Annotated in this window: 109 protein-coding genes, 1 tRNA gene and 1 pseudogene (2 of these 111 only partly in view); 52 read left to right on the forward strand and 59 right to left on the reverse strand. The window is 66.3% G+C overall.

Annotated elements, in window-relative coordinates; all coding sequences use genetic code 11:
- The 5 genes from EV191_RS02975 to EV191_RS02995 all read left to right on the forward strand — a co-directional run.
- Positions 1-192: the 3' portion of a hypothetical protein gene (locus EV191_RS02975; RefSeq protein WP_132875229.1), read on the forward strand. It extends 141 nt beyond the left edge of the window; the window shows 192 of its 333 coding nt (coding positions 142-333); its start codon lies off the left edge, out of view; the stop codon is at positions 190-192.
- Positions 189-1499 (forward strand): MFS transporter, encoded by a 1311-nt coding sequence (locus tag EV191_RS02980; protein WP_243658721.1) that lies wholly within the window; start codon positions 189-191, stop codon positions 1497-1499. Before EV191_RS02975 ends, EV191_RS02980 begins: the two co-directional genes overlap by 4 nt.
- 28 nt (positions 1500-1527) lie before the next feature.
- On the forward strand, positions 1528-2598 hold the full coding sequence (locus EV191_RS02985) for a LacI family DNA-binding transcriptional regulator (RefSeq protein WP_132875230.1): 1071 nt from the start codon (positions 1528-1530) through the stop codon (positions 2596-2598).
- 453 nt (positions 2599-3051) lie between these two features.
- The gene (locus EV191_RS02990; protein ID WP_132875231.1) at positions 3052-3624 is read left to right on the forward strand and encodes a hypothetical protein; all 573 of its coding nucleotides are present in this window, start codon (positions 3052-3054) and stop codon (positions 3622-3624) included.
- A 262-nt stretch (positions 3625-3886) separates the two neighbouring features.
- Positions 3887-5023, forward strand: coding sequence for a 7-cyano-7-deazaguanine synthase (locus EV191_RS02995; RefSeq protein ID WP_165912800.1), 1137 nt, complete (start codon positions 3887-3889; stop codon positions 5021-5023).
- 348 nt (positions 5024-5371) lie between these two features.
- On the opposite strand, the gene EV191_RS03000 is transcribed toward EV191_RS02995, so the two are convergent.
- From EV191_RS03000 to EV191_RS03010, 3 genes are all read right to left on the reverse strand, one after another.
- Positions 5372-5656, reverse strand: coding sequence for a hypothetical protein (locus tag EV191_RS03000; RefSeq protein ID WP_132875233.1), 285 nt, complete (start codon positions 5654-5656; stop codon positions 5372-5374).
- 155 nt (positions 5657-5811) lie between these two features.
- Complete coding sequence (locus EV191_RS03005; RefSeq protein ID WP_132875234.1) at positions 5812-6303, reverse strand: hypothetical protein; 492 nt, start codon at positions 6301-6303, stop codon at positions 5812-5814.
- An 849-nt stretch (positions 6304-7152) separates the two neighbouring features.
- Positions 7153-7228 (reverse strand) — tRNA-Thr (locus EV191_RS03010).
- 149 nt (positions 7229-7377) lie between these two features.
- On the opposite strand from EV191_RS03010, the gene EV191_RS03015 reads away from it, so the two are divergent.
- The 3 genes from EV191_RS03015 to otsB all read left to right on the forward strand — a co-directional run bounded on the left by EV191_RS03015 (position 7378) and on the right by otsB (position 13050).
- Positions 7378-8832 carry a threonine/serine exporter family protein gene (locus EV191_RS03015; protein ID WP_132875235.1) on the forward strand — a complete coding sequence of 485 codons (1455 nt, stop codon included), beginning with the start codon at positions 7378-7380 and terminating at the stop codon, positions 8830-8832.
- 143 nt (positions 8833-8975) lie between these two features.
- Positions 8976-10394, forward strand: a complete 1419-nt coding sequence (locus EV191_RS03020) for an alpha,alpha-trehalose-phosphate synthase (UDP-forming) (protein ID WP_132876112.1) — start codon at positions 8976-8978, stop codon at positions 10392-10394.
- Positions 10395-10491: 97 nt separating this feature from the next.
- Positions 10492-13050 (forward strand): trehalose-phosphatase, encoded by a 2559-nt coding sequence (gene otsB / locus EV191_RS03025; RefSeq protein ID WP_132875236.1) that lies wholly within the window; start codon positions 10492-10494, stop codon positions 13048-13050.
- Positions 13051-13251: 201 nt separating this feature from the next.
- Here otsB and radA read toward each other — a convergent pair whose 3' ends face one another.
- The gene (radA, locus tag EV191_RS03030; RefSeq protein WP_243658722.1) at positions 13252-14652 is read right to left on the reverse strand and encodes a DNA repair protein RadA; all 1401 of its coding nucleotides are present in this window, start codon (positions 14650-14652) and stop codon (positions 13252-13254) included.
- 48 nt (positions 14653-14700) lie between these two features.
- Positions 14701-15552 carry a copper chaperone PCu(A)C domain-containing protein gene (locus tag EV191_RS03035; RefSeq protein WP_132875237.1) on the reverse strand — a complete coding sequence of 284 codons (852 nt, stop codon included), beginning with the start codon at positions 15550-15552 and terminating at the stop codon, positions 14701-14703.
- Positions 15553-15882: 330 nt separating this feature from the next.
- Here EV191_RS03035 and EV191_RS03040 point away from each other — a divergent pair, with 330 nt between their 5' ends.
- The 7 genes from EV191_RS03040 to EV191_RS03070 all read left to right on the forward strand — a co-directional run bounded on the left by EV191_RS03040 (position 15883) and on the right by EV191_RS03070 (position 22202).
- On the forward strand, positions 15883-16374 hold the full coding sequence (locus EV191_RS03040) for a CarD family transcriptional regulator (protein WP_132875238.1): 492 nt from the start codon (positions 15883-15885) through the stop codon (positions 16372-16374).
- Positions 16375-16460: 86 nt separating this feature from the next.
- Positions 16461-17120, forward strand: coding sequence for an IspD/TarI family cytidylyltransferase (locus tag EV191_RS03045; RefSeq protein ID WP_243658801.1), 660 nt, complete (start codon positions 16461-16463; stop codon positions 17118-17120).
- A complete protein-coding gene (ispF, locus tag EV191_RS03050; protein WP_132875240.1) occupies positions 17117-17629 on the forward strand; it encodes a 2-C-methyl-D-erythritol 2,4-cyclodiphosphate synthase in 513 nt (170 codons plus the stop codon). The genes EV191_RS03045 and ispF overlap by 4 nt, the downstream gene beginning before the upstream one ends.
- Before the next feature lie 10 nt (positions 17630-17639).
- Positions 17640-18323, forward strand: coding sequence for an HAD family hydrolase (locus EV191_RS03055; protein WP_132875241.1), 684 nt, complete (start codon positions 17640-17642; stop codon positions 18321-18323).
- 25 nt (positions 18324-18348) lie between these two features.
- Entirely contained in the window at positions 18349-19740 is a 1392-nt protein-coding gene (gene cysS / locus EV191_RS03060; protein WP_132875242.1) for a cysteine--tRNA ligase, read from the forward strand.
- Entirely contained in the window at positions 19740-20696 is a 957-nt protein-coding gene (rlmB, locus tag EV191_RS03065; protein WP_132875243.1) for a 23S rRNA (guanosine(2251)-2'-O)-methyltransferase RlmB, read from the forward strand. The genes cysS and rlmB overlap by 1 nt, the downstream gene beginning before the upstream one ends.
- 72 nt (positions 20697-20768) lie before the next feature.
- A complete protein-coding gene (locus EV191_RS03070; RefSeq protein ID WP_132875244.1) occupies positions 20769-22202 on the forward strand; it encodes an MBOAT family O-acyltransferase in 1434 nt (477 codons plus the stop codon).
- A gap of 642 nt (positions 22203-22844) precedes the next feature.
- Here EV191_RS03070 and EV191_RS03075 read toward each other — a convergent pair.
- Together EV191_RS03075 and EV191_RS03080 are read right to left on the reverse strand one after the other, a co-directional pair.
- Complete coding sequence (locus tag EV191_RS03075) at positions 22845-23642, reverse strand: inositol monophosphatase family protein (RefSeq protein WP_243658723.1); 798 nt, start codon at positions 23640-23642, stop codon at positions 22845-22847.
- A complete protein-coding gene (locus EV191_RS03080; RefSeq protein ID WP_132875245.1) occupies positions 23639-24523 on the reverse strand; it encodes a DUF5919 domain-containing protein in 885 nt (294 codons plus the stop codon). Before EV191_RS03080 ends, EV191_RS03075 begins: the two co-directional genes overlap by 4 nt.
- A gap of 189 nt (positions 24524-24712) precedes the next feature.
- On the opposite strand from EV191_RS03080, the gene EV191_RS03085 reads away from it, so the two are divergent.
- The 8 genes from EV191_RS03085 (at position 24713) to EV191_RS03120 (ending at position 31125) form a co-directional block, all read left to right on the forward strand.
- Entirely contained in the window at positions 24713-25174 is a 462-nt protein-coding gene (locus tag EV191_RS03085) for a hypothetical protein (protein WP_132875246.1), read from the forward strand.
- A 35-nt stretch (positions 25175-25209) separates the two neighbouring features.
- Positions 25210-25503: a hypothetical protein gene (locus EV191_RS03090; protein WP_132875247.1), complete on the forward strand. Its 294-nt coding sequence runs from the start codon at positions 25210-25212 to the stop codon at positions 25501-25503.
- Between the two features lie 34 nt (positions 25504-25537).
- Entirely contained in the window at positions 25538-25804 is a 267-nt protein-coding gene (locus tag EV191_RS03095; RefSeq protein ID WP_132875248.1) for an AMED_5909 family protein, read from the forward strand.
- A 332-nt stretch (positions 25805-26136) separates the two neighbouring features.
- Positions 26137-27603 (forward strand): FtsK/SpoIIIE domain-containing protein, encoded by a 1467-nt coding sequence (locus EV191_RS03100; RefSeq protein WP_243658724.1) that lies wholly within the window; start codon positions 26137-26139, stop codon positions 27601-27603.
- Positions 27600-28019: a hypothetical protein gene (locus EV191_RS03105; RefSeq protein WP_132875249.1), complete on the forward strand. Its 420-nt coding sequence runs from the start codon at positions 27600-27602 to the stop codon at positions 28017-28019. The genes EV191_RS03100 and EV191_RS03105 overlap by 4 nt, the downstream gene beginning before the upstream one ends.
- Positions 28016-29635 (forward strand): replication initiator, encoded by a 1620-nt coding sequence (locus EV191_RS03110; RefSeq protein ID WP_132875250.1) that lies wholly within the window; start codon positions 28016-28018, stop codon positions 29633-29635. Before EV191_RS03105 ends, EV191_RS03110 begins: the two co-directional genes overlap by 4 nt.
- A 15-nt stretch (positions 29636-29650) precedes the next feature.
- Entirely contained in the window at positions 29651-29839 is a 189-nt protein-coding gene (locus EV191_RS03115) for a helix-turn-helix domain-containing protein (protein ID WP_132875251.1), read from the forward strand.
- Between the two features lie 38 nt (positions 29840-29877).
- The gene (locus EV191_RS03120; protein ID WP_132875252.1) at positions 29878-31125 is read left to right on the forward strand and encodes a tyrosine-type recombinase/integrase; all 1248 of its coding nucleotides are present in this window, start codon (positions 29878-29880) and stop codon (positions 31123-31125) included.
- Positions 31126-31227: 102 nt separating this feature from the next.
- Here EV191_RS03120 and EV191_RS30935 read toward each other — a convergent pair.
- The 3 genes and pseudogenes from EV191_RS30935 to EV191_RS03140 form a co-directional block, all read right to left on the reverse strand.
- Positions 31228-32141: pseudogene (locus EV191_RS30935) on the reverse strand (DUF1152 domain-containing protein).
- 103 nt (positions 32142-32244) lie between these two features.
- Positions 32245-33444, reverse strand: a complete 1200-nt coding sequence (locus tag EV191_RS03135; RefSeq protein WP_132875255.1) for a helix-turn-helix domain-containing protein — start codon at positions 33442-33444, stop codon at positions 32245-32247.
- 436 nt (positions 33445-33880) lie between these two features.
- Complete coding sequence (locus EV191_RS03140) at positions 33881-34333, reverse strand: acetyltransferase (RefSeq protein WP_132875256.1); 453 nt, start codon at positions 34331-34333, stop codon at positions 33881-33883.
- 150 nt (positions 34334-34483) lie between these two features.
- On the opposite strand from EV191_RS03140, the gene EV191_RS03145 reads away from it, so the two are divergent.
- Positions 34484-36856, forward strand: coding sequence for a xanthine dehydrogenase family protein molybdopterin-binding subunit (locus tag EV191_RS03145; RefSeq protein WP_132875257.1), 2373 nt, complete (start codon positions 34484-34486; stop codon positions 36854-36856).
- A 64-nt stretch (positions 36857-36920) separates the two neighbouring features.
- Here the strand turns inward: EV191_RS03145 and EV191_RS03150 are convergent, their stop codons facing one another.
- The gene (locus tag EV191_RS03150) at positions 36921-37256 is read right to left on the reverse strand and encodes a YnfA family protein (protein WP_132875258.1); all 336 of its coding nucleotides are present in this window, start codon (positions 37254-37256) and stop codon (positions 36921-36923) included.
- 177 nt (positions 37257-37433) lie between these two features.
- Between EV191_RS03150 and EV191_RS03155 the strand changes: the two genes are divergently transcribed.
- Positions 37434-38660 (forward strand): DUF445 family protein, encoded by a 1227-nt coding sequence (locus EV191_RS03155; protein ID WP_132875259.1) that lies wholly within the window; start codon positions 37434-37436, stop codon positions 38658-38660.
- Between the two features lie 46 nt (positions 38661-38706).
- Positions 38707-39930 (forward strand): DUF445 domain-containing protein, encoded by a 1224-nt coding sequence (locus EV191_RS03160; RefSeq protein WP_132875260.1) that lies wholly within the window; start codon positions 38707-38709, stop codon positions 39928-39930.
- A 98-nt stretch (positions 39931-40028) separates the two neighbouring features.
- Here the strand turns inward: EV191_RS03160 and EV191_RS03165 are convergent, their stop codons facing one another.
- On the reverse strand, positions 40029-40640 hold the full coding sequence (locus tag EV191_RS03165) for a trimeric intracellular cation channel family protein (RefSeq protein WP_207894375.1): 612 nt from the start codon (positions 40638-40640) through the stop codon (positions 40029-40031).
- A 90-nt stretch (positions 40641-40730) separates the two neighbouring features.
- On the opposite strand from EV191_RS03165, the gene EV191_RS03170 reads away from it, so the two are divergent.
- Positions 40731-42044 (forward strand): alginate O-acetyltransferase AlgX-related protein, encoded by a 1314-nt coding sequence (locus tag EV191_RS03170; RefSeq protein WP_243658726.1) that lies wholly within the window; start codon positions 40731-40733, stop codon positions 42042-42044.
- Here the strand turns inward: EV191_RS03170 and EV191_RS03175 are convergent.
- The 4 genes from EV191_RS03175 to EV191_RS03190 all read right to left on the reverse strand — a co-directional run bounded on the left by EV191_RS03175 (position 42001) and on the right by EV191_RS03190 (position 45529).
- Entirely contained in the window at positions 42001-42873 is an 873-nt protein-coding gene (locus EV191_RS03175) for a metal ABC transporter permease (RefSeq protein ID WP_132875262.1), read from the reverse strand. The two genes, EV191_RS03170 and EV191_RS03175, sit on opposite strands and share 44 nt — an antisense overlap.
- A 2-nt stretch (positions 42874-42875) precedes the next feature.
- Entirely contained in the window at positions 42876-43691 is an 816-nt protein-coding gene (locus EV191_RS03180) for a metal ABC transporter ATP-binding protein (RefSeq protein ID WP_132875263.1), read from the reverse strand.
- The gene (locus tag EV191_RS03185) at positions 43688-44740 is read right to left on the reverse strand and encodes a metal ABC transporter solute-binding protein, Zn/Mn family (protein WP_132875264.1); all 1053 of its coding nucleotides are present in this window, start codon (positions 44738-44740) and stop codon (positions 43688-43690) included. The genes EV191_RS03180 and EV191_RS03185 overlap by 4 nt, the downstream gene beginning before the upstream one ends.
- Positions 44741-44923: 183 nt before the next feature.
- Positions 44924-45529 (reverse strand): DUF4178 domain-containing protein, encoded by a 606-nt coding sequence (locus tag EV191_RS03190; protein ID WP_132875265.1) that lies wholly within the window; start codon positions 45527-45529, stop codon positions 44924-44926.
- A gap of 178 nt (positions 45530-45707) precedes the next feature.
- On the opposite strand from EV191_RS03190, the gene EV191_RS03195 reads away from it, so the two are divergent.
- The gene (locus EV191_RS03195; protein ID WP_132875266.1) at positions 45708-46808 is read left to right on the forward strand and encodes a LacI family DNA-binding transcriptional regulator; all 1101 of its coding nucleotides are present in this window, start codon (positions 45708-45710) and stop codon (positions 46806-46808) included.
- A gap of 81 nt (positions 46809-46889) precedes the next feature.
- Here the strand turns inward: EV191_RS03195 and EV191_RS03200 are convergent, their stop codons facing one another.
- Entirely contained in the window at positions 46890-47621 is a 732-nt protein-coding gene (locus EV191_RS03200; protein ID WP_132875267.1) for a hypothetical protein, read from the reverse strand.
- 128 nt (positions 47622-47749) lie between these two features.
- Between EV191_RS03200 and EV191_RS03205 the strand changes: the two genes are divergently transcribed.
- From EV191_RS03205 to EV191_RS03215, 3 genes are read left to right on the forward strand one after another with little or no spacing between them, the layout of a single operon-like run.
- Entirely contained in the window at positions 47750-48247 is a 498-nt protein-coding gene (locus EV191_RS03205; protein WP_132875268.1) for a beta-class carbonic anhydrase, read from the forward strand.
- Positions 48248-48288: 41 nt separating this feature from the next.
- On the forward strand, positions 48289-49167 hold the full coding sequence (locus EV191_RS03210; RefSeq protein WP_132875269.1) for an HhH-GPD family protein: 879 nt from the start codon (positions 48289-48291) through the stop codon (positions 49165-49167).
- A 7-nt stretch (positions 49168-49174) separates the two neighbouring features.
- Complete coding sequence (locus tag EV191_RS03215) at positions 49175-49696, forward strand: 2'-5' RNA ligase family protein (protein WP_132875270.1); 522 nt, start codon at positions 49175-49177, stop codon at positions 49694-49696.
- Positions 49697-49715: 19 nt separating this feature from the next.
- On the opposite strand, the gene dhaL is transcribed toward EV191_RS03215, so the two are convergent.
- Positions 49716-50348 (reverse strand): dihydroxyacetone kinase subunit DhaL, encoded by a 633-nt coding sequence (gene dhaL / locus EV191_RS03220; protein ID WP_132875271.1) that lies wholly within the window; start codon positions 50346-50348, stop codon positions 49716-49718.
- A gap of 22 nt (positions 50349-50370) precedes the next feature.
- Complete coding sequence (locus EV191_RS03225) at positions 50371-51375, reverse strand: dihydroxyacetone kinase subunit DhaK (RefSeq protein ID WP_132875272.1); 1005 nt, start codon at positions 51373-51375, stop codon at positions 50371-50373.
- A gap of 150 nt (positions 51376-51525) precedes the next feature.
- Between EV191_RS03225 and EV191_RS03230 the strand changes: the two genes are divergently transcribed.
- Positions 51526-52275: an IclR family transcriptional regulator gene (locus tag EV191_RS03230; protein WP_132875273.1), complete on the forward strand. Its 750-nt coding sequence runs from the start codon at positions 51526-51528 to the stop codon at positions 52273-52275.
- Here the strand turns inward: EV191_RS03230 and EV191_RS03235 are convergent.
- Positions 52272-53027, reverse strand: coding sequence for an alpha/beta fold hydrolase (locus EV191_RS03235; RefSeq protein WP_132875274.1), 756 nt, complete (start codon positions 53025-53027; stop codon positions 52272-52274). The two genes, EV191_RS03230 and EV191_RS03235, sit on opposite strands and share 4 nt — an antisense overlap.
- 75 nt (positions 53028-53102) lie before the next feature.
- On the opposite strand from EV191_RS03235, the gene EV191_RS03240 reads away from it, so the two are divergent.
- The 4 genes from EV191_RS03240 (at position 53103) to EV191_RS03255 (ending at position 56203) form a co-directional block, all read left to right on the forward strand.
- On the forward strand, positions 53103-53420 hold the full coding sequence (locus EV191_RS03240; protein WP_132875275.1) for an antibiotic biosynthesis monooxygenase family protein: 318 nt from the start codon (positions 53103-53105) through the stop codon (positions 53418-53420).
- 98 nt (positions 53421-53518) lie between these two features.
- On the forward strand, positions 53519-54355 hold the full coding sequence (locus tag EV191_RS03245; RefSeq protein ID WP_132875276.1) for a hypothetical protein: 837 nt from the start codon (positions 53519-53521) through the stop codon (positions 54353-54355).
- A gap of 55 nt (positions 54356-54410) precedes the next feature.
- A complete protein-coding gene (locus EV191_RS03250) occupies positions 54411-55391 on the forward strand; it encodes an ATP-binding cassette domain-containing protein (protein ID WP_132875277.1) in 981 nt (326 codons plus the stop codon).
- Positions 55388-56203, forward strand: coding sequence for an ABC transporter permease (locus EV191_RS03255; protein WP_132875278.1), 816 nt, complete (start codon positions 55388-55390; stop codon positions 56201-56203). Before EV191_RS03250 ends, EV191_RS03255 begins: the two co-directional genes overlap by 4 nt.
- On the opposite strand, the gene EV191_RS03260 is transcribed toward EV191_RS03255, so the two are convergent.
- A complete protein-coding gene (locus tag EV191_RS03260) occupies positions 56200-59409 on the reverse strand; it encodes an AfsR/SARP family transcriptional regulator (protein ID WP_132875279.1) in 3210 nt (1069 codons plus the stop codon). The two genes, EV191_RS03255 and EV191_RS03260, sit on opposite strands and share 4 nt — an antisense overlap.
- 302 nt (positions 59410-59711) lie before the next feature.
- Positions 59712-62276: an ATP-dependent Clp protease ATP-binding subunit gene (locus EV191_RS03265; RefSeq protein ID WP_132875280.1), complete on the reverse strand. Its 2565-nt coding sequence runs from the start codon at positions 62274-62276 to the stop codon at positions 59712-59714.
- 431 nt (positions 62277-62707) lie between these two features.
- Here EV191_RS03265 and EV191_RS03270 point away from each other — a divergent pair, with 431 nt between their 5' ends.
- Complete coding sequence (locus tag EV191_RS03270; protein WP_132875281.1) at positions 62708-63559, forward strand: (2Fe-2S)-binding protein; 852 nt, start codon at positions 62708-62710, stop codon at positions 63557-63559.
- A gap of 34 nt (positions 63560-63593) precedes the next feature.
- On the opposite strand, the gene EV191_RS03275 is transcribed toward EV191_RS03270, so the two are convergent.
- The 3 genes from EV191_RS03275 to EV191_RS03285 are packed head-to-tail and all read right to left on the reverse strand — an operon-like array spanning position 63594 to position 66570.
- The gene (locus EV191_RS03275) at positions 63594-64469 is read right to left on the reverse strand and encodes an ABC transporter ATP-binding protein (RefSeq protein ID WP_132875282.1); all 876 of its coding nucleotides are present in this window, start codon (positions 64467-64469) and stop codon (positions 63594-63596) included.
- Positions 64466-65539: a FecCD family ABC transporter permease gene (locus EV191_RS03280; RefSeq protein ID WP_132875283.1), complete on the reverse strand. Its 1074-nt coding sequence runs from the start codon at positions 65537-65539 to the stop codon at positions 64466-64468. The genes EV191_RS03275 and EV191_RS03280 overlap by 4 nt, the downstream gene beginning before the upstream one ends.
- Positions 65536-66570, reverse strand: a complete 1035-nt coding sequence (locus tag EV191_RS03285) for a FecCD family ABC transporter permease (protein WP_132876117.1) — start codon at positions 66568-66570, stop codon at positions 65536-65538. The genes EV191_RS03280 and EV191_RS03285 overlap by 4 nt, the downstream gene beginning before the upstream one ends.
- 166 nt (positions 66571-66736) lie before the next feature.
- Here EV191_RS03285 and EV191_RS03290 point away from each other — a divergent pair, with 166 nt between their 5' ends.
- Positions 66737-67843 (forward strand): ABC transporter substrate-binding protein, encoded by a 1107-nt coding sequence (locus EV191_RS03290; RefSeq protein WP_132875284.1) that lies wholly within the window; start codon positions 66737-66739, stop codon positions 67841-67843.
- A gap of 274 nt (positions 67844-68117) precedes the next feature.
- Here EV191_RS03290 and EV191_RS03295 read toward each other — a convergent pair whose 3' ends face one another.
- The 23 genes from EV191_RS03295 to dacB form a co-directional block, all read right to left on the reverse strand.
- Positions 68118-68468 (reverse strand): histone-like nucleoid-structuring protein Lsr2, encoded by a 351-nt coding sequence (locus EV191_RS03295; protein ID WP_132875285.1) that lies wholly within the window; start codon positions 68466-68468, stop codon positions 68118-68120.
- Positions 68469-68742: 274 nt separating this feature from the next.
- Positions 68743-70248 carry a lysine--tRNA ligase gene (gene lysS, locus EV191_RS03300; RefSeq protein ID WP_132875286.1) on the reverse strand — a complete coding sequence of 502 codons (1506 nt, stop codon included), beginning with the start codon at positions 70246-70248 and terminating at the stop codon, positions 68743-68745.
- Between the two features lie 173 nt (positions 70249-70421).
- Positions 70422-71210: a type III pantothenate kinase gene (locus tag EV191_RS03305; protein ID WP_132875287.1), complete on the reverse strand. Its 789-nt coding sequence runs from the start codon at positions 71208-71210 to the stop codon at positions 70422-70424.
- 8 nt (positions 71211-71218) lie between these two features.
- A complete protein-coding gene (gene panD / locus EV191_RS03310) occupies positions 71219-71734 on the reverse strand; it encodes an aspartate 1-decarboxylase (protein WP_132875288.1) in 516 nt (171 codons plus the stop codon).
- Between the two features lie 15 nt (positions 71735-71749).
- On the reverse strand, positions 71750-72655 hold the full coding sequence (gene panC, locus EV191_RS03315) for a pantoate--beta-alanine ligase (RefSeq protein WP_132875289.1): 906 nt from the start codon (positions 72653-72655) through the stop codon (positions 71750-71752).
- Positions 72652-73539, reverse strand: a complete 888-nt coding sequence (locus EV191_RS03320) for a Rossmann-like and DUF2520 domain-containing protein (RefSeq protein ID WP_132875290.1) — start codon at positions 73537-73539, stop codon at positions 72652-72654. The genes panC and EV191_RS03320 overlap by 4 nt, the downstream gene beginning before the upstream one ends.
- A gap of 140 nt (positions 73540-73679) precedes the next feature.
- Complete coding sequence (locus tag EV191_RS03325; RefSeq protein WP_132876118.1) at positions 73680-74807, reverse strand: PrsW family intramembrane metalloprotease; 1128 nt, start codon at positions 74805-74807, stop codon at positions 73680-73682.
- Between the two features lie 115 nt (positions 74808-74922).
- Positions 74923-77328 carry a DUF6779 domain-containing protein gene (locus EV191_RS03330; protein ID WP_132875291.1) on the reverse strand — a complete coding sequence of 802 codons (2406 nt, stop codon included), beginning with the start codon at positions 77326-77328 and terminating at the stop codon, positions 74923-74925.
- A 36-nt stretch (positions 77329-77364) separates the two neighbouring features.
- The gene (locus EV191_RS03335; RefSeq protein ID WP_132875292.1) at positions 77365-77832 is read right to left on the reverse strand and encodes a DUF3180 domain-containing protein; all 468 of its coding nucleotides are present in this window, start codon (positions 77830-77832) and stop codon (positions 77365-77367) included.
- A 56-nt stretch (positions 77833-77888) separates the two neighbouring features.
- Complete coding sequence (folK, locus tag EV191_RS03340) at positions 77889-78383, reverse strand: 2-amino-4-hydroxy-6-hydroxymethyldihydropteridine diphosphokinase (protein ID WP_132875293.1); 495 nt, start codon at positions 78381-78383, stop codon at positions 77889-77891.
- Complete coding sequence (gene folB / locus EV191_RS03345; RefSeq protein WP_132875294.1) at positions 78380-78772, reverse strand: dihydroneopterin aldolase; 393 nt, start codon at positions 78770-78772, stop codon at positions 78380-78382. Before folB ends, folK begins: the two co-directional genes overlap by 4 nt.
- Positions 78765-79565, reverse strand: coding sequence for a dihydropteroate synthase (gene folP, locus EV191_RS03350; RefSeq protein WP_132876119.1), 801 nt, complete (start codon positions 79563-79565; stop codon positions 78765-78767). Before folP ends, folB begins: the two co-directional genes overlap by 8 nt.
- 56 nt (positions 79566-79621) lie before the next feature.
- The gene (gene folE / locus EV191_RS03355) at positions 79622-80230 is read right to left on the reverse strand and encodes a GTP cyclohydrolase I FolE (RefSeq protein WP_132876120.1); all 609 of its coding nucleotides are present in this window, start codon (positions 80228-80230) and stop codon (positions 79622-79624) included.
- A gap of 122 nt (positions 80231-80352) precedes the next feature.
- Positions 80353-82875 carry an ATP-dependent zinc metalloprotease FtsH gene (gene ftsH, locus EV191_RS03360; RefSeq protein ID WP_132875295.1) on the reverse strand — a complete coding sequence of 841 codons (2523 nt, stop codon included), beginning with the start codon at positions 82873-82875 and terminating at the stop codon, positions 80353-80355.
- A gap of 305 nt (positions 82876-83180) precedes the next feature.
- Positions 83181-84005: an ESX secretion-associated protein EspG gene (locus EV191_RS03365; protein WP_132875296.1), complete on the reverse strand. Its 825-nt coding sequence runs from the start codon at positions 84003-84005 to the stop codon at positions 83181-83183.
- 69 nt (positions 84006-84074) lie between these two features.
- Positions 84075-84857, reverse strand: a complete 783-nt coding sequence (locus EV191_RS03370) for an ESX secretion-associated protein EspG (RefSeq protein ID WP_132875297.1) — start codon at positions 84855-84857, stop codon at positions 84075-84077.
- Positions 84858-84860: 3 nt separating this feature from the next.
- A complete protein-coding gene (locus EV191_RS03375; protein ID WP_132875298.1) occupies positions 84861-86282 on the reverse strand; it encodes a hypothetical protein in 1422 nt (473 codons plus the stop codon).
- Positions 86283-86290: 8 nt separating this feature from the next.
- Positions 86291-86857, reverse strand: coding sequence for a DUF3558 family protein (locus EV191_RS03380; protein WP_132875299.1), 567 nt, complete (start codon positions 86855-86857; stop codon positions 86291-86293).
- The gene (locus EV191_RS03385) at positions 86854-87234 is read right to left on the reverse strand and encodes a hypothetical protein (protein ID WP_132875300.1); all 381 of its coding nucleotides are present in this window, start codon (positions 87232-87234) and stop codon (positions 86854-86856) included. Before EV191_RS03385 ends, EV191_RS03380 begins: the two co-directional genes overlap by 4 nt.
- Before the next feature lie 140 nt (positions 87235-87374).
- A complete protein-coding gene (gene hpt, locus EV191_RS03390) occupies positions 87375-87929 on the reverse strand; it encodes a hypoxanthine phosphoribosyltransferase (protein ID WP_132875301.1) in 555 nt (184 codons plus the stop codon).
- Positions 87930-87985: 56 nt separating this feature from the next.
- Positions 87986-88966, reverse strand: coding sequence for a tRNA lysidine(34) synthetase TilS (gene tilS, locus EV191_RS03395; protein ID WP_132875302.1), 981 nt, complete (start codon positions 88964-88966; stop codon positions 87986-87988).
- Between the two features lie 22 nt (positions 88967-88988).
- Positions 88989-90077, reverse strand: coding sequence for a zinc-dependent metalloprotease (locus EV191_RS03400; protein ID WP_243658727.1), 1089 nt, complete (start codon positions 90075-90077; stop codon positions 88989-88991).
- A 47-nt stretch (positions 90078-90124) separates the two neighbouring features.
- Entirely contained in the window at positions 90125-92278 is a 2154-nt protein-coding gene (dacB, locus tag EV191_RS03405) for a D-alanyl-D-alanine carboxypeptidase/D-alanyl-D-alanine endopeptidase (protein WP_132875303.1), read from the reverse strand.
- 205 nt (positions 92279-92483) lie between these two features.
- Here dacB and EV191_RS03410 point away from each other — a divergent pair, with 205 nt between their 5' ends.
- Positions 92484-93005 carry an inorganic diphosphatase gene (locus tag EV191_RS03410; RefSeq protein WP_132875304.1) on the forward strand — a complete coding sequence of 174 codons (522 nt, stop codon included), beginning with the start codon at positions 92484-92486 and terminating at the stop codon, positions 93003-93005.
- 74 nt (positions 93006-93079) lie between these two features.
- On the opposite strand, the gene EV191_RS03415 is transcribed toward EV191_RS03410, so the two are convergent.
- Complete coding sequence (locus tag EV191_RS03415; protein ID WP_132875305.1) at positions 93080-94354, reverse strand: serine hydroxymethyltransferase; 1275 nt, start codon at positions 94352-94354, stop codon at positions 93080-93082.
- Between the two features lie 38 nt (positions 94355-94392).
- A complete protein-coding gene (locus tag EV191_RS03420) occupies positions 94393-95184 on the reverse strand; it encodes a PP2C family protein-serine/threonine phosphatase (protein ID WP_132875306.1) in 792 nt (263 codons plus the stop codon).
- An 83-nt stretch (positions 95185-95267) separates the two neighbouring features.
- Here EV191_RS03420 and EV191_RS03425 point away from each other — a divergent pair, with 83 nt between their 5' ends.
- From EV191_RS03425 to EV191_RS03435, 3 genes are read left to right on the forward strand one after another with little or no spacing between them, the layout of a single operon-like run.
- Positions 95268-97070, forward strand: a complete 1803-nt coding sequence (locus EV191_RS03425) for an N-6 DNA methylase (RefSeq protein ID WP_132875307.1) — start codon at positions 95268-95270, stop codon at positions 97068-97070.
- Positions 97071-97092: 22 nt separating this feature from the next.
- A complete protein-coding gene (locus EV191_RS03430) occupies positions 97093-98019 on the forward strand; it encodes a serine/threonine-protein kinase (protein WP_132875308.1) in 927 nt (308 codons plus the stop codon).
- 37 nt (positions 98020-98056) lie between these two features.
- A complete protein-coding gene (locus EV191_RS03435; protein WP_132875309.1) occupies positions 98057-99067 on the forward strand; it encodes an LLM class F420-dependent oxidoreductase in 1011 nt (336 codons plus the stop codon).
- A gap of 8 nt (positions 99068-99075) precedes the next feature.
- Here EV191_RS03435 and EV191_RS03440 read toward each other — a convergent pair whose 3' ends face one another.
- Positions 99076-99480 (reverse strand): VOC family protein, encoded by a 405-nt coding sequence (locus tag EV191_RS03440; protein ID WP_132875310.1) that lies wholly within the window; start codon positions 99478-99480, stop codon positions 99076-99078.
- Positions 99481-99606: 126 nt separating this feature from the next.
- On the opposite strand from EV191_RS03440, the gene EV191_RS03445 reads away from it, so the two are divergent.
- Both EV191_RS03445 and EV191_RS03450 read left to right on the forward strand, forming a co-directional pair.
- A complete protein-coding gene (locus EV191_RS03445) occupies positions 99607-99993 on the forward strand; it encodes a VOC family protein (protein ID WP_132875311.1) in 387 nt (128 codons plus the stop codon).
- A gap of 53 nt (positions 99994-100046) precedes the next feature.
- A complete protein-coding gene (locus EV191_RS03450) occupies positions 100047-100331 on the forward strand; it encodes a hypothetical protein (protein ID WP_132875312.1) in 285 nt (94 codons plus the stop codon).
- An 8-nt stretch (positions 100332-100339) separates the two neighbouring features.
- On the opposite strand, the gene EV191_RS03455 is transcribed toward EV191_RS03450, so the two are convergent.
- Positions 100340-101815 carry an aminotransferase-like domain-containing protein gene (locus EV191_RS03455; RefSeq protein ID WP_243658728.1) on the reverse strand — a complete coding sequence of 492 codons (1476 nt, stop codon included), beginning with the start codon at positions 101813-101815 and terminating at the stop codon, positions 100340-100342.
- An 88-nt stretch (positions 101816-101903) separates the two neighbouring features.
- On the opposite strand from EV191_RS03455, the gene EV191_RS03460 reads away from it, so the two are divergent.
- The gene (locus tag EV191_RS03460) at positions 101904-102134 is read left to right on the forward strand and encodes a hypothetical protein (protein WP_132875314.1); all 231 of its coding nucleotides are present in this window, start codon (positions 101904-101906) and stop codon (positions 102132-102134) included.
- Here EV191_RS03460 and EV191_RS03465 read toward each other — a convergent pair.
- Together EV191_RS03465 and EV191_RS03470 are read right to left on the reverse strand one after the other, a co-directional pair.
- The gene (locus EV191_RS03465) at positions 102131-102979 is read right to left on the reverse strand and encodes a class I SAM-dependent methyltransferase (RefSeq protein ID WP_132875315.1); all 849 of its coding nucleotides are present in this window, start codon (positions 102977-102979) and stop codon (positions 102131-102133) included. The genes EV191_RS03460 and EV191_RS03465 overlap by 4 nt on opposite strands.
- A 96-nt stretch (positions 102980-103075) precedes the next feature.
- Positions 103076-103660 carry a helix-turn-helix domain-containing protein gene (locus EV191_RS03470; RefSeq protein ID WP_132875316.1) on the reverse strand — a complete coding sequence of 195 codons (585 nt, stop codon included), beginning with the start codon at positions 103658-103660 and terminating at the stop codon, positions 103076-103078.
- Positions 103661-103779: 119 nt separating this feature from the next.
- Here EV191_RS03470 and EV191_RS03475 point away from each other — a divergent pair, with 119 nt between their 5' ends.
- The 4 genes from EV191_RS03475 (at position 103780) to EV191_RS03490 (ending at position 108461) form a co-directional block, all read left to right on the forward strand.
- Complete coding sequence (locus EV191_RS03475) at positions 103780-104457, forward strand: superoxide dismutase family protein (protein WP_132875317.1); 678 nt, start codon at positions 103780-103782, stop codon at positions 104455-104457.
- Between the two features lie 136 nt (positions 104458-104593).
- Positions 104594-106333: an acyl-CoA dehydrogenase family protein gene (locus EV191_RS03480; protein WP_132875318.1), complete on the forward strand. Its 1740-nt coding sequence runs from the start codon at positions 104594-104596 to the stop codon at positions 106331-106333.
- A 35-nt stretch (positions 106334-106368) separates the two neighbouring features.
- Positions 106369-107889: a bifunctional phosphatase PAP2/diacylglycerol kinase family protein gene (locus EV191_RS03485; protein WP_243658729.1), complete on the forward strand. Its 1521-nt coding sequence runs from the start codon at positions 106369-106371 to the stop codon at positions 107887-107889.
- A gap of 98 nt (positions 107890-107987) precedes the next feature.
- Positions 107988-108461: a nitroreductase family deazaflavin-dependent oxidoreductase gene (locus tag EV191_RS03490; protein ID WP_132875319.1), complete on the forward strand. Its 474-nt coding sequence runs from the start codon at positions 107988-107990 to the stop codon at positions 108459-108461.
- Positions 108462-108479: 18 nt separating this feature from the next.
- On the opposite strand, the gene EV191_RS03495 is transcribed toward EV191_RS03490, so the two are convergent.
- Positions 108480-108923 carry an Hsp20/alpha crystallin family protein gene (locus EV191_RS03495; protein WP_132875320.1) on the reverse strand — a complete coding sequence of 148 codons (444 nt, stop codon included), beginning with the start codon at positions 108921-108923 and terminating at the stop codon, positions 108480-108482.
- A 196-nt stretch (positions 108924-109119) separates the two neighbouring features.
- Complete coding sequence (locus tag EV191_RS03500; RefSeq protein ID WP_132875321.1) at positions 109120-109689, reverse strand: TetR/AcrR family transcriptional regulator; 570 nt, start codon at positions 109687-109689, stop codon at positions 109120-109122.
- 84 nt (positions 109690-109773) lie between these two features.
- Between EV191_RS03500 and EV191_RS03505 the strand changes: the two genes are divergently transcribed.
- Complete coding sequence (locus tag EV191_RS03505) at positions 109774-110496, forward strand: alpha/beta fold hydrolase (RefSeq protein ID WP_132875322.1); 723 nt, start codon at positions 109774-109776, stop codon at positions 110494-110496.
- Positions 110497-110607: 111 nt separating this feature from the next.
- Positions 110608-111477: an aminoglycoside 6-adenylyltransferase gene (locus tag EV191_RS03510; RefSeq protein ID WP_132875323.1), complete on the forward strand. Its 870-nt coding sequence runs from the start codon at positions 110608-110610 to the stop codon at positions 111475-111477.
- Positions 111478-111490: 13 nt separating this feature from the next.
- On the opposite strand, the gene EV191_RS03515 is transcribed toward EV191_RS03510, so the two are convergent.
- Entirely contained in the window at positions 111491-112057 is a 567-nt protein-coding gene (locus EV191_RS03515; RefSeq protein WP_132875324.1) for a TetR/AcrR family transcriptional regulator, read from the reverse strand.
- Positions 112058-112125: 68 nt separating this feature from the next.
- Here EV191_RS03515 and EV191_RS03520 point away from each other — a divergent pair, with 68 nt between their 5' ends.
- Positions 112126-113670: an MFS transporter gene (locus EV191_RS03520; RefSeq protein WP_132875325.1), complete on the forward strand. Its 1545-nt coding sequence runs from the start codon at positions 112126-112128 to the stop codon at positions 113668-113670.
- A 9-nt stretch (positions 113671-113679) separates the two neighbouring features.
- On the opposite strand, the gene EV191_RS03525 is transcribed toward EV191_RS03520, so the two are convergent.
- Together EV191_RS03525 and asnB are read right to left on the reverse strand one after the other, a co-directional pair.
- Entirely contained in the window at positions 113680-114777 is a 1098-nt protein-coding gene (locus EV191_RS03525) for a methyltransferase (RefSeq protein ID WP_132875326.1), read from the reverse strand.
- A 71-nt stretch (positions 114778-114848) separates the two neighbouring features.
- Positions 114849-115343, reverse strand: partial view of an asparagine synthase (glutamine-hydrolyzing) gene (asnB, locus tag EV191_RS03530; RefSeq protein WP_132875327.1) — the end only. It continues 1332 nt past the right edge of the window; 495 of the gene's 1827 nt are visible here — the last part of the coding sequence; its start codon lies off the right edge, out of view; it ends in the stop codon at positions 114849-114851.

Genomic DNA, 115343 nt, shown 5'->3' on the forward strand with positions numbered 1-115343 from the left:
ACGCTCCGCGTGCAGCTGAGTCCGGACGGCATCCGCTGGCTCGATGAAGGATCCGAACTGGACATTACCTGTACGGGTTTCATTCGCGTCAAACATTTCGGCGGCTTCTTGCGGATGGCGGGCCGCGCTGTCGACACCGAAGGGCGGCCGGTGCCGGTCACCGTCTCCGTTCGCCTCGCCCTGAAAGGATGAGCGAGAAGCCAATGAGGTCCCGAATCAACAAAGCTACGGTCGGCGCGACCGTAGGCACGGCGCTGGAATGGTACGACTTCTCGCTCTACGCGACAGCGAGCGCGGTTGTCTTCCCCGCCGTGTTCTTCCCTGCGGGTGACCCGTTCGTTGCGACGCTGGCTTCGTTTGCCACCTTCGCCGTCGGATTCTTCGCCCGACCCGTCGGCGGGGTCATTATCGGCGTTCTCGGCGACCGGTACGGCCGTCGCCAGATGCTGTTCCTCACCCTGGTCCTGATGGGAATCGCTTCGACGCTGATCGGGATTGTCCCCAACTACGCCACGATCGGCATCGCCGCTCCGGTGCTGTTGATCGTGCTGCGCATCCTGCAAGGCGTTGGTGCCGGAGGTGAGTACGCGGGCGCGACATTGTTGGCCGCCGAGCATTCCAAGACCGCCTCGCGCGGCCTGAACGCAGCCCTGCCAGGTGCCGGTAACGCAGCGGGCGCCCTGCTGGCTACGGGCGTACTGACGCTGCTGAACACGACGCTTTCCAGGGAAGCGTTTCTGTCCTGGGGGTGGCGCGTAGCGTTCCTTGCCAGCATCCTCGTCTGCGTCGCCGGCATCGTGATCCGGCTCCGCGTTCCGGAAAGCCCCGAGTTCGAGGGGTCCAAAGCGGACACCGAGGTTCCCAGGGTAAAGCTTGCGGAGCTGTTCCGTTCCGCTGGCCGCAGGGTCCCGCTCGCTATGCTGGCGAGCATCGGCCCCAATGTGGCCAGCTACTTGCCCTCGGTATATGCGCTGACCTACCTGACGTCCGTGGTGGGCGCTCCCGAATGGATCGGGCTCACCGGGATCCTGATCGGCAACCTCCTCAAGCTGATGACGATTCCGATAGCCGGATGGCTCACGGACCGGTTGGGGCGGCGGCCGGTGTTCCTCGCTGGAGCGATTGGCGCGGTCGTGCTTACCTACCCGTTCTTCTTCTTGCTGAGCACCGGCACCCCGATCCTGATCTGGATCGCCCTCGTACTCGTGTTCACGCTCTGCAATGACGCGATGCTCGCCGCCCAGTCTGGTTTCATGTCCGAGCTGTTCGACGTGCGCTACCGCTACACCGGAGTGACGTTCAGCCGGGAGATCACCGGCGCGCTCGTCGGTGGCACGCTGCCCTTCGTCGCGGCGGCCCTGACCGAAGCCGCGGGCGGCGACTACTGGTTGGTCGCGCTCTACTGCCTCGTGCTCATGGTGCTCGCCGCGGTCGGCATGTTCTTCCTCCCGGAGACACGCAGGCTCGTCACCAGCCCAGTGCCAGCCGGAATCGTTTGAAGTGAGGCCGACCAGGCATAGTTGAGGAATGCAGGGAGAGTCCTCACAAGAACCCAACCGAGCGCGGCAGCGGCGCGACGGCGTCCGGCTTGCCGACGTTGCCGCGGCCGCGCAGGTCTCGACCCCACTGGCATCCCGCGTGCTCAACGCCGACCCGAACGTTCGAGCTGCCGACGAGACCAAGGCGCGGGTGCTCGAAGCGGCCGAACGACTTGGTTACGTACCAAACATCGGCGCAAGGACCCTTCGCCAGCGCCGGACCGGCCTGCTTGGCCTCGTCGTGCACAACCTGTCCAGTCCGATCTACCTTGACCTGCTGCAAGGTGCGCGCACCGAAGCGGCCGCGAACAACTACTTCCTCGTGCTTGGCGATGTCGATGAACTGCTCACCGACGAGGAGGCATACCGAATCCTGGTTAACGGCAAGCGGATCGACGGGCTGATCGTCCAGGGCGGGCACGGCGAATTCGACCAGCGCATCGCGGATATCGCCCATGCGCTGCCGACGGTCATCGTGAACGCGCCGCCCACGTTGACCGAAACGGTCGCCCCGCTCGTGGCACCGGACGAAGGTGCCGCGACGAGAATGTTGACCGAACATCTACTCGCACTTGGGCACACCAGGATCGGCCTCATCTCCGGCCCGCGCGACTCCCCGACCAACCAGCTAAGGGTCGAGGGCGTACGCGCCGCACTCGCCTCGGCGGGATGTGCACTGCACGATGTGGACACCGTGCATCTCACCTGGTCTGCCGAGGCAGGTCACGCGGGCCTGCGTGAACTGGCCACGCGATGGGGTAACTCCAGTACTCGTCCGACCGCGCTTATCGCCGGAAACTCGCTTATCGGCATCGGAATGCTCCGGGCAGCCGCGGAACTGGGTATCGAGGTGCCGCGCGATCTGTCGATCGCCGCCGTGCACGACACTTGGATCAGCGAACACCTGGTACCGGCGCTGACTACCGTCAGCCTGCCGCTACGCGAGATGGGTGAGACCGCCGTCCGCCTCCTGCTCACCGACAGGCCAGAGGCGCAACAGATCATCATCTCCGACCCGCCGCCCCTTCTGCACGCACGGGCGACAACCGCGACCAACTAGCCCCGTTAGCTAGTCGACTGTCTAGCGATTAAAAGGTCCGTCTTGACCTGCTACTTCTACTCAAATCTGGTTCTTGCACCCGGTTAAACAACAGTCGTTGGCACGCGTGAGGTCTCGAGCACAACGTTGCTCCAGCCGGGTGGCGTTACGATGAGCTATTGATCCAACGCGTCAAGTGCCCTTCAGTGGAGGTAACCGACTGGGGAGGTGCTGTTGGGGACATCGACAAGATTGCCAGCGCCTCGCGGCGGACTCTGGCGACGGGCCAGCGGCGCCGTCACTCGCTCGTTGAACGCCGTGTCCAGCGGGAGCGCGACGACCGCCGGTGGTATCGATCCGGCCAGTCACCAGCAAGATCCAGTCGCTTGGAGTCGTGCTGAGATCGACAAGCACTGCGACACCTATCTTGCCGCCCTGGCCCGGCAGCTGCGTGAAGACTCCACGGCGTTCGGCTTGCTGAGCACCGCAGAGCGCGCCGGGGCGGATCTTGCCGATACGTTCGCGGCGTTAGCCAGCCGTGGCCCGATCGCGCTCGGGGCTCTGACCGATTCCTCGCCGGATGAACGCGTGGACACGTTCCTAGCCCGGTTCGTAGCGAGCGTCGTAGGAGAAGGTGGCCTGGTAGCCGATGCGGCCGCGCGGCGGGCGGCCTTGCGCTGCGCCGAGGAACTACTCGCTAGACGACCCGAGCTCGAACGCTCGATCAGATCCGGCCAGCCCGGCGACTGGACCGTCCTCAAGGAATTATTCTGCTTCCTCTATCGAATTTTCTTCGCTGACACGGTCAAAGAACTTATGACAGCTGTCATTGCCGGCAAGCTTGCGCTAGCTTTCCCTGCCATCGCTGTCCTTGATCCGGTGGGTGACATCGCCTATCGAATCGCCGAGAAAATTAGCGAGCACATTCCGACGCCATGTGACAATCCAGGATCGAGCAAGTCCGATCGTTCCATGTTTGCGGCTGGTCGGGCCATGGCCAGCTCGGCGCTGCCAAGAGCACTGGAACTAGCGATGGGCGGGGTATGACATGCCGGGCGGAGTCTTCCGATTCGACTTTGCGGAACGCCAGACAGAAAACCCGCGTACTGGCCTTACTCCGCTGAGTGAGAATGATTTCAAAAGCACGACTGACCGACTTGAATCAACAGTGCAGCTTGCCAGCGGTATAACGCCGCGCTGGGCCGAAGACCTATTAAGGATCGCCAGGGTCGTGTACCTCGTCGACAAGCGGGCGCCTCGCTCGTCATCGCCAGACAGATGGACTCGTGACATAACGCTATCGATCCAAGTGATCGATCCTGACCTGTGGACGGATGCGATTCTAGCTCTGATCAACCGAACACTTCAGGTCATGAGCGGTGACGTTTGGCGTATCGAGGTCCGGGGCGGGGCAACGTCGATTGATAGCAAGTACCGGCTCCTTGAAGTCGGGCAGATCAGCGAGCTCACCTTATTCTCGGGCGGATTAGACTCAGGTTCGTACGCAGCCGAACGGGTGGCCAACGGCGCTCGCGGCCTGTTATTGATCGCCCATGATCACGCTGACTCCGCCTCAACCCAGCAAACCCTGGCCAACGCCATTGACCAAGACCGGCGGGTGACTCGACTCGCTCAGGTACGCGATGAGCCGAAAAGAGCGGCGGGTGTACGACTTGAATCGAGTACTCGCACTCGTGGTTTCCTCTTCGTTGCCACAGCCATTTACGTGGCATCCGGTTACGGATTACCGGAAGTAGCCATTCCCGAAAACGGCCTGGTCGCCGTCAACCCGCCGCTGAGTCCGGATCGGATCGGGTCGAATTCGACACGCTCGACACATCCATGGGTATTGGAGCGCCTCAACGAGGTGCTAAGAACCATCGGTGGTGACATCGTCATTCGGAATCCATATCTGCTCCTGACCAAGGGCGAGGTATGCACAAGGGCACGCGACGCCGGGGTATCCCCGCAGGTGATTGCGTCGACCGTGAGCTGCGGCCAAGCGCCGCAGACCAGAAAAGACTTTGCCAACTGTGGGTACTGCTATCCATGCCTGGTACGCCGAGCGGGCCTGCAAGCGGCATACGATCAGGACCCCACCATTTACCAACGAGATCTGACGCAGCTCAAGAGCAAGCGGCAACGACAGCACTTGGACGACGTTGCGCGCTGGCTGTCCCGCTCCTTCAATGTGCGCGACTTAATCGCGGACATGCCGACGCCGACTCAACCCAGTCCTCGTGCCCTGCTACCGGTAATCAAACGAAGCCAAGCGGAGCTACGCGACCTCGTTCTTGAGCACTCTGACCGGAACGTTCCCGGGCAGCGATGCGCCCATATGCCAGGAAGGGCGCCTACCGAACCGCTTGCCACCGAAGCAACTGGTCCAGGCCCAGCGAGAACATGGGACCCGCCTGCATCCCAAATAGACCGAACAGCGCAATGAGCTAATCGCTTAACTGGACCGAGTGGCCATCGTCCACTTCGACCTCATAGTCCAGCACTCCCGGCAGGAACGCGCAAGGCGACGCCCGTACAGTGCAGTCTGGGAAATGTCGTCTAGTCGAAACGTTGTGTGGCAAGGAAGTACAATACTTCGTAAGGCAAAATAGTCCTACTCGGAGTCGTCTGGCGGCGGGCCGGAGCCTCCACGGCGGCACCGTCGAGCTCGGCCCAAGCTCGTATTACTCGCGCGTAACACTTCGACCAGCGCGGCTCCCGCCGCCGGAGTCGAACCCGCTCCAGCTCTTCCAGATGCCGGATCGTCAAACTGCCCCGAATGGAGTTATGGCAGCTACTTCATTACGCATAACGAAACATGCGGGGCGTTTTCCTGGATCGCCGCAGTTAGCGGGCCGTGGTCGAGCTTCCAGCCGTTGATCGCCCGACTCGCGAGGACCGCGGCATCGGGTGCCTGTGGGATCAGCGTCGCGTTGATCTTTCGCAGCTTTTCGCCGCGGGGCGCACCGGGATCTTGCCACGGTGCTGGCCCGTGCAGGGCGATATAGGGCACCTTGGCCATACCCGCCTGTTGTTTGAACAGGACAACCGCGGAGATATCGCGCCATGGCACGAACATCGTTGTACGAGTGTACCGAAACGGCAGGCCCCCAGCGTAATGCCGTTCGGTTCAACACTGAGGGCGATCTTGCCTCGCATGCACACGACGGTTGCCAACAACATGATCAGACCGAAGCCGAAAAAGCCGCCGCACGCGATCCGAAGTGCGATCGGTCAGCCATCAGCTTTCCCTCGTTCGGGACGGTCGTGACCGCTGTCGGGACCACTCGGCACGTCGTCCGCAAACCACGCGGGATCTGCCGGACGTGCCAGCCGTGTCTCCGGCCACGACGGGATCAAGTCCCGAAACTGCGCCGCACTCCACCGAATGTCGTACGAGTCCAACACACGCCGCACATTCGGATCGTCCATCAACTCCGACACCTGCTCGTCACTCAACTGCGCCGTGACGATCTCACGATCCTGGTTCTTCGGGTACTGCGCGTTAGCCAGATCGAACCGCAAGATGCTCCATGCGCCGAGATTCACCGTGCCCCCCGCAGCGACCGAATGCAGGATCCCGTTGTACACCAAGTCCCACATCCGTTGATCCCACTGCCACGAATACATCGCCAAGCAGATCGACTGAGAATCGTCGCTCAACTCCATGAACCGTATTGGATACTTGGAGGTGACCTTGATCCACCGCAACGCATACAGGTCCACGCTCTGGTTCCGTAGCGTGATTCCGAACCGCACAAGCTGGCACTGAAACCAATCCGCGCCAGCCGCGAGCCTGGTGTACCTCAGCCGCCGCGCCCCCAGAAGTGGTCCAACTATCAGGACCACCCAGACCTGCCACAGCACGACCCACTCGAAAGGTGATCCGCCGTTGACCGCCGCGACTACGGAAGCTCCGCCAGCGATCAGCAGGGAACCCAGCAGGAAGCGGGATACCTTGCCGCGCTTGCCTTCCTTGTGCCACACCAACGCTGGCCCGCGGCCGTCAGGCGGATCAGGCTTGCGCGACGGCCGGACTTCACGTTTGCGATGCCAGACCGAGTCCAGATCTCCGCCATGCCACCCCAGCCCGCGCGGAGGAAATGGCTGCCCCGTCTCCGGATCCGGCCTCGGCGGCAACGAACCAAACCCGGGGAGGTCCCTGCCAAGCTGGGCCCACCACCATGGAGGCATACGATCAACGCCACCACGTTGCGACGGGCTGGGCATAGACCCGCTGATAGATCGCGTCATGGCGCACAGCCTCAGTGTCACCGCCCCGATGTTCGTTACGCAACCGGCCCTGCCGACCAACCCTCCTTGAGCAGCCCGATCACCCCCGCAGGTCGCCCGTTCGCGATCGGAAACTGGTCGCACCGGAACGAATCCGCGCCGACGCACAACGTTCGCCCCGACGCACGCCGCGGGCGGCTCGACCTCGAGAACCGGGTTCTGCCTGACCCACTTCCACTTCCTGGCCGTTGAAGGCACCAGAGAGCACGAAACAGATGTCCCGCATGGTGTCACACAGCCGCGCGACGAGCGGGCAATCGAGGCGTTTTCGCTGGTAGATTGTGGAGCCGGTGAGGGGGTTCGAACCCCTGACCTTTCGCTTACAAGGCGAGCGCTCTGCCAACTGAGCTACACCGGCATGTACGGCTCCACCATCGTAGGACCCGGCCGCGAACCGGCAGCGCGGAGGTCCCCACAGCGAGAAGTGGTAGACGCCACAATCCCACCCGTGCAACGGTCGGCCCGGGCGCGTCGATGCCTTGCGGGATACGTTAGGAGGTGATCGAGATGTGGTTCACGCAGCGGCCGGGTGCGCGCCGTCTCGGCCGGCCACGTAAGCGCGCCTGGCAGACGCTGGACGCGCCGACCGGCGAGCGGGAAATCCACGACCAGCCAACCGTGGACATGGACGGTACGTACGGGCCGGCGCTGCCCGATGAGCCAACCGTCCACTTCGTACTGGACCTCGCGCTGCGAATCGGCGAGATCCAGATGGCAAGTGGCGCCGGCGCTTCCGACGTCACCGCCACCATGCTCGCGGTCACCTCCGCCTACGGCCTCCCGCACTGCGAGGTCGACGTCGTGTTCACCTCGATCACCATCGCCTGCCATCGCGGCACCGACCTCGCGCCGGTCACCTCGGTACGCGTGGTGCGCTCGCGCGGCGTCGACTACAGCCGGCTCACCGCGACCGAAGCGCTGGTCCGCCGGATCACCCGGGGCAAGATCGGCTCAACGGACGCCTACGCCGAACTGCAGCAGATCAGCGACGCCCCGCACCCCTACCCGCGCTGGGTCAGCACCGTGGCCTGGGGCGGGATGGCCGCCAGCATCGCCATCCTGATCGGCGCGAACTTCGCGGTCGCGATGCTCGCTTTCATCGTCACCGCGCTGATCGACCGGGTCGGCCGGATGCTCAATCGGCGCGCCCTGCCGTTCTTCTTCCAGCAGGTCATCGGTGGAGCACTGGCCACGGGTATCGCGGTGGCGATCATGGCGACGAACCTGCTCGGCAACAACCAGCCCAGCCTCGTGGTCGGCGCCGCGATCACCGTGTTGCTCTCCGGCCTGTCGGTGGTCGGCACCGTGCAGGACGCGATCAGCGGCTACAACGTCACCGCGGCCGGCCGCTCGCTCGAAGTCGCGCTGATGACGATCGGCCTGATCACCGGCGTACTGCTGGCACTGAAGATCGGCACCCAGTTCGGCACGGCCACCATCGCGGTCGCGGACGCCCCGCGCGGCACCGTGCTCGGGCTGCCACTGAAGATCTTCGCCGGCGCGGCAGCCGCCACCTGTTTCGCCGTCGCCAGCTACGCGCGCATGCGGGGTGTCCTGGTCTCCGCCGCGGCCGGCGCGGTCGGCGCGACCGCGCACAGCACCCTGCTACTGACCGACATCGGGCAAATCATGGCCTCTGCCATCGCAGCCACGCTCGTCGGGTTCTGCGGCGGGCTGATGGCCCGCCGGTTGAAGGTGACCCCGCTGGTCGTCGCGGTATCCGGCATGGTGCCGCTGCTCCCCGGCCTGCTCACCTATCGGGCGATGTATCAGATCGTGCAACACGGCGAGCTAGTGCTGCTCGCCGAAGCACTCAGCGTCGGCCTCGCCCTCGGGGCAGGGGTGGTACTCGGCGAATACCTCGCCCAGCCGGTGCGCACCCGGCTCGGCAGGCTGGAACGCAAGATGGCCGGACCCCGGATGGCAGGGCCGCTTCGCCCGGTCCGCCGCCGGCTGCAGTAGCCACCCCGCTCGAGTAACCCACGGCGGTCACCGATCGGCCGCCGTGCCCGATTCCACCATGCAGCCCTGTGCAGCCACGCGCGGACCGGATTAATGTGGCAGTGGAGAGCACTACGGGAGGTCATGTGGGCGAGCACGGCGAAATGGCGGACTTCGTCGTGGTGGCGAACCGGTTGCCGGTGGACCTCGAGCGGTACCCGGACGGCACGCAGCGCTGGAAACACAGCCCCGGTGGTCTCGTCTCCGCCCTCGAACCCTTCCTGCGCGCCCGCAAGGGCGCCTGGGTCGGCTGGCCCGGCGTCGCCGACGTGGACGTGGACGTGGACGAGTTTCACGACGGTGGCATGCGGCTGTACCCGGTCACCCTTTCCGCCACGGATATGCGCGACTACTACGAGGGCTTCTCCAACGCCACCCTCTGGCCGCTGTACCACGATGTGGTCGCCCGGCCGGTGTTCGACCGCGCCTGGTGGGACCGCTACGTGAAGGTCAACCTCCGGTTCGCCGAAGCGTCCGCGAAAGTAGCCGCCGAGGGCGCCACCGTGTGGATCCAGGACTACCAGCTGCAGCTCGTGCCGAAGATGCTGCGGGAGCTGCGCCCCGATCTGCGAATCGGGTTCTTCCTGCACATACCTTTCCCGCCAACCGAACTGTTCATGCAGCTGCCCTGGCGGGCGGAGATCGTGCGCGGGCTACTCGGCGCCGACCTGATCGGATTCCACCGACCGGGTGGCGCACAGAACTTCCTCTGGTTGGCCAGGCGACTGGTCGGCCTCGAACCGAGCAGGGGCGCGGTTGGGGTGCGCAGCCGGCCAGGTGTCGTACAGGTTGGCGACCGCCCGGTGCGTGTGGGGTCCTTCCCTATCTCGATCGACGCCTCCGGCCTCGACTCGCTCGCCCGCAGCAAGGAAGTCATCGCGCGGGCGAAGGAGATCCGCGCGGAACTCGGCAATCCGAAACGAATCCTGCTCGGCGTCGACCGGTTGGACTACACCAAAGGCATCGACCTGCGACTGATCGCGCTGCAGGAACTGCTCGCCGAACGCCGGGTACTGCCGGGTGATGTGGCGATGCTGCAACTCGCCACCCCAAGCAGGGAACGGGTCGAGCACTACCAGAAGATGCGCGGGGACATCGAGCAGCTCGTCAGCCGGATCAACGGTGAGTTCGCGCGGGTTGGTCAGCCGGTGGTGCATTACCTACACCAATCGGTGAATCGCAAGGAACTCGCCGCGTTCTTTTCCGCGGCCGACGTGATGGTTGTTACGCCACTACGCGATGGCATGAACCTGGTCTGCAAGGAATACGTTGCCTGCCGGCATGACCTCGGCGGGGCACTGCTGCTGAGCGAATTCGCCGGCGCCGCCGCGGAGCTAACCAGCGCCTTCCAGGTTAACCCGCACGATCTGGATGGGGTCAAGAACGCCCTGTACACGGCCCTGACAATCGATCCAGCCGAGGGCCGCCGTAGGATGCGCGCACTGCGTCGACAGGTGCTAACCCACGACGTGGACAGATGGGCACGGTCGTTCCTGGACGCACTGGGAACCGAGTCGGCCTAACCAATTTGCGCCGATAGAGTTCACTTTCTGCGCAGGGTGAAAAACTGCGTGACCACAAGAACAACCTGCGAAACCCCGCATTCCCCAAGGAGTCGTGTTGACCGCCGAGGCACTGCCTGCTGAGCTGCGCCGCGCGATCGTGCACATCGCGCGAACACCGCGGCTACTCGTCGCCTGTGACTACGACGGAACCCTTGCCCCTATCGTCGAGGATCCCGAGCAGGCAAGGCCACTACCCGAGTCCGTAGGCGCGCTGCGCTCGCTCGCCGGGCTACACGAGACCACCACCGCGGTGATCTCCGGCCGCGCCCTTCGTGACCTGGCCACCCTTTCCCGGCTGCCGGCCGAAATCCACCTCGTTGGTAGCCACGGCTCGGAGTTCGACATCGGTTTCGTGCACGCGCTCGACGATGCCGCACGTAGCCTGCACAGCCAGCTGCAGCGTGAGCTGGAACGACTGGTCGGCACCCACCAAGGTGTCGCGCTCGAGGTCAAGCCAGCGAGTATCGCCGTGCATGTCCGAAAGGCCGCCCCAGAGGTGGCCAAGGAAGTGCTCGACGCCGTGCGCACCGGTCCGTGCACCTGGGACGGCGTCGAGGTCACCGAGGGCAAGGAAGTCATTGAACTCTCGGTAGTCGCCACGAACAAGGGCTTCGCCCTTGATGAGGTGCGCCACCAGGTCGGCGCCACCGCGGCGATCTTCCTCGGCGACGACGTCACCGACGAGAAGGCGTTCATCCGGTTGTCCGGCCCGGACGTCGGCGTGAAGGTTGGCCCTGGCGAGACCGCGGCCGAATTCCGCATCCCGGACACCGCGGATGTGGCAACCGTGCTGGCATTCATCAGCGAGGAACGGCGGAACTGGCTCTACGGCGAGCAGGCCACCCCGATCGAACGGCTCACCATGCTGTCCAACGGGCATTCCGTGGCGCTGGTGACCCCGGACGCCAAGCTCACCTGGATGTGCCATCCGGATCCAGACTCCACCGCGATGTTCGCCGATCTACTCGGCGGGCCGAACGCGGGGCACTTCTCCATTCGCCCACACCATGAGGCCAACGGCACGCAACGCAACGGCCTGCCGCTCGGACAGCGCTACCTGCCGGGCACGATGACGGTGGAAACGCGTTGGTCGCGGCTACTCGTCACGGACTACCTCGACCATGACACGCCCTCGCACCGCACCGACCTGATTCGAGTGATCACCGGGGAAACCGCCGCCGCGGTGACGTTCGCACCCCGGCCCGAGTTCGGCCGCGTACCGGTCCGGCTGATCACCGAAGAGGACGGGTTGCGGGTGCTCGGCACCACCGAGCCGGTGGTACTGCGCTCGCCTGGCGTCACCTGGAAGATCACCTCGGACGGCGTACACGACACGGCGCAGGCCGTCGTGACGCCGAACGGTACGCCTGTCGTACTCGAACTGCGTTGCGGCACAACGGAACTCGATTCGAACACCCTCAGTGAGCCGGAACGCCGGCAACATGCCGGAACACATTGGTCGGACTGGCTGACCACGCTGAAACTGCCCAGTGTGGAGACTGATCTGGTCGCCAGGTCGGCACTGACGCTGCGTGGCCTCGCGCACGCGGAAACCGGTGCCTTCATGGCCGCGGCCACCACCTCACTGCCCGAGGAGATCGGCGGCGTACGCAACTGGGACTACCGCTACTGCTGGGTTCGCGATGCCGCGCTGACCGCCCAGGCACTGGTGTCACTCGGCTCGCTCACCGAGGCGGAGCGCTATCTGGAGTGGCTGCACTCGGTGCTGGAAACGATGCCGGGACCGGAGCGGCTGCGCCCGCTGTACTCGATCCGCGGCACCTCGCTCGGCCCCGAAGCGGTGATCGACACCCTGCCCGGTTACGCGGGATCCCGCCCGGTACGCGTCGGCAACCTCGCCGATCAGCAGGTTCAGCTGGACGTCTTCGGCCCGGTGGTTGAACTCGTCGTGCAACTGTCCGAAGAGCGCGGTCAGATCACCGACCGCGACTGGGAGATGGTCCGCGCGATGGCCGAGGCGGTCGGCAGGCGTTGGAACGAGGCGGACCACGGCATCTGGGAGGAGCGGCACGCACCACGGCACCGGGTCTACTCGCGGGTGATGTGCTGGGTGACCCTTGATCGCGCGATCAAACTGGCGGAGACCTACCAGCGCACCATCGACCCGGTATGGCCGGAGCTGCGCGCGGAGATCGCCGAGGATGTGCTCAGCAAGGGCTGGAATCCCGAAGCCGGCGGCGGCATTGGCGCGTACACGACGGCCTATGACGGAACCGACCTGGACGCCGCGTCGCTACACATTGGACTGACGGGGATGATCGATCCCACCGACCCGAAGTTCCAGGCGACGGTGACCGCGATCGAGTCCGAACTGCGCAGTGGTTCCACTGTGTACAGGTATCGACGGGACGATGGCTTGCCCGGCAACGAAGGTGGCTTCCACCTCTGCGCCGCGTGGCTGATCGAGGCCTACCTGCTCGCCGGACGGCGCACCGAGGCCGAGGAACTGTTCCAGCAGATGGTCGACGTGGCTGGCCCGACCGGCCTGCTCTCCGAGGAGTACGACCCGATCGCGGAGCGCTCCCTCGGTAACCACCCACAGGCCTATTCGCACCTCGGCCTGATTCGCTGCGCGCAGCTGCTGTCCAGCTGAATCACACGGGACATTCGGCGCCGGGAATATCCTTCCGGCGCCGAATGTCCTATTGATGGGTAGGCAGCGCGCTCCGCCGGCGATTCTGGCCGGAAATTGCTCGCTGATCGGCGTCATACCGGTCATTCACCCACGTCTCGGGGGTGAATGGAACCCGCACGCGGTCGGGGCGTGCGGGCCCATTCCCTCACTCTTGCCGGTTCAGCGGCTGGCTGCCGGCAGCTGATCCGCGTCCGCGCTTTCCAGCAGCCGCAGCGCAGTCGAGATGTCCGGCACGACCTGCGCGGACACCCCTGCTGGCGGACGCCCCGAATCGGGCGGGATGAACGCGCGGTGAAAGCCCAGCCTCGCCGCCTCAGCAAGCCGCCTGCTGACGTCCGGCACCCTGCGCACCTCACCGGCAAGGCCCACCTCGCCCAGTACAACCAGATCGCCTGGTAGGGCGATATCCCGCGCGGCCGAAGCGACCGCGAGCGCGGCGGCCAGATCGCCGGCTGGCTCGGTTACCCGCATCCCGCCAACCGTGGCGGCATAGATATCCGCGTTGCTGAGTCGGATCCGCCCACGCCGTTCGAGTACCGCGAGCACCATGGCGACCCTGGACGAATCAAGGCCGCTGACCGCCCGGCGCGGCGCGGCAAGCGAGGAACCCGCAACGAGCGCCTGCACTTCGCCGAGCAGTGGTCGTTTGCCCTCCACGATCACGGTGACCGCGGTCCCGGAAACGGCGGCTTCCCTGCGGTTCAGGAACAACCCGGACGGGTCGGCCACCCCGGCGATCCCGTCCTCGCGCAGTTCGAAGCAGCCCACCTCATCGGCCGGCCCGAACCGGTTTTTCACCCCGCGCACCAGGCGCAGCATCGAATGCCGGTCACCTTCGAAATGCAGCACCACGTCGACCAGGTGCTCGAGTACCCGCGGACCGGCGACCGCGCCTTCCTTGGTGACGTGCCCGACAAGCAGGACGGGCAGGCCGCGTTCCTTGGCCAACGCGACCAGCGCGGCGGTCACCGCACGGACCTGGGTGACTCCGCCTGGCGTGCCATCCACCTCGGCGCTGCCAATGGTCTGTACCGAGTCAACGATCAGCAGTCCCGGCTGCACCGCGTCCACATGCGCGGCGAGCGCGCCGATATCGCTTTCCGCCGCCAGGTAGAGGTTGTCGTGCACGTTGCCGGTGCGTTCGGCGCGCAGCCGTACCTGGCCGGCGGATTCCTCTCCGGTGACATACAGCGCCGGCCCGGCCGCACCGCCGGCGCCGAGGGCCCACCGGTGGCCTACCTCGAGCAGCAGGGTGGATTTGCCGACCCCCGGTTCACCGGCTAGCAACACCACCGCGCCGGCGACAATGCCGCCGCCGAGTACCCGGTCCAGCTCATCGACACCGGTCGGGCGCGCCTTGGCGGTAGCAAGATCGACCGAGCCAATCGGCTTGGCTGCCGTGCTCGGTGCACTGGCCGAAATCCGCGCCAGCTGCGGCTTCGTACCCGCCGCTTCCGCGAAGCTGCCCCACGCGTGGCATTCCGGGCAGCGCCCGACCCACTTCGCTACGTCGTAACCACATTCCGCGCACCGGTAACCGGCCCCCTTGCTCTTCGCCACCTGGCAGAGCCTAGTGATCGGGACCGACAAATCACCGCAGCCGCGCGGTCAGTGCTCGGCGGGGTCCTGCTCGCGCTCGGTGTCGCCGTAGGCGATCGGCACGTCCACCTGTACCTCGCCAGCATTGCGGAACACGAAGGTCAACGGCACCGTCTTACCCGGCGTCACATCGCCCTTGAGCCCGACGAGCACGATCCGCACGGCATCGCGCTCAGCCGGCGCGTCCGATGCGGAAGTGCGCGGGGCGGATGTCGTGGTAGGAGCCGCGCTGCCAGTCGCTTCCGGCGCCGCTGAGCCGTCCGTCCCAGACTCCTCGGTGTCCGACTCCGCAGTGTCCGACTCCGCGGTGCCAGGCTCCGCTGTGTCCGGCTCCGCGGTGCCAGGCGCCTCGGTGCCCGGTTCCTGTGCGCCCGTGCCTTCGGCAGCGGTCTCCTCGGCCCAACCGTCCGGTTCGGTGCCGACGAGCACGCCCTCCGACCGCAGCTCGGTGGCGCCGTCCACGGTCACCTCGTCGGCGAACTCGCTGCGCACCTCGACAAGCTCGTCCGCGCGCTCGCCGGAGTTGATGATCCGGCCAAGCAGCGGCGCCGAATCGCCGAGCCGGTAGACACCCTGCGAGTCATGTTTGAAGGCCAGCTCGGCATTGCGGATCGCGATCTGCTTCACGTCGGCCGACGCGCCGTTCACCGCCGCGTCCTGCTCGCTCGTTTGGGTAATCTGTCCAGCCCCACAGCCGGCCAAGGTCAGTGCGACCCCGGCGACTCCGGCGACCCACGCCGCCCGCAGGCGCGCGCCCCGACCAGCCGACTTCCGCTGTGCCCAGCTCACGTTGGCGAGTCCTTCCTGCCCGAGCCGGATTCGGTCCCGACCTCGCGTCGCGACCGCCCCGGTGGCGTCCACTCATTCCGTTGCAGCGTAACCGTGCCACCTCCGAGCCGCCGAACCCGGGCCGGCACGGGCGATACCGGTCACTCCGGGCACCCACTCCGGGCACCCCTCCGGACAACCAACCGGACAACTCCGAAATGTTTCCCGCGAAGCCGGAAACATTGCCACTCCTGGGCCGCGCCGGAGTTGACGGAACGCGCGCACATGCATGCACAACAGCGGTTTGTCAAGCCCTCATGAGTACCGCATTAAGTCGCTGACCTGCGATTACCGATCACGGGGCGCTGTTGGAAGGGGGTGCGGACGTGTTAATATGGAGACAGCGAAAGGGGCAGAGGACACATGGTTTTCAAGGTCGGAGAGACCGTCGTCTACCCGCACCACGGTGCCGCACTCATCGAAGCAATTGAGACACGCGTGATCAAGGGCGAGGAAAAGCAATACCTCGTGCTCAAGGTCGCGCAGGGCGATCTCACCGTTCGGGTGCCAGCAGACAATGCGGAAATCGTTGGCGTACGCGATGTTGTTGGCGAGGAGGGCCTGAACAGGGTCTTCGACGTGTTACGCACGCCGCATACTGAGGAGCCGACGAACTGGTCCCGGCGGTACAAGGCCAACCTGGAGAAACTCGCTTCCGGCGATGTGAACAAGGTGGCCGAAGTGGTGCGCGACCTCTGGCGACGCGAGAAAGATCGCGGATTGTCCGCGGGCGAGAAACGAATGTTGGCGAAGGCTCGGCAGATTCTGGTCAGCGAGCTCGCGCTTGCCGAAGGTACTGATGAAGACAAGGCAGCGGTACTGCTCGATGAGGTACTGGCGACCGCGGTTGTCTGAGTCTCACGGGTAGACCTCGGGTAACGGACTTGAACGTTGCCGCAATCCTGTCCGTGGTTGGCGCGGATGGGCATACCGATACTGGTGTGCCCAATGCGTTGACTGCGGTACGCGGGGAACCGTTATTGCGACATGCGTTACGCGCCCTGGGAAATTCCGGGTGCGTAACGCGCGTCTTTGTCGCGGCTCCCAATCGGACACTGGACCGTGTGCGGCGCGCGATTGCGCCTACGGAATCCTCCCTGCCGGCCACGATCATTGATGTCGATGCGGCCGGCACGGAATCTTCGCACGCCTGGTTTGACGCGGCACAGCTGCAACTTCCGGAATTGTCCATTGTGCTGCTGCATGATGTGTTGCGCGCATTCACGCCACCAGATCTCATCCGGTCCGTTGTAGACACCGTGCAATCGGGTTCTGATGTGGTCGTCCCGGTGCAACCGGTGGCGGATACCATCAAACGAGTGGATGCCGCCGGCTTAGTAGTTGACACCTATGACCGCAGTGGATTGCGCAGTGTGCAGAGTCCACGCGGATACAGCGTGCGCGCGTTTCGCGAGCAGCTAGACCGTGGTGGACTGGACCATTCCACGGTAAGCGGCCCGTATGCGACCAGGACGATTCCCGGCCACCCGTACGCCCTGAAGATCACCACCTCGTTCGATCTGACCGCGGCCGAGGCGGTATTCGCCAGCGAAGAGCATCGTGGATCGGGCCGGGCACCACATGAGGGCCGCGGCCGATGACCGATCCGACGGAATCACAACGCATTGGCCTCGGCACCGACGTGCATTCGATCGAACCCGGCCGACCGTGCTGGCTCGCCGGGCTGCTCTGGCCGAACACGGATGGTTGCGCCGGTCATTCCGACGGTGACGTCGCCGCGCATGCACTCTGCGACGCGCTGCTCTCCGCCGCGGGGATGGGCGATCTCGGCGCGGTTTTCGGCACCGACGATCCACGTTGGGCCGGCGCGTCCGGGGAAGCACTGCTTGCCGAGGCGAGCCGGCTGGTGCAGGTCTCGGGCTATGTCCTTGGCAACGCGGTCGTCCAGGTGATTGGCAACTCGCCGAAGGTCGGCAAACGCCGGCAGGAAGCCCAGCAGGTGCTCTCCGCGGCCGCCGGCGGGCCGGTCAGCGTATCCGGCACTACCAGCGATGGGCTCGGCCTCACCGGCCGCGGCGAGGGCCTTGCCGCGATCGCCACCGCGCTGCTGGTACCCGCGCCCGACGCGGCACCCGGAGCGGCCACGTAAGCTCGCCGGCATGGCGGCGCAAGGGGTGCTCTTCGACTTCTCGGGTACGTTGTTCCGGCTGGAAAACGAGCAAGCCTGGCTTGCCACCGCCTTACATGAGGCGGGCGCGGCCGTGGACGATTCGTCCCGGGCGCGGCTGCTCGACCAGCTGACCACGCCAACCGGTGATTCGGTCGAGTTGCCCGCCGAGTACGCCGAAGCCTGGGCTCGCCGCGACCTCGATCCCGCACTGCACCAGAAGGTGTATCACCGGCTGCTCACCGACCATGGCGCCACGCCGGAGATCGCGGATCGGGTCTACGACCAGCTGATCTCCCCGGACAACTGGTTCGCCTACCCCGATACCGGTAGGGCGCTGCGCGAGCTGCGCGCGGCGGGGGTGGCGGTCGGCGTGGTCAGCAATATCGCCTGGGACATCCGCGTCGCCTTCGCCCGCTATGGCCTGCATGAGCTGGTGGACTGCTATGTGCTCTCCTACGAGTTCGGCGCAACGAAACCTGATGCGCGCATCTTCGAGCACGCCTGCGCCAAACTCGGCCTCGCCCCCGAACAGACCCTGATGGTCGGCGACAGCGCGGAAGCCGATGGCGGGGCCACCGCGATCGGTGCCGGTTTCGCGCAGGTCGATCCGCTGCCGACCGCCGAGCGGCCGGATGCCCTGCTGGCCCTGTTGGAGGCCCACGACCTGCGCTGAACGCGCCGCCCCGTACCATCGCGGCGTGAGCCTGCACCTGTTTGACACCGCGACCAAAGCCATGCGGGAGTTCCTTCCCGCACGCTCCGGTACGGCGTCGATCTATGTCTGTGGGCCGACCGTGCAGGGGCTACCGCATATCGGTCATGTGCGGGGCATGCTGAACTACGACGTGCTCCGGCGCTGGCTGCTGCACAGCGGGTACGACACCCTGCTGGTGCGCAACGTCACCGATATCGAGGACAAGGTGCTCACGAAGGCGGCCGATGCCGGTCGCCCATGGTGGGAGTGGGCGGCCACGCACGAGCGCGCCTTCGATGCCGCGTTCGAGGCGCTCGGCTGCCTGCCGGCCTCGGCTACCCCGCGAGCCACCGGGCATATCACCGAGATGATCGAGCTGATCGAACGGCTCATCGCGAGCGGGCATGCCTACGCCGCGGACGGCGACGTGTACTTCGCGGTGACCACCTTTCCCGATTACGGCAAGCTTTCCGGGCAACATCTGGATCAGATGCAGCAGGGCGAATCGGCCGCGACCGGCAAGCGGGACCACCGGGACTTCACGCTGTGGAAAGCCGCCAAGCCCGGTGAGCCGTCCTGGCCAACGCCGTGGGGACGAGGGCGCCCCGGTTGGCATCTGGAATGCTCCGCGATGGCAACGCACTACCTCGGCGCGGAGTTCGATATCCACGGCGGTGGCGCCGATCTGGTCTTCCCGCACCACGAGAACGAACTCGCCCAGTCCACGGCGGCCGGTGATCCGTTCGCGCGGTACTGGTTGCACAACGCCTGGGTGTCGCTTGGCGGCGAGAAGATGTCCAAATCGCTCGGCAATATCGTCGCGATCCCGGAGATGCTCCGCAAGGTACGCGCCGTGGAACTGCGTTACTACCTGGTCTTGCCGCATTACCGCTCGACCATTGAGTACACCGACGGCGCGCTCGCCGAAGCGGCGAGTGCCTTCAGACGAATCGAGTCCTTCCTGCAGCGCGTAACCCAGCGTGCTGGAGCGGTGCGGGTAGGCACGCCGACCGCGGCTTTCGGCGCGGCGCTCGACGATGACCTGGCTACGCCGACCGCGCTTGCCGAGGTGCACAACGCGGTCACCACGGGGAACGCGGCGCTTGACGAAGGCAGCGAGGAACTGGCCTTGCAGCGGGCCGGCGAGATCCGCGCGATGACCGGAATTCTCGGGCTGGACCCGCTTTCCGACCAGTGGTCAGCTGAGTCCACAACGGACGATTCGCTGCATGAGGCGCTGGACTCGCTCGTCACCGGTATGCTGGAAACCCGAACCAAAGCACGTGCGGAGCGGGATTTCACCACCGCCGACGAGGTCCGAGACCGGTTGCTGCGGGCAGGAATCGCGGTCGAAGATACCCCCGATGGTCCAGTATGGACGGTTAAGGAAAGCTGATGCCCGGAAATTCCCGGCGACGCGGCGCGGTCCGCAAGCAAGGCAGCAAGAAGGGCCCGACGATCGGTTCCGGCGGGCAGCGCGCGCGGGGGTTGCGTGGCAAGGGGCCAACCCCGAAGGCGGAGGACCGCACCGGACATCCGGCGCAGCGCAGGGCCAACGCGAAGGCACGGGCCGAACAGGCGAAGGCGAACCGGAAGGAAGGCCCGGAGCTGGTAGCCGGCCGGAACCCGGTTGTGGAATGCCTGCGCGCGGAGATACCCGCGACCGCGCTGTACGTGGCACTCGGTATCGACACCGACGACCGGATCAAGGAGGCGGTGCACACCGCCGCGGACCGCGGGCTGTCGGTACTCGAGGTGCCGCGCCAGGAGCTGGACAAGCTCACTGGCGGCGCGTTGCACCAGGGCATTGGCTTGCAGGTGCCGCCGTTCTCCTATGTCACGCCGGAGGACGTGCTCGAGGCGACGCGGGAGTCTGGCGATACCCCGCTGATCGTCGCTCTCGATGGCGTGACCGATCCGCGCAATCTGGGCGCGGTGATCCGTTCCGCGCTGGCCTTTGGCGCGCACGGCGTGGTGTTGCCACAGCGGCGCAGCGCCGGGATGACCGCGGTCGCCTGGCGGACCAGCGCTGGCGCTGCCGCGCATCTGCCGGTGGCGATCGCGACCAACCTCACCAGGACACTGCGCTCGTTCGCCGCCGAAGGCATGATGATCGTGGGCCTGGACGCCGAGGGCTCGGTGGATTTCGACGAGCTGTCCATGGCTACCTCGCCGGTCGTGCTGGTGCTTGGCGCGGAGGGCAAGGGCCTGTCTCGCCTTGTGCGGGAGACCTGTGACGCGACCGTGCGTATCCCGATGGGGCCGGGTGTGGAATCGCTGAACGCCTCGGTCGCCGCTGGGGTGCTGCTCGCCGAGGTGGCCAGGCGGCGACGGATCGCGGGACGTACTTAGCGAAACCGGGCACGCTCGATGCGCCGCTCGGATAAGGTCGAGCGGCGTAACCGCTGACCCGAGGCGGAGAGGATGTCGTTCGCTAGCCCGCTGTTCCTGTGGTACTTCGTGCCAGCCACGCTCCTCGCTGTCCTGATCGCGCCACGAAAATGGCGGAACGGGATTATCGCCACCGGCAGTCTGATCTTCTACGCGACCGGTGCCGGGCCGACCACGCTGCTGTTGCTTTCCTGCATGGTGGTGAACTTCCTTGCCGGCCCGGCGCTGGAGCCGGACGAATGGGATTGGCGTCAGGCGACCCGCAGGCGGCTGCTGATCGGCGTGATCATTTTCGATGTCGCGGTGCTGGTGATCTGGAAGTACGCCGGATTCGCCAGCGAGCAGATCGCCGGGTTCGCCCAGCTGTTCGGCGGCGATTCGCCGGTGCTGCATCTGGCGCTGCCGATCGGGATCTCGTTCTACACGTTCCACCACATCTCGTATGTCGTGGATATCTACCGGGGTGAGCGCAAGGCGCTGCGCAACCCGGTCTCCTTCGCCACCTACATCTCGATGTTCCCGCAGCTGGTGGCCGGGCCGATCGTGCGGTATAGGGAGATCGCGGACCAGCTACCGCAGCACCGCAGTCACCGGCTGGATGACGTGGCGGCGGGGTTCCCCCGGTTCGCGCTCGGGCTGTGCAAGAAGGTCATCATCGCGGACTCGCTGGCGCCGGTGGCCGATGCCTGTTTTGCCACCTCGGGCGAGGACATGACCTTCGCGATCGCCTGGCTCGGCGCGATCACCTTCACGCTCCAGCTGTACTTTGACTTTTCTGGGTACTCGGATATGGCGATCGGGCTTGGCCGGATGCTGGGTTTCCGGCTACCGGAGAACTTCGCGCGGCCGTATTCCTCGGTGACGGTGACCGAGTTCTGGCGGCGCTGGCATATGTCGCTGTCCCGCTGGTTCCGCGACTACGTGTACATCCCGCTCGGCGGTAACCGGGGTGGTGCCGCGAAGACGTACCGCAACCTGTGCATCGTGTTCGTGCTGACCGGCTTCTGGCACGGCGCGGCGTGGACCTTCCTGGTGTGGGGCGCCTATCACGGGGCACTGCTGATCATCGAGCGCGGTTTCGGGTGGGATCGGGCGCCGACCGGTCGGTTCGCCTATATCCGTCGGCGGGCGCTGACCATGCTGCTCGTGGTGATCGGCTGGGTGTTCTTCAATGCGGCCGATATGGGCGCGGCGCTGACCATGATCGGGAACATGCTGCTGCCCGACTTCACCGGGCTCACCGATGCCGTGACGGTCGCGCTGACCAACCAGCGCGGCTGGATCCTGCTCGCCGCGCTGGCCATCGTGTTCCTGCCGCCGCATCCGGTCGCTGGGCCGATGCTGGAGTCCTCGCGCGGAAAGGTGGCCGGGGCGCTGCGCATCGGAGTCATGACCGTGGGTCTCGCCTACGCCGCGATCCTCGTAGCCACCGGCACCTTCAGCCCCTTCCTCTACTACCAGTTCTGAGAACGGGATCTTCCCGAACTCGACGGACAACACCGATATGGCTCCTGACCTGCTGAATTACAGCTCAGTAGTTCTCGGTATTGCCTAGCGCTTCCCTACGTCACGCGGCATGGGCGCGACATGATCTTGGGCTAGCCAGCACCACACACCTCCAGCGCGGCCGGTGGTTTCGGGTCAAGACACGCTTTCCCGTCTTGACGCGGTGCCTCCGGCCGTTTGTCATGCTCGGGCTGCCGGGGTGGTGGCTTCGTCGGTTGTTCGGTGGCAAGCGAGCCTGGCTCGCGCGGCAGCGATCGCCCGGACCAGCTCGGCCAGGCCGTCATGCTCGGCGATCGTCACGGCCTGGACCCGACTGCGGGTGCTGGTTCTGTGGGTGTCCTCGCGCCGTCGTGCGGCGGCCGATGCCAGGATGCCGGCGAGGGCGGTCGCGCCGAGCGGCCGCCGGGCGGGAGCGCGAGCGGTAGCCCGGCGTGCCGGGATGCGCGGGACCGGCCTACGCAGCGCGCGCTGTTCGCGCCGCCGCGCGGCGGCGCGCTTGATCCCCTAGAGCCAAATTCCGCAGTGGTGCTGGTTGAACGACGTGGCTAACTGTCGGCGGTGCCCATGCCTGGGTGTCGGCACGCATCATGGCGGATGGTGGCGTTAGTGGTTGGTGCTGTTGATGATGGCGAGGAATTGTTCGGTGATGGCGGGGGTGCAGGCGATGGTGTCGTGTGATTCGAAGGTGTGGGTGTTGCCGGTGGAGGCGATGACGTTGGCGCCGGCTTCGCGGGCGATGAGTACGCCGGCTCCGGTGTCCCAGGGTTTGTTGTTGAGCATGATGCAGGCGTCGGTGCGGCCTTCGGCTACCCAGGTGAGGTCGAGGGATGCGGCGCCGAACATGCGGACGCGTTCGACGTTGTCGGCGAGTGCTTGGGTGACGGCGAAGCGGCGGCGGTTTTTCTTGGCGGCGTTGGTTCCGGTGGCGTAGTCGCCGAGGGACACGATGGCGCGGTTGAGTTGGGTGGTGTTGCTGGCGTGGATGGGTTGGCCGTTGCGGTAGGCGCCGCCGTTTTTGGTGGCGTGGTAGCGCAGGTCGAGGAAGGGTGCGTGGATCACGGCTACGACGGGTTCACCGTGGTGCACGAGCGCGAGGGATGTCGCGCAGAGTGGTAGGCCGTGGGCGAAGTTGGAGGTCCCGTCGATCGGGTCGAGTGCCCACACGTATTCGGTGTTCTCGTCGATCACGCCGCCGCCGTGTTCTTCCCCGAGGAACGCGAAGTGTGGGGTGGCGCGTTGTAGGTGTGCCTGCATTTCGTGCTGGATGTGCAGATCAAGGTCGGTGACGATATCGCGGTCGTGCTTGTCGCTGATCGTGCCGGGCGGCATGGTCGCCAGCAGTTTCTGCCCAAGGTCTACCGCTTCGAAAGCGACCGCGAGCAGGTCACGATGGTCGTTCACGCGGGCACGTCCTTTCCGCGTTGCCAGATCGATTCGAAGACCTGAGTGAAGGTATCGAACAGCCCTGGTGTGTGGTCCTGGCGTTCGATCATGAACGTGGGTGATTCGACACCCCGCGCGTCCGGTAGGTAGGGCTGCACGACACAGGTGGTGTCGTCGATGACTGTGATGTTGAACCGGATTGGTTCGTCGTAGACCTTGATACGCAGGTTGCCCCGTGCATCCGGGGAAAGTTTGCGGTGCAGGCGTTGCAGTGTCTGAATGTTGAGCCTGGTCAGGGTGGAGAGCACCCCTTCGGGGTGGGATTCTTCGCGTTCGCGCTCACCGATGTAGCTGCCTTCGGGGTCGAGGAACAGGCAGTCAACGGTTGTCCCTGATTCCAGTAGGTCCATCAGGGACTTGTCGGAATAGCTTTGACACAGCATGTTCAGCGAGAGACCAACCATCGCGATCCGCTCGGCCCCGTCGAAGAGCTTGTGTGGCGGGAACTCATGCGAGAAGTCGGGCCGGGACTGGAACACGGCCGCTACGTCGGCCACGGCGCCCTGCGGGTCCGGCTTGGCCCTACCCGCAGGGCTACTCGGCGTCTCTTTGGCGGGCGGCTCGGGTACAAACTCGATACCGCCACTGTGTTCCTGAAAGAGCTGGTCAACAGTCCAGCCTGGGAACATCGCTTCGAGTACCCGGCAGTGATCGGCATACGGCAGCCCTTGGATATCGCGGGACAGCCACCGGTAGAACTGGGCCTTGCTCGGTCCTCCACCGACCAGGGTCTTGTCGACCTTCGCGGCGTACTTGTCGTATTCGCGACAGAACGCGCGGTGTCCCTGCAAGTGTCGCTGCCGGAGCAACACCTTGAGCACGATCGGTTTGTCTGCCAACGCTCAACCCCCAGGGTCTCTTGATGTTGTGCCTACCCTAGCAGCGAGATGAGACAAAGACGAGACTCGGTGATAACCAGATGTCTCAGGCGAGACACGCACGGTGTCGTGACGGGACTGGATTTCGCCGAAAGTTGTGGTGTGCCGCTGAGCAAGGCGGAAACGAGATCACGACGGAAGGCAATCACGATGGCGATTCAGAAGAGGCACCGGTTCCCGATCGAGTTTGATGTGGCATTCCCGCAGGGGCTTGTGCTGGTCGGCGAGGTCACCCCGGACAACGAGTATCAGTCGAGGGAGGATCGCGCGGCGGGCCGGCCGACTCGGCAACGAGTCGACGAAGCCACCGGACAGCGGCAGTGGAAGGCGACCGTCACGGACCCGGATGAGCAGAACGCGAAACGCGCGTCCTTTGAGGTGACCTTGCTCGGTGATGTGCAGCCGGTGCCCACGACACCCGAGGCGCTACCGGGTATGCGCCCGATCGAGCTGGAAGGGCTGACGGCTGAACCCAAGGTAGCCGGGACCGGCGAGTTCAAGTATCAGTCCTTCGTGTTTCGCGCGACGGGATTCAAAGCTTCGGCAACTGGCACGGGTCGCGGTTCAGCCGCCAAGTCGGCAGCGTCTGAGTCCAGCGCCAAGGCCGCCTGATAACGCTGCGGTGATCAACACAGAGGGGCGTGCACATGGTGGCCAAGAAATCGGTCAGGGCATGGGAAGAGGCGTACCGGCGATATGGCGCCGCTTCCGACCATGCTGCCCGACTGCGCGAGGTGGACGCGGCAACAGCACAGGAGATGGCATGGGCGTCCTTCGCTGTCGCGGCCGCGTGGCGACACATCGCGCATGACCGCGACCTCGCGTGGTGGACAGTGGCCGCCCTGGAAAGCGCGGCGCAAGCATTCGAAGACCAGGCCGAGGATTGGGAAATCCGTTCCGCCGAAGCGACGTACGGCGTGCGGGTCAACTATCCCGGCTGAGAATCAGACATGAGCACGAAAGGGCACCGCTTCCATGAGCGACCCGAAGCGGCAACGGTTGCCGCAGGTATCCACATTGATGGCAGCACATGATGCCCTGGTCGCGATCCGTCCGCGCCGAGACGCGGCGCTGACCGTATGGCACGACTACCACCTGCGCAGTTCGGCCGTCTATGCCGAGATCGCAGAGATCGACCGTGGCCACCACCACGAAGCACTGTACTGGGCAGATCGCGAGAAACGCACGGCGGAAGCGATCAGTGAAGAGATCAAGAAAGGCGGAACGACCCGAACACAGTAACCAACAACTGAATAGTCCTTTGTAGATTTCACGCACGCAGGGTCGTGCGGCGATGCCGCGCGTCTTGTGAAGGGTTTCTGTGTGCGTGGGCGCAGAAGCGGAATCTCTTGGCTACCAACCTGTTTTCCGCTTCTGCGCTGTCCACACCAGACGGAGTGAACAGTGGCTAGCTTAGATGATGAACGGCGGCGCGCGCCAGACGGAAGTGTCACTCGTCGGTGCGCAATGTGTCGGCGGTTCGCGCGGTTGGCGCCGGGTGATCGGGAGTGTTGCCGGTGCGCGGGCCGGTTGCCGCTTGATGTCGGGTTGTCTCGTCGGGGCGGTGGTCGCCGATGAGCGCGCAGGAGAATCGGTGGGTTGATCCGGCACCGTTGGAGGTGTCACGACCCCGGTTGCCGTGGTGGACCATGCTGCCGGGTTGGGCGAAACTCCTCCTTGTTCCGGTCGCGGTTGTGTGGGTGGCGTGCTGGGCAGTGTTCCAGTTCGCGCGAATCACCTACCGCTACCCACTCACGATCACGACGAGCGCTGCTGCCGGGTTGCTGGCGGCATTCCATGGCTACTTGGCCGTCACCGTGGCTGTCGCTGGGGTGACTGTGGTGGCGGTGGCGTGGTGGCGACTGCACCCCGACTCCTTTCACCAGTTCGCGGCACCTCAGCCGGTGACGGAGTACCGACGGTTCGCGGTGTATGCGTGCCAGTGGCGCACGGTGATGCGCCTGTCCGAATTGACCAAGGACAAGCGGGGCCGCGAATACCGGCCGAAGTTGGGGCGGTTGCGCTCGCACGGCTGGCGCGACGTTGTGCGTGTCACGATGGCCAAAGGCCAAGCCCCGGAACAGTGGGAACTGCACGCCTCCGGATTGGCGCATTCGTTTCGGGCTCGGCACTGTCGGGTCCGGGTCCGCAAACCGGGCCGGCTCGAGCTGGACCTGATTCACCGCGACCCGCTAGCCCCGTCGATTCCGGCACCTACGCTGGGGTTGGACGCCTCGGGGGTGGATCTGCGGCGGCTGGTGATCGGTCGCACCGAGACGGGTAAACCCTGGACAGTCTCGCTGTTGGGCAACCACCTGCTGGGGGTCGGCTCGACAGGTGCGGGCAAGGCCTCCGTGTCATGGTCGATCGTGCGAGCTTTGGCCCCGGCCATCAAGGCCGATCGGGTGCGAGTGTTCGGGATCGATCCCAAGGGCGGCATGGAACTGTCCGCGTGTGCGGAGGCGTTTCACACGCTGGCTTGCGACAACGGCGACAAAGCCGTGAACCTGCTCGAATACCTTGCCGGTGAGGTCAAAGCACGCGCCGAACGCTATCGAGGGCGACGCACCTGGACCCCCGAATCGGGAGACCCGTTCCTGGTACTGCTCGTGGACGAGTTGGCGGATGTGATCGCCTACCAAACGGATCGGAACCTGCGGGACCGCGCGGTCAAGGCTATCCAGGCCATCACCAGTCAGGGGCGGGCGCCGGGGGTGTGTGTCCTCGGGTTCCTGCAAGACCCCCGTAAAGAGATCGTGCCGTTCCGGCACCTGTTCCCCACCAAGATCGCGCTGCGCCTGGACGAACCCGCCCAGGTGGACATGGTGCTCGGTGACGGGGTACGGCAACGTGGCGCGGCCGCCCACGAGATCCCCGAATCCACCCCCGGCGTCGCGTGGGTCAAACACGACGGACACCGCGAACCCGTGCGGGCACGCGCCTTTCACATCACCGATGAGGACCTGGCCGACCTCGTCGCCTTCCTTACTGCCCACACCACCGATATTCCGGTCCTCGTTACGGAAGGGGCGCGCGCGTGAGTATCACGATGACCACGTTGGAACGGTTGGCGTCTGCGTTCTGGGACCAGGTGCGCAGTCACGCACTGCCGGATCCGGTGCATGTGCAGTTCGATCCCCGCGAGGAAACGGTCGTCGTGCAGGTACGGCTGACACGCGATGTGGGGCCGCTGCTGGCGTGGGCCGACACCTTGGATGGTGTTCGGGCGGAGTGGTGGCATACCGACACTGGCGACCTGCACCTGACCGTTACTGGGCGTGGCCCGCGTGGGGTGCGGTTCCGGCTTTACAGCGGCCTACGTATGCACCAATGCGAGGGGTTGGTGTCGCTCGCGGAAGACCAACAAGAACCCGTCTCCCTCGACCAACTGCGCTCCTTGAACGCGCAGTTTCAGGTGCCGGCGCATCGTCCGGGCCGGTTGGGGGTGCTCGCATGAGCACCAGCACCACCAGACAAGAGCGGATGCGGCAGCCGATTGCGATGGATGTGGCGGTTGCGGCGGCGGAAAAGCATGGGGTGTGTGTGCGGCCGTTCACTATGGAAGTCGGTGACCCTGATACTGGTCAGCTCCGCTATGTCGGGATGCCGTGTGGCTCGACGGTGGAGTCGGTGTGTGCACCGTGCGCTCGTAAGGCGCGGGCGTTGCGGATGGCTCAATGCCGCGAGGGCTGGCATCTGACCGAGGAACCGGATGTCACCCCGGAACGGCCCAGTCGTACGCAGACGGAGTTGATGGAGTATCGCGCGGATCTGGTGGCTCACTACCGGCAGGCGCTTGAGGCTGGGGAGGCCAGCAACGCCGATGAGCTCCGGGAGGATATCCATTCGGTGGATGAGGAACTACGCGCCCTGGGCGTACGCGGTCGGTTCCCCAATCCCGATCCACCCGCACACAAGCCGCCGAAGCGGTCGACGAAGCGTCGGCAGGACGCGCCGAACCTGCCCCGCCGGAACGTCACCAGCACGACGGTGGGGCGTGAGTATGCGGGCGGGTTCCGGCCATCGATGTTCATCACGCTCACGCTGGATAGTTATGGGCGGGTGCAGGGTGATGGCACCGCGGTCAACCCGGCCACCTACGACTATCGGCGGGCTGCGCGGGATGCGGTGCATTTCTCGTCGCTGGTGGATCGGTGGTGGCAAAACCTGCGGCGGGTCGTCGGCTGGGATGTGCAGTACTTCGCCACCGTCGAACCCCAAAAACGGGCGGCTCCGCATGTGCATGCGGCGTTGCGGGGGTCGATCCCGCACGAAACCCTTCGGCAGGTCACCGAGGCCACCTATCACCAAGTGTGGTGGCCCACCCACGACACCCCCATCTATGGCGGTGGGCATCTGCCGGTGTGGGACGCGGACAGTAAATCCTTTGTGGACCCCGACACGCGTACGGCGTTGACCGAGTGGGATACGGCTGTCGAACAGGTGGAGCGGCCTGCGCACGTGGTCACCTTCGGTACGCAGGTGCATTCCAAAGGCATCCTGGGTGGTAGTGAGCAAGCCGGACGGCATATCGGCTACCTGACCAAGTACCTGACCAAATCCACGGGTGAAGTCATCGACGCGGACAGTGCGCGGCAGCGTGACCATCACGACCGGTTGCATGCCGAGCTCGCGATCACGCCGTGTTCACCCCGGTGTGCGGTATGGCTGCTCTACGGCATCCAACCCCGCACCCCACACAACAAGATGGTTCCCGGTCACTGCCGGGGTCGTGCCCACCGACGCACCACCCTTGGGCTACCCGGCCGGCGTGTGTTGGTGTCCCGTAAATGGTCCGGTAAATCGTTGGCCGACCACAAAACCGACCGTAAAACGTTCGTCCGGGACATGCTCGCCAGCGTCGGTATCCACAAACCCGAACCCGACAACTCGCGGTTGATCTGGCGCAAACTCACCCCCGGTGACCAGAACGCGCCACCCAGAGCGCACCTACTCATGCACGCGATCTCGGAGCGGATCTCCTGGCGCGCTGAGTACGACCGGGCACTGTTAGCCGCCACCGGGCCACCAGGCCAACCAGAAACTTCGGCAACACCACCACAAGCAGCCTAACCAGGGGAAACACAGATGACCAAAGCGAGCCACATTGGGCGATTGTGGTCAGTGACTGAGGTCGCCACCTACCTCGGCGTGTCGATAAAGACGCTTTACCAATGGAAGTGGCGCGGGGAAGGCCCACCAGTCCGCAAAATTGGGCGCCATCTTCGTTATGAGCCCGACGCGCTGTACGCCTGGCTCACCAGTGACGCGGTCTAGATCTTTCGGCAACTTCCACATGAAGAACAGGACCGAGCATGGGACACATACAAGATCTCTGGTTCCGACCGAAGCGTGACCCTGACACGGGAGAAAGGCTCTTTGGAAGCAACGGGAGACCGCTGCAGGAAAAGACACCAATCCACGGTAAGGGGGACAGATATAGGGTCAGATACAGAGATCCGTCCGGAAAGGAGCGCAGTAGAACCTTTCCAGACAAGAAGAAGCGTGCGGCGGAAGATTGGCTACACAAGATCGAGGACGAGATGAACCGAGGCAGTTATCTCGACCCGAATGCAGGCAAGATTCCGTTCCGTGAATACGCTGAGAAGTGGGTTTCCTCGCACGACTTCGAGGAGTCAACCCGCGAGCTAACCGCATACCGGCTGAAATTGCACGTCTACGAGTACCTTGGCGACAAGTACCTTGATGCGATCAGGCCATCCGATATCCGTGAGTGGTCGAAGGCACTTGAGGACAAAGGCTTGGCTGCAAGTTACCGGCAAGTACTCTTCATCCACGTTCAGACCGTGCTGAACGCCGCCGTGGACGACGAAAAGATCAAGAAGAACCCGTGCAACGCCCCGTCCGTCCGGAAACCTCAGATCGAGCCAAAGAAGATCGTGCCGTGGACAACCGAACGGGTGCGCGTGGTACAGGGAGCGATGGCCGATCGGTACAAGATCACCGTGCCACTCGGTGCCGGGCTCGGGCTTCGGCAAGGCGAAGTGTTTGGGCTCGCGGTCGACGATATCGACTTCGAGGACGACACGGTGCACATCGTTCGCCAGGTCAAGGTCGTCCACCAGAGGCCGTGTTTCGGTCCACCCAAGCGTGGCAAAACACGAGAAGTCCCGCTTCCAGCCACAGTGGCGGATGCGCTGCGCTCTCACCTGGATAGCTACCCGCCGATCAGCGTCACATTGCCGTGGAAGCACCCTGGCGGGGTACCCGTGACGGCAAGGTTGATCGTTTACAGTCGCGAGCGAACCGCAGCATGGCGCCCGGTTTACAACCAGTGGGCGTGGGAGCCCGCCTTGAAGAAGGCCGGGGTACAACGCGTGCCCAGACGAGACGGTTTCCATGCGCTACGACATTTCTATGCCTCGACGCTACTTGATGCCGGTGAGACGATCACGGCGCTGGCGCAATATCTCGGACACAGTGACCCAGCGTTCACGCTGAAGGTGTACACACATCTAATGCCGTCCAGCAAGCACCGCACTCGCCGCGCCGTAGATGCGGTCTTCGGCGAGCCAAGCGGCGAGCTACCTGATGCGGCATAGCCGCGACATGGGACCACTGTTGATCTTCATCGATGCTGGTCATCAGTGGTCCCATGCACATAACTACCAGTTCTAGGGGTTCGCGCGCTTCCCGCAAGATCCCTAAAGAATGCGGTTTCGGTGAGGGCTGGCTGCCACAGCTGTCTCAGCAAGCTGGAACTGTGTAGGCGATACGTACCTACGTTCCCTGGCCCGGGAGTTCGCCTTATCGCGCTCATAGTCGATCTCGGTGGTTGTCCGCAGCGCTCGGATAGTCTCTTCCACGTCAGGCAACGACTTGCTCGTGATCAGGTTGGGAACGATAAGGCTCGCGGCGGCCAACGGTTCAGCGGGAAGTTCGTAGACCCGCGCCGACATGTCCGTGAGGTGCACGGCTAGTCCGGTGTCGCGAACTTCGACTACTCCCCTGCTACCACTGGCCGCGGCGAGCAGTAGCCCGTGACTTCCGACGGATGCCACCGAAACAGCGAACGGAACAACGCGGCCTCTTCGCGGGTAACTTGTTGCGTCTGCTCCGCTCCGTACTGAACACAACGCGATATCACGTCTGCTTCGGATAGTTCGCCGTCCAGCCCAGCACCAGTGACCAGCACCTGGCACGGTAAGCCGGTAAGCGTGCAGGCCACCAGCGCAAGCGCATCGGCCAACGGGCTCCTTAATTCGGGTTCGTCTCCGCCGCCAAGAATGTCGCCACCAACGTCGACTAAGACAAGGCTGGTACAACCGAGATGCGCGGCCATATTGGCGAGTTGCCGCGCCATGCCAACCGCACCCGCATAGGGGCCCAACAGAAACAGCCGAGCGGGAATCTCACCGGCGAGCCGGGGAAGCGTTGAGCCCGCAGGCGCGCGGGACATGGTCTCCGGCGTGATCTCTGCAACTGTCGGCGCGTGCATAGCAAGCCGGTCGAAGTCATCAAAGGATCGCGGGCCGGGTAGCGGGTCAACTAGTAACCGGTCCCAGGAATACGTTGCTACACAGGGCTTCGCTTCGAGTTCGTGGCGAGTGGCGAGCATAGCGGCAGCTATGGCATCGCCACCTCCGCCTGCCGCGACATAAAGAGCCGAAGTCACAATAACCTTAAGGAATGCGATTCGGCGGACCCGGCGGGCCGCCTCTTCACATTCGAATGCCTGCCCAGCGGGCGAATCTAGCCAAGCTGTCGTCGCGGCGCCGGTCCGTGGCCGCCAGCGTCCGTACGGTCTCCCGCACCTGCGGATGGCGCCTGGTGCGCCACGGCGAAGTCTGTCTGGCGGCCTGCAGGTGGTCTAGGGCCTTCTCGCGGTTGCCGTGCAGCGTCCAAGCGCGCGCCTGGTCGATATGGTGACGACCAACGCGCTCCGGACGTTGTCGATCCGCGACATGCGCGCTTGCTCCACGGCGAATGGCCTCAGCGGCATCGTATTGCTCGACAGGCAGGGCGCACCAGTGCACAACGGTGTTGATGCTACTGGCATCGATGTTGCAGTAAGGCCGTTCGGGAGGCGCGAATTCATCCACAATGGATCGCGCTTCACTAGCCCACCCGTCAGCCTCCCGTATGTCGCCCGCGCGAGCGGCGAGTACGGCCGAGCGCAGGCCAAGCTGCACGTTCATCGCGCGGCCGGCCGGCGTCGCGTCGAGTTGTCCTCGTGCGCGGTCAAGCAGGCGCAGTCCAGCCCGGTGATCTCCATGCTGCAGATGCCGAGAGGACCGATGCCATGCCGAAACAGCCACCCGCAACGGGTCCCCTGTGGACTCGGCAAGTCCGATATGCCGCTCGCTGGCGAGCGCCGCCAAGTCGTACTGACCCAGTTGACCCGAGATCGAGGCAGCCATCCGGTAGGCGTCGTGTAGCACGGCGCGAGCCGCTTCACTGTCTTTGCTGAGCGGGTACAGGTGGTGCAACAACGGGGCGAGCGTGGTGGCCGCGGCGACCATACGTTCCGCCCATAGCTCGACATCCACGCCAGATAGCCGCTCACTGATTACCTCCAAGGCGAGCGGACGCCCCTCCGGGCGAGGATCGTCGTAGGCATCGAGTGCGACCCGAAGCTCAGCGATGCTGGCGGACTCGGCGCTTGGCTGGTCAACGACCTCGTCGACGCTCATTCCGTGCAAGTGGGCTGGCGCGATATGGAGCGCACGCGCGACCGAGGTGACAAACGACGGCGAAGCGGGCCGGGTGCCACGTTCCACCTGACTGACCAGGCTGTGCGAGACATGTGCGCGCTCAGCAAGTTGGTGCTGAGTAAGTCCTGCCATCTTTCTAGCGGCCGCGACGCGATAGCCAACGGGCTCAGGTCCGTACTCGCTGCTCATAGCCTGCCCCAACGTCATTTTCGGAACGCGCTACCCGATAAGCATATCGGATCGAGCGGTGTGCGAATCGTGTGCGAATTCGACCCGGTGATCACTCATAGCATCTGAATTATGACTGGAAGCAGTCGATCTCGACCGGACCGCACGCCCGAGTACCTACGCGAGACGTTTCGGCATGCGATCGAAGCGCGCCTACCGTTCAAGTCAGGCGGGGGTGCTGCACGCTACTGGTGCGCCGGATCGACGGACAGGTACAACTGCTTTTCCACTGCGCCCCAGCAACGACCGCCGTCCTCACCACCGATCAAGCACACGAACTCGCCCAATCCCTGCGCACAGCCAGCGACGACGCCGGCTGAACCTACGACCTCGTCCCGCGCACTAAACGTTGCCGCAAGATCCCTAAAGAATGCGGTTTCGGCGAACGAGTGCTGGGCTTCGATTTATGGCCGTGTCAGGCAGCTGCGCTGTCCCGCAGATGCAGTAGCGGATACGGGAGCCCTGCCTCGTCCGTTTCGCTCCGGCCGACGACCTCGAACCCGCGATGCGCGTAGAAGCCCACGGCCTGTTCGTTCTGCTCGTTGACATCGACCGTGGTCACGCCGTGCTCGGCAAGCACGTGGTTGAGCAGCGCGGTTCCGATCCCAGCCCCGCGGCGCGTGGCGTCGACGAAGAGCATCTCCAGCTTGCCGTCGAGCGTGCCCGCGAACCCGACCGGCGTGCCGTCAATCTCGGCGACCGACAGGGCAACAACGGGCAGGTAGTCCGCAGCCAGCTTCCGTTCAATCTGATCGCGATGCACGGCGGCGAGGAAATGGTGCGTCGCATCGACCGCGCTGCGCCAGATCGCCACCAACGCCGGGTACTCAGCGACACCGATCGACGGACGGATGCTCAACTCGGGCACGACTGGCCTCCTCGAACTCGCTGCCGGCCCATGATCTCACCGGCACCGCGGTACGCCCGCCCCGGTCAGCCACAAATCCCTGCGACCAGCGTGCCATTCGCGCCGGTTCGGACATGGCACTACACCGATCGGCCGGATAGGCTCGCGATCATGCCGGGTTCGCTGCTGGGAAATGAAGTTCGCCGCGTCGAGGATCCAGACCTCCTCCGCGGTCGCACCACGTATGTCGGCAACCTCGAGGTCGAGGGAATGCTGCACCTCGCCTTCGTCCGCTCGCCGATGGCGCACGCCATGATCGCCAGCATCGACGCCACCGAAGCCCGCGAGGCACCCGGTGTGGTCGCCGTCTACACCGCCGCCGACCTCGACCTTCCGCAGCTCATCCCATTCGTCCCGGTCAACGCGGATTGCCCGCGAATGCCGCTGGCCACCGACCGAGTCCGCTTCGTCGGCGACCCGGTCGCCGTCGTCGTCGCGGAAACCGCCGCGGCCGCGAGCGACGCGCTGGAACTCATCGAGGTCGACTACGACCCGCTCCCCTCGGCCGTCGATATGGAAGCCGCGCTCGCCCCGGACGCCCCACTCCAGTTCCCCGACTTCGGCTCGAACATCGCGATCGGCAACCGACCTGCCGACGACGATGCGCTGGCCGACGCCGACATCGTGATTCGCGCGCGGATCGAGAACCAACGACTGGCCGTGGTGCCGATGGAAGGCAACGCCGTCGCCGTCCAGCCCGGCGGCCCAGACCAGGACTACGACAGCACGATCCACGTGTCCACCCAGATGCCGCACGGCCTGCGCTCGGCGGCCGCCAAGATGTTCGGCTGGGACAAGAACCGGGTACGCGTGATCGCCCCACACGTCGGCGGCGGCTTCGGCGGTAAGGCCGGCATCACCGCCGAACACGCCACGGTCATCGGCGCCGCACACAAGCTCGGGCGGCCAGTCAAGTGGATCGAGACCCGCTCGGAGAACCTACAGGCCATGCCGCACGGTCGGGCACAGGTCCAGTACGTCGAGCTTGGACTGAAATCCGACGGCACGATCAGCGGAATGCGGGCAAGGGTAATCGGCGACTGCGGCGCCTACGCCGGCTTCGGCGGCGCGCTCGCCACCAGCTCGACCATGGCCATGTCCCAGGGCGTGTACCAGATCCCGAAGATCAACTACTCCGGCATTGCGGCGATGACCAACACCACCCCGGTCGGCGCCTTCCGCGGCGCCGGTCGGCCAGAAGCCTCGGCACTGGTGGAACGGATCATCGACATAGCCGCGGCCGAACTCGATATCGACCCGGCTGAGCTGCGGCGACGCAACTTCATCCGGCCCGACCAGTTCCCGTACAGCACGGTCACCGGAGCCACCTACGACTCCGGCGACTTCGACCGGCCACTCACCGAGGCGCTGCGGGTCGGTGACTACGACGCGCTGCGCGAAGAACAGCAGCGCCGGATCGACGCGGGTGAACATCTGCTCCTCGGCATCGGGCTGAGCACCTACGTGGAGATCACCGGCGGTGGCAGCGGCGAGTACGCCTCGGTACGGATGCGCCCGGACGGCGGCGCCACGATCAGCGTCGGAACCTCCGCGCACGGCCAGGGCCACGCCACCTCGTTCGCCATGATCATCGCCGATCAGCTCGGTATCCCGCTCGAATCGGTCGAGTTCGTCCAGTCCGATACCGCGACCGTGCCACGCGGTGGCGGTACCGGCGGCTCCCGATCGCTACAGCTCGGCGGCAGCGCGGTCCGCTCAGCGGGCGAACTGGTACTCCAGCGCGCCAGGGAACTCGCCGCCGCGCAGCTGGAGGCCGACGTCGCCGATGTCGAACTCACCGAGGACGGCCGGATCGGCGTAGCCGGCGTCCCCACCGCGAGCATCAGCTGGGCTGAGCTGGCCAACCTCGCCGAAGACAGCGGCGAACCGCTGGCCGCGAACACCGATTTCGTTCCCGACGGCGCATCGTTCCCCTTCGGCGCGCACCTGTCCGTCGTCGAAGTGGACACCGAAACCGGGTTCGTCCGCCCGCTCAGGCATATCGCGGTGGATGACTGCGGCCGGGTGCTCAATCCGATGATCGTGCGCGGCCAGCAGCACGGCGGCGCCATCCAGGGCATCGCCCAGACCCTGTGGGAGTCCTTCAACTACGACGAGGACGGCAACCCGGTCACCGGGACACTGGTGGACTACACCATCCCCAGCGCGGCCGATGTGCCCAACCTGGAGGTTTCAAACACCGAAACACCGGCCCCGGGTAACCCCTTGGGCGCCAAGGGAATCGGCGAGTCAGCCACGGTCGGCTCGACACCCGCGGTGCAGAACGCGGTCGTCGACGCGCTGCGCCACCTCGGTGTTCGGCACATCGATATGCCGGCAACACCGCAACGGGTGTGGCGGACCGTCGAAGACGCCCGCGCCGGCCGGTTGGCCGACCCGTGGCGGGAGCCGCCGAAGGCCTTCGACACCCTGCCGGTGCGTGGCGACGAAACCAACGCGGACGCCGAAGAAGCCGTGGTCTGACCGCTCGGCAGCGTACGGACAGCAACCGCGGCCGGACGGCACACGGGTCAGGCGATGACCGAGGTCAGGCGGCACGCGGGGCGTACATGATCACCGCGACACCCACCACGCAGATCACCGCGCCCGCGATGTCGTAGCGATCTGGCCGGAAACCGTCGAACAGCATGCCCCAGAGCAGCGACCCCGCGACGAAAACACCACCGTAAGCCGCCAGGATGCGGCCGAAATGGGCGTCGGGTTGCAGGGTGGCCACGAAACCGTACGCACCGAGGGCAAGCACCCCGCCAAGCATCCACAACCAGCCGCGACTCTCCCGAACGCCCTGCCAGACCAGCCAGGCTCCGCCGATCTCCGCTAGCGCGGCGACGCCGAAGAGCAGGATGGAACGCAATACGGTCATTTCGGCAGGCTACGGTCCCCGTCGAGCACCGAGCCGGCCAGGTCACGGCGGGTCTAGTCCACCGGAGTAGATTCCCGGCATGCGGTCACCCGGTGACTGGGTGGTACCGGATCAAGGCCGCACGAAGCACAATGCACAGGGGCGTGCGAGCGGCGGCGTCGGGGAGGTGGTGCGACAGTGGAAGCGATCCTCGCCGATTTGCGTGAGCATTGGCAGATCTACGCGTCGATCCCGTTCATCGCGGCGCTGATCGGCTATATCACCAAGACGCTGGCCATCGAGATGATGTTCCGGCCGACCGAGTTTCGCGGTATCAAACCGTTCCTCGGCTGGCAGGGCGTGGTACCCCGGCATGTGGAGCGGATGGCCACGGTTGCCGTCGACCTGCTGACGCAGAACCTGGTGAAACCGCAGGAGCTGTTCTCCCGGCTCGATCCGGATCGGGTGGCCAAGGAACTACACGACCCGATGCTCGAGGTCGTCGAGGACATCACCCGCGAGGTGATGGAGCAATACCAGCCGCGAACCTGGGAGCTGCTGCCCGCGGCAGCCCAGCGGATGTTGCTCCGCCAGGTGCAGGCTGAGGCACCAAAAATGGTCCGCAAGATCATGGACGAGGTCTCCACCAATATCGACAACGTCCTGGACGTGCGCGATATGGTCGTCACCAACCTGATGCGCGACAAGGCGTTGACCGCCCGGCTGTTTCGCGAGGTTGGCGCTCCCGAGTTCAAGTTCATCGCGCGTTCCGGGATCTACTTCGGGCTGATTATCGGCGTGGTGCAGGTTTTTGCCTGGGCGCTGACCAAGAGCCCCTGGGTCATGCCCATCTTCGGCGCGCTCACCGGTTGGCTGACCGACTGGGTGGCGCTCAAAATGATCTTCTACCCGAGGGAGCCAAAGCGCATCCTTGGCCTGTTCACCTGGCAGGGCCTGTTCCAGAAGCGCAGGCGCGAGGTGGCAAGGGATTACGGCGATCTCATCGCCAAGGAAGTGCTGACCATCCGCAACGTGCTCGAAGCCGTCCTCACCGGACCGAAGTCCGACAAGCTGTTCGCCCTTATCCAGCGCCACGTGCAGCGCGCGGTGGACGAGCAGGCCAGTATCGCGAAACCCTTCGTCGCTTTCGCCGTCGGCAGCAGGCGTTTCCAGGAGATGAAGCGCGCAGCCGCGGCGAAGGTGATCGAGAAAGTGCCGGACACCATGGCCTACGTCGAGGAATACGCTACCGACGCGCTGGACGTGCGAAACACCATTGTGGACCGGATGCAGCAGCTCAGCCCGATCCAGTTCGAGGGCTTGCTACGCCCCGCGTTCAAACAGGACGAATGGAAACTGATCATGGCCGGCGCGGTTCTCGGTGGACTGGTCGGTGAGCTACAGGTATTGCTGCTCCTACACTGACGTGATCACCGGTCGGTGAGCACGCGGTAGGAGAGGAGACCGGTAGGTGGACGCGATCGCGGCCGACCTCGCGGAGTACTGGTACCTCTACCTGGCCATGCCGGTTATCGCGGCGGTCATCGGGTACGTCACGAAACTCGCGGCGATAGAGATGATGTTTCGCCCGTTGCGGTTTCGCGGTATCAAACCGTTCCTCGGTTGGCAGGGCGTGGTGCCACGGCACGGCGCCCGGATGGCCTCGATCGCCACCGACCTGCTCACCAAACGGTTGATCGATCCGAAGGAAGTGTTCCTGCGGATCGATCCGGACCAGCTGACCAGGCAGGTGCAGACGCCGCTGCTACGCGCGGTGGACGAGATTGCCAGGGAGGTACTGCAACGCCACCACCCCGAGCTGTGGGAGGCGCTGCCGACGCTCGCCCAGGACATGGTCGTCAAACAGGTGCAGGCCGGCACACCGCAGCTGGTCGCCGAGCTGTCCAAGCGGCTCCGCGACGATATCGACGAGGTGCTCGACGTCCGCGATATGGCGGTCAACACCCTGACCAGGGACCGCGAGCTGCTTGTACGCCTGGTCCGGGAGGTCTCCCGCCCGGAGATGGCGTTCATCGCGCGTACCGGGATCTACTTCGGCTTCGTACTCGGGATCGTGCAGGCGGTCGTCTGGGGCATCACCAAGGAGCCGTGGGTGTTGCCGATATTCGGCGGGCTGATCGGGTTGTTCACCGATTGGCTGGCCATCAAGCTGATCTTCCTGCCGCGCCGGCCGGTACGTATCGGTCGATTCACCATGCTTGGCAAGTTCCAGCAGCGCAGGCACCAGGTCGCGCGGCAGTACGGCGAGATCATCGCCCGCGAGGTGATGACGGTGCCGAATATCGTGCAGGCGATCCTGCACGGCCCGCATTCCGACCGGGTCGTGGCCATGGTGCAGAACCTGGTGCAGCAGTCCATCGACCGGCAGCTGGCCTTCGCGAAACCGGTTGTCGCGGTCACGCTCGGCAGTAAGCGACTTCAGGAGATCAAACGCTCGGCCACGGTGCGCGCGCTGGATGCGGTGCCGAGCACCGTGCGGCATGCGGAGGATTACCTGACCGAGGCGATGGATATCGCACACATGATCTCCGAGCGCATGCTGCGGCTGACTCCCGAGGAGTACGAGGGGCTGCTGCGCCCGGCGTTCCGGCAGGACGAGTGGAAGCTGATTACGGTGGGTGCACTGATCGGCTTCGCGATCGGCGAGCTCCAGGTATTGCTGCTACTCCACTAGCGCCGGCGCGAGCACACTCCGTTACCGCGTCCCGGGATCGCAATCTTTAGGGATCTTGCGGTCACGGGGTGTGATCGCGTTCTTTAAGGTTAGCGAGCCTAGCCGCGCAACCTCGGCAGGCTGGGCATCCGGAGCTTGAAGATCATCGACACCAGGCGCAGGCCGAACACCAGCACGATCGCGAGCACCGCGTTCAGCGTCGCCGGCGCCCCGAACTGATCGAGTACGACGTAAAGCACCGAACCGGCAAGCGCGGCGATCGCGTAGATGTCCTCGCGCAGCAGCAGCGGTAGCTCATCGCACAGGATGTCCCTGATCACCTCCCCGGTCGCGCCGGTGATCACGCCCATCATCAGCACGGCGGGCGTCGCGATCCCGGCTGCCAGCGCCGCCTGCGTGCCAATCACGGTGACGACGGCCAGCCCAAGCGCGTCGACTACGTACAGTGCGCGCACCGGCGGCCGGAAGAACCGGATATAGACCAGCGTGCCCACCCCCGCCGCCAGGATCACCGTCAACAGCAGCTCATCCTGCGTCCAGTAGAGCGGCCGCCTGTCCAGCAGCAGATCCCGCAGGGTGCCGCCGGAAAGCGCGGCGATAAACGCGAGCACGATGCCGCCGAACAGGTCCATCCGTGCCCTTGCCGCGGCAAGCACCCCGCTGACCGCGAAGGAGGCCACGCCGATCAGGTACAACACGTAGAGCACCACCGCGGCATTATGCGGGCGCCGGCACGGCCGCGCCGGGCGATTTACCGAGTTCGCCGCGAATGGCCCACTCGTACGGGCTACGGTGGGTCGGTGTCCGCGAACCCCCCGCCGCCCGCAGGCGAGCTACCGGCGGTGCACGAGGCGTGGTTGCCTCGCGAGCACTCCCTGCACCGACCACGGCACGGCCGTCGCCAACTCACCGCGCTGATCTGTGCGTTGGTGTTCTTCACGACACCGGCCATCCTCTGGGTCTTCGGCGTTCGCGCTGGCGAGATCGAGAACCACAAACTGGCCAGCTTCCCCAGCCTCGCGGACGGCTGGGGCGTGTTCACCGACCTTCCCGCATGGGCAACCGATCACCTGGTGTTTCGCGGCGCGGCGATCCAGGCCGCGGACGACATCTCCCAGTTCTTCTTCGGCGAGCGCGCACCGCTGGACCAGAACAGCAGTCCAACCGGACCGCTGCCGGGCACCGCGGGACAACCCGACCAGCAGGACACCGATGGCGACGCGGAGCCACCGCTGACCAGCAACCAGCGGGTGATCGTCGGCAAGGACGAATGGCTGTTCTTCGGCAATGACATCGAAGCCAAATGCTCCCCCGCCCGCCCGCTTGCCGAATCCATCGCGCAGCTGAACAAGTTGCGCGGCGCGGTCACCGAGTCCGGCCGCGAGTTCGTCCTCGCGGTAAGCCCGGACAAGAGCACCATGGTTTCCGACCAGCTGCCGGACAGTTTCACCGGCCAGGACTGCGCGGAGAAGGTCACCCACGAGCTGTGGCCGGCGGCGGTGAACGAAGCCGGCTCGCTCGACCTACGGCCCGCGTTGAACCGCGAGGCCGAACGGCTGAACCGGCCGGTTTACTTCAAGCAGGACTCACACTGGTCCGATGAGGGCAGCCTGCAGCTGACCAGGACGCTCGCCGAGACGATCGAGCCGAAGAGCACGGAAACCTGGCGTACACCACGCTCCGGTTACCGTACGACCACCGCCGACCTGACGGTGATGCTCGGCCGCCCCGAGGAGCGCACCGGCGCGACGTATGAGCTGCGCACCGAAGGGCTGATGGACCGCAGCACGAACGGGGCGGGCGATCTCCGCCAGCCGGTGCACCGTAAATCCACCCCGGGCATCGGCACCGTGGACAAGCAGACCTCGATCATCGGCGATTCGTTCACCGTGGTCAGCTCGCGCTACCTGCAGGGCGCGTTCACCGACCTGACGCTGATGCACTACAACTCGATCACCGATCAACCGCGGCGTGTGGTGGACGAGTTCGCGAAGTCCGAGGTCGTCGTCGTACAGATCGTGGAGCGCAGCCTGGCCGCGGGCAACGCGCCGATTCTGGACGACGGCTTCATCAACCGGACACGGGAAACGCTTGCGGCTCAGCCGATTCGCTGATCCGTCTGGTACGCGCGCGCCACCAGGCATAGACCCGGCAGACCACGTAGATCACGAACGAGATACCGGTGACGAAGGCGCTCACCGGTACCCCCGGCGCGAGCGAAAGCACGATGCCACCGAGCATCGCGGTCTCCGCGAAAAGCACCGCCAGCAGGGTCGCGCGCAACGGGCTCGCGGTCACCCGGCACGCCGCGGCGGCCGGGGTGATCAACAGCGCCAGCACCAACAGGGCGCCCACGGTCAGTACGCCCATCGCCGAAGCGATCCCGATCAGCACCGCGAAGATCGGCGCGAGCACTTTGGCCGGCACCCCGCGCGCGATGGCGACATCCTGATCCACGCTGGCGAACAGCAGCGGCCGGTAGATCACCGCGAGCACGGCGAGCACCAGAATGCCCGCGCCAACCATGAAGATCAGATTCGTCGAATCCACCGCGGTGATCTGCCCAACGAGCAGACCGAACTTGTTCGAAGCCCTACCCGGATAGAGCCACAACAGGAATACCCCGACGCCGAGCCCGAACGCGAGCACCGCGCCGATCACCGAATCCCGGTCCGACTCCCGCTGCCCGAGCAGTCCGAGCAGCAGGGCGGCGACGATCGCGCCGGCCAGCGCCCCATAGCCGAGGCCAACCCCAAGCAGCAGCGCGGCGGCGCCGCCGGTAAAGGCCAGCTCGCTGGTGCCGTGTACCGCGAAGGACATCCTGCGGGTGACCACAAGCGGCCCGAGCACCCCGGCGATCAACGCGACGATCGCCCCCGCGAGTAGTGCTTCCTGCACAAAGGACATGCCGAGCAGCGTCGCGGTCAACTCGAAGTCGAACATGTTCAGTGCCCCGCCGCGTGCTCGAGATGATGTGGTTCGTCCTCGCACAGCGCGACCCTGGCGCCGGCGACATGGATCTGGTCGGCGACCCTGATCACCTCGACGCGCGTCCCGTAAAGCTCGGAAAGCGTAGCCGAGGTAAGCACTTCGTCAGGTGTGCCGATCCGGAATCGTCCACCAACTAGATAAAGTAGACGATCCACATAGGACAATATCGGGTTGATCTCGTGGGTGACGAAAAGTACCGCGGTACCCGCTTCGGTGCGCCTACGGTCGATCAGCTCGCTGACCAGTCGCTGATGGGCGAGATCCAGCGAAAGCAAGGGCTCGTCGCAGAGCAGCACGTCCGGTTCGCCGACCAGTGCCTGCGCCACCCGTAGTCGCTGCTGCTCCCCACCGGAAAGCTGACCGAGCGGCTTGCCGGCATAGGCGCTCGCGCCCACCGCGTCGACGGCTTCGGCAACCCGCTGTTTGCGCTGCTTTCGCCCGCGTAGCCCGATTCCCCACCGGTGCCCGTCCAGGCCGAGCGCGACAAGGTCGGTGCCGCGCAGCGCCAGCCCGGTGTCCATGGCGCGCTGCTGCGGGATATAACCGATCCGATCATTGCCCTGACCGGCCGCGAAACCGGCGACTCGCACCGTTCCCGCGCTCAGCGCCTGGGTACCGAGCAGCACCCGCAGCAGGCTCGTCTTACCGGAACCGTTCGGCCCGAGCACGGCAAGGAACTCGCCCGGCTCGACGGCCAGCTCGAGGTCCTGCCACAGCACCCGCTGCCCGTAGGCAAGCCGCGCCGCGTGTAGCGATATCGCCGCCGTCATCGGACGTCGAGCGCCCCGGCCAGGGCGCTAACCTGCTTGTTCATCCACCCAACGTAACCGTCCGCGTTTTCCGGCAGCGTTTCGGTCACGTCCACCACCGGAATGTTCGCCGCTTCGGCCTTGTCCAGCACGTCCGAGGTGACCGGCGTTTCGGTCTGCGTATTGTTCAGTACCGCCGCCAGGTCGCCGTCCTCGACCAGCTTGTTGACCTCGGCGACGGTAGCGGCCGGTACATCGGTTTCGTTTTCCATCGCCTCGACGTACTTGTCCGGGGTCGCGTCGGTCAGCCCGGCAGCCTCGATCAGGTACTGGCTGGCCGGCTCGGTGGCCAGCACCTCGGCCCCGGAGCGCGCGGCGCGAATGTCCTCCACCTGCCCGATCACGTCGTCCACCTCGGCACGGAACCGCTCGGCGTTCCTGGTGAACTCGTTTTTCGCCGCGGGCCGCAACTCACCGAACTCCTTGGCCAGCTGGTCCGCCACCCGCTGCACGGTCGGCAGGTCGTACCAGACATGCTCGTTCACCTGACCATGGTCGTGGTCGTGACCCCCGTGCCCGTGTTCGTCGTGGCCGTGTTCGTCGTGGCCGTGTTCGTCGTGGCCGTGACCTGCATGGTCATCACCGCCGCCGTGGTCATCGCCTTCGTGCTCATCGCCGTGCGCTCCCGACTCGGCCTTGTCAGAGAGGTCGAAGGCAATCACCCTTGGCGGATTGTCCGCCTGGTCGGCCAGTTTGCCGACGAAATCGTCATAGCCGCCGCCGTTGTACACCACCAGCTGGGCCTCGGCGACCTTCGCGGTGTCCGCGGGACTGGCCTCATAGGAGTGCGGGTCCGCGGCGGGATCCGCGATCAGCGATTCCACCTGTACCTGCTCACCGCCTACGGCGCTCGCCACGCTGCCCCAGACGTTCGTGGCCGCGACCACGCTGAGCTTGTCCCCGTTCGCGGCTTCGGATGAGTCGGCGTCGCCGCAAGCCGTGGCAACCAGCGCGACGGCGGCGATACCGGTACCGACCAGCAGATACGGACGAGACGGGCGAGTGGTCATGCGGTACTCCACCTACTACTGAAGGGCTGGAACTGAAATGGGTAATGGAAACCGTTGTCGAAATCAGTTTACGCCGCGTTCGGCGCGCGTTCCACCCGACCGTGTGATGCAACAGGACACACCCGCACGCCACCGAGACGCGTTTAGCGGGCTAACCGCGTTATTCGCGCAGGCCAGGGCTCCTCAGTCGGCGCGCGCGGCCGGATAGATGCGCAGGGCTTGCTGGTTGATCAGCTCACCGGTGCTTACCGCCCAGTCGGCGTTGTCGTACGAGCCAAAGAAGAGCAGCGCGCCACAGCTCGACCGGTAGTCGTAGTAGCGAAACTCGCCGCTCGCGGCCAGATCGGGCAACGCCTCGCTATGGAAAGTTCCCTTGCCAGATTCGTTCAGCTTGAAGCAGCGCCCATCCAGGTCGAGCGTTTCAGGCCCGGGCACCAGCTCGGCACCGGGCAGCGGCGTCCAGACGGCCAGCTTGAGCTCCGACTCGGCAACGACCGAAAGCCCCAGCTGCACTCCGGACGCGTCGTCCAACAGATGTTCCGCCCGCGCCCAGCACCCCTGCGCGCAATGCACCGAACCGCGCACCGTATAGGGAACCCCGTGGATCTCCACCACATCGCCGGCCCGCAGCCGGCGTGGATCACCCGCGTCCTCGCCGGAAAACGAACCGCTTGCGTCGGCGCCCACGATGCGCTGGCGACGGACACGCGTCAGGATGACGAAGCCGATCAGTAGGGCGATGACCAGCAGACCAAGCACCGCGAGGAGCAGGGCCCAAAGTCCGTCCAACGCTGTCCACCCCTAGACGTGTCCGTAGTTTCCGGTTCCTCACCGTATCGGTAAGGTCGCGCGGCCAGCTGCGGCACCAGCACGAATCCGAACCCGGACAGGGTGCGCCAACCGGGCGTAACGGGACAGTAAGGGGACGGGACTTCAGGAAAACAAACTGAACCGTTACGGTCCCTCTATGGGGCGGTCCATACACGTAAGGCGGCCGGCGACGCTCGCATCGCTCGCCGCGGAGCTTGGCGTATCGCGCACAACGGTATCGAACGCCTACAATCGGCCTGATCAACTTTCCCCCGAACTGCGGGAACGCGTACTACAGACGGCCGAACGGCTCGGCTATCCGGGCCCGGACCCGGTAGCCCGGTCGCTGCGCACGCGCAAGGCTGGCGCGGCTGGACTACTCCTCACCGAGAACCTTTCCTACGCGTTCAGCGATCCGGGCGCGGTCAACTTTCTCGAGGGGCTTGCCCTTGGCTGCGAGGACGCGGGGGTGGGCCTGCATCTGGTGCCGGCCAGTCCGCTGCGCGAGGACGTCGCCGCGGTACATCGCGCTGGGGTGGACGGTTTCGTCGTGTACTCGGTGCCGGACGACGATCCGCATCTGGCCGCGGTGCTTTCCCGACCGGTGCCCGCGGTGGTCTGCGATCAGCCGAAGCTGGATGACGTGGACAGGGTAGGGATCGACGACGAGGTTGCCACGACCAAGCTCGCCGAACATGTGCTCGGCCTCGGACATCGGCATATCGGCGTGCTGTGCATGCGACTTGGCCGGGAGCGCAACGACGGCTTCGTGCGGATCGATCGGCAGAACTCCGCGCACTATCACGTGCAACAACGCCGGCTCACCGCGCTGGCGAAGGCGTTTTCCGCCGCGGGGGTGGACTGGTCGAAGGTGCCCGTGGTGGAACGGTTCGAGCACAGCAGCGCGCAGGGCGAAAGCGCGGCCGCGCAGCTGTTGGACGCCTATCCGGATGTGACCGCGCTGGTCTGCACCTCGGACATCCTTGCCGTTGGCGCGCTACAGGAAGCAAAGCGGCGTGGCCTGCGAGTACCGATCGACCTGACCGTGACGGGGTTCGACGGGATCGCCGACGCGGACCGTGTTGAACTCACCACGGTCCGGCAGCCGTTGAAGGAAAAGGGTCGGGCCGCAGCCGAACTGCTGCTCAGCTCCGCTGACCGAACAGGACCGAAGCTGATCACACTGGATACCGAGTTGGTGATTGGCGCGACGAGCGGCCCGCCGAGGACAGCCGAACAACCCTGGTTCGGCCCCTGATCCCGCGCGGAAGCCACCCTGCGACGGCGTTTCGGGATCTTGCCATCACGCGCCGTATTCGCGCGCTTCAAGGCTAGCGAGCTAGCGCAGGCGCAGGGGTACTGGTTCGCTCGCTAGTTTGCCGATCTTCGCGGTGACCAGGTACTCACCCGCCGGCACCGTCTCCCGGTTCACCGGGCAACCCGGCGCGGATGTCCGGCCGGCCCAGGACAGTTCGAAGCTGAGCTGCTGGCCAGGCTGCAGCACCGGCTTCTCGTTGGTCTTCGGTGGATAGCAGTCGAGGCTCGACCAGAGCCGGTCGCCGGAGTCTTTCGCGGTTACCACGAGTTCTCGCACCTGGCGGCTGACGTCCTGCACACACGGATCCTGCCCCGCGTTGGTCAGCACCATGTTCATTTCCGGCCGCTCACCGACGCGATACTCCGGCTTGCCCAACTGGACGAGCAGTTTGAGCGTGCTTTCCGCACAGGGCTTCGGTTTTGGCTTCGGTTTCGGCTTGCTCGAGGAAGCCGCCGAGGAAGCACTGGACGCCGCGGCCGAACTGCCGCCTGCCGAGACGCTGGCTGACAGGCTGGGCTCCGCGGAAGCGGAGCTCGAACTGGATGCGTTGGCTAGCTGTTGCCCGGCTGGCGGTGGTGAACTCTCCGCGACGGCGCCCTTACCGCTGTTGTTCGCACTCGGGGTAACCGAATCGTCCGCGCCCCAACTGAGCAGCAACACGATCAGGACCAACGCGATCGCCGTGCCGCCGACCGCGACCACACGCCGACGCCAATACACTGCGGGCGGCAACGGGCCGTTCGGCTCGATCATGCCAGCAAGGTAACTCCGCAAGGAGCTTATCGACGGATATGGGTGTCACCCGATCCGGGTGTGTTGCCTGAAAGTGAACAATCTCTTCCGTAGTTGCCCAGCTCAGCAGTACCGGTCAACCTAGTCAGGTGACCGCGATCGACGAACTACTCCGCCGCAACGCCGAATTCGGCGAACAGGCCCCTGGCGACCGCTCTTCCGCCGCGCCAAGTATGCACGTAGCAATCCTCACCTGCATGGATGCCCGTATTCGGGTATTCGAAGTGTTCGGGCTCGCGCATGGCGAGTCCCATATCCTGCGTAATGCGGGCGGGGTTGTCACCGATGACGCGATCCGTTCCCTTTCGTTAAGCCAGCGCAAACTCGGTACCCGCGAGGTGCTTATCGTGCAGCACACCGGCTGCGGGCTGGAAATGGTTACCGAGGACGGCTACAAGGACGAGCTCGTCGAGGCGACCGGAATGCGGCCACCTTGGGCCGTCGAGGCTTTTCGGGATGTCACCGCCAGCGTTCGGGAATCCATCGAGCGGGCAAGGCGTAACCCGTACCTGCCGCATACGGACAACGTTCGCGGGTTCGTCTACGACGTGTTCACCGGTTCGCTCACCGAGGTCACCACGGGCTGACGCGGAACGCATCAACCGGATAGGCGACAATAGACGGCGCTATGTCTGTGGACACCGACGCCGTACTCGACTGGTTCGCCGATGCCGCCAGGGATCTGCCCTGGCGGCGCCCGGAATGCACACCGTGGGGTGTGCTGGTCAGCGAGATCATGCTGCAACAAACCCCGGTAGCCAGGGTGGAACCGATCTGGCACGAGTGGCTCACCCGTTGGCCGAAGCCATCCGCGCTGGCCGCGGCGGCGCAGGGCAAGGTGCTGCGCGCCTGGGGCAAACTCGGCTATCCCCGGAGAGCCTTGCGGCTGCACGCCGCCGCCGAAGCGATCGCCACCGAGCACGGCGATGTTGTTCCCTCCGATGTGGACACCTTGCTGGCGCTGCCGGGGATCGGCGCCTACACCGCACGGGCGGTCGCCGCGTTCGGCTACGGCAAGCGCTGCCCGGTAGTGGATACCAATGTGCGTAGGGTGGTCGCCCGAGCGGTGCACGGCGCGGGCGATGCCGGCCCGGCTTCGAACACTCGCGATATGTCCGATGTGGATGCATTGCTGCCAGCGGCGGACGAGCCTGCGGCACGGCTGTCCGCCGCGCTGATGGAACTCGGCGCACTGGTCTGCACGGCACGGAATCCGCGCTGCGTGGACTGTCCGATTGTCGCGGACTGCGCCTGGCAGCGCGCCGGCCGACCGGAGTACAGCGGGCCAGCCAAGCCGGTGCAACGCTTCGCCGGAACCGACCGGCAGGTGCGCGGGCTGCTGCTGGATGTACTGCGCGGCACGGCGGAACCGGTACCCAAGGCGCGTTTGGACACCGCGTGGTCGGATGCCGGACAGCGGGACAAATGCCTCGACTCACTGCTTGTCGATGGCCTGGTGGAGCAGACGGCGGACGGTCGGTTCGCCCTGCCAGGCGAGCACGCCTGAGCGCGCCATGGTCCAAGCACTGGAAGCTTTCTTCGACGAGCCGGCCGAGGAAGCGGTGCGCGAACTGTGGCGCCGGCTGGATTCCGCCGGGATACCAAGCCTTGCCAGCAGGGGCAAGGGCAGGCCGCATGTCACCTTCGCGGTAGCCGGCGGGATCCCCGCGCGGAGCAGGGCGGAACTGGCCAGCGAGCTGAGGTTGCTCTCGCTGCCGACCATCTGGCTGTACACCCTTGGCACGTTTCCCACCACGGAAACCCAGCTGGTACTCACCGCGGTGGTGGACGCCGAGTTGCTCGCCGTGCACTCGGCGATCCACGAGGTACTGGCCAATCGCGCGAAGAACCCATCCGCCTACTACATGCCGGGCGCCTGGGTGCCACATTGCACGCTGTCCCGTGAGATCGACACCGCCAGCCTGGCCTCCGCAATGTCCACATTGCACCCAATCCGGCCGATCAAGGCCAGGGTCCGCGAGATCGGTATTACCGACACCGCGACCGGCGAGGTCGATTCGCTACTGGTCCGCTGACAGCGCAACCGGTGCCCCGCTACGCACCGACAAGCACGTCCGGACGGGCAGCGTCGAAGAACAATGCGACAGTGCGCGCGCCTGGATCGACCACGCCACGGGCATGCTCGCCCACGTAGCTCGCCCTGCCACGCAACGCGAGCTGGTCCGCGGTGCCGTCCGCGCCGGCATGCGCGGCAGCCGCCGCGGCGGCCAGCGCCGCTGGAGCATCCGCACCAGCCTCGGCCGAGGCACGCAGCGCCGTGGCTGCAGGGACCATCGCGTCCACCATCGTCTTGTGCCCCACCTCAGCCTTGCCTAGCCGGCGCACGATGTCCACGGCGGACTGTGCGGCATCCGCGAGCACGGTCGCGGTCAGCTCGGTGTGCGCCGCCTTGGCAAACTCGCGGAACCACACGCCGAACAGCGGACCGCTCGTCCCACCGGTGTGCAGGAACGCGTTGGCGATCGCGGTGAACGCGGCCTGTGCGGATTCCTCCGTACCGGCCGCGAGATTCGTCCTGGTACGGCGCAACGCGGAACGCAGGTTCGTACCGTAGTCGCCGTCCCCGGCCTGTCTGTCCAATTCGGTCAACTCGGCGGCGCGCTGATCGATCACCTCGGCGAACCTGCTGATCCACTCGCGGGCGGCTACCGCGGTCACGCTGTCCATTACTCCCACTCCCGTTTCTCGCTCACCAGGTAAGTGCCGGGGTACGCACCGGCGCATCCCACAACTCGATCAGCTCAGCATCGGCGCGCAGTAGCGTGACCGAGCAGCCGCGCATGTCCAGCGCGGTGACATAAGGGCCAACCAGCGAGCGCGCGACCTCGACCCCGAGCCCGTTCAGGTAGTCGCTCAACTCCTGGTGCACAACAGACAGTTCCAGCGCGTGCGTTGCACCGAGGCCGTTCACAATGGCCAGCACGGACGCGCCGCTGGCCAGCCCGAGGGCGCGCACCACCGGTTCGGCAAGCTGCGGCACCAGCTCTCGCGCCAGCGCGAACGGCCGCCGACCGACGCCGTGTTCGCCATGGATGCCCACGCCAAACTCGACCTCGTCGGCTGGCAGGTCAAAGGACGGGCGGTCCTGTCCTGGCTGCGTGCAGGCCGCGAGCGCGAGCGCCATGGTGCGCGCCGAATCCACAACCCGCCGACCGAGCGCGACGAGCTCTGCCAGGGTGGCACCCCGCTCGGCAGCCGCGCCACAGATCTTTTCCACCGCGACGACCGCGGCGGTACCCCTTCGGCCAGGGCCGCCCTCGGCGGCTGGCTCGGTGGCCAGGTCGTCGTCCACCAGCACGGTACCGACCTCGATGCCCTCATCGGCGACCAGCTCGGCGGCAATGCTGAAGTTCAGCACGTCGCCGGTGTAGTTCTTCACGATCAGCAGCACGCCATGACCACGATCGCTCGCCCGGATCGCCGCGGCGATCTGAAACGCCGTGGGACTGGCGAACACCGCGCCGGGCACGGCGGCGTCTAGCATGCCGGCCCCGACGAACCCGGTGTGCAGCGGTTCGTGCCCGGACCCGCCGCCGGAAACCAGTGCGACCTTGGCCCGCCGCGCTGGTTGCGCCCGGAGCACATAGGCCGGGTCCGGTTGGCAGTGCACCAGCTCGGGATGCGCACCCTGCAAGCCGCGCAGCGCTTCGGCCACGAATTCGTCTGGATCGTTGCGCAGCTGCCGAACCGGCATGCGGCACCTCCTTGGGCCAGCTTTACTTTATCGTCGAATTAGATTTGACAATGTCAAATTCGTTGCGACCTTACGACGGCGACCGGCTGTTGTAAAGTGCGGGGTGCGGGCTCACGGGGTGGGTCACGACCGGCACACGGAGAGGGCGCGATGATCCAGTCGGTGGACCGCGCGATACGCGTACTCGGCGTGTTGCAGGGCGCTCGACTGATCAGCCTTTCGGAGATCGCCACCCGGCTGGAACTGCATCCGTCCACGGTGCACGGCATCATCAAGACCCTGCAGGCGCACGGGATGGTGCTCCAGGACGCCGGTTCGCAGCGCTACCGGCTCGGCCCGGCCGTACTCAAGCTCGGCAATGTCTACCTGGATACGCTTGAACTCCGCTCGCGCGCGCTGAGCTGGTCAACCGAGCTGGCGCGGCGCACCGGATACGCGGTACGCACCGGCGTGCTGTTACCGGACGAGGTCATGATCGTGCACCACGAACCGCGACCGGACGGCTCGCGGCAGATGCAGGAGGTTGGCATCGTCATTCCGGCGCACGCCTGCGCGCTCGGCAAAGCGATGCTCGCCTATTCCCCGGAACAGCGCGATGCGCTGCTCGCCTCGGGCGCGCTACGCAGTATGACTGCGGAGACGGCAACCGAGCCGGCGCAGCTCACCGAACGGCTGGCGCAGACCAGACAAGAGGCGCTGGCCACCGAGCAGGAGGAGGCGGTGATCGGCGAATGTGGCCTCGCCGCACCGATCTTCGACGCATCGGCTGCGGTGACCGGCGCGATCGGCGTAGTGATCCCGATGCTCGAATGGCCCGCGGCCGATACCGTGGCTGGCGCGGTCCGGGAGACGGCGCGCAACATCTCCCGCGAGCTCGGTGCGCCGCACTGGCCAGGCTAGTTGTCCAGCACTCGGGAAAGGAACGCGGAAACGGCGCCACGGTAATGCTCCGGAGCGTCCTCGTGCACCAGATGACCGGCGCCAGGGACCCGAACGTACTGCCCGTCGGGCACCCGTTCGGCCAGCTCGGCGATCTGCCCTGCCGGCATCGCGGTGTGCTCGGCTTCGATCGCCAGCAGTGGACAGCTGACCTTGTCCACAAAGGACCAGTAGGACCGGGTGCCCCACTCGGCCGCGATCTCGAACATCTGCTCGGCCGGCGCGATCAGATGGTAGCCATCCTCGCGCTCCTCAACGCATTCCGCGAAATAGTCGCCCGCGGGGCCAAAGTACTTGCGCACGTGTGCGAGCGAGGCGAACGGCACCGGCCAGGACCCAACATGTGCCCGCCAGCCATCCACCGTCTTGCCAACCTGGTCAGGCGCCATGTCCTCCACGACCACCGCATGCACCAACTCCGGGTACAGCGCCGCGAGCACCCAGGCGTGCAGCCCGCCCATGGAATGCCCGATCACCACGGCCGGTTCGGAACCCAGTGCGCGGATCGCGGTGGCGGCATCCTCAGCGAACTCCTCGGTGCTTGCCGCGGTCCGAATCGGATTACGCCCGTGCGCTCGCGCGTCCAGCGCGACCACATGCCCGTAGTCGGTCAGCCACTGCGCAACCGACCACCAGGTTCGGGCTCTACCCATCAACCCGTGCAGCAACAAGATCGGCCGACCGCTGCCACCGAAGTCCACCAGATTCCGCATAGTTCCTAGCAGTATCACCCATAGGCAACCTTCCGGCCGCTGAGCGACCGGCCGATGCCAGCTAAGCTCGGAAACATGGCTGTTGTGAAGATCAATGCGATCGAGATTCCCGAAGGCGCCGGCCCCGAGCTGGAGCGCAGGTTCGCCGACCGGCACGGCTCGGTCGACAACGCGCCCGGCTTCCTCGGCTTCGAACTGCTCCGACCGGTAACCGGCGAGAACCGGTACTTCGTCTACACGAAGTGGGAAACCGAGGAGGACTTCCAGGCATGGGCCGCGGGGCCAGCCAAGGAAGCACACGCCGGCGAGTCCGGTAGGAAACCGGTTTCTACCGGCGCGAGCCTACTCGAGTTCGAGGTCGTGCTCTCCTCCAAACCGGGCACCGAGGACTGAGACTCACCCACGCGTCAAACGAGCGTAACCGGCTCGGGTCGCCCTCGTTGAAAGTTGTTGACCGTTCGTCAACAACCGCATGTCATCGAGGAGCCCTTATGCGCTTCATCCGGATCGTGGCTGGTACTGGGCTGGTCGCGCTATTATTGACGCTGGTAGCCCCGGCCACTTCCGCCAGCTCGCGTACCCCTACCCCGCAGCTGTGTGCCGCCGAGCTGGACTGCTCACTCACCGAGATCGAGCAGCTGACGATGTCCGACCGGCTGGACTTCGTTCGGTTGATGACCTCAGGCGCGGCTACCGAGCTGCTGCCGGACAGGGACCCAGGACGCTGGCGCAATATCGAGGGCATCGTGCTGATGTTCCGGAACAACAACGTCGGCCCGCCGCGCAGCTGGGCCTCCTACACCGACGCCGGGATTCTGGAAGGAGTCGAGCGCGGCCTTGCCATCGCCAGTGGCCGCAGCGAGGAGACCGGCGGGAATCCCGGTGCACGGTTGTGGGCCAGCTACCTCACCCGGCTGGCCAATGGCGAACTGGACAACCGCCGCGATCACGACCTCGCCTGGAGTGAGGCCGAGCAGGCATCCACTGATCATGGCGCCAAGGTTGCCGAGGAGCAGTACGGTGAGGTGCCGACGGCAACCGAGAGCCGCTTCTTCCAGATCTCCGAGGTGTACCGGTTCATGCTGCGCAACCGCCCGTACACGCTGGACCTACTGAACGGCCTCGGCCAGCTGAGCCCCGTTCAGCAGCAGAACTTCTACGACTGGGCCACCGATGTGACCAATGCCGATGCCGGGCGTACGGGTGCCGAACTGCTGTGGAACATCGCGGATCTGCAGGCACCGAACGCCACGCTGGACATCGTTGAGGTGTTTCGCGCCTACCTGTCCGGGATGTACCAGGCATACCGCGCTGACAGCACGCGCTAGGACGCTGTCAGCGCGGTGTGCGCACGCTGCCAGGGGCATCAGCGAGCCTGGCAGCATGAACAACGAGATTGCCATCGAAGCCAGCGGGCTGAAGAAGCGGTTCGGTGAGACACAGGCCCTGCGGGGCGTGGACCTCACCGTGCCAACCGGGACGATCCTCGGTGTGCTCGGCCCGAACGGCGCCGGTAAGACCACGGCGGTGCGCATCCTGGCGACACTGCTGCGCCCGGATGCCGGACGTGCCGTCATCGCCGGCAGGGACCTGCACACCGACCCGGTCGGGGTGCGCGGCAAGATCGGGCTCACCGGGCAGTACGCCTCGGTGGACGAGGATCTCACCGGCTCGGAGAACCTGCGCCTGCTTGCCAGGCTGCTCGAGTTCTCCCGGGCCGGCGCCAAGGCGCGGGCCGCCGAGCTGCTGGAACGGTTCGAACTCAGCCATGCCGGCGGCCGCGCGGTGAAGACGTACTCCGGCGGGATGCGCCGCCGCCTTGACCTGGCGGCAAGCCTGATCGGCCGGCCCGAGGTGCTGTACCTGGACGAGCCGACGACCGGGCTGGATCCGCATGCCCGCAACGAGGTGTGGCAGATCGTGCGCGGTCTGGTCAACGATGGCGTCACCGTGCTGCTCACCACGCAGTACCTGGAGGAAGCCGACCAGCTCGCCGATCGGATCACCGTTATCGACACCGGCAAGGTGGTTGCCGACGGCCGCCCGGACGAGTTGAAGCGCCGCACCGGCGGGCAGACCCTCCAGGTCAGGCCGAGTACCCGCGCCGACCTGGAAGCGGTGAGCCGGATTCTCACCGAGTTGACCCAGCAGGTCCCGGACCGCGATGACGACACCGGACTGCTCACCGTGCCGGTATCCGACCCGGTACTGCTGTCCACTGTAGTCCGGAAACTGGACGACGCGGGCATCACCGCGGACGAGCTCGCGCTGCGGCTACCCAGCCTTGATGACGTCTTCCTCGCCCTGACCGGACACCGCACCAGCCAGGAAAATGACCAGAACCGACAGGAGGCATTGGTATGACGACGGCGACCATGACCGCCGAGCGCACGCCGGCCAAGCTGGTCAGCCCGGCCAAACTGGTGAAGGACAGCTTCGCCATGGCATGGCGCGGGGTCCTCAAGATCAGAAAGAACCCGGAGCAGCTCAGCGACGTCACGCTGATGCCGATCCTGTTTCTGGTGATGTTCGGTTACATCTTCGGCGGCGCGGTGCAGGGCAGCACCGAGGAGTACCTGCAGGTATTCGTGCCCGGTCTGGTCGTGATGATCACGATCATGGCCAGCATGTCCGCGGGCATCTCGCTGAACACCGATGTGAGCAAGGGTGTGTTCGACCGGTTCCGGGCGATGCCGATCGCCAGATCGGCACCACTGGTCGGCGCCGTGGTGGCCGACTTCGTCCGCTACGTGGTTGGCATCGGTGTGTTGCTTGGCTTCGCGGCGATTCTCGGGTTCCGGATCACCACCGACCCGTTGTCCACATTGGCGGCGGTGGCGATCGCGATCGCCTTCGGACTCGCCTTCTGCTGGATCGCGATGTTCATCGGGATCCTGGTGAAGTCGCCGGGCGCGCTTGCCGGCATCATGATGGCGATCGTCATGCCGTTCACCTTCGGCAGCAACGTGTTCGTGCCAACCGAGACGATGCCCGACTGGTTGGCGGCGTGGTCGGAGATCAGCCCGGTCAGCCTGCTCGCCGATGTGATGCGCGGCTTGCTCGTGGACGGCGGCGATATCACCGGGCCACTGCTCGGCTCGCTGGCCTGGATGGGTGCACTGCTCGCGGTATTCTTCCCGTTGACGATCCGCACCTACCTGCGCCGGCTTGGCTAGTCGCCGGCTATGTAGTCACTCATCGCCGCCAGCGCATCCGAAATGGACATGTCCACACCGGACTGGTAGGCGGCGGTGTAGGCCGGCTCACCGAGCCGTTCGGTAAGCCGATCGACCAGCGCCTTCCGGACCGGGCTTCCCCGGTCCGGAAGGCCACGTAACGCGACGGCGATGCCAAGGAACTTCGCCGCATCGGCGTCCGCGTTCTCCAGTTCCTTGATCATGCCGAGCGATTCGGCGATCCCCGCGAGATCGGGCAGATCCCGCCGGGTCCTGGCATCAAGGAAACCGGTTCGCACCTCCACCCGAGCCAGTTCTGGTTCATTACGTCCAATCGCGACAAGCGCGGTCTCCTGGCGTACCAACGTGTGCAGCAGGCCGACACCTGGATCGCGGGCATCGTCCGGCAAGCCGGCAAGCACCTCGGCCGCGGCATCGAAGTCCCCACGAAGCCGGTACAGCTCGGAGCGGTGCAGGCTCAGCGCGACATAGAAGAACCCGTCCCAGGAATCCGGCCCGAGCATCCCCTCGGCCTCCCGCAGCCGCGCCCAAGCCTGCTCGAGATCACCACTGCGGCCAAGTTCCTGCACCACATAGGTCAGGTGCACGGCCAGATCCTCCTGCGAGGTGCCCAGCTCGCGCAGGATCCGCATACCTTCCTCATGCGTCTCGATCGCCTTGGCATGCTCACCGTCCACGCTGTAGTCACCAGCGATGGCCAGTAGCGCGCGCATCAGTCCCCATTGATCGCCGAGCTCGCGAAACCGATCGTGCGCCTCCTGCACCCGAAGCCGGCCGCGCTCCGCGTCACCGACGTAGTACCCGGCGAACGCGTCGGCAAGTCGCACCGCTGCCTGTGCCCAGCCGTCGGAAGTCTCGTAGCCGTGCGCGATCCGCCGCTCACCGAGCTCGATATCACCGCCAAGCATCGCGACGACCGGCTCCAGCAACACCATCGGCGCGTAATGGTCCATCGCGTTCATATCCGCGGTTTCCTTGGCCATCCCCCGAAGCCACTCGGTGTTCAGCAGGTTGCCCGGTCCCAACACAGCCAACTCGCTGAACCGCAACACGGCGAGTTCCCATCCAGGCACCTCCCCGGACATCTTGCGGACCACCGGTACGAATTCACCGAAGAACTGATCCCTGCCGGTCACGATCCAGTACCAGCTCAGCGCGCGCAGCAGGCGAACCGCTTCGAGACGGCGCCCCGCGTCGATGAACCAGTGCAGTGCGGCGAGGAAATTGCCGTGCTCGGCGTCGAAGACCAGGTCCGCTTCGAGCTGCGTGCTGCCGCGGATACGCAGATCCTGTTCCTGCGCGTAATCCACGCAGTGCGCGGCGAACGCCTCCTGCACGACTGACCGCTCGCCCGATTCGACCAGCCGCTCGTCCGCGTAGGCACGGATCGTTTCCAGCATCCGGTACCTCGGCCTACCGGTGTCCGTGACGTAGTTATCCACAATGGACTTATCGGTGAGCGAAGCGAGCACGTAAAGCACGTCCGATGCGGGCAGCCGATCGTCCGCGCACACCTGCTCCAGCGCGGTCACCGTTGCGCCGGCGGCAAAAACACTCATGCGCATCGCGAGTAGCCGCTCCGGCTCCTCGAGCAGATCCCAGCTCCACTCGACCACCGCACGCAGGGTGCGCTGCCGGGGTAGCGCGGTCCTGCTGCCCGAAGTGAGCAACCGGAACCGGTCGACGAGGCGTTCGGCGATCTGCGCGGCGGTCATCGCCCGCAGGCGAGCGGCGGCCAGCTCGACGGCAAGCGGCAGGCCATCCAGCTGGCGGCAGATCTCCACCACCGAGTTGACCACCGAGTCATCCAGTACGAAGTCCGGCCGCACCGCCCGCGCACGGTCCAGGAACAGGCGCACCGCCGGACTTTCCTTCGCCTGGTCGGTCGAGCTGCCCAGTTCGGGGACGGCAAGCGAGCCAACGACGCACAGCGCCTCGCCGGTGATCGCCAGCGGTTCCCTACTGGTGACCATGATGCGTAGTCCGGGACAGTTGGCGAGCAGCACATCGCACAGTGCCGCTGCCCTACCGATCAGATGCTCACAGTTGTCCAGCACCAGCAGGGATTCGCCGACCCCGAGCAACTCGGCAAGGCGGGCAACGGCGTCATGCGTGGCCAGCAGCAGCGCGACTTCCCTTGTCGAAACATCCGCCGCGCCGAGCGCGGTGAGCACCACGCCGGCCAGGTCCGCGCCGTCCGCGAGCCCAGCGAGCGGGACGAACCACACGCGTTGGTGTTCATGCGCGCGATGGCGCTGCGCGGCCTCGGTGGCCAGCCGGGTCTTACCGGCGCCGCCCGGTCCAACCAGGGTCACCAGGCGGGAGCTGTGCAGCAGCTCGTCGAGCTGGGCCAGCTCGACATCCCTGCCGACGAAGCTGGTCAGCTGGGTCGGCAGCGGCGCGCTGCCAGGTTCGGGGCGGGCAACCGGTCGGCTCGGTTCGGCAAGCTCGCCGCGCAGGATGGCCAGATGCGTTTCGCTGAGCTCGGTCGATGGATCGATCCCCAGCTCGTCGGCGAGCGCGTTGCGGGTTTGCTCGTATACCCGCAACGCCTCGGACTGCCGGCCAGCCGCGTGCAGCACGCGCATGCGCAACGCGGTAAGCCGCTCCCGGAGCGGGTACTTCGCGCCAACCTCTTCGAGTGCGGGCAGCATCCGAACCGCGCCGCCAAGGTGCAGTTCGGCCTCCGCGCGATCCTCGAGTACGGCCAGGCCCAGTTCGACCAGCCGGGCCGCGGCTGGCGCGGCGAAGGACGCTTCGGCGAACTCGTCGAGCGGGCTGCCGCGCCAGAGTTCGGCCGCCTCCGCGAGTAGTTCGGCCGCCTCCGCGTGCTTACCGTTGCCGAGCGCCCGTTTGCCGTCCCTGGCCAGCCGTTCGAAGCGATGCGCGTCCACCGCGTCCGGGTTCAGGTCCAGCGTGTAGCCCTGGCCGTTCGCCCGTACCGCGCCGTCGCCCGCCGCCCGCAGCACCCGACGTAGCCGGGAAACCAGCGATTGCAACGCGTTCGCGGCGTCCGTCGGCGGTTGATCGCCCCAGAGGCCGTCCAGCAGGGCATCGACCGATACCGGACGCCCAGCGTCCAGCGCGAGCCTGGCCAGCAGGCCGCGCAACCGGGTACCCCCGATCTCGACTTCCGCCCCGTCGTCCGCGTATACCCGCAACGGACCGAGTATGCCCACCCGCACGCCGACCAGTCTTGCAGATCCGGACGACAGCGCGCCTATACGCACCGGCGGCGACCACGTTCCGCCCGCTAACCGCGTCCGGAAATCAACGGTCAGCCCGCAGAACGTGGGGTAACCGCGCTCGCTGGCACGCCCGTGTCAACGGTCAGCCCGCTAAACGCGCATCCCCAGATCAACAGTTAGCCCGCTAAACGCGGCCGGAAATCAACAGTCAGCCCGCGGAACGCGAATTAAGGGGGGTGCGGAACGTGAAGGGCGGGCCCCGGCTGCTGCCGAGACCCGCCCTCGCGGTACTGCTGTGCTTACTCGGACTCGCTCTCCGAGTTGCTGGTGTTGCCCTCGCCGCTGGAAGCGGAGACCTCCACCGGCGGAGCGTCCGGAACCTCGAGCGCCGGCTTCGCCTCGCCACGGAAGACGAACCTTGCCTCGTCGTCCTTGGCGGCTTCGCCGTCCCAGCCCTCGACGTCCACGAGCACGATCTGACCGGTCTCGATCTCACCGAACAGGATCTTCTCGGACAGCTGGTCCTCGATCTCCCGCTGGATCGTGCGACGCAACGGCCGGGCACCGAGCACCGGATCGAACCCGCGCTTGGCGAGCAGCTTCTTGGCGAGCGGGGTCACCTCGATCGCCATGTCCTTGTTCTTCAGCTGCTCCTCGACCCGGGAGATCATCAGGTCGACCATCTCAACGATCTGGTCCTCGGTGAGCTGGTGGAAGACGATCACATCATCGATCCGGTTCAGGAACTCCGGACGGAAGTGCTTCTTCATCTCCTCGTTGACCTTCTGCTTCATCTTCTCGTAGCGAGTACCCGCATCGTTCCCGCTGGAGAAACCGAGGCTGACGGTCTTCGAGATGTCCTGGGTACCCAGGTTCGAGGTGAAGATCAGCACCGTGTTCTTGAAGTCGACCGTACGACCCTGACCGTCGGTGAGCCGACCGTCTTCGAGGACCTGCAACAGCGTGTTGTAGATCTCCTGGTGGGCCTTCTCGATCTCATCGAAGAGCACCACGGAGAACGGCTTGCGGCGCACCTTCTCGGTGAGCTGGCCGCCCTCCTCGTAGCCGACGTAGCCGGGAGGCGCACCGAACAGCCGCGAGGCGGTGTAGCGGTCGTGGAACTCACCCATGTCGATCTGGATGAGCGCGTCGTCCTCGCCGAACAGGAAGTTGGCAAGGGCCTTGGACAGCTCGGTCTTACCGACACCCGAGGGGCCGGCGAAGATGAACGACCCGGACGGCCGCTTCGGGTCCTTCAGGCCTGCACGAGTACGCCGGATCGCCTGGGAAACGGCCTTGACCGCGTCCTCCTGGCCGATGATCCGCTTGTGCAGCTCCTCCTCCATCCGGAGCAGCCGGGTGGTCTCCTCCTCGGTGAGCTTGAACACCGGGATCCCGGTCCAGTTGGCCAGCACCTCGGCGATCTGCTCGTCGTCCACCTCGGCGACGACGTCCAGGTCGCCGTCCTTCCACTGCTTCTCCCGCTCAGCCTTCTGGCCAAGCAGCGTCTTCTCCTCGTCCCGCAGCCGCGCGGCCCGCTCGAAGTCCTGCGCGTCGATCGCGGACTCCTTGTCCCTACGCACATCGGCGATCTTCTCGTCGAATTCGCGCAGGTCCGGCGGGGCGGTCATCCGGCGGATCCGCATCCGGGCGCCCGCCTCGTCGATCAGGTCGATCGCCTTGTCCGGCAGATACCGGTCGTTGATGTAGCGGTCGGCCAAGGTGGCCGCGGAGACCAGCGCCGAGTCGGTGATCGTGACCCGGTGGTGCGCCTCGTAGCGGTCCCGTAGCCCCTTCAGGATCTCGATCGCGTGCTCCAGGCTCGGCTCGCTGACCTGGATCGGCTGGAAACGACGCTCGAGCGCCGGGTCCTTCTCGACGTACTTGCGGTACTCCTCGAGCGTGGTCGCACCGATGGTCTGCAGCTCACCGCGGGCAAGCATCGGCTTGAGGATCGACGCGGCGTCGATCGCGCCCTCCGCGGCACCCGCACCGACCAGCGTGTGGATCTCGTCGATGAACAGGATGATGTCGCCGCGCGTCTTGATCTCCTTGAGCACCTTCTTCAGGCGCTCTTCGAAGTCACCGCGATAGCGCGAGCCGGCGACAAGCGAACCGAGGTCAAGCGTGTAGAGCTGCTTGTCCTTCAGCGTCTCCGGCACCTCGCCCTTGACGATGTTCTGCGCAAGCCCTTCGACGGCGGCGGTCTTACCGACACCGGCCTCACCGATCAGCACCGGGTTGTTCTTGGTGCGCCGGGAAAGCACCTGCATGATCCGCTCGATCTCCTTGGACCGGCCGATCACTGGGTCCAGGTTGCCCTCGCGCGCGCTGGCGGTGAGGTTGCGCCCGAACTGGTCGAGCACCAGCGAGGAGGACGGCGTGCCCTCGCCACGGCCACCGCCGGCTTCGGCTGGCTCCTTGCCCTGGTAGCCGGAAAGCAGCTGCAGCACCTGCTGGCGCACCCGGTTCAGATCCGCACCCAGCTTGACCAGCACCTGCGCGGCGACACCCTCGCCCTCGCGGATCAGCCCGAGCAGAATGTGCTCGGTACCGATGTAGTTGTGCCCGAGCTGCAGTGCCTCTCGCAGGCTGAGCTCAAGCACCTTCTTGGCCCGCGGCGTGAAGGGAATGTGTCCGCTCGGAGCCTGCTGCCCCTGGCCGATGATCTCCTCGACCTGCTGGCGGACGCCCTCCAGCGCGATACCCAACGACTCGAGCGCCTTGGCGGCGACACCCTCACCCTCGTGGATCAAACCCAGGAGGATGTGCTCGGTGCCGATGTAGTTGTGGTTGAGCATCCTGGCTTCTTCCTGAGCCAGAACAACCACCCGCCTCGCGCGGTCGGTGAACCTCTCGAACATTCGCACTCCCTGACTGCTGCGCTGGCGGCCCTGGTACCGCCTCGGGAACCGGGGCGGAGTCAGCACCGTACAAGTCACTCTAGTCGCCGAACCGAGCAAGCCGCTGTGGCGGATGCCCCTGACACGACTACATAACGTGCCAGCCTACGGGGCGATTCCGTAACTGGGCAGGCCATCCGACTTGTCCGCTAGGGGCGAACGTGATCAGCCCGCTGGCCAGCGGCGCAAGCTTGCCACGCACACTCCGACGATCGAGTGAAACCCGGTCACGCCTCGCGATGGCCAGACCCGGCCGACTACGCAATCGGAGTGGTATTAGGCTCAAATTTATTAAGGTAAGGCAATCCTCACTCCTTCGAGCGACGGGATTCCCGCACCCGGCCAAGCAACAGAGAGCCGCGCCGATGCACGACCAAGCGATCCGACAAGTAATGAAGAACACAGCACCACTGGCTGAGACGATCACCGCGACGCCAGTGGGTATCGGCTTGGCCGGCTCGCTTCGACGAGTAGCCGCCCGGGCGGCGCATACCGAGCTTTACGACGCGGTCCCACCGTCCGGCGATTGGGTGCGGTGCGCGCAAGCGCTTGCCGACCCGGAGTTCTTCGATCGCTGGCGGAGCCGGCTCGGTGACTGGTTGCAGGCGGAGTACGGGCACGCGCCGGCGCGCAGCACGGCCGGCTACGTGCTTTCCTGGTACGCCCATGTGCCGGCGAGCATTGCCGCGCTGCTGTTCCACCACGAGCGCAGGGTGCCAAGGCTGCATCCTGGCGAGCTGTCGTTTCGGCTCGGCGCCGCTCGCCCGCATCCGGACGCGATCGCGCTCACCGGTTCGACCTTCGCCTGTTTGCCGGATGATCCGGCCGCCGGGTTGCCGGAGGCGACCGTGGTGCCGTCGGAACGGGCGCTCGCCGCGGTGCTGCGTGGGCGGTATCTGGCGCATGTGCGGCGGTTTATCGGGGTGTTTGGGCCGGGGGTGCGGTTCGGTCGGCGCACGCTGTGGGCCGCGGCGACCGACGCGCTGGACACCGCGCTCTGGCAGGCCGGCTTGACCAGCGGGGACGAAGGGGCCGGCGTCGCCGATGCCACGCTCGTACTCGCGGACCGCTTCGCACCGTTCACCTCGGCTTCCACGCTGCGCCCGCTGCCCGGTGGCAGTGCCGGCACTGGCAGCGGCGAGCAGGCATGGACCCGCCGCAGGGAGGGCTGCTGCTTCCACTATCTGGTCGAGCCCGGCCCGGCCGGCGTGTGCGACACCTGCCCACGCCGGCACGCTCCGTGATCGCGTTCCTGAAAGATCTTGCGGTGAGGGTGGGTCAGGCGACTTCGGCCGGGTGGTTGCTGGAATCGGATTCCGGGTGGTGCTCTACGCCCGTCGCGCTGATCGGCACGACCATCGGCGTGGCCGCGACCGGATCGGGTACCACCATCGCCTGCAAGCCGAACACCTCGGCGAGATGCTGCTCGGTGAGCACCTCACCCGGTGCGCCGTCGGCGAGAATATGCCCGTCCCGCATGGCGATCAGCCGATCCGAGTACCTGGCGGCCAGGTTCAGGTCGTGCAGCACCATCACGATGGTCACCCGACGCTCGGTGTTCAGCCGGCGCACCAGGTCCAGCACCTCCACCTGGTGCGCGAGGTCCAGGTAGGTGATCGGCTCATCCAGCAACAGCAGTTCGGTGCCCTGCGCGAGCGCCATGGAGATCCACGCGCGCTGCCGCTGACCGCCGGAGAGCTGATCGACCGCGCGCTCGGCGTAGCCATCCATCCCGGTCTGCGCGAGCGCCTCGGTGATCGCCGCGTCGTCACTCGACGACCACTGCCGGTACCAGGTCTGATGCGGATGCCGGCCGCGCGCGACCAGATCGGCCACGGTCAGCCCCTCCGGCGCCTGCGGGCTCTGCGGCAACAGCCCGAGCACCTTGGCGACCTCCCTGGTGCGCATCTTGTCGATCCGCTCGCCGTCCAGCAGCACACTGCCACCCTTCGGGGCAAGCAGCCGGCCAAGCGCGCGCAACAGGGTCGACTTGCCGCAGCCGTTCGGGCCGATCACCGAGGTGACCGTGCCTTCGGCCACCTCCAGATCCAGCCCGTCGACCACCAGTGGGCCGCCATAGGACAGCCGCAGCTGCTCCGCGCGCAACCGCTGCCGCGGATCAGCCTCGCCGGCCACACCAGTCCCGTCCGTCATACCCGAGCCTCCCGTCGACTGCGAATCAGCAAAAACATCAGATACGGCGCACCAAGTACCGCCGTGTAAACCCCAACCGGCAGCTCCACCCCCGGCAGGGTGCGGGCAGCCAGATCGGCACAAACCGTCAGCGTCGCGCCAAGCACCATGGACGCGCCGAGCGGCGGGCCAGCCACCGCGCACAGCCGCAGCGCGATCTGCGGCGCGGCCAGCGCGACGAACCCGATCGGCCCCGCCGCCGCGGTAGCCACCGCCGCAAGCAACACCGCGAGCAGCAACAGCACCGTGCGGGAGAGATTGACCCGAACTCCGAGACCGCGCGCGGTGTCCTCACCGAACCGCAGCACGCCAAGCACCCGCGCGCCGAACAGGGTCAGCGGGGCAAGCACGCCGACGGCCAACGCCACCGCGGGCACATCGCCCCAGCCAGCCGCGGCCAGACTGCCGGTCAACCAGGTCATCGCGCGCGCGGCCACCTGCACATCGCCCACGGTGAGCAGCCAGAAAACCAGATTCGCGCCGACCGCGGCGATCCCGATGCCGATCAGCACCATCCGGTAGCCGTCGATCCCACGCCGCCAGGACAGCCCGTACAGCGCGAGGCCGGCGAGCAAGCCACCGAGCAAACTGGCCAGCGGTACCCCGACGCCATCCGCGAAACCGGAAAGCTGACCGTAACTACCGGCAAAGGCGATCACGGTGACCGCGCCAACCGAGGCTCCCCAGGTAATGCCGAGCACATCGGGGCTGGCGAGCGGATTGCGCGAAATCGACTGGAACAGCGCGCCGGCCAGCCCGAGGGCCGCGCCGACAAGCACCCCGACGAGCGCTCGCGGCAACCGGACATCCAGCACCGCGCCACGCTGCGATTCGGCACCACCGCCGAGCAGCACCTCAAACACCTCGCCGAGCGGTATCCGGTAACTGCCAAGTCCGATATGCGCGGCCACGGCGAGCAGCAGCAGCGCCGCGGCACAGCCAACCACCAGGATGGTGCGCCAGCGCAGCCGCAGCCCCAGGCCACCGACCGCAAGCCCCTTCGTGGTTCCCGCGCGCGTATCGACGCTCATAGCCGCACCAACCTCACCGAACGCACCAGGTAGATGAAGGCCGGCGCACCGAGCACGGTCAGCATGATGCCCACCTCGAACCGATCGGCGGCGAGCACCCGCCCGAGCACATCGGCGACCAGCAGCAGGATGGCGCCGAGCAGGCCCGCGTAGGGCACCAGCCAGCGGTAATCGGCACCGGTGATCCCGCGCGCGATATGCGGTACGACCAGTCCGACGAACGCGATCGGACCGCAGGCGGCCACCGCCGAACCGGTCAGCAGCGCGATCGCGCCCAGCCCGACGAACCGGGTAAGCCGGACCCGCTGGCCGAGTCCCTTGGCGATGTCCTCGCCGAGCGCAAGGGTGTTCAGCCCCGGCGTGTTCAGCACCGCGAGGACCAACCCGACGAGCAGAAACGGTAGGACGGTCGCCGCGGACTCGTACTCGCTGCGCGCGAGCGAACCGATCCGCCAGAACCGGTAGACCTCCATGCCCCGCTGATCGAGCAACACCAGCGCGGAGGTGAGTCCGAGGAGCAGCCAGCTGATCGTCGCACCGGCCAGTGCCAGGGTCACCGGTGTCGCTCCGCCTCGGCCGACCGAGCCAAGCGCGAAGACCACGGCACTGGCGATCAATGCCCCGGCGAAGGCGAAAAGCACCTGACCGGACACATAGGTCATGCCAAAAACCGTGATAGAAAGCACAACCGCGAATGCGGCGCCTTGGGTTACACCGAGCAAACCGGGATCCGCGAGCGGATTTCGGGTATGCCCCTGCATCAGCGCACCGGCTACGCCGAGCGCGATTCCGACGGCGAGCCCGAGCAAGGTGCGCGGAATCCGCAGTGCGCCGACAATAATGTCGAACTCGGTACCGCTCGGCGTAAAGATCGCGTGCCATACGGCGGAAAGCGGGATATTCCTTTCCCCAAAAGCGACACTCGCCAGCGCGGCGAGTAGCAACGCGACTACCAGGACAACAAGTCCGGTCAATCGTCGGCGCCGCCGCGTGGCAAGAGAATTGCCCGCGGCAGCGGACTGTTCGGGCATCGGCGGACTGGCCGCGCGCACTCGGGTGGTCACCCGCTACCGCGCCGCATCCACACGAAACCGCGCTCGGCGATTGTGCCGCATTCCATCTCCTACTGACTTCGTCGCCGCCAGGCCATACTATTCGCTGCCAGGTAAGCCTAACCAAAGTGAATGGAGCGTGGATATGCGCAGTTCCTCGCGGCCGGCCTTCCGCCGTCGCCCTTATCGAGGTACGGCTACCGCGTTGACCCTGGTCGCGGCGTTCGGCCTGGCGGCATGCGGGCAGACCAGCGACCCCGCTGGCGGCGATGCGCAGGGCGAACAGCAGCAGAACGTGGAAACACTCGGCGACTTCACCGAATGCGGCCCGCGCGAAGGTAAGTCCCTGCCTGGCACGATGAGCGCGCAGAACGTCGGTGATTTTCCCCGCCAGGTGCGCACCGCCATGGGCGAAACAACCATTGACAAGCGGCCAACTCAGGTAGCCGCACTGGACAGCAGTTACGTGGACGCGGCACTGGCGCTCGGCGCGAACGTCACGGCGTACACCAGGTTCCCTGGCTGTGGCGACGAGATCCCGCCCTATCTGGCAGGGGAGGCGAAACGGCTGGCCGCGGACGCGGAACCGGTGGGCGAGCTGGACACCCCTGATCTGGACAAGCTGCACGAGATCCAGCCGGACCTGATCGTCTCCGCCAAGGTCCGGCACGAAAAGATCTATGACCAGCTCAGCGGTATCGCGCCGACCGTATTCAGCGAAACGACCGGGCCGACCTGGAAGGACAACCATCTGCTGATCGGCGAAGCGCTCGGTAAACGCGAGCTGGCCGAGGCGCAGATCAAGAACTTTGAGGAGCGGGCCCGCAAAGTCGGCGACGCGATCAAGCGCGAGCACAACGACCCGACGTTCTCCCTGGTGCGCTTCGTTGGCGGAGAATCGACGGTAAGGCTGTATGCCTCGGAGTCGTATCCGGGCATCGTGCTGGACGACACCGGCCTTTCCCGGCCGAAGGACCAGCCGAACCCGGAAGGCGAGCTATCCACCGACATCAGCCAGGAGAACATCCTCAAACTGGACGCTGACACGATTTTCGTGTCCGCGTTCGCGGATCCGGAGAATCAGTCCGAGCAGGTTCGCGGCGAGTTCGCGCAGAACCCGCTGTGGGACAAGCTGACCGGGAAGCAGGTGAACGTCAGCGACGTTTCCTGGGGCACCGCGGTAAGCCTGTACGGCGCACACGCGATGCTGGACGACCTCGCCGAGTACTTCGAGGTAGATCCAGCTCGATAAGGCGCCAGGACACTAGTGTCCTGAGTCAGAAGTATGAGTGGCATCTTTCGGGCCCAGGCGGCGCCTCGCGGCGTTGTCGTCGTCACCGATAGCGCTGCTATCGGCTTCTCCCCCACCTCACGGCGGGGGCACCCCCACCTCCGCCTTGCGACGCATCCACCTGGATCACCGAAATCCGCTAACGAACCCCCGACTCAGGACACTAGACACACAATCGGGCCGCCGGCGAATTCCGGCGGCCCGATTGTCATTAGCTATGTGGATGCCCCGCGCTTCAGTTCTTCTGGTGGTACGCGTCCAGCACCTCGGCCGGGATCCGGCCCCGATCGGACACGTTCATGCCCTGCTTACGAGCCCATTCCCGGATGGCCTGATTCTGCTCGCGGTCCACGCTGGCGCTACGCGGCGCGCCCGCCTTCGCCACCGGGCGCCCGCTCGGCCGCTTGCGGCCGCCGGAACGCCGCGCGTGCTCGATGTATTCCGCGAGCGTTTCGCGAAGTTGGTCAGCATTATCGGACGACAGGTCGATCTGGTAGGTAGCACCATCCAGTCCAAATTCGACTGTCTCCTCAGCCTCGGAACCGTCGAGGTCGTCAACCAAACTGACGGTGACCTTCTGAGCCATTACCTGTCCTCCTATAAACCAATCCAGAAGCTACGCGGGAGCGCAAAAGTCGGGAGCGTCCATGGCTACACAGCCCATTCAACCATCTCGACGCCTATATAATTACTCGCTTCGCGAGTTTAACGCAAATCTGCAAGGCCACCGGAACCCCATCCACGCGATTATCCCGGCACTTGGTCCTTCACTACGGTTGCTCGAGAAACCGAGTTAAAACGACTGGGTTAGGTAGTACTTCTAGCGCACGTCAACCGCCAGCCTGTTCGGCTGGGCCCAGCTATTCCGGCCGCACCAGCGGGAACAAGATGGTCTCCCGGATACCGAGACCGGTAAGCGCCATCAGCAGCCGATCGATCCCCATTCCAGCGCCACCGGTCGGCGGCATTCCGTACTCGAGAGCGCGCAAGAAGTCTTCATCCAGTCGCATGGCCTCGGAGTCACCCGCCGCGCCAAGCTGGGCTTGTTCCATCAAGCGCTGCCGTTCGACAACCGGATCAACGAGTTCTGAATAACCGGTAGCCAGCTCCATACCCCGCACATACAGATCCCACTTCTCGGCGACACCCGGCTTGTCCCTGTGCTGCCTGGTCAGTGGAGACGTTTCGATCGGGAAATCCCGTACGAATGTCGGCTCGTAGATATGGTCACCGACCAGGTGTTCCCACAACTCTTCGATCAGCTTGCCGTGGCCGAGCTTGGGATCTACCTCAATACCGCGTTGCTCCGCTTGTTGGTGCAGGTATTCCGCGGGCGTTTCCGGAGTCACCTCGACGCCTAGGGCTTCGGAGAGCGACTCATACATCGTCACACTTGCCCATTGCCCGGACAGGTCATATTCGGTTCCGTCCACGAGTGTCACTACGTGACTACCGAAAATCGACTCGGCCGCCTCCTGGACGAGCGCTCGGGTCAACTCCGCGACGGAGTCGTATGTGCTGTACGCCTCATAATACTCAAGCATCGCGAACTCGGGAGAATGCGAAGAGTCGCTGCCTTCATTACGGAAGTTCCGGTTGATCTCAAAGACCTTCTCGATACCACCGACAACGCATCGCTTTAGGTACAACTCCGGCGCGATCCGCAGGTAAAGGTCGAGGTCAAAGGCATTTGAGTGGGTAACAAACGGACGAGCCGAAGCGCCACCATGCAGGGTTTGCAACATCGGCGTCTCGACCTCGAGATAGCCGCGCTGATGGAATGAGTCGCGCAGCGAGCGGACCACACCGGCGCGGGTGCGCACGGTGTCCCTGGCGCGATCACGCAGAATAAGGTCCACATAACGCTGCCGAATCCGTGTCTCCTCGGCGAGTTGCTTGTGCGCGACCGGCAGCGGACGCAGCGCCTTACCGGCAACCCGCCATTCCTCGGCGAGCACGGACAGCTCGCCCCTACGCGAGGTAATCACCTCGCCATAGATGAAAACGTGGTCGCCGAGGTCCACGTCCGACTTCCATGCGTCCAGCGACTCCTGGCCGACGTTGGCCAGGCTCAGCATCGCCTGGAGTTCGGTGCCGTCACCTTCGCGGAGCGTGGCGAAACACAGCTTGCCGGTGTTACGCAGGAACATCACCCTGCCGGCGACTCCGACCAACTCGCCGGTCCGCTGATCGGCCGGCAGATCGCTGAACCGATTGCGGATATCCGCGAGTAGATGGGTGCGCGGGACCTCGACCGGATAGGGGTCCATCCCGTTCGCGAGCAGTTTGTCCCGCTTCTCGCGGCGTATGCGTAGCTGCTCAGGCAAGTCGTCCGCGGAAACCGGGGTGTTCTGCTCATCTGTCACGGCACTTTAGGGTACGGATCGATGCGGGCCGGACGCGATCAGGTTACCGGTTTGCCCGGCCGAGGTGTGCGCAGCGCCACGCCACGGGCGCAAGGCGCCAGCCACGGCGTGTCTGGCGGCCGAATCGATCCCGGTCGGCCACTGCCCGTAACCGCGTGTTGTGGCTGGCGCGGCTATGGGGAGTTGCGCTCGAAGACCAGGCGAAGGCCGAGCAGGGTCAGATCCGGCGCGTGTTCGGTGATGGTGGTGGACTCGCCGATCACCAGGGGTGCCAGCCCACCGGTGGCCAGCACGGCGACCGGGCTCGCGTCGCTGCCGGCCAGTTCGGCGACGATGCGCCGGACCAGCCCGTCCACCTGACCGGCGAAGCCGTACAGAATCCCGGACTGCAGGCACTCGACGGTGTTCTTGCCGATCACCGAACGGGGGCGAACGAGCTCCACTTTGCGCAGTGCGGCTGCCCGCGCGGCGAGCGCATCCACCGAGATCTCCACCCCTGGCGCGAATGCCCCGCCAAGAAACTCACCGTTCGCCGAGATCGCGTCCACATTGGTGGAAGTACCGAAGTCCACAACCACACAGGCGGTGTTATGCCGGTGATGCGCGGCGAGTGTGTTCACCAGCCGGTCCGCGCCAACCTCTTTCGGATTATCGACAAGAAGTGGCACGCCGGTCCGCACGCCCGGTTCGACAACCACTTTCGGCACCTTGGCGTAGTACCGGTCGAGCATCACCCGCAGTTCCCTGAGCACCGCGGGCACCGTGGACAGCGCGCTGATCCCGGTGATGGCACCGGCGTACTCGCCGAGCAAGCCACGCATGGTCAGGGCGAGCTCGTCGGCGGTGATCCGTGCGTCGGTGCGCATCCGCCAATCCCGCACCAGTTCGGTGGACGCACCACCATCGTTGGGGTACAGCCCGAAGACGATGTTCGTATTACCGACGTCAATGGCGAGCAACACGGGATCGTTCAGCCTTCCGTCCTGAGCAGCGCATCCAGCCGCGCCGCGTCCTCGGTCTCCTGCGCGTTCGGTACGCCTTGCCGAGCCTGTGGAGCCGGCACGACCACGCCATGCTCGGTTACCCCGCCACTACGCAATCCGGAACCGGCCGGCGCGACAGCGGGGTCGGCGCCCGCGCTGTTGATCCGGTTCCGCTCATCCACAAAGATCACCTTGGGCTGAAACGAATGTGCCTCGGCGTCGGCCATCATGCCGTAGGCGATCAGGATCACCAGGTCGCCCGGTTCGATCAGGTGCGCGGCCGCGCCGTTGATCCCGATCACCCCGCTGTCTCGCTCCCCGGTGATCACATAGGTCTCCAGCCGGGCGCCGTTGGTCACGTCCACGATGGTGACCTGCTCGCCGTGCAGCAGATCGGCCGCTTCCATCAAGGTCGAGTCGACGGTCACCGAGCCGACGTAGTGCAGATCGGCCTGGGTGACAGTGGCACGGTGGATCTTGGATTTCAGCATCGTCCGGTACACGGTCGGTTCCTTCCGCTAGGACGTGGTTGGGTCCTGCGATCCCGGGGTCCACGCGTCCCCGAGCTGCACGCCGGTGTTGTCGATCAGCCGGACCGGACCCACTCGCGCGGCGATCAACAGGCGCGCCTCGCCAAACTCCGGCGGTTCAGCGAGGTCGCTCGCCCGCAACTCGAGGTAGTCCAGCTCCACCTCGGAGGTGGCAGCCAAGCTTTCCGTTGCCGCGGCGAGCACCGCGGCCACCCCGTCCGGGCCGGCGCGCATACCGGCGGCGAGCGCGGTGGGCAGCGCGACGGCCAGCTTCCTGTCCTGATCAGACAGATAGCGATTCCGCGAGGAAAGGGCAAGACCATCATCTTCGCGAACCGTGGGCACCCCAATGATCCGGGTCGAAAGGTGCAGGTCCTTGACCATCTGCCGAACCAGGATCAGTTGCTGATAGTCCTTCTCGCCGAACATCGCGTAGTCCGGCCGGGTCAGGTTCAGCAGCTTCGCGACGACGGTCAGCACCCCGGCGAAATGCCCCGGCCGGCTCGCCCCCTCCAGCTGCTCGCCCAATGGTCCAGGTTGGACGGTGGTAACCGCGTCCGGCGGGTACATATCCACGGCATCCGGGGTGAAGACGATCTCCGCGCCTTCCTCGGCACAGGCACGCAGGTCGTCGTCAAGCGCCCTGGGGTAGCGGTCCAGATCCTCGTTCGGCCCGAACTGCAACGGGTTCACGAAGATCGAAACGGCCACGACGGTATTCGGGATTCGCTTCGCGCGGCGGATCAGCTCCCGGTGCCCCGCATGCAGCGCACCCATCGTGGGCACCAGCACGACCTTCCGGTTCACCCCGCGCAATGCGGCGCATACCCGGCTCAGATCGGTTGGCGACGAGTAAACGTTCACCTCGCCTCGGGTGAACTTCGGGGCCGTCATCGCCGCTCTCCCAACACCGTCGTAACCTCCTCGGCCGCCGCCTCCGGCAGTAACTTCGCCGCCTTGGCGCGGTCGGCCGTACGCTTGCCCAACTCGACATAACTCGGCAGCACCTCGGGTGCGGATGTGCTGAGCACATCCAGGTGCCGCCGCACCGTTCCGCTGTCCCCCCTGGCAACCGGGCCGGTAAGCGCCCGGTCACCGTGCCGGAGCACATTGTCCAATGCGGCCGAGAGCAGTGGGGCAAGCACCCGCTCCGCGGGCTCGATTCCCGCGTCCCGCAACAGATCCGCGCAGTCAGCGACCAATGTGATCAGATGGTTCGCGCCATGTGCCAGGGCAAGGTGGTACGCGGCGCGCGCTGCCTCCGGCACGCGTACCGGTTCCGCGCCGATCTCCACGGCCAGCGCTTCGCCGACGCTCCACGCCGCTTCATCCCCGTCCGGCGCGGTCACCCCGATCGTGCAGGAGGCGATCCGCTGCAGATCCTCCACGCGCCCGGTGAAGGTCATCACCGGGTGCAGCGCGAGCGGCAACGCACCGAGTTCGGCTACCGGGCGCAGTACCTCGATCCCGTTCGCGCCGGAGGTGTGCACCACGATCTGGCCAGCCCGGAAGGCCCCCGCGTTCGCCAGCCCGGTGACCATGCCGGCGAGCGCATCATCGGGCAGTGCCAGCAGTACCAGGTCCGCGTGGTTGACGACCTCATCCGGCGGCCGCAGCGGTACGCCGGGTAGCAGCTCCTCGGCCCGGCGAAGTGAATCTTTGGACACCCCGGATGCGGCGACTACCTGGTGCCCGGCCGCGGCGAGCGCCGCGCCGAGTACGGCCCCGGCACGACCGGCGGAAACCACGCCGATCGTGAGCCGCGCCGGCCGGTTCATCGAATACCCCAGTGGCGGGGTTCAGTGGCTTGCATCGCGCACTCCTCATTGCGTTCCAGTCCCGACCTGCTTGCGGGTACCAGACGACGGCGGGATAGTAGCCGGCCGCGCGGGCCCGCTGCCGGTCCTGGTGACCAGCCTCACCCGGGCGAGCGACCGCGTTGGTAGGCGAACGAGCTGCGTACCGCGTCGGCGCGGGCCTTGCGTACCGCGGCGACCAGCTCGGTCTGCCGCTGACCCGCCGTCGCCTCGTCCAGCCCACTCGATTCGTGACTGCGCAGGAACGCGAGCTCGGTAACCGCCGACTGGTAGTTGCCAACCGCGATGGCGGCGGCTTTACCTGATTCCGCTTTCGCCTGCCGGCGCCACCGCCGCCGTTCCGGCAGGCTGGTGAGCAGTTCGGCTTCGGATTCGGCCACCAGCCTTGCTTCGACCAGCTCGGGAATCGCGCTGGCCACGATTCGCTGCTCGCGGCGGCGGTGCCAGTTCACCAGCACCACCAATCCGGCCAGGATCGGGACCATGACAAGGAAATACACGTTGAGAAACACTTCGCTGCCGCCGAGCGTCGCCGCGGCATTCCACAACGCGTGTAGGCCGACCGAACCGACGAAACCCGCGAGCGATACGAACACAGCCAGTTTGGTGCTGCGGGTCCGTGCGGCGATGCCCAGCCCGATCCCGAGCAGCGCGGTGAACAGCGGATGAGTGAACGGCGACAGTACCGCCCTGGCGATGAACGCGACCAGCACGCCGTTGCCGGTCCAATCGCCAATGCCCTCTTCGGTAAAGATCCGGCCGAAGTAGTAGATGTTCTCGGTGAACGCGAATCCGGCTGAGGTGAAACCGGCGTAGACGATCCCGTCCACCACCCCGTCGAATTCCTTGCGCCGCCACAGCAAGATGCCAACCAGGAAGGCGCCCTTGAGCGTTTCTTCCACCAGTGGCGCGGAAAGCACCGCGCTGACGGTATTTCCACTGCCCCTGCCGAGGAGTTGGTCACCGACCAGCTCGGCGGTGTTGTTGATCAGTAGCGCGGTCAGCGCGGCGACACAGGCACCCCAGGTGAACGCCAGCATCAGCAGTTTGGCCGGCTCCGGCTCCCAGCGATCCACCCAGAGGAAAGCGCCGACCACCACCGTGACTGGCAACAGCGCAAGCACGACGCCAACGGTGAGCGCGAGCCCGCCGAAGTGCAGCGTACCGAGCGCGAGCAACACCAGGCCGCACAACGCCAGCAACACCAGCCCGATGATGGGCAGCAGCACGGTACGCAGGCGCGCCGCGTAGTCGCGCAATGGGCGTGCGCCCTCAGTGGCGGTGTTCATGGGTCACTCTCGGTCGCGGACGTGCGGTCGCGATGCAAAGTACGCGAACGAACCGTCAATCCGCGCGACGGCGTCGCCGTCGCGGCGTGTCCTCGTTCGAGCCGTGCGCGGCGAGCAGATCGGCGACCGAGCGCCCGCCGGCCCCATGCGATCCGCTCGAGCGCGCCAAACTCGGCTCGGCTTCCGCCGCTTCCTGGTGCCAGCCGTCGCGCGGTTCGCTCGTCTCGGCGCTGAACGCCCAATCCGCGGACTCGCTGCTGGTCAGCTGGTAGTCCTGCTCGGAGCCCCAGCTGGCGAACTCACTGCTGCTGAACTCGCTGCTGGCGAACTCGGTGTCGAAGGAGCCGCCGGTGCTGCCATTGCGGGAGGCGCCGTTGCGGTCCCCGCCGAAGTCCGAGAAATCGAAGTCGCTCGAACCGAAATCGCTGGCCGTGGAGCTTTCGGTGGCGAGGTCGGTACTACCGAATTCATCGGACTGCCAGTTGAAGCCCGCGTCGAAACCCGCATCGTCGAAACCGGTGTCGAAGCTGGTGCCGTTCAGCCCGGCACCGTTCAGCCCCGCGCCATTCAGCCCAGCGCCGTTCAATCCGGTGCCATTCAATCCGGTCTCGTACGGCTCGGTCTCGTTCAGCTCAGGGTTGTTCGGCTCAGGGTTGTTCAGCTCGGCGGGCTCCGCTTCCGGTTTACGCCGGCGACCACCGGAGCCCCTGGAACGCTGCATCGCCTCGGCGAGCGCGCCCAGTTCACCGTCTTCTGCCGAATGCCGCCGACGCCGACCGCGGCCCGCATCGGCCTGCTCCCCAGGTTCCGGCTCCACCGGATCCGGCTGCCTGGGCGCTTGCTCGACCGCGGCGGGCTCCCCGGGGTCGAATTCAGCGGCTGGCTCGGCCGCTTCTGGTGAATCGACGAACAGGGCGCCTGGCTCGCCCGCCGGCTCCACGGGAAAGTCCAGCGCCCAGGGGTCGCTCTGCGGCAGCTGACCCGTTTGCGTGGGCTCCGCCGGTTCTGCCGCGCGTTCCCTGGTGGGGAATGCGGCGCCCAGATCCCTCGGACGGGCGCGAGCGGAGCTTCGATGCGATTGGTCCATCTCCCAGGAGGGTGTCCAGTCCAACGTGAATTCCTCCGCGAGCTTGGCGGGTGGCTGTTCGGGCTGCGGCGGGCGAACCGGGGGGTGCTCGGGAACGGTTCGCGCGCCGGCGGATGCATCGGCAGCCGGACGGTCAGCGCGATCGGGGGCGCTGCTTTCAGGAATACCGCTTTCGGGGATGCTGTCCGGTTGGCTGAGTCGCGGCTCCGCCTGATCCCGAGGCGCCTGATCCCGAGGTGCTTGATCCCGAGGCGCGTGATCCTGCGGTGCGGCCACGATCGGTTGCGGCATCGTCAGTTCGAACTCGGCTGGCGCCGGTGCTGGTTGGCGGACCGGCAGCCCCGCGATCGAAGTGCGCGCCGGTTCGGCCGGCGCGGGCGGCTGGGCTGGCGCCTCGGGCGGCGCCGCGTCGCTGGCCTGTTTGGCGGGTACCGGTTCCGGAGGAGTGGCCGGCTCAGCAGCGACCGGCCCACCGTGCACTGGCCCACCGTGCGCTGGCTCAGCGTGCACCGGTCCAGCGGGCGCTGGTTCGGCGTGCACTGGTTCGGCGTGCCGTGACTCAGGGCGTGCCGGCTCGGGTTGTGCCGGCTCGGGTTGTGCCGGCTCGGGTTGTGCCGGCTCGGGTTGTGCCGGCTCGGGTTGTGCCGGCTCGGGGCGCACTGGCGCTGAGCGCGCTGGTTCGGGATGTACTGGTTCGGGATGTACTAGGCCCTGCCGTGCGGGCTCGCCCCCGGCCGGCTGGGCTGGCCGGCCAGGCTGATCGTCGAACAGGCGCCCAATCAGCTGGGTCGGCGAATCGGCCTGCGCCAGGTCCGCGGCCTCCGGCCCGGCCACCAGCTGCCCCTTGACCTGCTGCGGGCCGCGCGGATCGACCATCTTGGGGTCTTCCTGGATCGAGCGCATCCGGGTGGACTGCGCGGTCAGCGCCACGCGCTCCACCAGGAGCTCCCCATCGACGAGCGAGCGCAGGCTCTCCCGCAATGCGCTCAGCTCGGCACGCAGTTCCGCCAGCTCTTCCCTGGATTCGGCTGCCACCTGGGCGCGCGTCTCGGCTTCCACGGCTTTGGCGTCCGCCTCGATCTCCAGCTCGTACTCGCGACGCGCGGCGATCTCACGTTCCAGCTCGTGCTCATACGCCGCTTGCGCCTCGGCGGCCCGCTGCTCGCTGCGCGCCATCTCGCGGTGATACCTGGCGGCGAGGAATGCCCCGCCGAGCGTTGCCCACAGTCCAGCGAGCACGCCCAGCTTCAGCAGGCGCTCGTCCTCGGTGAAGGCCAGTATCGCGGTCGCTCCTACCGCCAGCAGGATCAGGAGCAGCACCAAGGGGCGCGTCAGCCTACGGCTGGCGCGCGACCCCTCGGCAGTGCCACTCATGGGCCCTACCGTACCTCGCGGTTATCAGTTTGAGACCTACTCGTCTGATCCTGACGGGTGACGCTTGTCCTGTCGTCGGTCTTTCGGCGTACGGCAGCAATGCTCCAACCACAGCGCCGCACCGATCAAAAGCCCTGCGCACAGCAATCCGATCACGGCACTGGGGGTGTCGTCCTGCGCCGCGATGAGATCACCGCTGCGCGGCAACAAGTAACCCAGAACACCGAGCCAGACCCCGAGCATGATCGCTCCGAGTAACGAACTGGCTTTCGCGAGTGCTACTGCCCGTGCGGCGGTCAGTGGTTGAACCATCCGACCTTCGTGGATCCGGGCGCGCAGCTGGAAGGCGAAAACGAACTCGGCGAGTGCCAGCACCCCCAGTGTCACGCCGGCGAACAGCGGCAGCCCCGGCAGCTGGGCATAGATCAGCTGAAGGAGCAGATACCCCAGCACAAGCCCAACAAGCCCAGCGCCTACCAGGTCGCGGGGGCGGGTGAAATGCACGAGGCCAGGATAGCCGGCCGGCACCATCGGGGCCGCCGGCCGGTGCGATGGCGTGCTCAACCCAGCGTCAGATCGTCCCTACGCAGCACACCCGCCCGTGCTACCTCGGGTAGCTCGGCAAGCAACTTAACCACCCGACCGTGTCCAGGAAGCTCCGCGTCCGGATCGACAGCCAGCCAGGGAATGAGCACGAACGCGCGCTCGTGCGCATACGGATGCGGCAGCCGCAGTCGCTCGTCGGCGCTGGTCACACCGGCAACCGTGAGCACGTCCACATCCAGTGATCGAGGCCCCCAGTGGCGCTCCCGCACCCGCTCCGCGGCCCGCTCACAGTGCTGCGCCGCAGCCAGCCAGTCCCATTCGGTGCGCGCGGGGTCGGCCACCAGCAGCACGGCATTCAGAAAGTCCGGCTGATCGGTTACCCCCCACGGCGGGGTCTGGTACACCGGCGAAGCCGCCTGCACCGCGTCGCCGAGCTCGCGCACGGCAAGCAGCAGATAGCCAAGCCGATCCCCGAGATTCGACCCGATGGACAGCACCGCGCTGGTCATTCGCTCGCCCTGGCTGCCTTGCCCGCGCTACGCCGGGAACGGCGAATGGTGACCGCCACATCGGCGAAGTCCAGCGGGATCGGCGCTGTCGGTTTGTGCACTGTCACCTCGGCCGCCACCAGCCGCGCGTCCAGCATCAGCTCGTCCGCGATCTTGCCGGCGAGCCGTTCGACGAGCAGGCAGGACTCCCCGCCGACGATCCGCGCGGCCAGCTGGGCGATCGCGCCGTAGTCGAAGGTGTCCGTGAGATCGTCGCTGCGGCTGGCCGCCGTGAGATCAGCCCACACGGTCACGTCCACGACGAACTTGTGGCCATCCACCCGTTCCTGCTCGAAAACCCCGTGCCGGCCGAACACCTTCAGCCCGGTAAGCGTGATCCGATCAGCCATTGCCACGCCGCCAGGCATCGGCAACCGCGATCGCGTCCAGCGAGGGCTGTACATCGTGTACCCGCACGCCCCAGGCGCCCGCGCCGGCGGCAAGTGCGGACACCGCCGCGGTGGCGTTCTCCCTACCGCTCGGTGGCCGCGAGCTACCGTCCTCACCGGCAAGCAGGGTGCCGAGGAACCGTTTCCGCGATACCCCGACGAGCACCGGGAAACCCAGTTCCAGCAAGGAATCCAGCGAATTGAGCAGTGCCCAGTTGTGTTTCGACTTCTTGGCGAAGCCGATCCCCGGGTCGAGCACGATGGCCTGCTCGGACACGCCCGCGGCCAGCGCCGCGTCCACTCGCGCGGAAAGCTCGTCCCGCACATCGCGCACCACATCGGTGTAGTCGGCGAGCGCGTCCATCTCGGTGGCATGCCCGCGCCAGTGCATCAGCACCCACGGCACTTCGAGCTCGCCGACCACGCGGGCCATATCTGGGTCGGCGAGCCCGCCGGACACGTCGTTGACCACCCGTGCTCCTGCCGCGATCGCGGCGGCGGCGACCGAAGCGCGCGTGGTGTCCACACTCAACTCGATCCCCATCCCGGCCAGCTTCTTGATGACCGGAACCACCCTGGCGATCTCGGTCTCCGCATCCACCCGCGCGGCGCCCGGCCGGGTTGATTCGCCGCCGATATCGATGATGTCCGCGCCGATGGACCACATCCGCTCGGCATGCTCGATGGCGTCCGCGACATCCAGGTACCGCCCGCCGTCGGAGAACGAGTCCGGGGTGACGTTCAGTACGCCCATCACCACACAGCGGCCGGGATTGGGCAACCGGGCGGCCGGCCCTTCGTTGGTTTCGATCAACCCCGCCCCCTGATCAACTCGAGTGCTTCCGCCCTGGACGCCGAGGAGGTCTGCAGCAGACCGCGGACCGCCGAGGTCGTGGTGCGCGTACCGGGTTTGCGGATACCCCGCATGGACATGCACAGGTGTTCGGCCTCGACGACCACGATGACCCCGCGCGGGCGCAGCTTGCGCATCAACGCGTCGGCGATCTGCGAGGTCATCCGCTCCTGCACCTGCGGCCGCTTCGCGTACAGGTCCACTAACCTGGCCAGTTTGGACAGACCGGTGACCCTGCCCTGCGCGTTCGGGATATAACCGACGTGGGCCACGCCGTGGAAGGGAACCAGGTGATGCTCGCAGGTGCTGTACAACGGGATATCGGTGACCAGCACCAGTTCCTCGTGACCTTCGGCGAACGTGCGGTCGAGCACCTCGTCCGGGTCGACGTGTAGACCACCGAAGGTTTCTCGGTAGGCCCGCGCCACCCTGGCCGGGGTTTCCCGTAGACCGGCCCGGTCCGGATCCTCGCCAACCCCGATCAGCAGCTCACGAATGGCCCTTTCGACCCGTTCCTGGTCGAACTCGCGCCGCCCGCTTTCCGACTCCTCGGGCACGACTTCGATCCCGGCGCGGCCGTCCGGCACGCCGTTGCCACCGACGTTCTCGCTCCGGGTCACGGTGCCCTCCTCGGAAACAACGGCCCTGGTCGAAGTGATCGACCAGGGCCGTACCGTTAACCGTCTGCTCAGCGACGCTCGCCGTCCTCCGGCGGCCGCTGTCCACGGTCGTCCTGGTTACCGGGTTCTGGATGATCAGTTCCCGGTTCCCCCGAACGGTACTGCGTGGACTGCTCCGGAGCCGAGCGATATGTACCGTCGGTTCCCTCACGTTGGCCGTATTCGTTGCCCGACTGCTCCCACTGCGGCGCCCATTGCTGGTTCCGACCACGCGGGGTAGTCGCCGGCTGCCAGCCGGGCGGGGCACCATAGTGCGGCGGACCTGCCCTGTTCGGACTGGCGCTCTGTGGGTAACCCCCCTGCACTGGCCCGCCCTGAGCTGGGCCACCCTGCACTGGGCCACCCTGAACCGGGCCACCCTGTGGGTAGCCCTGCTGCGGATAGCCCTGTGTCGGCTGCTCGGGGTAGGCGGCGTGCCGACCGGCCTGGCCGTTCGAGCCGAGCCCGTTACCGACTGGCTGGCCCTGATCGAGCTGGCCGGACTGCTGACCGGAGTCAAACATCTGGGTGGCCGCGCCGACCGGCTCCGGCGTTTCCTGCTGGGGCGTTTCCGGCTGGGGCGTTTCCTGCTGGGGGGCCTCCGGTGCCGGCTCCGGCCACGGCTCACCGCGCTCATGCGCCAGCTCCCGAGGCGTCTTCACCGGCGGCTTGTCCGAAGGCGTGCGCTCGCCGAACTCGTTGAACGTGGTGATCCGCGGACGCTTTTCCACCCTGGAGAAGATCTCTTCGAGATCCTTGCGCTGCAGGGTCTCCTTCTGCAGCAACTGCACCACCAGGTCGTCGAGCACATCGCGGTAGGTGTTCAGCACGTCCCACGCCTCGGTGTGCGCGGCCTCGATCAGCTTGCGGACTTCCTCGTCGATCTCGTGCGCGACCTCGAGCGAGTAGTCCGACTGCCGACCGGCCGAGCGGCCGAGGAACGGGTCACCCTGTTCCTGGCCGTACTTCACCGCACCCAACCGGGCACTCATGCCGTACTCGGTCACCATCGCGCGGGCGATCTTCGTCGCCTGCTCGATATCCGAGGAAGCACCGGTGGTCGGCTCGTGGAACACCAGCTCCTCGGCACTACGCCCGCCGAGCGCGAACACCAGCCGGGCGATCATCTCCGAGCGGGTCATCAACTCCTTGTCGTCCTCGGGCACGACCAGCGCATGCCCGCCGGTACGCCCGCGCGGCAGGATGGTCAGCTTGTACACCGGCTCGAGGTCCGGCATCGCCCACGCGGCGAGCGCATGCCCGCCCTCGTGGTACGCGGTGATCTTCTTCTCGTGCTCGGAGATGATCCGGCTCTTGCGCGCGGGACCACCGATAACCCGGTCCACCGACTCCTCGAGCGCGGCTTCGGTGATCGTCTGCTGGTTCTGCCGCGCGGTGAGCAGCGCGGCCTCGTTGATCACGTTCTCCAGGTCCGCACCGGACATCCCGACGGTGCGCTTGGCCAGCCCGTCCAGGCTGACGTCCCGCGCGAACGGCTTGCCCTTGGCGTGCACCTGCAAGATCGCCTTGCGGCCACGCATGTCCGGCGCGGAAACCGGGATCTGCCGGTCGAACCGACCGGGCCGCAGCAACGCCGGGTCCAGGATGTCCGGCCGGTTGGTCGCCGCGATCAGGATGATCCCGCCGCGCGAGTCGAACCCGTCCATCTCCACCAGCAGCTGGTTCAGCGTCTGCTCGCGCTCGTCGTGCCCACCGCCGAGCCCCGCGCCACGCTGCCGGCCAACCGCGTCGATCTCGTCCACGAAGATGATGCACGGCGCGTTCTGTTTGGCCTGCTCAAACAGGTCCCGAACACGGGATGCACCGACACCGACGAACATCTCCACGAAGTCGGAACCAGAGATCGTGTAGAACGGCACTCCGGCCTCGCCGGCCACCGCGCGCGCCAGCAGCGTCTTACCGGTTCCCGGCGGCCCGTAGAGCAGCACGCCCTTCGGGATCTTCGCGCCAAGTGCCTGATAGCGCCCTGGGCTCTGCAGGAAGTCCTTGATCTCGTGCAGTTCCTCGACGGCCTCGTCCGCACCGGCGACGTCGGTGAACATGGTGGTCGGCATGTCCTTGTTCAGCTGTTTTGCCTTGGACTTGCCGAAGTTCATCACCCGGTTGCCGCCGCCCTGGGCGTTGTTCATCATCCAGAACAACAGCAGCAGGAGCAGGCCAAGCGGGATCATGTAGATCAACATCTGAGTCAGGAACGAGTCCTGGGTGACCTTGGTGTCGAACTCGATGTTGTTGTTCTGCAGCGAGTTGTAGATCTCTCCCGCGGCCTGCGCGGGGAACTGCGTGATCAGCTTGGTACTGCCCTCGCCGAGCCCCTGCACGGGGTTGTTGAGGGTGAGCTTGAGCCGCTGCTCCTTGTCCTCGAACTCGGCGCTTTCGACATTGCCGGCTTGCACCTGCGCCACGGCCTTGGACGTGGACACTTCGTTGTAGCCGCGGGTGTCGTCGAACAACGTACTGAAGACGAGGTAGAGCAGAACCACCGCGAGAATCCACACCACGGGGTTGCGTAGCAGGCGCTTACGATCCATCCGTTAACAACCAACAGCGTGCCACTGCTGGCCTCGACCCTCCTTGATTACGTCCGTTGCGGTGCACCCATATCTCGGAGGTAGTTCGGGAACACCGAATTACCAGCGTACCGCCCTTCCCCGGACGCTCCACCTGCGTGGGGCGGCGGGTTGCGCGAGTGGCGCAGCGCCTATCGCACAGTGCCTGTCGCCATCGGCTGTCGCCTACTGCCCTTCGCCCTGCACAGAGTGCACAACGAAGGACCACTGCGTAGTGTTCCCGCGCTTCGCGCACTCGGCTGAGCGAGCTAGCGAGACTCGGGACACTAGCGTCCGGCGGAGACGCTACCCAGCATCTCACCGATGTGGTGGCGCATCGTAGCGGCATCCGCGGGCGAGACCGTGACCCACTCGGAACCGTCCGGGCCCGATCGGGAAAGGCTCAGGTAGCGCCCGGTCTCGTTGTCGAACCAGCCGAGCACCCGCGACCTGCGACGGCCGGCGACCGAGCTCCGGCTGTTCGCCGCGATCTGCCCGCCGCGCTGCCGCGGGTATTCCGCGAGCTGCGCATACGCGGTACGCGGGTCACTTGGCGCTTCGGTGGCGGAAAGGCGGCGCCGACCACTCCGGCCACTCTCGCCGCCGGTAGCCGCGCCGGCCGTGGCCATCGCCGGGTCCACCTTCGGCAGCCGGTGCAGATCCGTCGCCGCGATCGTGACGGATCGCGAACTGCCCCGTGGATGCGTCGGGAGCAGCTCGATAATCGAAGAGGCCAACGCGGAGCCGGGGATCGCCCGCAACCACAGGCCATCCGCATCCTGTACCGCGAGCACCGCGTTATCGGCGGCGTCACCCGCGGCGAGCGCGACCACCGGCGCGCCGGTCAGCTCGCTGAGATAGATCGAGTCCACGCTCTGCGCCGGCCGGCCGAGGAGGATCAGCCAATCCTCCACCCGTGGATCCAGCCGGCCCTGGCCATCCAGAATCATCCGCGCGCGTAGTTCCTCCTGCGCGCGATGCCGTAAACCACGCCGCTCGTCCTCGGTCCTGCCGTGCGAGCGCGACCGCAACGGATACGGCAGCTCACCCATGTTCATCGACTCCCAGAGGAAGTCGAGGGCGAGCGGGGTAAAGAATTCGGCCGAAGCCACCTGCGTCACCTCCCCCTCAACTGGTACAGATCGCAGCGTAGTGCACCAGATTGGCACGCCGGAGCGCCCTCATCGCCCGCCGTTGCTGGCTCGCACGCCGTTCAGCAGTTCGCCGATGCGGTGCCGCAGGGTCGGCGCGTCCGCGGGAGCGATAGTGAGCCATTCCTCGCCGCCGGCACCGCCGCTGGACTGGGTCAGGTAGCGCCCGGACTCGGTGTCGAACCAGCCGAGCACCCTGGACCGGTTCCGCCCACCCAGCCGGCCACGGGCATTCGCCGCGATCTGCCCGCCGCGCAGCCGTGGTTGGGCGAACAACCTGGCCAGCGCGGTACGCGTGTCCTCATCGCTCTGCCGTCCCGAGTTGACCGGCCGGAAACCCTGTTGCTGAGCGGCCGTGAGCTCCCGAGTCGGCAACGTGATCGACTGTTCGGCACCGCGACCGGCCGCGGGTAGCTCGTCAACCACCGCCGAGGCGAGCGCGCTCGGCGGCAACGGAGCCAGCCAGGTGCCCCGTTCGTCCTGCCTGGCGAGCACGGCGCGCTCGGCGGTGCCCGCGGCGAGCACCTTCCGCACACCTTGCGCCGCACCCTCGGGCAGGAACACCGCGTCGACGCTGAGCTCGGCCGTGGCCAGCAGCATCAGCCAGTCTTCCACCTCGGGTACGACTCGCCCGGTGTCGTCCAGCACGCGGCGATCCCGCAGTCCTGCCATCACCTGCCGGCGAAGCGCGGCACGCTCGCCGACCGTGCTCCCGTGCGAATACTGTTCGAACGGGTAAGGCAGTTCGGTGGTGCCCAGTGACTCCCAGAGAAAGTCGAGTTCAAGCGGCCCGAAACCAACCCCGGCGGGCACGGATCACTCTCCAATAACCGGGGGCGCGGCCGAACTGTCCGCGCCGAAGGTCTCCTCGGGGTCCGGCTCGATCAGGTAGGAGGCGCGCTCGTAGTCCTCGTCCTCCTGCGCCTGGCCGCGCGCGCCACCCATCGGCGCGCCACCCATCCCTGGCCGGCCCTGACCGGAACGATTCGCGTCGCCACCGGCGCCGCCAGCCATGCCTGGCGCCATCCCGCCTGGGTAGCCACCCGCGCCACCACCGGTCGAGCCGGTCGTACCGCCGGGCGCGGGAGTGCCGGCAGCCGCCTGGCCACCCGAAGCCTGCGCCGCCCCGGACACCCCACGTGCGCTGCTCGTCGTCGCGCCTTCCCGCCGCGGAGTGGAACCGGCCCGTGCCGCCGCACCGCCCGAGTTGAACCCACCGAAAGCGCCACCGAAACCGGCGGAGCCGAGGTTGCCGGAAGCCGGCGCGGGCGCGGCAGGAGCCGCGGGAGCGGCCGGGGCGCCAGCTGGGGCAGCCGGTGCACCGGCGCCAGCCGTACCGGTGCCGCCACCTGGCCCCATCGGCATCCCGGTGATCTGCTCCTCACCACGCGCGTCGTAGTCACCGGCGAACGATCCGGTACCCGCCATCGGGCCGGCGCCGAAGCCGGTCTGGCCCGGCCCAGTGCCAGGGCCGTCGCTGAGCACTTCGCCACCGCGTCCGGTGCCGCCGCCCCGGTATGCCTCCGGGTCGAAGGTCGGCGTGCTCTGATCCACATCGGACATCGCCTGGGTGTAGGCGTTCATGTACTTGACCTGCTCGGCCTTGACCGAGTCGGCCGCGTCCTTCTGCGCCTTCATATCGGTGGCCAGCGCGGCCGGGCCGCCGGCGAGCATCGCGGTCATCGACTGGCCGGGGTCGAAATCCTTCGGCTGCGGCATGGCCTTGACGTTTGCCGCCGCGACCGACTGCTGGGCGAGCCGGTTGCCCATCATTTGCGCGGCCTGCCCTGCCCGGCCACTGGACGCGGCGATCGTGGCCAGCGTGCCCTGCGCCGCGGCCGCGGCCTCACCCTGCCACGCCGTGTTCAGGTTGGCGATCGCGCTGTGCAGCTCGTTCGCCACGGTGGCGAGCGTGTTGCCGTGTTCGGTCCAGGTCTGTCCGATCTGGTCCGCGGTCGCCGGGTCGTTGCGCTGCGTGGCGCCGAGGTAGAGCTGTTCGCTGGACTGCGACTCCCAGTTGGGCGGGTCGGCGATTGCCCGGTCCTCGCCCATCATCACGTCTTCGCTGAGGTCCTCAGCCTGGTTATCGGCGTGCATACCCTGCAACGCGTTCGATACGGCTGGATTGTCGCCTAGCCCGAACGGCAGCGCGGCGGCCGAGGCGTCCGCGCTGTCCCCAGCGTAAGCGCTGGTGCCATAAGGGCCGGCCGACTGCGAACCGGAATCCTGCGGTGCCATCACTCCCCCTATTCGGAAATCTTCTCGGTGGCCTTCGTGGCCGCTTGTTCTGCCAGATCACACTCGTTGAGCTTGCCCTCGCCCGCGCTCAGCACGCTTACCGAAGCACGCAGCATGGAACTCTCGCTCAGGTCCACGGCGGCCGCGCAGCTGGTGACATCGCCGTACTCGATCAGTAGTGCCGTTCGCCCATTGATTCGCGTATCGGACGAGCGGTCCCGCTCGCCGATGGTCAACTCACTGACGTTGTTCTTGTCGTTGAAGCTCAGATCGAAGGAAACGGCCTTACCTGACCACTCGCAGGCCTGTTCGCCGAAGATCTGGGTCGGTTCGCCGCGCGGGTCCACCGAAAGTCCCCGCGCCTCCTGCTCGGTGAGCAGTTCGCAGAGTTGTTTGTTGGTGAAGCTGGGCGGCCCATCCTGCTCCCGCCCGTCCCGCTCCTGGGGAGCCGATTCGGCCGCCGAATCCTGCGCCGCGCTCGCGGAGCCCCGGGTGTCGTCGGTACCGCAGCCAGCAAGCACCGTGGCACCGGCCACGGCCACCAACGCGGCCCCAGAACGCACCCGGAGAGTCATGCCAACCCGCCGAACTGGCGCGCCCCGTCCTGCTCGTTGCTCTGGTAGTTCTGCATCGCGGTGACCAGGCCCTCTTCGGCCTTCTGGTACTGGCCGTACAGCTTGCGCAGCGCATCGGTGTAGGAACCGGCGCCATCGGCCCTGGTGGCCATCTTGGTCGCCATCGCGTTGCCGACCTGGTTGGCACCAAGCTGCGGCTGCTCGTTCAGCCGGCTGGCCTTGGTCAGCAGCTCGTTGACGGTGTCCTTACCGCTGCGGATCTTCGCCAGCGCGGTCTGTGCCTCGTCGGGGTTGATCGAGACCTGACCACCGGCCGCGGCGTTCGCGAAACCGACCGCGCCAGGGGTCCCGGCACCCCCCGTACCAGCCTCGTACATCTGCCTTCCGCCTCTCCCCTGAATTGCCCCAGGAGCCAATGTGGGATCACTGCTCTTCGCTAAGGCTAACGCAGTTTCAACACGGGTATGACGTGTTCCGGGCAAATTCAGTTCCGCTGACTAGCACCTCAAGGCAAGTGTCACGAAGAGTAAACAGTCGGCTGGAGCGTACCGATGTAAGGAAGGTCACGATATCGCTCTGCGTAGTCGAGGCCGTAGCCCACGACGAATTCATCCGGGATGTCGAAGCCGACATAGCGGACCGGCACATCGATCTTCGATGCTTCCGGCTTGCGCAGCAGGGTGCACACCTCGAGCGAGGCCGGCTGACGGCCGGCGAGATTGCGCAGCAGCCAGGACAGCGTCAGCCCCGAGTCGATGATGTCTTCCAGGATCAGCACATCGCGGCCGGCGATATCCCGATCCAGGTCCTTCAGGATGCGCACCACACCCGAGGACGAGGTGGACGATCCATACGAGGTCACCGCCATGAACTCCAGCTGGGCGGGCATCGGCAACGCGCGGGCGAAGTCCGTCATGAACATCACCGCGCCCTTGAGCACGCCGACCAGCACCAGATCGCCGGCGGATGCCTTGGTTTGGTAGTCCTCGCCCACTTGTTTGGCGAGTTCGGCGACCTTGTCGCTGATTTGCTGCTCGGTAAGGAGCACGGAGGCGATATCGCCTTCGTACACGGCAGTGTCCCCTCTGTTAACGCCGGTCAACGACCGCGGATCGGGTACCGCGCTCGTTAAGTTCCGGTGACTTCGTGGTGTACGAGCAGCCTCCCATGCGCGCGCCTGGCCACCAAGCTCCCGGGTAGCCATACGCCGCCCTGCCCGCGCCAGTGCGTGATCAACGCCTCCACCGCGCGCAGTTGTGGATCACTGAGCTCCCGCACGCCAGCCTCGGTCAACCAGCCGCGCAGCACCCGCCGCCGCACGGCCGAGGGGTGCGCGGCGAGCGCATCGACAGCGAGCCCACCGTCCGCGCCGGTCAGCTCCGGACGCAGGGCTTCGGCCAGCTCATCCAGCGCGCTCAGGTCGTCGCGGAGTTGCGTCGCGGTACGGGCGAGCGCGGCGGCCACCCCGCCCTGCAACACCTGCTCAAGCAGCGGCAGTACCTCGTGCCGCAGCCGCACCCTGGTGTAGCGCGGATCGGCGTTATGTGGGTCCTGCCACGGTTCGAGGTCGAGCGCGGCGCAGGCGCATTCGGTGGTCTCGCGGGGCAGCTCGAGTAGCGGCCGGCCCCACGGCGGGTCCAGCTCGCGCATCCCGGCGAGCGAGCGCGGGCCGGAGCCCCTGCCCAGCCCAAGCAGTACCGTTTCGGCCTGGTCATCGCGGGTGTGCCCGAGCAGCACCAGCGCATCGGGCGCCGGATTGGCCGCCCGCAGCGCCCCGTAGCGGGCCCGCCGCGCCGCCGCTTCGGGCCCACCGCTGCCGTGGACATCGACCGGGATCACGCGCACCTCGGCCAGCCCGAGGCCGCTCAGCTGGGCGGCGGCGCGGTTCGCTACGGCCGCCGATTCGGCCTGTAGCTGGTGGTCCACGATCAGCCCGTGCACCCGCAACCCCGCGCGCGGGCCAACGAACGCGCAGGCGGCGGCGAGCGCGAGGGAATCGGCGCCGCCGGAGACCGCGACCGCGAGCTCGGTTGCCGGGTAGGCCGTGCGCCGCAGGAAATCGCGCACCGCCGCACGCACCGCCGCGACGGCTGGATCGGGGCCGGCCATCAGCGAAGCATCCCTGCCGTCGTCACGGTCGGACGCGACGCAGCCAGGCATCCGGGTCGGTGATCTCGGCACGGGTAGGCAGCGATTCCGGCGACTCCCACACCAGGTTGAACCCGGACATGCCAACCGCGTCCACGATGTGCTTGGTGTAGGCCGAGCCCTGCGCGTACTGCCGGACCTTCGCGTCCACCCCGAGCAGCACCCGCAACGCGCGATCGAGCACGCCGCCACCGCGCCGGCGTTCGGTGAACTTGCGGCGGATCGCGGCCACACTGGGCACCACCTGCGGACCGACTGCGTCCATCACGTGGTCGGCATGCCCTTCGAGCAGCGTGGACAGCGCGATCAGCCGGTCGAGTACCGCCCGCTGTTCGGGCGAGGTGAGCAGTTCGGCGATACCGATCGGGTCCGCGCCGGCCCGCGTCTGGCGAGACTGACGCGCCTGCTTGAGCAGCTCGGGCAACCTGCCGAGCCGCGAATCATCCGCATCGCCGAACCCGGTGAGTAGCTTGCCGACCTGCTCGGCGAAGTAGTCCCGCAACCAGGGGACGGCGGTGAACTGCAACCGGTGGGTGCACTCGTGCAGGCAGACCCACATCCGGAAATCCGCGGCCGGCACATCCAGCGCCTGCTGCACGCTCAGCACGTTCGGCGCCACCAGCAGCAGCCTGCCCTCGGCGGCACTCGGGCCGAACGGGTCGTACTGGCCGAGCACGCGGGAGCCGAGGAAGGCGAGCAGCATGCCGGTCTGCACCCCGGCGCTACCGGCGAACAGCGCGCTCAGCCGGTTGTCGACGCGGCGCGGCACCGCGTCATCGGTGAGCGCGGAAAGCCCTTCGGTGGCGGCCTGGATCCACCCCTGCCGGTCCACGACCTCCGCGTCGCGCAGCGGCAGCCCGTGCCCGAGGCCGGTGAGCTCGCGTACGTGCAGTTCGGCCGTGCCGTTGACCTCGTGCAGGGCGCGCACGGTCTGCTCGGCCCGCGCGCGCGGCACAGGTGGTCCGCCGCGTACCAGTTTCCTGCCGGTCGCGGCGGCGACCGACCAGTCGATCGCGCCCGGTCCGCCGGCGGCCGTCCGGTTGACCCGCAGGCCGTTTCGTGCCCGTTCCACGGTCTCGACGCTACCCGAGAAGCACCACCGGCGGCGCCGTTGCCGGCTCAGCGACAGCCGCAGGCGCGCAGGCTGGCCGCGACGTCGTCGAGCGCCGCGCGCCCCGCCTCCTGTTCCGCGTCGGCGGACATCAGCGCGAACACCAGCACCTGGTTGTCGGAATCGAGGACCGTCCCGGCGAGCGTGTTCACCCCGGAGAGCGTGCCGGTCTTTGCCCTTACCCAGCCGCGACCGGCTTCGCTCGAGTTCTCGTGATACCGGTCGGCGAGGGTGCCGGTGCCGCCGGCGACCGGTACGCCACCGAGCAGGGGACGCAGCTTGGCGGTCCGCTCCGCCCGCGGGTCGCCTTCCCCGCCGAGCGGTGCGGCCGCGGCCGCCAGCACTTCGGCAAGCAGCTTTGGCGTTATCCGGTTCTGAGTGGACAGTCCACTGCCGTCCGAGAGTTCAATGCCGGAGACATCAAACCCGTTCTGCCGCAACACATCCAGCGTGGCCTTGGCGCCGCCGGCGAAGGTCGGCTGCTCACCGGCCGCCAGCGCTACCTCGCGTGCGAGGGTTTCGCCGAGCATATTGTCCGAGGCGGAAAGCAGGGTGTCGACCAGCTCGGAGACTGGCGGTGAGGCCACCTCGCCAAGCACTTCGGCATCCTGCGGCGCCGATCCGGCGGCACCGCCGTCGAACTGGGCGCCGAGCCGGTCGGCGAGCTCGGTGGCCAGGGTCTGCCCCGGTTCGGTCGTCCGCTGGCTGGTCGCGGCGGTTGGGTCGGCCCTGCCGCCGTCCAGCATCGCGGGCGCGACCGGCGCGATATAGCCGTCGCGCACGTCACCCGGCGCCCAACCCTTGGCCAGCCGATCGTCGGCGTACCTGCTCTCGTCAAGCACGATCCGGTCAATCTGGCCGTTGGAATTCGCCTGCAGCTGCTCGACCAGCTCGTCCAGATGCGCGGCACCCGGGTACACCGACTCCTCGCCGACAGGTAGCGAGGACAGCGTGGGGTCACCACCGCCGATGAGCACCGCGGTGCCCGGTTCGGAACCGGCGACGACCTTGGTGCTCAGCTGCTTGCCGGGATCCATGCTGAACAGTACCGCGGCCGCGGTGAGCAGTTTCGTCGCGGATGCCGGGACGGCCGCCTTGTTCGCGTCCTTCTCCCAGAGCACGGTGCCGTCTCGCGGGTCGAGCACGGTGCCGGAGAAGGTCCCGAGATCGGACGCGGAGGCTGGCCCGGACAGCTGCGCGCGTACGCCGGCTGGGCTCGGCCCGGGATTGTCGGTGGTGGCCGCCCGCAGGGCCGGGTCCAGCCGGATCGGCTCTGGCGGGTCCGCGCTGGGCAGTGGGTCCGCCCATGGCAGGCCAAGCCGGCTGGCGACCTGCGGCACCCCGGCGGCCACGCCCAGGACAAGCACCGCGACCAGGGCGAGTACCAGCGGTAATCTGCGGCGCCGGCGGCGGCCGGACTTTCCGGTCTTCGCGGAGTCGTCCGGGCCATCGGGATCGTCTGGCTCATCGGTTTCGGCCTGCCCGGCAGGCGCGCCACGTGGTTCGATCCGCACCGGCATCGCGTAGGTCGCCGGTGGGACCTCGGGCGGATCGTCGACCGGATGATCCGGTTCCGCCTCGGTGTCGTGCCCATCCGCCGGCTCTTCGGCTCCGGTTTGCTCCCCGTGGCTGGTCGGCTCATCCGGGGAGCTTGCCCCATCCCAGGGAGTCGCTGCCCAGGCAGTCACGGCGAAGGCGTCCGTATCGCCTGGTTCCTGGCCGGGGCCTGGGTAGTCCCGCTGGTTGGCGCCTACCGCGGGGAACGTGGTGGTCGGCTGCTCGTCCTGGCGTGGCTGGGGCCGTCGTGGCGGAGGTGGCGGCGGGCCCTGCTGACCTGGGCCGGATCGGGGCGGGCCGGGGCGCGGCCGCTGCGGTGGTTGCTGCTGCGGCGGTCGGCCCGGTGGAAACGGGCCGGGTTGGCCGGGACCGGGCTGGAACGGCCGTTGCGGCGGAGGCGGCGGAGGTGCCGCCTGGGTTGGCGCTTCGTCATCCTCGGTTGGCCAGAGTTGTTCCGTTCCGCCATCCGGAGTAGCCGCCCAGGTATCCGGGACCGTACCGGCCGCACCCTGTGAGGCATCTGACTCCGAAGGCCAGCGCGGCGACTCGCCGTCGCCCGACCCCGCATCCGCAGGTCGGTCGGCGTCCGGGGGCTGTCCAGCCAAGCCATTCTCCTCTGCCATGCGTGAGCACGGTCATGTTCGCTGCTAGGACGTGCCGCTTTCGGCGCGCCGTAGTCCACACTAATGATGTAGGCGATGATGCAACGACGGTGTGCGCAAGCGCGCGTCGGCATGCTGGCCGGCCAGGAAACTCCGGCGGCTCATCAAATACACCACAAGCTGAGGCACCAACACGAGCGAGGACGGCGTGGAGTTCGACGTCACGATCGAAATCCCCAAAGGGGAACGCAACAAGTACGAAGTGGACCACAAGACGGGGCGGATCAAGCTGGACCGCACCCTGTTCACCGCCACGCAGTACCCGGCCGACTACGGGTTCATCGATGACACCCTCGGCCAGGACGGCGACCCGCTGGACGTGCTGGTGCTTGTCCAGGAGCCGACTTTTCCCGGCTGCCTGATCCGTGCCCGCGCGATCGGTATGTTCCGGATGACCGATGAGAAGGGCCCGGACGACAAGGTGATCGCGGTGCCCGCGGATGACCCTCGCCAGGAGCACCTGCGGGATATCCATCACCTGAACGAGTTCCACAAGCTGGAGATCGAGCACTTCTTCCAGGTGTACAAGGACCTGGAGCCGGCGAAGAGCGTGGAAGGCTCGAACTGGGAAGGCCGGATGGAGGCCGAGGCCGAGATCAGGCGCTCGCTCGCGCGGCACCAGGAACAGCTGGCCAAGGAAGCGGCCGAAGCCGGCGACCTCGGCCACTGAGCCAACGTGGTTTGGGGGGCGCCACACACCACCACGTGGCGCCCCCCAAACCGCAAGATCCTTAAAGAATGTGATTACGGAGTGTGTGCGCTCCAGCCGGGCATCGGGTACGTGGCGAGCAACTCCCGAACCTCCGCGGCCACTCGGTCGATCGTCGCCTCGTCCTGCTCGGCGGCCGCACCCACCACGCGGTCGATCCACTCGGCCAACCGCGGCATCCGCGTGGCCTCCAGTCCGCGCGTGGTGATCGACGCCGTACCCAACCGCACCCCGGAAGGGTCGAACGGCTTGCGCGGATCAAACGGGACGGTGTTGTAGTTCAGCTCGATACCCGCCCGATCCAACGCCTGCGCGGCTGGCTTGCCGCCAATCCCCTTGTTGGTCAGATCGATCAGGATCAGGTGGTTGTCCGTGCCGCCCGAGACGAGCTCGAAACCGCGCTCCCGCAAGGCTTCCGCGAGCGCCTTGGCATTGTCCACAACGGCCTGCGCGTAGTTCCGGAACTCCGGCTTGGCCGCCTCGCCAAGCGCGACCGCGATACCCGCCGTGGTGTGGTTGTGCGGACCGCCCTGCAGCCCCGGGAACACCGCCTTGTCCAGCGCCTTGCCGTGTTCCGCCGAGGACAGGATCATCGCGCCGCGCGGTCCGCGCAACGTCTTGTGCGTGGTCGTGGTGATCACGTCGGCATAGCCGACCGGCGAGGGGTGCGCCCGGCCGGCGATCAGCCCGGCGATATGCGCGATATCGGCGACAAGCACCGCGTCCACCTCGCGGGCGATCTCCGCGAAGGCGGGAAAATCGATCGTGCGGGGAATCGCGGTGCCGCCGCAGAAGATCAGCTTCGGTCGGTGGTTCCTGGCAAGGTCGCGAACCTCGTCCAGATCGACCCTGCCGGTCTCCTTGGTGACCCCGTAGCGGACCGGGTTGAACCACTTACCGGTCGCCGACACGCTCCAACCGTGCGTCAGATGCCCTCCGGCGGGCAGCGCCATCCCCATCACGGTATCGCCAGGCTTGGCGAAAGCCAGGTAAGCGGCGAGGTTGGCCGGGGAACCCGAATACGGCTGCACGTTCGCGTGCTCGACCCCGAACACCGCTTTCGCCCGTTCGATGGCCAGCGTCTCCACCTTGTCGATGACCTGCTGACCCTCGTAGTACCGGCGGCCGGCGTAACCCTCGGAGTACTTGTTCGTCAGCACGGTTCCGGTGGCTTCGAGTACCGCCTGGGACACGTAGTTTTCCGAAGCGATCAGCCGGATCTTCGCGTACTGCCGTTCCGCCTCCGCCTCGACGAGCCGCGCGAGCTCCGGGTCCGCACTGGACAGCTGGGAGATGGGCGGCTGGTGCATGGTGGGCTCCTCCACTCCTCGGGATCGTCCACCCGACCCTAATCCTCGCCGGCCGGCATCGCCCCGCTGAGTTCGCTCGGTTCCGGCACCTGGCAGACGTCGGCGAGCACGCAGGTGATGTTGTCCGGGCCGCCGCCGGCATTGGCCAGGCGGACCAGTTCAGCCACGACTTCCGCGCGATCCACCCGGTCCCGACCCACCCGGTCCCGCAGTACCGCGCCGAGCTCGGCATCGGCGAGTACGTCGGTCAACCCGTCCGAACAGAGCAGGAAGCGATCCCCCTGGCTGGCCGGGAACGCGAAGACGTCCGGCTCGGCGGAGGCGGCGCCCTGCAGGGCACGGGTGAGCATCGAGCGCCGGGGATGCTCGGCTGCCTGTTCGGGCGTCACCCGCCCCTCGTCGATGAGCAGCTGGATCATGGTGTGGTCGCTGGTCAGCTGCCGAAGCTCGCCGTCGCGCAGCAGGTAGGCCCGTGAGTCCCCGAGATGCGCGAACCAGCAGTTGGCGCCGTCGAACGCGCAGGCGGTGAGCGTGGTGCCCATGCCACGCATCCGCGGGTCGTTGGCCACCAGCTCATCCAGCCGGCGTCCCGCATCCCGCACCGCATCGGCCAGCCGGTCGGCCAACGGCACCGCGGGTTCCCGGTGATAGAAGGCGGCAACGAAGGCCGCGATCGCCGCGCCGCTGGCCACCTCGCCGTAGACATGCCCGCCGATCCCGTCCGCGACGGCCACCAGCCCTTCGCTCGAATACACCGAGTCCTCGTTTGTCCCATGGCGCTGCCCAGGGTCAGACGCACTGGCGAAGCACAGCCGCAGGCCTTGTGTCATACCCACAGTGAACCATTTGTTTATTCAGTTCACAAACATGATCTCAGTGGATTGAAGACACAGGGGTCGGTACCGTGTAGCCAATGAGCAAGCGCGACACCGTGACCGCGGCCGATATCGCCCGGATGGGAAACGTGCGCAGGGCGGCGGTGAGCAACTGGCGCCGCCGTTACCCGGACTTTCCCCGGCCGGTCGGCGGCACCGCGGCCAGCCCACTGTTCGAGCTGGCCGAGATCCAGGACTGGTTGCGCAGCCAGGGCAAAACCTTCGAGTTGCCGCTGACCGAACGCGCCTGGCAACGCCTGCGTGGCTCGGCGGACGATCTACGGCTCGGCCAGCTGGTCGCTCGCACCGGGGCGCTACTCCTCGCGGACAGCCGCGCCGAAACCGATAATTCAGCCGAACCGATCGACCCGGTGCTGCGCGAACTGGTGCTCACCCTCGCCGCCGAACGTGGCCACCCCGCGGCATTCGACTTTCTGGTGACCCGCTACCTGGACGCGCATTCCCGCCGGCTCAGCAGTACGCCACCCGAGATAGCCACGTTGCTCGCCCGGCTCTCCCCACCTGGCGGCACGGTTTTCGACCCAGCTTGCGGGTTCGGCGGACTGCTGCTGGCCGCGGAACCGGATATGGCACTCGGCCAGGAGATCACCGAGACCGCGGCGAGTATCGCCAGCACCAGGCTGCGGCTACGCGGGATCGGCGCCAGGGTGACGACAGGGGACACCTTGCGCGCGGACGCTTTCCAGGGCGAACTCGCCGACGCGGTGCTCTGCGATCCGCCGTTCAACGAGCACGCCTGGGGGCATGCCGAGCTGACCAACGATCCGCGCTGGGAGTACGGCCTGCCCCCGCGCGGCGAACCGGAGCTGGCCTGGGTCCAGCACTGCCTTGGACACGTTCGCCCCGACGGCCTGGTAGCCATCCTGCTGCCCACCGCCGTGGCCGGCCGGCGCGCGGGCAAACGGATTCGCGGCAACCTGCTCAGGGCCGGCGCGCTGCGCGCGGTGATCACCCTGCCCGGTGGCGGGCGGGATCTCTGGTTGCTCCGAAAGCCCAACCCGGGAAGCAAGCCCAGCCCGCACCTGCTGCTGCTCGAACCGGCCGACTTGTCCGAAGTGGAACCCGCGTGGCTACGGTTCCTCGATGATCCGGAAGCTACCGAGGCACAGCGGGTTGTCGACCTGCTTGACGATGATGTGGACCTGAGCCCAGCGCGCCGGCTGCATGCCGGTGGCGCCCAGCTTGCCACCGAGTTCGGCGCCGCGCGAATGGACTTGGCTTCGACCAGACCGCAACCCCCAGCGATTGCCGCTCGCGAAGCACCGGAAGCGTTGACCTACACCACCATCGGCGAACTGCTCCGCTCCGGCCAGCTGTCAGTCCACTATGCACAGTCCAAGACGGAAGCGGCGGAAACCGGCGCGTTGCCGATGATCACGGCCGACGATCTGCACGCGGATGACCCACCGTCGGCAGCGGCGCCGGATGATGCCGAGCTGGTGATCGCGGAACCGGGCGATGTGGTCGCCGCGCCCACCGGCGCCGTCCGGGTGGTGCACGCCCGCGCCGCACTCGGCCCGTATCTCGCCCGCTACCGGGTGGATCCCGAACGGTTGGACGCCGAGTTTCTCGCCGGCTGCCTGCGGGCCGCCGGACTGCGCACGCCAAGTGGCTCGAGCCGGATGGACACGCGGCGGATCGCGGTACCCCGGTTACCTGTCGCCGAGCAACGAGCCTACGGCGCCGCGTTTCGCGGGTTGACCGAGTTCGACAGCGCGCTACGCGCCGCGGCACGGCATGGCGAAACACTGGTACGGCTCGGTTTCGCCGGTCTGATCGGTGGCCAGCTCGAACCAGAACACACCGACATCACTTGGTAACGGGCACGGTTGCGGAGGACGGATGCGGATCGCCGATCGTTACGAACTCGAGGAGTTGCCGCTCGGCAAGGGCGGGATGGGTGCGGTGCATCGCGGGCACGACAGCCATCTGGACCGCACCGTGGCGGTAAAACTACTCGGCCTGCCCGGCGGCCCGGACGATGAACTGGCCAGCCGGTTCATCCGGGAGGCGCGCATCCTTGCCCGGCTGGAGCATCCCGGCGCGCCGGTGCTCTACGACTTCGGCACCCATGAACGGCGGCTGTACCAGGTCATGCAGTTCATTGACGGCATTACCGTGCGCGATCTACTCGATGAGTACGGCCCACTGCCCGTTCCGTGGGCAACCGCGATCGCGGCGCAGGCGGTCGCGGTCCTCGCCGCCGCGCACGAACTGGCGATCTACCACCGGGACCTGAAACCGACGAACCTGATGCTGTGCCCGGATGGCAGCGTCAAGGTGCTGGATTTCGGCCTCGCCGCCCTACGCGAGGCCGACGTCGCGGAGTTCACCAGGGCGGGGCAAACCCTTGGCACACCGGCGTATATGGCGCCGGAGCAGATCAAGCGCGGGGCGGTGCGGGCGCGCAGTGATCTCTACTCGCTCGGTTGCGTACTGCACGAGATGCTCACCGGCGAGCAGTTGTTCACGGGTCCCACGGCATACGCGGTTTTCGAGAAACAGGTGAAACAGCCGCCCCCGGAGGTGACCGGCGCGCCCGCGGAACTCGCCGGCCTGCTGGCGGCATTGCTCGCGAAGGATCCGGCCGACCGGCCGGCGGATGCCTGCGTGGTGTTTCACGCACTGCAACCGTTCGCGGTCGAACTGCCCATGCTGCCCGGGTTTCTCGCGCCACCCGAGGTACCGAGCCCAGGGCGGATGTATGCCAGCGTGCTCGGCCGAACCGGCGCGCGGTTGGACTGTCTGCCAGACGGTGCCGGTGCGTAAGATCAACCCGTCGCGCACCCCAAGGACGGGAGTCAGCATGCTGGTGGACGCTGGTGGATACGCGAACACGGTCACTGAAGCGGCGAACAGCGCACAGGAAGCCGAACGCTCCGGGTATGACGCCTACTGGGTTCCGGAAACGCAGCTGGATCCGTTCATCGCGCTGGCCATCGGTTCGGAGCGCACCAGCAAGATCGAACTCGGTACGGCGATCGCGGTCGCCTTCGCGCGGAGCCCGATGACCGTGGCACTGCAGGCGAACGATCTGCAGCTGGCCTCGGCTGGCCGGTTCGCGCTCGGCCTTGGCTCACAGATCAAACCGCATATCACCAAGCGCTTCTCCATGCCGTGGTCGCAGCCGGCCGCGCGGATGCGCGAGTACGTGCTCGCCGTCCGGGCGATCTGGCACAGCTGGCGTACCGGCGACAAGCTCGATTTCCGGGGCGATTTCTACACGCATACGCTGATGACGCCGTTCTTCAACCCGGGCCCGAACGAGTACGGTGAGCCACCGATCTACCTCGCCGGGGTCGGCACGCGGATGACCGAGGTCGCTGGCGAGGTGGCAGACGGATTCCTGTGCCACGGCTTCACCACCGAGCGGTACCTGCGTGAGGTCACCCTGCCGGCGCTGGAGCGCGGGCGCGCCAAGGTGGGCAAGACGATGGCCGGGTTTCAGATCAGCGGGCCCTCGTTCGTCGCGACCGGGAACACCGATGAGGAGATCGCCTCCGCGACCGCGATGATCAAGAATCAGCTCGGCTTCTACGGTTCGACACCCGCCTACCGCCCGGTGCTTGATCTACACGGTTGGGGCGAGGTTGGCGATGAGCTACACAACCTGACCAAACGCGGCGAGTGGGCGCAGATCGGTGGACTGATCGACGACGAGATGCTCCGCACCTTCGCCGTAGTGGGCAGCCCGGACGAGGTGGTGACCGAGCTGACTCGCCGGTACGGCGACGTGGCCACCCGGATCGCGGTGCCGAACGGGCATCTTGCGCACACCTCGGATGGTCAGCCGCTACTTGCCGCGCTGCGCGGTTAGCCGGGTAGTCACGACGCCTCGTCGACCATGATCTGCCAGATATGGCCATCCGGATCAGCGAACGCGGCGGCGTAGCCCCATGCCTGTTGCTCGGGCTCGGTGACGATATCCGCGCCGGCCGCGCGAGCCTTGGCGATCAGCTCGTCGACGCCAGCCTGGGTAGCGAGGCTGAGGGTGATGATGCATTCGTGTTGCCCTGGAGCCGCAACCGTACGCCCGCCAACTACCCAGCCGAACCCGCCCGTGGGGATCAGTGCCACGTGCAGCTGCTCGCCGAGCCGTACTTGCAGTGGTTCCGGGACGCCGTCCTCCTCGAGCTCGCCGGGCAGCGAGAACCCAAGGCCGGCGCCGTAGAAAGCATACGAAACCCGCCGGTCGGCGATCGGCATGGCAACGGTCACTGGCTTCGACATCAGTGCGACTCCACTTGTCTTCATTGGGGTTGTCTTCATTGGGTGTGTCGACAAGGGTGACGCGCTTGCCGGGCAAAACTCATCGCGATCCGCGCGGAACAAGCCACAAGACCGGGAGGCCCCACAATGGCCAGTAAGTTCACCGAGTTGGCGATCGACTGCGCCGATCCGCGCGGATTGGCACGGTTCTGGGGCCTGGTCCTGGACTACGAGGTCTGGGACGCGGAAGACGAGCTGGTCACCATCGGGCCGCCGACGGCACCGGAAGACCGCAACCGCACCGGGCCGGTGCCCCCGGCATTGACCTTCGCGCGCGTGCCCGAGCCAAAGGCCGGCAAGAACCGGCTGCATCTCGACGTCAACCCGACGGACCGGACACAGGCCGACGAGGTTCAGCGGCTGCTCGAACTCGGCGCCCGGCACGCCGACGTTGGCCAGGGCGAGCAGAGCTGGGTCGTGCTCGCCGATCCCGAGGGCAACGAGTTCTGCGTCCTCGCGAGCCGCCGTCCCTGATCCGGGGGAACCCGCTTGACGGGGAAAGCCATCGATCGACTAGATTCGAACATATGATCGAACAACTAGTTGATGCCACGGACCGCTCCGACACCGCCGATGACGAGATATCCGAGCTCTCCGACCGGGAACTGGTCACCATGCTCGCCGGCACGGTCGCCGAGATCCGCCAGGTACAGGACCGGTCGCTGTGGATGCTTGCTACCTGCCTCGCGCATGGCATCACCTTCGGCTATCCGGACCTGGTGGCGTTTCTGCGGGCCCGGCTGGGCATCAGCGAGCAGGCCGCGCGCGCCCGGGTGGCGCAAGCCAAGGCACTGCTGGACGCCGAAGGCTGACCGGCGGGCTAAATGATCGGCCGAAGCGGCGCGCTTTCCGAAGGACCGTGCCGGCAGAGCTCGTCCCACGCCCTGCCGAGCCGTTGCACGAGCTCGGTCAGCACTTCGGGCGGATGGGTGAACGGAATCCGCACGTAGTTGTCATGCGCGCCCGTCGGGTCCATCGAGGAACCAGGAATCACCTCGACTCCGTGTCGCAGCGTGAGTTGCGCGAACACATCCGCGTGCACCTCCGGCAGGGCCACCCACAGCGAGGCGCCGCCATCCGGCCGACGCCAGCTCCACGCCGGCAGTCGCTCGGTCAGTAGCTGCTCGAGCTGGTCCAGCCGGGCACGCTGCTCCACCGCACGCTTCGCGGCAAGATCGGGCAACTGCGGCAGCAGTCGCGCCGCGAGTGCCTGGTCGATCACCGGCGAACCGAGATCGGCCAACGCCTTGCGCCGGGCGCACCGCTCGATGATCTCCACCGGCCCCCGCAACCAACCAATCCGCAGTCCGCCCCACACGGCCTTGCCGAGCGATTCCACGGTGACCGTCTCCACCCCCAGCGGCGCGTAGGCGGCTAGCGGCGGCGGCAGCTCGGACTCGGTATGCGCGATTCCGGCGTAAGCGTTGTCCTCCAGAATCGGCACGCCGTACTTCGCGGCCAGTTCAGCGATCCGGCGCCGTCGCGCATCCGACATCAGGATGCCGGTCGGATTGTGGTGGCTCGGCATGACGTAGAGCAGCGCTGGCACCTGCTCGGCGAGTGTCGCGGCCAGTTCGGGTATCCGGATCCCCTCGTCGTCCAGCCCGATCGACACCAGCTCGGCCTTGACCGCCCGGAAGACGTCCATGCATGCGGGCCAGCTGGGCGCCTCGACGACCACACGCGCTCGCTCGCGCAGATAGACCTCGGCCACCACGACCAACGCCTGATGCGCCCCGGTAGTAACCAGGATCTGGTCCGCGCTGGTAGGCAGCCCGAGCTCGGTGTAATACCGCGCGATGGCCTCCCGTAGCTCCGGCAGGCCGCGCGGGTGATAGCCGGGGTCGGCGAGCAGTTGGGTCATGTCGTAGCGCAGCACCTCGTCCAACGCACCAGCCACTTCGGCGGAACCGCCCTGCGCGGCCCAGGCCAACGAGATCAATGGCCCCTGGCCATCGATCAACCGCTGGAACATGGCGGTTGCCCGCCCGCCAGCCACTCGCCCATCCCCAACCGGCGTGGCCACGCGCTCGGCGACCGTGGTCCCGCTGCCCTGCCGCCGCTCGATCAACTTCCGACCACGAAGCTCCTCGTAGGCACCGACAACGGTGGCTCGACTGGTCGCAAGCGCGCCGGCCAGCGAACGTTCCGCGGGCAGCCGGTCACCGGCCCGCAGCGCTCCGTCATTGATCAACCGCGCGAGCGCGTCGGCCAGCTTGCGATAGAGCGGGCCGGTCCCTACCGACCAGCCGCCGAGTAGTTCCGCCAGCTCAGCCACGGTCCGCGAATGAACCATTTTGTCCTCCATTGGCACTAAAAATGGCTGGAGTGTTATGCCAATCTAGCTGAAGAAGGCAAACCTCGGCACCTACTGGAGGTGGCACATGACAACAATCGCATTGCTCTGCTTGGTCACCGGCGGCCAACTGGTGGCGTTCGGTCGGTTCATCCGGCTGCCGCGCACCCTCGAGCCGCTGCTCCTGGGTACCGAACCACGACTGCTGCGTGATCTGCTCAGGGGCGGCGTGGTGCTGCGCGAGATCAGCGACGCCAACGCGACCAGGACGCTCCAGCGCATCGAGGAACTACACGGCAAGACGCCAGCTACCAGCTAGCCGGTGACAGCTCGCCGCGCGGCCCATACGGTGCGTTCGGTGCGCACCGCGAGGTCCGCGCGGCGCAGGATGCTGTCCGCGCCGTCCGTATCGAGCAGCCGATCCAAGGCGGCCAGGTCCTCGGCACTGAGCACATCGGCGGCGGCCGCGCGCATCCGGCGCAGGCCGCTGAGCGCGTACCGGCCGACCGCCCCCGCTCTGGACCGTCCAATTTCAACGGTGATAGTTCGCTCGGCCGCCACTTCGAAACCGGCCACGGCTAGCTTCTCGCCCCAGTCGGCACCCCGGTGCGGTAGTCGCCCGGCATGGCGACCATCGCTCGCCGCGTGGCAGCGCTGCTCGAGACCAGGACGATCCTCCGGCGCGGCATCCGGCAGGAACCGAGGGAACCCGGCGAGCTCCACGACGGCGAACAGGCCCCCGGGAGCGAGCAGATCGCGTACCTGACGCAGGGCGTGCTCGGGATCGGCCATATGGTGCATCGATGCCGAGGCCCACACCAGCTCGGGCGCACCGAGATCGGGCCAGGTCGCGTCGAGGTCGGCCGGCACAGTGTGCACCCGGTCGGCCAGCCCGCGCTCGCTGGCCTTGTCCTGTAGGCGTTGCAGATGCTCGGCCGAGGAATCCACGGCCGTGACCCGCGCCCCGGGAAACCGGTCGAGCAGTGCGAACGTCCCCGCACCCGTGCCACATCCCAGATCCACGATCGCGTGTGGATCGGCATTGACGGGCAACCATGCGGTGATGGCCGCGGTGTGCTCGGCAAGCACTTCCGCGTCGAGATCGAGGATTTCCGCGTGGTTGTGCTGGGCAGGTCCGTGCTGGGCTGGCGCGATGGGTTTCATGCCGCCAACATAGGTCCATTATGCGCGGAGTGCACGAGATCTTGCGTATAGAGCAAGAAGATAAGTGTCCTGGTCGCCGAGCACGCAACCGGCCGACTAATCTGACTCCGAATGGGCCGGTTTGTCGGGTTCGTGACCTCGTCGGGCTTCGCGGTCAAAGATGCCAATGATTTCGCAGGGCCCACCGCCACTCCCGATCGCGTGCGGGACCATCGTCGGGAACTCAGCGGCCTGATTGGCCTCCACCCGGAAGCGCCGGTTCCCGAGCATCAGGACGGCGACCCCGGAAAGCACAACGAGCCATTCGCGCCCTGGATGTGCCCGCATCCTGGCCGGGTTGTCCGGCGGCGGGTCCGTGATGCGCTGGCGCAGCACGGTCATCCCGGGTTCGGCTTTGATCGGCCACCGCATCAGGCCATGCGCGCCGTCGATCATCGGATTGACGATCACGTCATCGGTGTCCGTCTCGACCAGCTGGTCAATCGATGTGTCCAACGCTCTGGCCAGCGTGACGAGCTGGTCGAGGGCAAGGCGTCGCTGACCGTTCTCGATCCGGCTGAGCGAGGACGGACTCAGCCGAGCACGGGTGGCCAGCTCGTCCAGCGACCAACCCTGTGCCACGCGTAGCGCGCGAATGCGTTTGCGCACCAGGCTGTCCAACTCACCAGCGCCTTGCGTCATAAGCACAACATAATGCCGAGCTCGCAAACTACCTCGGCGGGCCGAACCACCGGATTTGCGGTAACCGCCTGAGCTCGCGAGCATACGGACAGCAGGTACGCAAGACGGAATGAGGACACATGCGCAGGACCACCGTCCGGGGTAAATCGACCAGCCGGACACTGCTCGCCCTTGCCGCGGCCGGGCTGCTGCTCACCGCCTGTGGAAACGACGAAGAAGGCAACGGGCAAGCGCAGAACAACCAGCAGGGTGACCAGACGGCCACCACCCAGCAGGACGACAACGACGACCAGCAGGGTCAGCCGGATGTCGAACAGAGCGGCCGGCTCGCCCCGCCGGAATCCGCCAACGGGGCCTTCACCTACAACACCGAACTGGCTCCGGAGGGCGCCGAGGTCTCGGTGGAAGCCGAGCAGACGCGGAACGGGACCAAGATCGAGATCGACGTGGAAGGGCTGGTCGCGAACCGCGGATACGCGGTACACGCGCATACCGAGAAGTGCGGTGACGATGGCGACGCCGCCGGACCGCATTTCCAGAACGAGGTGGACCCGGCGGCGACCAAGGACGAGCCGTCTACCGACCCGAAGTACGCCAACCCGGAGAACGAGGTCTGGCTCGATCTGCGCACCGACGGCGAAGGCGAGGGAGACGCGGAGACCGAGGTGCCGTTCAAGTTCACCGACCGGGCGCCCGCCTCGATCGTGATCCACGAGAACGAGGAGACGGCCACGCACCATGGTGAGGCCGGCACCGCTGGCGACCGGGTCGCCTGCCTGACCGTGCCGTTCGCCTGATCTCACCGACTTGACCGAGCTTCGGGGTGATTGAGTTCGCACACCGACTCAATCACCCCGCGCATCGGTATTGGACGGCCGCGTTCTCCGGTGTCATCGTGCAGATATCGCCCGGCGAACGCAATGGAGCTCCGTCATGGTCACCGCCACGCGCCCCAGCTGGCCTTCCGGCGATACCTTCGCCGGCACCGATCCCGCACTCGGCAACCTTCTCGACCAGCTCCTCGGCCCGGATGAACGCACACTACTGCAACCCGTGCTACGTGAGCTGGACGATGCGGCATCCGGCAGACTGTCCGAACTGGCCACCACCGCCGATGCCAACCCGCCACGGTTGCGGCAGTACGACGCGAATGGCGAGCGAGTAGACGAGATCGTCTTTCATCCCGCGTACACCGAGCTGGCCAACTATGCCTTCGAGCGGCTGGGGCTCGCCGCGATGTCCCATCGCGCGGGGATCCACTACTGGCCGGCAACCGCGCCGCATATCGCCAAGTACGCACTGTCCTATGTGTTCGTACAGGCAGAGTTTGGCATCTGCTGCCCGGTATCGATGACCGACTCCGCCGCCAGGGTACTGCGCCTGTTCGGCGATCCTTCGGTATTCGGCGATTATCTGGCCGGTCTCACCGCAACCGAGCATGACTCGCTGCTCACCGGCGCGATGTTCATGACCGAGCGAGCCGGCGGCACCGATGTCGGGCAGACCGAGACGACCGCGCGGCGGAAGGGCGATGACTGGGTACTGCACGGCCGGAAGTGGTTCGCCTCCAACGCCTCCGCCGACGTGATCCTGACGCTGGCGCGCGTTCCGGGCGGGGCGGACGGCACCGCCGGTCTCGGCTTGTTCCTGGTACCAAGAACGCGCCCGGACGGCAGCCGGAACAGCTACCGGATCGACCGGCTGAAGGACAAGCTCGGCACCAGGTCGATGGCCAGCGGCGAGGTCACCTTGGACGGCGCATATGCCCTGCCAGTCGGCGATCTTTCTCGAGGTTTCCGACAGATGGCCGAGATGGTCAACGTGTCTCGACTGTCCAATGTGTTGCGTTCGGCTGGTTTGATGCGGCGCGCGGTATGGGAATCGGTGTGGCACACGAAGCAGCGAGTGGTCTTCGGCAAGCCACTGTTCGATCAGCCGCTGATGCGCGCCAGCCTGCTGCCACTGCAACTGCATGCCGAGTCTGCCCTGGGTTTCGCGCTGGAATGCGCGAAACTGCTGGACGAAGCTGATCGGGGCGATGAACTCGCCGGGCGGTTGATCCGGGTACTCACCCCGCTCGGTAAGTACACCATCTGCAAGCAGGCTAGGTGGGTGACCGGGGAGGCCATGGAGATCCGTGGTGGCAACGGGTACATCGAGGACTGGGTCAATCCCCGGCTAGTCAGGGATGCGCACCTCGGCTCGATCTGGGAAGGGTCGAGCAACGTGATCGCGCTGGACGCCCTGCGCTGTATGCGTAAGTCCGGGGCACACGACGAGCTGACCGAACACCTGACGGACCGCTTGGCAAAGATCACCGACCCCGAGGTTACCCGCGCGGCGCAACGGGTCCTCGATAGGTTGGCGCGCTTGCGTGCGCGTGGTAACGAGTTGCTTGCCGCGCCGGACGATTGGGCGCAAGCGGCCGCCGGGCGCTATACGGGCGAGCTGTCCAGGGCGACGCAGGCAGCGTTCCTTGTCCAGCAGGCGGCGCGCGAGGCCGATGCCGGGGGCGGTTACCGCAAGCTACTCGTCGCGAACTGCTACCTCGGCTACCTCGATGGCGCCGAAGCCCCGCCAGCCGCGCTCGATTGCCTTGAGCAGATCGTGTTTGGCGGCACGGTGGACGCCAGTACCGCGAACACGCCAGTTGGACAAGACCCGGGTAGCTGAAGCGCAGCACACCTCGCAGTCGCTAATTTGTCCGCATGCCAAGCAGCTTCGCCAGGATTCGCGACCAGATTGTCGATATTGACCGGAAAGTCATGTTACGAACGGCGGCGCTGCCGGCAACCTCTGCGGATCGCAACCTTGCCAAGCTCAGCGAGGCGGCGAACGGCGGGCGACTCTGGTTGCTACTCGGCGGGCTGCTTGTCCTGCGGCCAGGCGAGTTTCGCAGGGCGGGGCTACGCGGCATGGCCGCGGTTGGGGGCGCGAGCCTGCTGGCGAACCTGCTCGGCAAGCAGCTCTTCGCTCGCCGGCGGCCGCCGAGCGGGCTGATGCCGCGCGGCCGGAGCCTGGCGAATCCACCTGGATCAGCGGCTTTTCCTTCCGGGCATGCCGCGAATGCCTTCGCCTTTGTCACCGCCGCCGCGATGGAACGCAAACGAACCGGTGCCGCGCTCGCGCCACTTGCCGCGGCGGTCGCCTACTCCCGTGTGCACACCGGGATGCACTGGCCGTCCGATGTGCTTGCGGGCGCGGCGCTTGGCTCGGTTGCCGCGCTTGCCACCCGACACTGGTGGCCGTTGCGCACCGTGGCTCAGCCACACGCCGCGCGCCCGGCACAGGCACCGCCACTACCGGATGGCACCGGGCTACTGCTGTTCCACAACCCTGAATCGGGCAATCCGGATATCCGCACGGCAAGCCGGATGGCCGCGCTCTGGCCGAATGCGCGGCTGGTCGAGCTGAATCGTCGCCCGCCGGTCGACGCACAAGTCGAATCGGCGGTAGCGGCCAACCAGCCTGACCTCGCCGCACTCGGCGTTGCTGGTGGCGATGGGACGGTCGCCGCCGTGGCCGCGGTGGCACACCGACACCGACTCCCGCTCGTCGTGGTGCCGACCGGAACGTTGAACCATTTCGCCAGGGATATCGGGATCGGCGCGGCATCGGCGGCGGTGCGGGCGACCCGCAACGGGATGTCGAGCAAGGTCGATCTCGGTTTGCTGCAGGTAACGACGAACCGAGACGAGCAACTGGCCCGGTGGTTCGTGAACACCGCTAGCCTCGGCGGGTACCCCGCGATCGTCCGGGTCCGCAATCTGCTCGAACCGCGCTACGGCAGGCATGCGGCGATGATCGTGGCGATGATTCGCACCCTACGACGGGCCCAGCCGATCCCGGTGCTGCTGAATGGCAGGGCGCGCTCGGTCTGGCTGCTGTTCGTTGGGAACGGCAGCTATCAGCCAAAGGAGTTCAGCCCGGTGCGCCGCCAGGCGATGCACACCGGGCTGCTCGACGTTCGGTACCTGCGCGCTGACCTACCGTACTCGCGCACCAGATTCGTACTCGCGGCGCTGACCCGCAGTTTGGCGGCCAGCCGGGTGTATCACCAGTTTGATGCCTACGAGTTGGATGTGCGGCTACCCGAAGGTGCGACGCGAATCGCCACCGATGGTGAACTCGGCCCGCTCGGCAGGCGGTTCCTGTTCCGTACCCAGCCACGCGCGCTCACCGTCTATCGGTCGAACGACACGGTCTATCGAGCCGAACACAACAGCTGAGCGCGCCCGCCGCAACCGCGCTAGCCTGGAAGAACGCGGTCACCGAGCGTGCGCGCGGTGGATCGGAAACAGCTAGTCGCAGGTGAGCGAGGCCAACCTTGGAGATCATTGACAAGCCAGACCCGCCAACCGGTATCGGTCGGCTACTGGCCAGGACACCAATTCACCTGTACCGCGCCGGTTTCGGCTGGCTACTTGGTGGTCGATTCCTTCGACTCACCCATACCGGTCGCAAATCGGGAAAGCCGCGCGAGGTGGTTATCGAAGTCGTCGGCAAGGTCGATGATGGGTTCTATGTCTGCTCCGGATTCGGTGAACGCGCTGATTGGTACCGCAACGTCCGGCATAATCCCGAGGTGACGATCCAGGTGGGACGGCGAAGGGGCGCGGCCACCGCGATCCCGCTGTCCGCGGCGGAGGGCGGCGAGATCATGGCCCACTACGCGAGTAAACATCCGAAGATCGCGATGCGACTGTGCCGAACCATGGGGTTCGCGGTAGATGGCGGTGCCGCCGATTTCCGCGAGGTCGGCCAGAGTGTCCCTTTCCTCAAACTCGCGAGGCCAGCCTGACTGTCTATTGTGAAAAGACTAGGGCAGGATCACGACTTCGAGTACGCCGTTCTCCAGTACCGTACACAGCTGGCTCGCGGCGGCGAACCGGCGCGGCAGGCTGATGCTTCGGCGGAACGGGCCATACGTAGGCCCGCGTAGGTAGCATCTTCCGGATGCCCTGGAAACCTTGCGAGTGCCGGAGACGGTCAGGGTGCCAGCGACCAGCGAGCAATCGATCTCCGGGCGGGCAAGTCCGGGCAGGTCCATCCTGATGAGGATCGAGTCGTCCGATACGAACATCTCCGCGGGTGGCGTCCATGGCAGGAACAACTCTTCGCCAGCGAGCTCGACCGTCTGGCGGTTCGCGTCGTCCGCGTACCGGGTGAGGCCGCCGATATCCATGCCGCGCTGGACGTCGCTGTTCAGCGCGCGTAGCCAGCCCCATACCCGCTTGACCGGGTAATGCCGTTCACTTCGCATCGGAGTTCACCCCTGCCAAGTAGCTAGTACCCAAGTGTGCGAGCACACCGGCGGCCCGTCCAGCACCGCCCGCGTACGGAAAGCATCAGAGTCCGAAAACGAGAACGGAATGACAGTGCGGGCCGCGCACCCACGGAAACCGCATTGTTTAGGGATCTTGCGGTCACTGGGCCGCTCCGGGTAACCGTTGGTGAGGCTAGAGGTTCTGCGTCCCACCCTCCAGCACGAGATCCACGGTTTCCGCCAGGAAAGCCGGTGACGCTTCGCCGCCGCGCAGGAGCAGCCGGAACCAGATCGCTCCGGCGAGCAGGTCCATGATCGAAGCCGGGTCGAGGCCAAGACGGAGTTCGCCACGTTCCCACGCCCGCTGGAAGATCGGCTGTTCGCGGGCCATCCGGTCGGCGAAGAACGTTCGTGCGACCTCGGCGAGTTCCGGTCGGCGCGGTGCCACGGTGAGTGCCGCCGTGACGATGGGCGCGGTGCGCTCGGATGTGAGCAGCCTGGCGATCTGCCGAGCCACGGCGAGAAGATCGGTGCGCAGGCTGCCGGTGTCCGGCACGTCGATGCTGAGCAGCCCGGAGTTGGTGAGCGCCGCGGCCAGAAGCGCGTCCTTCGACGGCCACCACCGATACAGGGTGGTCTTGTTGACCCCGGATCGAACGGCGACCGATTCGATGGCCAGCTTGTCGTAGCCGTGCACGGCCAGCAGTTCGAGGGTCGCGGCAAATATCGCCTCTTCCTTGCGGGGGCCACTCCGTATGCTCACGGGCCAATAATACAACGCACCGTTGCGTTGTGCTAAATCGATGACTACAGTGCAACGCAACGGTGCGTTGCTTGTGGAGGTTCTATGGTTCCCGTCGTGTTCGTCCATGGCATCCGCATCAGCGGCGCGGCCTGGGTCGAGCAGGTGGAGAAAGTGGGTACGCGGCACCCCGCGAGGGCGATCGACCTACCTGGCCACGGCGCCCATCGTGGCTCGCCGTTCACGCTCTCCCATGCGGTACAAGCAGTCGTCGACGCTGTCGACGAGCCGGCCCTGGCCGTGGGCCACTCGCTCGGCGGCTACGTCGCCATCGCCGCGGCGGCCCGGCATCCCGAACGCGTGGCCGGTCTGGTCGTCGCCGGCTCCAGCTTCATTCCCGGGCGAACACTAGAGACGCCGTTCCGGCTGGCGCACCGCGCGTTCATGCGGCTTCCGGATCGCGGTGAGCGGATCAGCCGTTGGCAGTTCAACGCCGCTCTGCCACGACCGCTCGCGGACGCGGTGGTGGCAGGCGGGATCGCGACCGAGGTGATCCCGGATGCGGCGAAGGCTTTCGACGACTTCGACGTTCTCGCCGAACTCGCGCGGTACCCCGGCCCGGTCTGGCTGATCAATGGCGCTCGCGACCACTTCCGGCGACACGAGCGCCGCTTTCTCGATGCCTGCGTGGACGGACGACTGCTCATCGTGCCGGGCGCCGGGCACTACCTGCCACTGACCCACGCCGGCGAGTTCTCCCGACTAGTCCTCGATGCCGCCGCGGTGGTGGAGATGGCTGGGTTGGACGTCGGCGATCCGCATAGGTGAACCACTTGGCGGCCGAGGGCGCACCCGGAGCTATTGCCACCGAACCGCAATCTTTAGGGATCTTGCGGTCACTGGACTCGACCCCCGGGCACGCGGACTTAGACTCACCACATGGAGGATCCCAACGAACTACTTGCCAGCATTGTTACTTGGGCACGCACCGACCCGCGGGTGGACGCCGTGGTGCAAACGGGTTCCCGGGCTCGCGGCACGCGCGTCGACGAGTTCTCCGATCTGGATATCGAACTCATCGGTTCGGGCTGGCGGGATCTTGTCGATGATCAGCGGTGGAGCGCCGAGTTCGGCAGGGAGCTGGTTTCCATCGATACCTCGTCAGCGGAAGAACCTGACCATTCTGGACCGGAATGGGCGACCCGCCTTGTGGTTTACGCGGCTGGCCGCAAGGTCGATTACACGCTGGCCGGCCCAGACCGGCTGCACCACCTTTCGTCCGGATTGGACGATCTTTACCAGCGGGGTTATCTGGTACATCTCGACAAGAACGGGATCGCCAGCAACCTCCCGGAGCCAACCGGCGCCGCACCGGTGCCCGCTCGACCAAGTCACGACGAGTTCGACAACGCGATCCGCGAGTTCTGGTTCGAAGCCAGCCAGGTACCCATCTACCTCGCGCGCGGCGATTTGTGGGTGGCGAAGTTCCGCGATAACACCATGAAGGAGTTCCTACTCGAGATGCTCCAGTGGTACGCGGCCACCGAACCTGCTGGTGCGCCGGACATCTGGCATATCGGGCACCGTATGGATCAGTGGCTGCCCGCCGGACTGTGGCGTGAACTGCATGAGGTGTACGGACATTTCGTCGCCGAGGACGGCTGGCGCGCGCTACGTGCCAGCGCCAGGGTGTTCGGCTGGGTGTCCGAAGAGGTCGCGCGGCGTTGTGGTTTCCCCAGTCCCAGCACGCTCGCCGCCGGGGTAACCGAACACCTGGAACGGATAGCAGGGCACGGCGTGACCAACTAGCCGGCAAGCTCGCCTACTCGTCGACCAGCTTTCGCAGCGCGGCGACGACCTGCTCGCCGGTTGGCACGGCATCGGGCGAAACCAGTGACTGCACCGAGAAGCCCAGGATCAACGCGTGGGCCACCGGACCAACAGTCGCTGCGGCTTCCATATCGATCTCCTCGGGATCGATGCCAAGCAACATCGCGGCAAGCTCGTCCCGACCCTCGGCCCCGCGCTGGTCCAGAGCCTCGTGAATCTCATCGGCGAACTCCGCCTGAGCGAAGGCCTGCACGCTGGCGACGATCAGCGGGCGATGCACCGGCAACGATCTGAGGAACTCATCTAGGGCGACGCGCAGGCGATCCGAGGGCTCTGCCCGCGCGCTGGCACTGACCGCCTCGCTGATCCGCCCACCCCACTCGTCCTGCGCCTCGAGCGCGGCGAGGTTCATCAGGGCGTCCTTCGAACCAAAGTGATAACCGATCGACGCCAGGTGCGAGCCCGAAACAGCGGCGATATCGCGCGCCGTCGTGTGCTGATACCCCTTCTCGACCAGGCATTTCCGCGCGCCAGCCAGCAGGTCATCGCGTTGACTCATGGGTCAACCCTAACACTTTTACGCACGTACGTATTGCAGAGCAATTTTGACGTACGTACGATAAAGTCATGTTGCCCTCGCCTCCTACTGCTACCGCCCGTACCTGGCTAGGACTAGCCATCCTGTTGCTGCCGGCGCTTCTGGTCGCGATGGACATTTCCGTGCTATTCATCGCCGCGCCGGAAATCGTCGAATCCTTGCGGCCATCCACCAACCAATGGCTGTGGGCGATGGATATCTATGGCTTCGTCATCGCATCGCTGTTGATCACCATGGGCAGCCTCGGTGACCGCATCGGCCGCAGGAAGCTACTTCTCATTGGCGCCAGCCTGTTCGGGACTGCTTCGGTCTTCGTTGCCTACGCACCAAACGCGGAACTGCTTATCGTCGGGCGGGCGCTGCTTGCCATAGGGGGCGCCACTCTAGCTCCATCCACGCTGTCGTTGATCCGGAACATGTTCCCCGATCCCGGGCAGCGCAGGATCGCCGTCGGTTGCTGGACGGCAGCCTTCGGCGGTGGCGCCGTCGCTGGTCCGATCATCGCCGGCATCCTGCTCGAATACTTCTGGTGGGGCTCGGTGTTCTTGATCAACGTGCCGGTGATGATCCTGCTGCTACTAGCCGGCCCGCTGCTGGTACCGGAGTCACGACAGTCGAGTCAGGGCGGCTTCGACCTACCGGGTGCCGCACTTTCGCTGGTCGCCATCCTTGGTCTGGTGTTCGCGCTGAAGGACACGGCGCAGCACGGACCCACCGCGGTCGGCGCCTTCGCGGCGACCATTGGTATCGCCGGACTCGTCGCATTTGGCGCACACCAGCGGCGAGCACGGCATCCGCTCATCGATATCAACCTGTTCCGGCTGCCGGCCTTCGCCGCGGCAATCGGAGCGAACACGATAATCACCGTTGCTACCGTGGGAACCGGTTCGCTCGCCTTCATCTTCCTGCAGACCGTGCATGAACTCTCGGCGCTGGATGCTGCATTGTGGACATTGCCGACCTTTGCCGGGACGATGGCCGGCGCGGCGACCGCGACACCGCTACTCGGACGTACCCGTGCAGGGACCACGTTGACTTCCGGTCTGCTCTGTGCCGCTACTGGGTTCGTGGTCGTCGCGATTGGTTCGTCGGACACCAGCATGGCGGTATTCCTTACCGGTTACACGGTGCTCACTTTCGGCGTGGGTCTTACCGCGACCAGCGCGAACACCCTCGTCCTTGGCAGCGCACCAGCCAAGGACGCAGGTGCGGCTTCTGGAATCGCCGAAACGAGCACGGAGCTCGGCGGCGCGGTAGGCATCGCCGTGTTCGGCGCGATCTCTGGTGCCGTCTACAGTGCCGGGATCGCCGACGCACCGGGCGTCTCTACTGATCCAGCAGCCGGCGAAACGGTAAACGGAACGCTTGCCGTGGCGGACAATCTGGCTGAGCCACAAGCGAGTGCGCTCCGGAATGCGGCTGTGGCAGCCTACTCAGACAGTGTCGGCGCAGCGGCGCTCAGCGGTATGACCATCACAATCGTCACGGCGACCGTGATCTGGTGGCTGCTCCGCCGAACTCGCCCCGACCCGCTACCAGATTCCACTGCCGACCAAGAAAGCCGCGCAAGGTAGTTGTGCGGCTCAAGCCGGTAGCGCAACCCTGCATTCCAGCGCTGCCCATGGCGATTGCGACGAATCCGGGGCATCGCCAAGTAGTTCGAGACCCGCGCCATCGAACAACGTGTGCCATTCCCGCCACGTTCGTTCCCTGCCTCCGAACAGCACCAGCATGTCGACGTCGAGCAGCTTGCTGTAATCGAACCTGTTCCTCGTCTCGATCAGGACCTTCTCGAACACGAACAATCGCCTCGTCGGGTCGGTGCCCATCGCGGTACGGACCCGACGAAGTATCCGATTCGCCTGCTCATCGTCGAATCCACTGAGGACCGCGCTCAGCGTGTACACGTCATGTCCTTCCGGAACCGTCTCGAACAGATCCCCCGCTTCAACCCGGACCCGGTCAGCGATATCCTGCCCGACAAGCAGCGACTCCGCGTCCCTGATCACCTGCGCCCGGTCGAACAGCACACCCTCCAACGAGGGATACCTGCGTAGCACGGCATTGAGAAAGGCCCCGTGCCCCCCACCAAGGTCGGCAAGCGAGCTGAAGGGGGAGAAGTCGACCTGGCGCAGTAGGCTCATGGCCGAGAGCCAGTTGCGCTGCGCCATGGTGCGATCGAACAGCGCGCCCTGCTCGGGATTAGACTCCGCATACTCGTAGAACGTCTTCCCGTGGACCAGTTCAAACGCGGAGCGCCCGGTCCGCACACCATCGGCCAGTGCCATGAACGGCCGCGCGGCCCAGTCAGCTCCGCTGAACAGAACCAGGTCCCGCAGGCTGCGGTCGATATCACTGCGCAGTGGTTCGGCCTCCAGGGTCATCGTGAACCGGCCGTCTTCGAGCTCGGCGAACAGGCCAAGTGCGGCCGCCGCGCGCATCAACCGGAAGAGCGAGAGTTCGTCAGCCGAGCTCGCCGCCGCCAGTTCGGCCACGTGCAACGGTCCGTCCTTAAGCTGGTCCGCGATACCGAGCTCGGCGATAGCACGGACCACACCAACGATCCTTGTTCCGAACGTCAGGATCAGCAAGCGGTCGAAGGACGGCATTCGCTCGTGGCCAAGTATCCATTCCCAGTAGGTCCCCTCCGGCGCTGGCGTCGCCGCCGATAGATCAGTCACCACGGCCTCCTCGACCTCCACGTAGTTCGTTGTCTCCAACAAGATCCACCAGCGTGCACGTGTACCCGTCGCTACAGGGCAATTCGAACCCCGTACTCACGCAGCCAGGTATTCATGGTCAACAACATTTCCACGTCCGTCCTGGCGACCCAGCCGCCGTCGACCTCCGTCGGATCGGCCAACTTGGCACGCACCGCATCGGCATCGAGCAGCGGCAAAACCGGGGACCGCGAGTCGTCCAGTACCTCGGCAAGCTCGGCGTACCGCAGTCGCTGGTAGTCGCGCTTGGCGCTGACCGGAAACGGACTCTTCTGCCTGGTCAGCACGGAGTCCGGCATCTGGTTCGCCGTGGCGGCACGCAGCAGGCTCTTTTCCCTGCCATCGAAGAACTTGAGTGCGGTCGGAACATTGAAGACATAGTCAAGCAGCTGGTGGTCAGTGAAGGGCAGGCGCACGTCGATACCCGCAGCCATCGCGTATCGTTCGCTGTGCTCGACCTGGTTCTCCATCCACCGGGTCAGCTGTAGATAGGTTGCTTTACGCGCTCGCCGCTCCTCATCGCTGAT

It is taken from the genome of Tamaricihabitans halophyticus, from assembly GCF_004340875.1.
Classification (GTDB): domain Bacteria; phylum Actinomycetota; class Actinomycetes; order Mycobacteriales; family Pseudonocardiaceae; genus Tamaricihabitans; species Tamaricihabitans halophyticus.

Excerpts from the sequence above, each read along its gene's own strand:
- EV191_RS03040 (WP_132875238.1), top strand. The coding sequence starts at position 15,883 with ATGGTTTTCAAGGTCGGAGAGACCGTCGTCTACCCGCACCACGGTGCC.
- EV191_RS03275 (WP_132875282.1), bottom strand. The coding sequence starts at position 64,469 with ATGACGGACGGGACTGGTGTGGCCGGCGAGGCTGATCCGCGGCAGCGG.
- EV191_RS03090 (WP_132875247.1), top strand. The coding sequence starts at position 25,210 with ATGGTGGCCAAGAAATCGGTCAGGGCATGGGAAGAGGCGTACCGGCGA.
- EV191_RS03245 (WP_132875276.1), top strand. The coding sequence starts at position 53,519 with ATGCGCTTCATCCGGATCGTGGCTGGTACTGGGCTGGTCGCGCTATTA.
- EV191_RS03460 (WP_132875314.1), top strand. The coding sequence starts at position 101,904 with ATGACAACAATCGCATTGCTCTGCTTGGTCACCGGCGGCCAACTGGTG.
- EV191_RS03120 (WP_132875252.1), top strand. The coding sequence starts at position 29,878 with ATGGGACACATACAAGATCTCTGGTTCCGACCGAAGCGTGACCCTGAC.
- EV191_RS03240 (WP_132875275.1), top strand. The coding sequence starts at position 53,103 with ATGGCTGTTGTGAAGATCAATGCGATCGAGATTCCCGAAGGCGCCGGC.
- ispF (WP_132875240.1), top strand. The coding sequence starts at position 17,117 with ATGACCGATCCGACGGAATCACAACGCATTGGCCTCGGCACCGACGTG.
- EV191_RS03020 (WP_132876112.1), top strand. The coding sequence starts at position 8,976 with ATGGCGGACTTCGTCGTGGTGGCGAACCGGTTGCCGGTGGACCTCGAG.
- EV191_RS03265 (WP_132875280.1), bottom strand. The coding sequence starts at position 62,276 with ATGTTCGAGAGGTTCACCGACCGCGCGAGGCGGGTGGTTGTTCTGGCT.
- EV191_RS03450 (WP_132875312.1), top strand. The coding sequence starts at position 100,047 with ATGATCGAACAACTAGTTGATGCCACGGACCGCTCCGACACCGCCGAT.
- EV191_RS03255 (WP_132875278.1), top strand. The coding sequence starts at position 55,388 with ATGACGACGGCGACCATGACCGCCGAGCGCACGCCGGCCAAGCTGGTC.
- EV191_RS03015 (WP_132875235.1), top strand. The coding sequence starts at position 7,378 with ATGTGGTTCACGCAGCGGCCGGGTGCGCGCCGTCTCGGCCGGCCACGT.
- EV191_RS03270 (WP_132875281.1), top strand. The coding sequence starts at position 62,708 with ATGAAGAACACAGCACCACTGGCTGAGACGATCACCGCGACGCCAGTG.
- EV191_RS03230 (WP_132875273.1), top strand. The coding sequence starts at position 51,526 with ATGATCCAGTCGGTGGACCGCGCGATACGCGTACTCGGCGTGTTGCAG.
- EV191_RS03330 (WP_132875291.1), bottom strand. The coding sequence starts at position 77,328 with ATGAGTGGCACTGCCGAGGGGTCGCGCGCCAGCCGTAGGCTGACGCGC.
- EV191_RS03150 (WP_132875258.1), bottom strand. The coding sequence starts at position 37,256 with ATGACCGTATTGCGTTCCATCCTGCTCTTCGGCGTCGCCGCGCTAGCG.
- EV191_RS03085 (WP_132875246.1), top strand. The coding sequence starts at position 24,713 with ATGGCGATTCAGAAGAGGCACCGGTTCCCGATCGAGTTTGATGTGGCA.
- EV191_RS03430 (WP_132875308.1), top strand. The coding sequence starts at position 97,093 with ATGCGGATCGCCGATCGTTACGAACTCGAGGAGTTGCCGCTCGGCAAG.
- EV191_RS03435 (WP_132875309.1), top strand. The coding sequence starts at position 98,057 with ATGCTGGTGGACGCTGGTGGATACGCGAACACGGTCACTGAAGCGGCG.
- EV191_RS03070 (WP_132875244.1), top strand. The coding sequence starts at position 20,769 with ATGTCGTTCGCTAGCCCGCTGTTCCTGTGGTACTTCGTGCCAGCCACG.
- EV191_RS03440 (WP_132875310.1), bottom strand. The coding sequence starts at position 99,480 with ATGTCGAAGCCAGTGACCGTTGCCATGCCGATCGCCGACCGGCGGGTT.
- EV191_RS03380 (WP_132875299.1), bottom strand. The coding sequence starts at position 86,857 with ATGACTCTCCGGGTGCGTTCTGGGGCCGCGTTGGTGGCCGTGGCCGGT.
- EV191_RS03175 (WP_132875262.1), bottom strand. The coding sequence starts at position 42,873 with ATGTTCGACTTCGAGTTGACCGCGACGCTGCTCGGCATGTCCTTTGTG.
- EV191_RS03100 (WP_243658724.1), top strand. The coding sequence starts at position 26,137 with ATGAGCGCGCAGGAGAATCGGTGGGTTGATCCGGCACCGTTGGAGGTG.
- EV191_RS03475 (WP_132875317.1), top strand. The coding sequence starts at position 103,780 with ATGCGCAGGACCACCGTCCGGGGTAAATCGACCAGCCGGACACTGCTC.
- EV191_RS03235 (WP_132875274.1), bottom strand. The coding sequence starts at position 53,027 with ATGCGGAATCTGGTGGACTTCGGTGGCAGCGGTCGGCCGATCTTGTTG.
- dhaL (WP_132875271.1), bottom strand. The coding sequence starts at position 50,348 with ATGGACAGCGTGACCGCGGTAGCCGCCCGCGAGTGGATCAGCAGGTTC.
- EV191_RS03375 (WP_132875298.1), bottom strand. The coding sequence starts at position 86,282 with ATGGCACCGCAGGATTCCGGTTCGCAGTCGGCCGGCCCTTATGGCACC.
- EV191_RS03195 (WP_132875266.1), top strand. The coding sequence starts at position 45,708 with ATGGGGCGGTCCATACACGTAAGGCGGCCGGCGACGCTCGCATCGCTC.
- EV191_RS03200 (WP_132875267.1), bottom strand. The coding sequence starts at position 47,621 with ATGATCGAGCCGAACGGCCCGTTGCCGCCCGCAGTGTATTGGCGTCGG.
- EV191_RS03210 (WP_132875269.1), top strand. The coding sequence starts at position 48,289 with ATGTCTGTGGACACCGACGCCGTACTCGACTGGTTCGCCGATGCCGCC.
- EV191_RS03135 (WP_132875255.1), bottom strand. The coding sequence starts at position 33,444 with ATGACGTTGGGGCAGGCTATGAGCAGCGAGTACGGACCTGAGCCCGTT.
- EV191_RS03285 (WP_132876117.1), bottom strand. The coding sequence starts at position 66,570 with ATGCCCGAACAGTCCGCTGCCGCGGGCAATTCTCTTGCCACGCGGCGG.
- folB (WP_132875294.1), bottom strand. The coding sequence starts at position 78,772 with ATGGCTGATCGGATCACGCTTACCGGGCTGAAGGTGTTCGGCCGGCAC.
- folP (WP_132876119.1), bottom strand. The coding sequence starts at position 79,565 with ATGGGCGTACTGAACGTCACCCCGGACTCGTTCTCCGACGGCGGGCGG.
- EV191_RS03505 (WP_132875322.1), top strand. The coding sequence starts at position 109,774 with ATGGTTCCCGTCGTGTTCGTCCATGGCATCCGCATCAGCGGCGCGGCC.
- EV191_RS03225 (WP_132875272.1), bottom strand. The coding sequence starts at position 51,375 with ATGCCGGTTCGGCAGCTGCGCAACGATCCAGACGAATTCGTGGCCGAA.
- EV191_RS03425 (WP_132875307.1), top strand. The coding sequence starts at position 95,268 with ATGAGCAAGCGCGACACCGTGACCGCGGCCGATATCGCCCGGATGGGA.
- EV191_RS03280 (WP_132875283.1), bottom strand. The coding sequence starts at position 65,539 with ATGAGCGTCGATACGCGCGCGGGAACCACGAAGGGGCTTGCGGTCGGT.
- EV191_RS03290 (WP_132875284.1), top strand. The coding sequence starts at position 66,737 with ATGCGCAGTTCCTCGCGGCCGGCCTTCCGCCGTCGCCCTTATCGAGGT.
- rlmB (WP_132875243.1), top strand. The coding sequence starts at position 19,740 with ATGCCCGGAAATTCCCGGCGACGCGGCGCGGTCCGCAAGCAAGGCAGC.
- EV191_RS03510 (WP_132875323.1), top strand. The coding sequence starts at position 110,608 with ATGGAGGATCCCAACGAACTACTTGCCAGCATTGTTACTTGGGCACGC.
- EV191_RS03180 (WP_132875263.1), bottom strand. The coding sequence starts at position 43,691 with ATGACGGCGGCGATATCGCTACACGCGGCGCGGCTTGCCTACGGGCAG.
- EV191_RS03110 (WP_132875250.1), top strand. The coding sequence starts at position 28,016 with ATGAGCACCAGCACCACCAGACAAGAGCGGATGCGGCAGCCGATTGCG.
- folK (WP_132875293.1), bottom strand. The coding sequence starts at position 78,383 with ATGACCAGCGCGGTGCTGTCCATCGGGTCGAATCTCGGGGATCGGCTT.
- EV191_RS03415 (WP_132875305.1), bottom strand. The coding sequence starts at position 94,354 with ATGCACCAGCCGCCCATCTCCCAGCTGTCCAGTGCGGACCCGGAGCTC.
- EV191_RS03445 (WP_132875311.1), top strand. The coding sequence starts at position 99,607 with ATGGCCAGTAAGTTCACCGAGTTGGCGATCGACTGCGCCGATCCGCGC.
- EV191_RS03215 (WP_132875270.1), top strand. The coding sequence starts at position 49,175 with ATGGTCCAAGCACTGGAAGCTTTCTTCGACGAGCCGGCCGAGGAAGCG.
- EV191_RS03470 (WP_132875316.1), bottom strand. The coding sequence starts at position 103,660 with ATGACGCAAGGCGCTGGTGAGTTGGACAGCCTGGTGCGCAAACGCATT.
- EV191_RS03000 (WP_132875233.1), bottom strand. The coding sequence starts at position 5,656 with ATGTTCGTGCCATGGCGCGATATCTCCGCGGTTGTCCTGTTCAAACAA.
- EV191_RS03320 (WP_132875290.1), bottom strand. The coding sequence starts at position 73,539 with ATGAACCGGCCGGCGCGGCTCACGATCGGCGTGGTTTCCGCCGGTCGT.
- EV191_RS03055 (WP_132875241.1), top strand. The coding sequence starts at position 17,640 with ATGGCGGCGCAAGGGGTGCTCTTCGACTTCTCGGGTACGTTGTTCCGG.
- ftsH (WP_132875295.1), bottom strand. The coding sequence starts at position 82,875 with ATGGATCGTAAGCGCCTGCTACGCAACCCCGTGGTGTGGATTCTCGCG.
- tilS (WP_132875302.1), bottom strand. The coding sequence starts at position 88,966 with ATGGCCGGCCCCGATCCAGCCGTCGCGGCGGTGCGTGCGGCGGTGCGC.
- EV191_RS03115 (WP_132875251.1), top strand. The coding sequence starts at position 29,651 with ATGACCAAAGCGAGCCACATTGGGCGATTGTGGTCAGTGACTGAGGTC.
- EV191_RS03495 (WP_132875320.1), bottom strand. The coding sequence starts at position 108,923 with ATGCGAAGTGAACGGCATTACCCGGTCAAGCGGGTATGGGGCTGGCTA.
- EV191_RS03250 (WP_132875277.1), top strand. The coding sequence starts at position 54,411 with ATGAACAACGAGATTGCCATCGAAGCCAGCGGGCTGAAGAAGCGGTTC.
- EV191_RS03455 (WP_243658728.1), bottom strand. The coding sequence starts at position 101,815 with ATGGTTCATTCGCGGACCGTGGCTGAGCTGGCGGAACTACTCGGCGGC.
- EV191_RS03420 (WP_132875306.1), bottom strand. The coding sequence starts at position 95,184 with ATGACACAAGGCCTGCGGCTGTGCTTCGCCAGTGCGTCTGACCCTGGG.
- EV191_RS03485 (WP_243658729.1), top strand. The coding sequence starts at position 106,369 with ATGCCAAGCAGCTTCGCCAGGATTCGCGACCAGATTGTCGATATTGAC.
- panC (WP_132875289.1), bottom strand. The coding sequence starts at position 72,655 with ATGACGGCCCCGAAGTTCACCCGAGGCGAGGTGAACGTTTACTCGTCG.
- EV191_RS03145 (WP_132875257.1), top strand. The coding sequence starts at position 34,484 with ATGCCGGGTTCGCTGCTGGGAAATGAAGTTCGCCGCGTCGAGGATCCA.
- EV191_RS03520 (WP_132875325.1), top strand. The coding sequence starts at position 112,126 with ATGTTGCCCTCGCCTCCTACTGCTACCGCCCGTACCTGGCTAGGACTA.
- EV191_RS03385 (WP_132875300.1), bottom strand. The coding sequence starts at position 87,234 with ATGTACGAGGCTGGTACGGGGGGTGCCGGGACCCCTGGCGCGGTCGGT.
- EV191_RS03515 (WP_132875324.1), bottom strand. The coding sequence starts at position 112,057 with ATGAGTCAACGCGATGACCTGCTGGCTGGCGCGCGGAAATGCCTGGTC.
- EV191_RS03295 (WP_132875285.1), bottom strand. The coding sequence starts at position 68,468 with ATGGCTCAGAAGGTCACCGTCAGTTTGGTTGACGACCTCGACGGTTCC.
- EV191_RS03465 (WP_132875315.1), bottom strand. The coding sequence starts at position 102,979 with ATGAAACCCATCGCGCCAGCCCAGCACGGACCTGCCCAGCACAACCAC.
- EV191_RS03095 (WP_132875248.1), top strand. The coding sequence starts at position 25,538 with ATGAGCGACCCGAAGCGGCAACGGTTGCCGCAGGTATCCACATTGATG.
- EV191_RS02980 (WP_243658721.1), top strand. The coding sequence starts at position 189 with ATGAGCGAGAAGCCAATGAGGTCCCGAATCAACAAAGCTACGGTCGGC.
- EV191_RS03185 (WP_132875264.1), bottom strand. The coding sequence starts at position 44,740 with ATGACCACTCGCCCGTCTCGTCCGTATCTGCTGGTCGGTACCGGTATC.
- EV191_RS03480 (WP_132875318.1), top strand. The coding sequence starts at position 104,594 with ATGGTCACCGCCACGCGCCCCAGCTGGCCTTCCGGCGATACCTTCGCC.
- EV191_RS02985 (WP_132875230.1), top strand. The coding sequence starts at position 1,528 with ATGCAGGGAGAGTCCTCACAAGAACCCAACCGAGCGCGGCAGCGGCGC.